Origin of the sequence: Chryseobacterium pennipullorum, from assembly GCF_003384725.1 — a bacterium.
Lineage (GTDB): Bacteria > Bacteroidota > Bacteroidia > Flavobacteriales > Weeksellaceae > Chryseobacterium > Chryseobacterium pennipullorum.
The window spans coordinates 1-115,343 of record NZ_QNVV01000011.1; the positions used below are offsets into that span (position 1 = coordinate 1).

114 protein-coding genes, 1 tRNA gene and 1 riboswitch (1 of these 116 running past the window's edge) are annotated in these 115,343 nt (G+C 38.7%); of the genes, 38 read left to right on the plus strand and 77 right to left on the minus strand.

Going from position 1 to position 115,343, the window contains the following annotated elements:
• On the plus strand, positions 1 to 469 hold a 469-nt coding region (locus DRF67_RS12900; RefSeq protein WP_133297681.1), incomplete at its 5' end, for an IS256 family transposase.
• Between the two features lie 633 nt (positions 470 to 1,102).
• On the opposite strand, the gene DRF67_RS12910 is transcribed toward DRF67_RS12900, so the two are convergent.
• Together DRF67_RS12910 and DRF67_RS12915 are read right to left on the minus strand one after the other, a co-directional pair.
• On the minus strand, positions 1,103 to 1,735 hold the full coding sequence (locus tag DRF67_RS12910; protein WP_115928707.1) for a hydrolase: 633 nt from the start codon (positions 1,733 to 1,735) through the stop codon (positions 1,103 to 1,105).
• Positions 1,736 to 1,942: 207 nt separating this feature from the next.
• Positions 1,943 to 2,521: a Crp/Fnr family transcriptional regulator gene (locus DRF67_RS12915; RefSeq protein WP_115928708.1), complete on the minus strand. Its 579-nt coding sequence runs from the start codon at positions 2,519 to 2,521 to the stop codon at positions 1,943 to 1,945.
• A gap of 657 nt (positions 2,522 to 3,178) precedes the next feature.
• Here DRF67_RS12915 and map point away from each other — a divergent pair.
• The 4 genes from map to DRF67_RS12940 all read left to right on the plus strand — a co-directional run bounded on the left by map (position 3,179) and on the right by DRF67_RS12940 (position 7,852).
• On the plus strand, positions 3,179 to 3,943 hold the full coding sequence (gene map, locus DRF67_RS12925; protein WP_115928710.1) for a type I methionyl aminopeptidase: 765 nt from the start codon (positions 3,179 to 3,181) through the stop codon (positions 3,941 to 3,943).
• 159 nt (positions 3,944 to 4,102) lie between these two features.
• Complete coding sequence (locus DRF67_RS12930; protein WP_115928711.1) at positions 4,103 to 5,635, plus strand: M20/M25/M40 family metallo-hydrolase; 1,533 nt, start codon at positions 4,103 to 4,105, stop codon at positions 5,633 to 5,635.
• Positions 5,636 to 5,760: 125 nt separating this feature from the next.
• Entirely contained in the window at positions 5,761 to 6,987 is a 1,227-nt protein-coding gene (locus tag DRF67_RS12935; protein WP_115928712.1) for a right-handed parallel beta-helix repeat-containing protein, read from the plus strand.
• A 169-nt stretch (positions 6,988 to 7,156) separates the two neighbouring features.
• A complete protein-coding gene (locus DRF67_RS12940; RefSeq protein ID WP_115928829.1) occupies positions 7,157 to 7,852 on the plus strand; it encodes a hypothetical protein in 696 nt (231 codons plus the stop codon).
• Between the two features lie 85 nt (positions 7,853 to 7,937).
• Here the strand turns inward: DRF67_RS12940 and DRF67_RS12945 are convergent, their stop codons facing one another.
• From DRF67_RS12945 to DRF67_RS12965, 5 genes are all read right to left on the minus strand, one after another.
• Positions 7,938 to 8,753, minus strand: coding sequence for a porin family protein (locus DRF67_RS12945; protein ID WP_123912743.1), 816 nt, complete (start codon positions 8,751 to 8,753; stop codon positions 7,938 to 7,940).
• 157 nt (positions 8,754 to 8,910) lie between these two features.
• Complete coding sequence (locus DRF67_RS12950) at positions 8,911 to 9,825, minus strand: hypothetical protein (protein WP_115928714.1); 915 nt, start codon at positions 9,823 to 9,825, stop codon at positions 8,911 to 8,913.
• Between the two features lie 86 nt (positions 9,826 to 9,911).
• Positions 9,912 to 10,454, minus strand: coding sequence for a helix-turn-helix domain-containing protein (locus tag DRF67_RS12955; protein ID WP_115928715.1), 543 nt, complete (start codon positions 10,452 to 10,454; stop codon positions 9,912 to 9,914).
• 488 nt (positions 10,455 to 10,942) lie between these two features.
• Positions 10,943 to 11,029 (minus strand) — tRNA-Ser (locus tag DRF67_RS12960).
• A 57-nt stretch (positions 11,030 to 11,086) separates the two neighbouring features.
• Complete coding sequence (locus DRF67_RS12965; RefSeq protein WP_115928716.1) at positions 11,087 to 12,103, minus strand: asparaginase; 1,017 nt, start codon at positions 12,101 to 12,103, stop codon at positions 11,087 to 11,089.
• A 166-nt stretch (positions 12,104 to 12,269) separates the two neighbouring features.
• Between DRF67_RS12965 and DRF67_RS12970 the strand changes: the two genes are divergently transcribed.
• Genes DRF67_RS12970 through DRF67_RS12980 form a run of 3 tightly spaced genes read left to right on the plus strand, consistent with a single transcriptional unit; the run spans position 12,270 to position 14,209 of the window.
• Positions 12,270 to 12,938 carry a TrmH family RNA methyltransferase gene (locus tag DRF67_RS12970; protein WP_115928717.1) on the plus strand — a complete coding sequence of 223 codons (669 nt, stop codon included), beginning with the start codon at positions 12,270 to 12,272 and terminating at the stop codon, positions 12,936 to 12,938.
• Between the two features lie 3 nt (positions 12,939 to 12,941).
• Positions 12,942 to 13,373 carry a hypothetical protein gene (locus DRF67_RS12975; RefSeq protein WP_123912744.1) on the plus strand — a complete coding sequence of 144 codons (432 nt, stop codon included), beginning with the start codon at positions 12,942 to 12,944 and terminating at the stop codon, positions 13,371 to 13,373.
• Positions 13,373 to 14,209: a hypothetical protein gene (locus DRF67_RS12980; protein WP_115928719.1), complete on the plus strand. Its 837-nt coding sequence runs from the start codon at positions 13,373 to 13,375 to the stop codon at positions 14,207 to 14,209. The genes DRF67_RS12975 and DRF67_RS12980 overlap by 1 nt, the downstream gene beginning before the upstream one ends.
• A gap of 46 nt (positions 14,210 to 14,255) precedes the next feature.
• Here DRF67_RS12980 and DRF67_RS12985 read toward each other — a convergent pair whose 3' ends face one another.
• Both DRF67_RS12985 and tsaD read right to left on the minus strand, forming a co-directional pair.
• Positions 14,256 to 14,954 (minus strand): RsmE family RNA methyltransferase, encoded by a 699-nt coding sequence (locus DRF67_RS12985; protein WP_115928720.1) that lies wholly within the window; start codon positions 14,952 to 14,954, stop codon positions 14,256 to 14,258.
• A 111-nt stretch (positions 14,955 to 15,065) separates the two neighbouring features.
• Positions 15,066 to 16,082: a tRNA (adenosine(37)-N6)-threonylcarbamoyltransferase complex transferase subunit TsaD gene (gene tsaD / locus DRF67_RS12990; RefSeq protein ID WP_115928721.1), complete on the minus strand. Its 1,017-nt coding sequence runs from the start codon at positions 16,080 to 16,082 to the stop codon at positions 15,066 to 15,068.
• A 4-nt stretch (positions 16,083 to 16,086) separates the two neighbouring features.
• On the opposite strand from tsaD, the gene DRF67_RS12995 reads away from it, so the two are divergent.
• The 3 genes from DRF67_RS12995 to DRF67_RS13005 all read left to right on the plus strand — a co-directional run bounded on the left by DRF67_RS12995 (position 16,087) and on the right by DRF67_RS13005 (position 21,935).
• Positions 16,087 to 20,883, plus strand: a complete 4,797-nt coding sequence (locus DRF67_RS12995; RefSeq protein ID WP_115928722.1) for a translocation/assembly module TamB domain-containing protein — start codon at positions 16,087 to 16,089, stop codon at positions 20,881 to 20,883.
• A 134-nt stretch (positions 20,884 to 21,017) separates the two neighbouring features.
• Positions 21,018 to 21,488, plus strand: a complete 471-nt coding sequence (locus tag DRF67_RS13000) for an Lrp/AsnC family transcriptional regulator (protein WP_029298841.1) — start codon at positions 21,018 to 21,020, stop codon at positions 21,486 to 21,488.
• Positions 21,489 to 21,557: 69 nt separating this feature from the next.
• Positions 21,558 to 21,935 (plus strand): hypothetical protein, encoded by a 378-nt coding sequence (locus tag DRF67_RS13005; RefSeq protein ID WP_115928723.1) that lies wholly within the window; start codon positions 21,558 to 21,560, stop codon positions 21,933 to 21,935.
• Between the two features lie 75 nt (positions 21,936 to 22,010).
• Here DRF67_RS13005 and gwsS read toward each other — a convergent pair whose 3' ends face one another.
• The 4 genes from gwsS to DRF67_RS13030 form a co-directional block, all read right to left on the minus strand.
• Positions 22,011 to 23,096, minus strand: coding sequence for a grasp-with-spasm system SPASM domain peptide maturase (gene gwsS, locus DRF67_RS13010; protein WP_115928724.1), 1,086 nt, complete (start codon positions 23,094 to 23,096; stop codon positions 22,011 to 22,013).
• 175 nt (positions 23,097 to 23,271) lie between these two features.
• Positions 23,272 to 24,174, minus strand: coding sequence for a grasp-with-spasm system ATP-grasp peptide maturase (gene gwsG, locus DRF67_RS13020; protein ID WP_115928726.1), 903 nt, complete (start codon positions 24,172 to 24,174; stop codon positions 23,272 to 23,274).
• A gap of 9 nt (positions 24,175 to 24,183) precedes the next feature.
• On the minus strand, positions 24,184 to 25,053 hold the full coding sequence (locus tag DRF67_RS13025; RefSeq protein WP_115928727.1) for a hypothetical protein: 870 nt from the start codon (positions 25,051 to 25,053) through the stop codon (positions 24,184 to 24,186).
• A 99-nt stretch (positions 25,054 to 25,152) separates the two neighbouring features.
• Positions 25,153 to 25,344: a TIGR04139 family peptide modification target gene (locus tag DRF67_RS13030; RefSeq protein ID WP_165851796.1), complete on the minus strand. Its 192-nt coding sequence runs from the start codon at positions 25,342 to 25,344 to the stop codon at positions 25,153 to 25,155.
• Between the two features lie 614 nt (positions 25,345 to 25,958).
• Here DRF67_RS13030 and DRF67_RS13035 point away from each other — a divergent pair.
• From DRF67_RS13035 to DRF67_RS21815, 3 genes are all read left to right on the plus strand, one after another.
• The gene (locus DRF67_RS13035; protein WP_115928729.1) at positions 25,959 to 26,492 is read left to right on the plus strand and encodes a DUF4303 domain-containing protein; all 534 of its coding nucleotides are present in this window, start codon (positions 25,959 to 25,961) and stop codon (positions 26,490 to 26,492) included.
• Positions 26,493 to 26,643: 151 nt separating this feature from the next.
• Complete coding sequence (locus DRF67_RS13040) at positions 26,644 to 27,123, plus strand: hypothetical protein (protein ID WP_115928730.1); 480 nt, start codon at positions 26,644 to 26,646, stop codon at positions 27,121 to 27,123.
• Positions 27,101 to 27,619 (plus strand): hypothetical protein, encoded by a 519-nt coding sequence (locus tag DRF67_RS21815; protein WP_228435807.1) that lies wholly within the window; start codon positions 27,101 to 27,103, stop codon positions 27,617 to 27,619. The genes DRF67_RS13040 and DRF67_RS21815 overlap by 23 nt, the downstream gene beginning before the upstream one ends.
• 119 nt (positions 27,620 to 27,738) lie before the next feature.
• On the opposite strand, the gene DRF67_RS13050 is transcribed toward DRF67_RS21815, so the two are convergent.
• The 3 genes from DRF67_RS13050 to DRF67_RS13060 form a co-directional block, all read right to left on the minus strand.
• Entirely contained in the window at positions 27,739 to 28,686 is a 948-nt protein-coding gene (locus DRF67_RS13050) for a transketolase family protein (RefSeq protein ID WP_115928831.1), read from the minus strand.
• Between the two features lie 105 nt (positions 28,687 to 28,791).
• Entirely contained in the window at positions 28,792 to 29,646 is an 855-nt protein-coding gene (locus DRF67_RS13055; protein ID WP_262511406.1) for a transketolase, read from the minus strand.
• Positions 29,647 to 29,751: 105 nt separating this feature from the next.
• The gene (locus DRF67_RS13060) at positions 29,752 to 30,270 is read right to left on the minus strand and encodes a hypothetical protein (RefSeq protein WP_115928832.1); all 519 of its coding nucleotides are present in this window, start codon (positions 30,268 to 30,270) and stop codon (positions 29,752 to 29,754) included.
• Between the two features lie 400 nt (positions 30,271 to 30,670).
• Here DRF67_RS13060 and DRF67_RS13065 point away from each other — a divergent pair, with 400 nt between their 5' ends.
• Positions 30,671 to 32,908: a reprolysin-like metallopeptidase gene (locus tag DRF67_RS13065; protein WP_115928732.1), complete on the plus strand. Its 2,238-nt coding sequence runs from the start codon at positions 30,671 to 30,673 to the stop codon at positions 32,906 to 32,908.
• A gap of 218 nt (positions 32,909 to 33,126) precedes the next feature.
• Here the strand turns inward: DRF67_RS13065 and DRF67_RS13070 are convergent, their stop codons facing one another.
• From DRF67_RS13070 to DRF67_RS13135, 13 genes are all read right to left on the minus strand, one after another.
• Entirely contained in the window at positions 33,127 to 34,686 is a 1,560-nt protein-coding gene (locus DRF67_RS13070) for a sodium:solute symporter (RefSeq protein ID WP_115928733.1), read from the minus strand.
• 113 nt (positions 34,687 to 34,799) lie between these two features.
• A complete protein-coding gene (locus DRF67_RS13075) occupies positions 34,800 to 35,087 on the minus strand; it encodes a GNAT family N-acetyltransferase (RefSeq protein WP_002984420.1) in 288 nt (95 codons plus the stop codon).
• Position 35,088: 1 nt separating this feature from the next.
• Positions 35,089 to 35,484 carry an OsmC family protein gene (locus tag DRF67_RS13080; RefSeq protein ID WP_115928734.1) on the minus strand — a complete coding sequence of 132 codons (396 nt, stop codon included), beginning with the start codon at positions 35,482 to 35,484 and terminating at the stop codon, positions 35,089 to 35,091.
• Positions 35,484 to 35,702 (minus strand): (4Fe-4S)-binding protein, encoded by a 219-nt coding sequence (locus DRF67_RS13085; RefSeq protein ID WP_115928735.1) that lies wholly within the window; start codon positions 35,700 to 35,702, stop codon positions 35,484 to 35,486. Before DRF67_RS13085 ends, DRF67_RS13080 begins: the two co-directional genes overlap by 1 nt.
• 190 nt (positions 35,703 to 35,892) lie before the next feature.
• Positions 35,893 to 36,432, minus strand: coding sequence for an NADPH-dependent FMN reductase (locus DRF67_RS13090; protein ID WP_115928736.1), 540 nt, complete (start codon positions 36,430 to 36,432; stop codon positions 35,893 to 35,895).
• 24 nt (positions 36,433 to 36,456) lie between these two features.
• Complete coding sequence (locus tag DRF67_RS13095; protein ID WP_115928737.1) at positions 36,457 to 37,356, minus strand: pirin family protein; 900 nt, start codon at positions 37,354 to 37,356, stop codon at positions 36,457 to 36,459.
• A gap of 47 nt (positions 37,357 to 37,403) precedes the next feature.
• Positions 37,404 to 37,715, minus strand: coding sequence for a GNAT family N-acetyltransferase (locus DRF67_RS13100; protein ID WP_115928738.1), 312 nt, complete (start codon positions 37,713 to 37,715; stop codon positions 37,404 to 37,406).
• Between the two features lie 214 nt (positions 37,716 to 37,929).
• A complete protein-coding gene (locus tag DRF67_RS13105) occupies positions 37,930 to 38,805 on the minus strand; it encodes a pirin family protein (RefSeq protein WP_115928739.1) in 876 nt (291 codons plus the stop codon).
• 167 nt (positions 38,806 to 38,972) lie between these two features.
• Positions 38,973 to 40,376, minus strand: coding sequence for an MFS transporter (locus DRF67_RS13110; protein WP_115928740.1), 1,404 nt, complete (start codon positions 40,374 to 40,376; stop codon positions 38,973 to 38,975).
• Positions 40,377 to 40,515: 139 nt separating this feature from the next.
• On the minus strand, positions 40,516 to 41,358 hold the full coding sequence (locus tag DRF67_RS13115; protein ID WP_228435808.1) for a hypothetical protein: 843 nt from the start codon (positions 41,356 to 41,358) through the stop codon (positions 40,516 to 40,518).
• A gap of 215 nt (positions 41,359 to 41,573) precedes the next feature.
• Positions 41,574 to 43,244, minus strand: a complete 1,671-nt coding sequence (asnB, locus tag DRF67_RS13120; protein WP_115928742.1) for an asparagine synthase B — start codon at positions 43,242 to 43,244, stop codon at positions 41,574 to 41,576.
• A 319-nt stretch (positions 43,245 to 43,563) separates the two neighbouring features.
• Positions 43,564 to 45,231 (minus strand): GLPGLI family protein, encoded by a 1,668-nt coding sequence (locus tag DRF67_RS13130; protein ID WP_115928744.1) that lies wholly within the window; start codon positions 45,229 to 45,231, stop codon positions 43,564 to 43,566.
• 157 nt (positions 45,232 to 45,388) lie between these two features.
• A complete protein-coding gene (locus DRF67_RS13135; protein ID WP_115928745.1) occupies positions 45,389 to 46,594 on the minus strand; it encodes an RsmB/NOP family class I SAM-dependent RNA methyltransferase in 1,206 nt (401 codons plus the stop codon).
• Between the two features lie 166 nt (positions 46,595 to 46,760).
• On the opposite strand from DRF67_RS13135, the gene DRF67_RS13140 reads away from it, so the two are divergent.
• Positions 46,761 to 47,105, plus strand: coding sequence for a zinc ribbon domain-containing protein YjdM (locus DRF67_RS13140; protein ID WP_115928746.1), 345 nt, complete (start codon positions 46,761 to 46,763; stop codon positions 47,103 to 47,105).
• 367 nt (positions 47,106 to 47,472) lie between these two features.
• Here DRF67_RS13140 and DRF67_RS13145 read toward each other — a convergent pair whose 3' ends face one another.
• Positions 47,473 to 48,408, minus strand: coding sequence for a sulfate/molybdate ABC transporter ATP-binding protein (locus DRF67_RS13145; RefSeq protein ID WP_115928747.1), 936 nt, complete (start codon positions 48,406 to 48,408; stop codon positions 47,473 to 47,475).
• Between the two features lie 75 nt (positions 48,409 to 48,483).
• On the opposite strand from DRF67_RS13145, the gene DRF67_RS13150 reads away from it, so the two are divergent.
• Positions 48,484 to 49,143, plus strand: a complete 660-nt coding sequence (locus DRF67_RS13150; RefSeq protein ID WP_115928748.1) for a YceI family protein — start codon at positions 48,484 to 48,486, stop codon at positions 49,141 to 49,143.
• 127 nt (positions 49,144 to 49,270) lie between these two features.
• Positions 49,271 to 50,281 (plus strand): phenylalanine--tRNA ligase subunit alpha, encoded by a 1,011-nt coding sequence (pheS, locus tag DRF67_RS13155; RefSeq protein WP_115928749.1) that lies wholly within the window; start codon positions 49,271 to 49,273, stop codon positions 50,279 to 50,281.
• A 272-nt stretch (positions 50,282 to 50,553) separates the two neighbouring features.
• Here pheS and DRF67_RS13160 read toward each other — a convergent pair whose 3' ends face one another.
• The gene (locus DRF67_RS13160; RefSeq protein ID WP_115928750.1) at positions 50,554 to 51,324 is read right to left on the minus strand and encodes a DUF3108 domain-containing protein; all 771 of its coding nucleotides are present in this window, start codon (positions 51,322 to 51,324) and stop codon (positions 50,554 to 50,556) included.
• Between the two features lie 150 nt (positions 51,325 to 51,474).
• Here DRF67_RS13160 and DRF67_RS13165 point away from each other — a divergent pair, with 150 nt between their 5' ends.
• Both DRF67_RS13165 and DRF67_RS13170 read left to right on the plus strand, forming a co-directional pair.
• Positions 51,475 to 52,530, plus strand: a complete 1,056-nt coding sequence (locus tag DRF67_RS13165; protein WP_115928751.1) for an NAD(P)/FAD-dependent oxidoreductase — start codon at positions 51,475 to 51,477, stop codon at positions 52,528 to 52,530.
• A 12-nt stretch (positions 52,531 to 52,542) separates the two neighbouring features.
• A complete protein-coding gene (locus tag DRF67_RS13170) occupies positions 52,543 to 52,872 on the plus strand; it encodes a 2Fe-2S iron-sulfur cluster-binding family protein (protein ID WP_115928752.1) in 330 nt (109 codons plus the stop codon).
• A gap of 69 nt (positions 52,873 to 52,941) precedes the next feature.
• Here DRF67_RS13170 and DRF67_RS13175 read toward each other — a convergent pair whose 3' ends face one another.
• The 6 genes from DRF67_RS13175 to DRF67_RS13200 all read right to left on the minus strand — a co-directional run bounded on the left by DRF67_RS13175 (position 52,942) and on the right by DRF67_RS13200 (position 57,564).
• The gene (locus DRF67_RS13175; protein WP_115928753.1) at positions 52,942 to 53,133 is read right to left on the minus strand and encodes a hypothetical protein; all 192 of its coding nucleotides are present in this window, start codon (positions 53,131 to 53,133) and stop codon (positions 52,942 to 52,944) included.
• Positions 53,134 to 53,232: 99 nt separating this feature from the next.
• Positions 53,233 to 53,814, minus strand: coding sequence for an LOG family protein (locus DRF67_RS13180; protein ID WP_115928833.1), 582 nt, complete (start codon positions 53,812 to 53,814; stop codon positions 53,233 to 53,235).
• Position 53,815: 1 nt separating this feature from the next.
• Positions 53,816 to 54,781 (minus strand): hypothetical protein, encoded by a 966-nt coding sequence (locus DRF67_RS13185; protein ID WP_115928754.1) that lies wholly within the window; start codon positions 54,779 to 54,781, stop codon positions 53,816 to 53,818.
• Between the two features lie 66 nt (positions 54,782 to 54,847).
• A complete protein-coding gene (locus DRF67_RS13190; RefSeq protein ID WP_115928755.1) occupies positions 54,848 to 56,290 on the minus strand; it encodes an aminoacyl-histidine dipeptidase in 1,443 nt (480 codons plus the stop codon).
• A 153-nt stretch (positions 56,291 to 56,443) separates the two neighbouring features.
• Positions 56,444 to 56,935 carry a hypothetical protein gene (locus tag DRF67_RS13195; RefSeq protein WP_115928756.1) on the minus strand — a complete coding sequence of 164 codons (492 nt, stop codon included), beginning with the start codon at positions 56,933 to 56,935 and terminating at the stop codon, positions 56,444 to 56,446.
• 23 nt (positions 56,936 to 56,958) lie between these two features.
• The gene (locus DRF67_RS13200) at positions 56,959 to 57,564 is read right to left on the minus strand and encodes an LURP-one-related/scramblase family protein (RefSeq protein WP_115928757.1); all 606 of its coding nucleotides are present in this window, start codon (positions 57,562 to 57,564) and stop codon (positions 56,959 to 56,961) included.
• 308 nt (positions 57,565 to 57,872) lie between these two features.
• On the opposite strand from DRF67_RS13200, the gene recR reads away from it, so the two are divergent.
• The gene (gene recR / locus DRF67_RS13205) at positions 57,873 to 58,484 is read left to right on the plus strand and encodes a recombination mediator RecR (protein WP_115928834.1); all 612 of its coding nucleotides are present in this window, start codon (positions 57,873 to 57,875) and stop codon (positions 58,482 to 58,484) included.
• Positions 58,480 to 59,319, plus strand: a complete 840-nt coding sequence (locus DRF67_RS13210; RefSeq protein WP_115928835.1) for a glycosyltransferase family 2 protein — start codon at positions 58,480 to 58,482, stop codon at positions 59,317 to 59,319. The genes recR and DRF67_RS13210 overlap by 5 nt, the downstream gene beginning before the upstream one ends.
• Before the next feature lie 125 nt (positions 59,320 to 59,444).
• Here the strand turns inward: DRF67_RS13210 and secG are convergent, their stop codons facing one another.
• From secG to DRF67_RS13225, 3 genes are all read right to left on the minus strand, one after another.
• Positions 59,445 to 59,798, minus strand: coding sequence for a preprotein translocase subunit SecG (gene secG / locus DRF67_RS13215; RefSeq protein ID WP_115928758.1), 354 nt, complete (start codon positions 59,796 to 59,798; stop codon positions 59,445 to 59,447).
• Between the two features lie 233 nt (positions 59,799 to 60,031).
• Complete coding sequence (locus DRF67_RS13220; protein WP_115928759.1) at positions 60,032 to 62,062, minus strand: M16 family metallopeptidase; 2,031 nt, start codon at positions 62,060 to 62,062, stop codon at positions 60,032 to 60,034.
• A 9-nt stretch (positions 62,063 to 62,071) separates the two neighbouring features.
• A complete protein-coding gene (locus DRF67_RS13225; RefSeq protein WP_115928760.1) occupies positions 62,072 to 63,385 on the minus strand; it encodes a M16 family metallopeptidase in 1,314 nt (437 codons plus the stop codon).
• A gap of 283 nt (positions 63,386 to 63,668) precedes the next feature.
• On the opposite strand from DRF67_RS13225, the gene DRF67_RS13230 reads away from it, so the two are divergent.
• Both DRF67_RS13230 and DRF67_RS13235 read left to right on the plus strand, forming a co-directional pair.
• On the plus strand, positions 63,669 to 65,999 hold the full coding sequence (locus DRF67_RS13230; RefSeq protein WP_115928761.1) for an ATP-dependent helicase: 2,331 nt from the start codon (positions 63,669 to 63,671) through the stop codon (positions 65,997 to 65,999).
• A gap of 225 nt (positions 66,000 to 66,224) precedes the next feature.
• A complete protein-coding gene (locus DRF67_RS13235) occupies positions 66,225 to 69,002 on the plus strand; it encodes a TonB-dependent receptor plug domain-containing protein (RefSeq protein WP_115928762.1) in 2,778 nt (925 codons plus the stop codon).
• Between the two features lie 56 nt (positions 69,003 to 69,058).
• Here the strand turns inward: DRF67_RS13235 and tenA are convergent, their stop codons facing one another.
• The 8 genes from tenA to DRF67_RS13275 all read right to left on the minus strand — a co-directional run bounded on the left by tenA (position 69,059) and on the right by DRF67_RS13275 (position 76,433).
• The gene (gene tenA, locus DRF67_RS13240) at positions 69,059 to 69,739 is read right to left on the minus strand and encodes a thiaminase II (protein ID WP_115928763.1); all 681 of its coding nucleotides are present in this window, start codon (positions 69,737 to 69,739) and stop codon (positions 69,059 to 69,061) included.
• Positions 69,726 to 70,559, minus strand: coding sequence for a bifunctional hydroxymethylpyrimidine kinase/phosphomethylpyrimidine kinase (gene thiD / locus DRF67_RS13245; RefSeq protein ID WP_115928764.1), 834 nt, complete (start codon positions 70,557 to 70,559; stop codon positions 69,726 to 69,728). Before thiD ends, tenA begins: the two co-directional genes overlap by 14 nt.
• Entirely contained in the window at positions 70,556 to 71,191 is a 636-nt protein-coding gene (gene thiE, locus DRF67_RS13250; protein WP_115928765.1) for a thiamine phosphate synthase, read from the minus strand. The genes thiD and thiE overlap by 4 nt, the downstream gene beginning before the upstream one ends.
• Complete coding sequence (gene thiM / locus DRF67_RS13255; RefSeq protein ID WP_185142112.1) at positions 71,188 to 71,985, minus strand: hydroxyethylthiazole kinase; 798 nt, start codon at positions 71,983 to 71,985, stop codon at positions 71,188 to 71,190. Before thiM ends, thiE begins: the two co-directional genes overlap by 4 nt.
• A 60-nt stretch (positions 71,986 to 72,045) precedes the next feature.
• Positions 72,046 to 72,138: riboswitch (TPP riboswitch) on the minus strand.
• Between the two features lie 58 nt (positions 72,139 to 72,196).
• Positions 72,197 to 74,038: a carbon starvation CstA family protein gene (locus tag DRF67_RS13260; protein WP_185142114.1), complete on the minus strand. Its 1,842-nt coding sequence runs from the start codon at positions 74,036 to 74,038 to the stop codon at positions 72,197 to 72,199.
• A 192-nt stretch (positions 74,039 to 74,230) separates the two neighbouring features.
• Positions 74,231 to 75,265, minus strand: a complete 1,035-nt coding sequence (locus DRF67_RS13265; RefSeq protein ID WP_115928766.1) for an alpha/beta hydrolase — start codon at positions 75,263 to 75,265, stop codon at positions 74,231 to 74,233.
• A gap of 24 nt (positions 75,266 to 75,289) precedes the next feature.
• Entirely contained in the window at positions 75,290 to 75,673 is a 384-nt protein-coding gene (locus DRF67_RS13270) for a DUF3037 domain-containing protein (protein WP_115928767.1), read from the minus strand.
• On the minus strand, positions 75,660 to 76,433 hold the full coding sequence (locus DRF67_RS13275) for a HipA family kinase (RefSeq protein ID WP_115928768.1): 774 nt from the start codon (positions 76,431 to 76,433) through the stop codon (positions 75,660 to 75,662). The genes DRF67_RS13270 and DRF67_RS13275 overlap by 14 nt, the downstream gene beginning before the upstream one ends.
• Before the next feature lie 182 nt (positions 76,434 to 76,615).
• Here DRF67_RS13275 and DRF67_RS13280 point away from each other — a divergent pair, with 182 nt between their 5' ends.
• Positions 76,616 to 77,458, plus strand: coding sequence for an alpha/beta hydrolase family protein (locus tag DRF67_RS13280; RefSeq protein ID WP_115928769.1), 843 nt, complete (start codon positions 76,616 to 76,618; stop codon positions 77,456 to 77,458).
• Positions 77,459 to 77,502: 44 nt separating this feature from the next.
• A complete protein-coding gene (locus tag DRF67_RS13285; RefSeq protein ID WP_115928770.1) occupies positions 77,503 to 78,030 on the plus strand; it encodes a hypothetical protein in 528 nt (175 codons plus the stop codon).
• Between the two features lie 107 nt (positions 78,031 to 78,137).
• Here DRF67_RS13285 and DRF67_RS13290 read toward each other — a convergent pair whose 3' ends face one another.
• The 9 genes from DRF67_RS13290 to DRF67_RS13330 form a co-directional block, all read right to left on the minus strand.
• Positions 78,138 to 78,962, minus strand: coding sequence for a flavin reductase family protein (locus DRF67_RS13290; protein ID WP_115928771.1), 825 nt, complete (start codon positions 78,960 to 78,962; stop codon positions 78,138 to 78,140).
• Between the two features lie 83 nt (positions 78,963 to 79,045).
• Positions 79,046 to 79,459: a GxxExxY protein gene (locus DRF67_RS13295; RefSeq protein WP_115928772.1), complete on the minus strand. Its 414-nt coding sequence runs from the start codon at positions 79,457 to 79,459 to the stop codon at positions 79,046 to 79,048.
• Between the two features lie 98 nt (positions 79,460 to 79,557).
• Complete coding sequence (gene fahA, locus DRF67_RS13300; RefSeq protein ID WP_115928773.1) at positions 79,558 to 80,805, minus strand: fumarylacetoacetase; 1,248 nt, start codon at positions 80,803 to 80,805, stop codon at positions 79,558 to 79,560.
• A gap of 55 nt (positions 80,806 to 80,860) precedes the next feature.
• Positions 80,861 to 81,322: a hypothetical protein gene (locus tag DRF67_RS13305; protein ID WP_115928774.1), complete on the minus strand. Its 462-nt coding sequence runs from the start codon at positions 81,320 to 81,322 to the stop codon at positions 80,861 to 80,863.
• Positions 81,323 to 81,393: 71 nt separating this feature from the next.
• The gene (gene hppD, locus DRF67_RS13310) at positions 81,394 to 82,524 is read right to left on the minus strand and encodes a 4-hydroxyphenylpyruvate dioxygenase (protein ID WP_115928775.1); all 1,131 of its coding nucleotides are present in this window, start codon (positions 82,522 to 82,524) and stop codon (positions 81,394 to 81,396) included.
• A 237-nt stretch (positions 82,525 to 82,761) separates the two neighbouring features.
• Positions 82,762 to 83,544 carry a hypothetical protein gene (locus tag DRF67_RS13315; protein WP_115928776.1) on the minus strand — a complete coding sequence of 261 codons (783 nt, stop codon included), beginning with the start codon at positions 83,542 to 83,544 and terminating at the stop codon, positions 82,762 to 82,764.
• Between the two features lie 134 nt (positions 83,545 to 83,678).
• Positions 83,679 to 84,953, minus strand: coding sequence for an acetyl-CoA hydrolase/transferase family protein (locus DRF67_RS13320; protein ID WP_115928777.1), 1,275 nt, complete (start codon positions 84,951 to 84,953; stop codon positions 83,679 to 83,681).
• Between the two features lie 222 nt (positions 84,954 to 85,175).
• Positions 85,176 to 86,687 carry a succinate CoA transferase gene (locus DRF67_RS13325; protein WP_115928778.1) on the minus strand — a complete coding sequence of 504 codons (1,512 nt, stop codon included), beginning with the start codon at positions 86,685 to 86,687 and terminating at the stop codon, positions 85,176 to 85,178.
• A gap of 217 nt (positions 86,688 to 86,904) precedes the next feature.
• Positions 86,905 to 88,056 carry a homogentisate 1,2-dioxygenase gene (locus DRF67_RS13330; RefSeq protein ID WP_115928779.1) on the minus strand — a complete coding sequence of 384 codons (1,152 nt, stop codon included), beginning with the start codon at positions 88,054 to 88,056 and terminating at the stop codon, positions 86,905 to 86,907.
• Between the two features lie 121 nt (positions 88,057 to 88,177).
• Between DRF67_RS13330 and DRF67_RS13335 the strand changes: the two genes are divergently transcribed.
• Positions 88,178 to 90,247, plus strand: a complete 2,070-nt coding sequence (locus tag DRF67_RS13335) for a TonB-dependent receptor plug domain-containing protein (RefSeq protein WP_115928780.1) — start codon at positions 88,178 to 88,180, stop codon at positions 90,245 to 90,247.
• Positions 90,248 to 90,297: 50 nt separating this feature from the next.
• Positions 90,298 to 90,705 carry a thiol:disulfide interchange protein gene (locus tag DRF67_RS13340; RefSeq protein WP_228435809.1) on the plus strand — a complete coding sequence of 136 codons (408 nt, stop codon included), beginning with the start codon at positions 90,298 to 90,300 and terminating at the stop codon, positions 90,703 to 90,705.
• Positions 90,706 to 91,660: 955 nt separating this feature from the next.
• Here DRF67_RS13340 and DRF67_RS13350 read toward each other — a convergent pair.
• Positions 91,661 to 92,137, minus strand: coding sequence for a cupin domain-containing protein (locus DRF67_RS13350; protein ID WP_115928783.1), 477 nt, complete (start codon positions 92,135 to 92,137; stop codon positions 91,661 to 91,663).
• Between the two features lie 3 nt (positions 92,138 to 92,140).
• A complete protein-coding gene (locus tag DRF67_RS13355; protein ID WP_115928784.1) occupies positions 92,141 to 93,130 on the minus strand; it encodes an NADP-dependent oxidoreductase in 990 nt (329 codons plus the stop codon).
• Between the two features lie 92 nt (positions 93,131 to 93,222).
• On the opposite strand from DRF67_RS13355, the gene DRF67_RS13360 reads away from it, so the two are divergent.
• Positions 93,223 to 93,612, plus strand: coding sequence for a winged helix-turn-helix transcriptional regulator (locus DRF67_RS13360; protein WP_115928838.1), 390 nt, complete (start codon positions 93,223 to 93,225; stop codon positions 93,610 to 93,612).
• A 61-nt stretch (positions 93,613 to 93,673) separates the two neighbouring features.
• Here the strand turns inward: DRF67_RS13360 and DRF67_RS13365 are convergent, their stop codons facing one another.
• The 4 genes from DRF67_RS13365 to DRF67_RS13380 form a co-directional block, all read right to left on the minus strand.
• Positions 93,674 to 94,528 (minus strand): glycine betaine ABC transporter substrate-binding protein, encoded by an 855-nt coding sequence (locus DRF67_RS13365; RefSeq protein WP_115928785.1) that lies wholly within the window; start codon positions 94,526 to 94,528, stop codon positions 93,674 to 93,676.
• Between the two features lies 1 nt (position 94,529).
• The gene (locus tag DRF67_RS13370; protein ID WP_115928786.1) at positions 94,530 to 95,357 is read right to left on the minus strand and encodes an ABC transporter permease; all 828 of its coding nucleotides are present in this window, start codon (positions 95,355 to 95,357) and stop codon (positions 94,530 to 94,532) included.
• 1 nt (position 95,358) lies between these two features.
• The gene (locus tag DRF67_RS13375; RefSeq protein ID WP_115928787.1) at positions 95,359 to 96,609 is read right to left on the minus strand and encodes a quaternary amine ABC transporter ATP-binding protein; all 1,251 of its coding nucleotides are present in this window, start codon (positions 96,607 to 96,609) and stop codon (positions 95,359 to 95,361) included.
• Between the two features lie 522 nt (positions 96,610 to 97,131).
• Positions 97,132 to 97,497, minus strand: a complete 366-nt coding sequence (locus tag DRF67_RS13380; protein ID WP_115928788.1) for a DUF1304 domain-containing protein — start codon at positions 97,495 to 97,497, stop codon at positions 97,132 to 97,134.
• Between the two features lie 154 nt (positions 97,498 to 97,651).
• Here DRF67_RS13380 and DRF67_RS13385 point away from each other — a divergent pair, with 154 nt between their 5' ends.
• The 3 genes from DRF67_RS13385 (at position 97,652) to DRF67_RS13395 (ending at position 99,080) form a co-directional block, all read left to right on the plus strand.
• A complete protein-coding gene (locus tag DRF67_RS13385) occupies positions 97,652 to 98,134 on the plus strand; it encodes a Crp/Fnr family transcriptional regulator (protein WP_317048010.1) in 483 nt (160 codons plus the stop codon).
• Between the two features lie 63 nt (positions 98,135 to 98,197).
• Positions 98,198 to 98,629: a DoxX family protein gene (locus DRF67_RS13390; protein ID WP_165851797.1), complete on the plus strand. Its 432-nt coding sequence runs from the start codon at positions 98,198 to 98,200 to the stop codon at positions 98,627 to 98,629.
• Between the two features lie 7 nt (positions 98,630 to 98,636).
• Entirely contained in the window at positions 98,637 to 99,080 is a 444-nt protein-coding gene (locus DRF67_RS13395; RefSeq protein ID WP_115928790.1) for a carboxymuconolactone decarboxylase family protein, read from the plus strand.
• A 254-nt stretch (positions 99,081 to 99,334) separates the two neighbouring features.
• On the opposite strand, the gene DRF67_RS13400 is transcribed toward DRF67_RS13395, so the two are convergent.
• The 6 genes from DRF67_RS13400 to DRF67_RS13425 all read right to left on the minus strand — a co-directional run bounded on the left by DRF67_RS13400 (position 99,335) and on the right by DRF67_RS13425 (position 104,004).
• Positions 99,335 to 100,303 carry a cyclase family protein gene (locus DRF67_RS13400; protein ID WP_115928791.1) on the minus strand — a complete coding sequence of 323 codons (969 nt, stop codon included), beginning with the start codon at positions 100,301 to 100,303 and terminating at the stop codon, positions 99,335 to 99,337.
• Positions 100,304 to 100,399: 96 nt separating this feature from the next.
• A complete protein-coding gene (locus tag DRF67_RS13405) occupies positions 100,400 to 101,383 on the minus strand; it encodes an aldo/keto reductase (RefSeq protein WP_115928792.1) in 984 nt (327 codons plus the stop codon).
• A 75-nt stretch (positions 101,384 to 101,458) separates the two neighbouring features.
• The gene (locus DRF67_RS13410) at positions 101,459 to 102,214 is read right to left on the minus strand and encodes a type 1 glutamine amidotransferase domain-containing protein (protein WP_228435810.1); all 756 of its coding nucleotides are present in this window, start codon (positions 102,212 to 102,214) and stop codon (positions 101,459 to 101,461) included.
• Between the two features lie 2 nt (positions 102,215 to 102,216).
• Positions 102,217 to 102,504, minus strand: a complete 288-nt coding sequence (locus DRF67_RS13415; RefSeq protein WP_115928793.1) for a putative quinol monooxygenase — start codon at positions 102,502 to 102,504, stop codon at positions 102,217 to 102,219.
• Between the two features lies 1 nt (position 102,505).
• Positions 102,506 to 103,390 (minus strand): NAD-dependent epimerase/dehydratase family protein, encoded by an 885-nt coding sequence (locus tag DRF67_RS13420; protein WP_115928794.1) that lies wholly within the window; start codon positions 103,388 to 103,390, stop codon positions 102,506 to 102,508.
• A complete protein-coding gene (locus DRF67_RS13425; protein WP_115928795.1) occupies positions 103,387 to 104,004 on the minus strand; it encodes an NAD(P)H-dependent oxidoreductase in 618 nt (205 codons plus the stop codon). The genes DRF67_RS13420 and DRF67_RS13425 overlap by 4 nt, the downstream gene beginning before the upstream one ends.
• 289 nt (positions 104,005 to 104,293) lie before the next feature.
• Between DRF67_RS13425 and DRF67_RS13435 the strand changes: the two genes are divergently transcribed.
• Together DRF67_RS13435 and DRF67_RS13440 are read left to right on the plus strand one after the other, a co-directional pair.
• On the plus strand, positions 104,294 to 105,037 hold the full coding sequence (locus DRF67_RS13435; RefSeq protein ID WP_115928797.1) for a metallophosphoesterase family protein: 744 nt from the start codon (positions 104,294 to 104,296) through the stop codon (positions 105,035 to 105,037).
• Positions 105,038 to 105,077: 40 nt separating this feature from the next.
• Positions 105,078 to 105,977, plus strand: a complete 900-nt coding sequence (locus DRF67_RS13440; RefSeq protein ID WP_115928798.1) for a LysR family transcriptional regulator — start codon at positions 105,078 to 105,080, stop codon at positions 105,975 to 105,977.
• Here the strand turns inward: DRF67_RS13440 and DRF67_RS13445 are convergent.
• A complete protein-coding gene (locus DRF67_RS13445) occupies positions 105,951 to 106,418 on the minus strand; it encodes a GNAT family N-acetyltransferase (protein ID WP_115928799.1) in 468 nt (155 codons plus the stop codon). The genes DRF67_RS13440 and DRF67_RS13445 overlap by 27 nt on opposite strands.
• Entirely contained in the window at positions 106,418 to 106,852 is a 435-nt protein-coding gene (locus DRF67_RS13450) for a GNAT family N-acetyltransferase (protein ID WP_115928800.1), read from the minus strand. The genes DRF67_RS13445 and DRF67_RS13450 overlap by 1 nt, the downstream gene beginning before the upstream one ends.
• A 188-nt stretch (positions 106,853 to 107,040) precedes the next feature.
• Here DRF67_RS13450 and DRF67_RS13455 point away from each other — a divergent pair, with 188 nt between their 5' ends.
• The 4 genes from DRF67_RS13455 to DRF67_RS13470 all read left to right on the plus strand — a co-directional run bounded on the left by DRF67_RS13455 (position 107,041) and on the right by DRF67_RS13470 (position 110,212).
• A complete protein-coding gene (locus DRF67_RS13455; protein ID WP_115928801.1) occupies positions 107,041 to 107,916 on the plus strand; it encodes an aldo/keto reductase in 876 nt (291 codons plus the stop codon).
• Positions 107,917 to 108,108: 192 nt separating this feature from the next.
• Complete coding sequence (locus DRF67_RS13460; protein ID WP_115928802.1) at positions 108,109 to 109,170, plus strand: NAD(P)H-dependent flavin oxidoreductase; 1,062 nt, start codon at positions 108,109 to 108,111, stop codon at positions 109,168 to 109,170.
• A 49-nt stretch (positions 109,171 to 109,219) separates the two neighbouring features.
• A complete protein-coding gene (locus DRF67_RS13465) occupies positions 109,220 to 109,669 on the plus strand; it encodes a hypothetical protein (RefSeq protein ID WP_115928803.1) in 450 nt (149 codons plus the stop codon).
• 93 nt (positions 109,670 to 109,762) lie between these two features.
• Positions 109,763 to 110,212 carry a lipocalin family protein gene (locus DRF67_RS13470; protein ID WP_115928804.1) on the plus strand — a complete coding sequence of 150 codons (450 nt, stop codon included), beginning with the start codon at positions 109,763 to 109,765 and terminating at the stop codon, positions 110,210 to 110,212.
• A gap of 105 nt (positions 110,213 to 110,317) precedes the next feature.
• Here the strand turns inward: DRF67_RS13470 and DRF67_RS13475 are convergent, their stop codons facing one another.
• The 6 genes from DRF67_RS13475 to DRF67_RS13500 form a co-directional block, all read right to left on the minus strand.
• Positions 110,318 to 111,655, minus strand: coding sequence for a UDP-N-acetylmuramate--L-alanine ligase (locus DRF67_RS13475; RefSeq protein WP_115928805.1), 1,338 nt, complete (start codon positions 111,653 to 111,655; stop codon positions 110,318 to 110,320).
• A 6-nt stretch (positions 111,656 to 111,661) separates the two neighbouring features.
• Complete coding sequence (locus DRF67_RS13480; RefSeq protein WP_115928806.1) at positions 111,662 to 112,099, minus strand: hypothetical protein; 438 nt, start codon at positions 112,097 to 112,099, stop codon at positions 111,662 to 111,664.
• Between the two features lie 15 nt (positions 112,100 to 112,114).
• Entirely contained in the window at positions 112,115 to 112,921 is an 807-nt protein-coding gene (locus tag DRF67_RS13485; protein ID WP_115928807.1) for a lysophospholipid acyltransferase family protein, read from the minus strand.
• Between the two features lie 27 nt (positions 112,922 to 112,948).
• Positions 112,949 to 113,578: an NUDIX hydrolase gene (locus DRF67_RS13490; protein WP_115928808.1), complete on the minus strand. Its 630-nt coding sequence runs from the start codon at positions 113,576 to 113,578 to the stop codon at positions 112,949 to 112,951.
• Positions 113,579 to 113,783: 205 nt separating this feature from the next.
• On the minus strand, positions 113,784 to 114,251 hold the full coding sequence (locus DRF67_RS13495) for an OsmC family protein (RefSeq protein ID WP_115928809.1): 468 nt from the start codon (positions 114,249 to 114,251) through the stop codon (positions 113,784 to 113,786).
• A gap of 250 nt (positions 114,252 to 114,501) precedes the next feature.
• On the minus strand, positions 114,502 to 115,343 hold the 3' portion of the coding sequence (locus DRF67_RS13500) for an Rne/Rng family ribonuclease (protein ID WP_115928810.1). The gene runs 718 nt beyond the window's last position; 842 of the gene's 1,560 nt are visible here — the last part of the coding sequence; its start codon lies off the right edge, out of view; it ends in the stop codon at positions 114,502 to 114,504.

The following is a 115,343-nucleotide window of genomic DNA, read 5'->3' on the forward strand; positions in this document are numbered from 1 at the left end:
TCCTGAATCTCAAACCCAAATTTGTGTGGTCCATCAAATAAGAAATGCATGCAAATATGTGGTTTGGAAGGACAGAAAAGAATTCTCTGCCGATATGAAACATATTTACACCGCGCCAACAAAACAGGCGGCTGAAGCTGCTCTGGGTGATTTTGCAGGGAAATGGGAAAGCAAATATTCTTACGCAATTGGGTCCTGGCGAAACAATTGGGATGAACTCACTGTATTTTTTGAATTTCCTCTTGAGATCCGAAAAATCATTTATACCACAAATTTAATTGAAAATCTCAATGGGAAAATTAGAAAATACACCAAAAACAAGATGTCGTTTCCTACGGATGATGCCGTAATGAAATCAATGTATCTTGCACTAAAAGAAGCTACTAAAAAATGGACGATGCCTATCCATAATTGGGGTATTGTACTCAACCAATTTATGCTTATTTTTGAAAAAAGGCTCAGATTATAAAATCCAAGCCTAGCTTTTTAACTTACACACTTTACGGGATAGTGTCGGATCTTTTTATTTTTGCAAGCATTAATAATGATTCAAAACATACAATTTGTTATATTTTATTATATCGGTTATAATGTTTTGTATAGTTTAGGAGGTGTCTTCAGTGCTTATTTTTTCTTCTTCAATTATTTTTCCGGTGTTCTATTAATTTTCTGGTCAGTTTTTTACCTTAAAAGATTCAGATTTCTTACGATATTGTTTATATTAAATATAGTATTAGAGTATTTTCTTGTATTGTATCTTGTTGGCGACTCAATTTGATTTTAAAAATTTATGAATAAAAAACAGGGAACTTTACCCAATGACAAGATAATGAAATTTGATGTCACTATTGTTTATCATATCAAGTACGGATTATTGGGATCCAAGCTAGAATGAGTAGAGCTGAAGCCACCGGCTTTCACTGAAGGAATTATTTTCAATGAAATCATTTCCTGTGGATTGCGACCTATCGAATAGCTGAAAAAATATAAGAAAGATAATAAACTTCCCTGAAATGTATATAGGATTCAAAACAGGGAAATGTATCAAATGATAAATCGTCATCATCAAACCATTTATTTAGGATGATAACACCAGGGTGGATTACCAGCGTAGAGTTTCCACAAAAAATGATCCGTTCTCCATTAACGATTCAAAAAATACAGGTTTAGTATGCAGCCTGTTCCAGTCTCTTTGTAATTCACAGGCAAACTGAGTAACAGAAGATAGTTGCACTCCGGCCTGTTCCATTCTTCTCAATGCCGTTTCGTGCGCAATGGTAGAGGTACCTCCAACTGCATCTACAATCGTGTACACTTCATACCCTTCTTTAATAAGATCCAATGCGGGAAAACACAGGCATACTTCAGTCCATAACGCACAAATAATAAGTTTCTTTTTACCAAGTTCTTTTACAGCATCTTGAAACGCCTGGTCTTCCCATGAGTTGACGCTAGTTCTGTCGATTTCAGTAACCTCTGGTAAAACATCCTTCAGGTGCTTAATAGTTGGTTTATTGATGCCACTTTCTACATTAACTGTAGTGAGGATGACTGGCACATCAAACCCTTTTGCTAGCTTAGATACGATGACAATATTTTTAACAAGCTCTTCATGATCCATAGATCTCACAGAATTTACCTGTAATGGCTGATAATCAATTAGTATAAGAGCTGAGTTTTCCGGAGTAATCAAATGATCTGTCTTTGGGTCTCTGATAGGGGTAATGCTACTCATTTTTTATAATTTTGTTTATAGATTACAAATGTTTTGCTATTGATTGTTCTTGTATTCATTTCAAAAGAGAATACGATTTTAGGATATCATAAACAGGAATGTGTTTTTGCTGTTTGATAACCATTTTATTGGCTGTAAAACTAAACTATTAAGGCTTTAAATGCATTTAACTAGTTTAATAAATGGTTTTGTACATCCATATCTCTACTATTTATTGGAGAGTCTCTTTCTAATGGTGCTTACAAATTCCTTTGAAACGCCCAGATAAGAAGCAATATAATATTGAGGAACCCTTAACGGAACAGATGGATAAGCTTTTATAAAATCCAGATAACGCTCTGTAGCGGGTTTTGAGATAGTGTTCACCAAACGGTCCTGAAGTGTTATGAGATTTCTTTGTACCAGAATTCTGAGAACTTTTTCAAATTTAGGAATCGTCTTCAGGAGGATCTCTTTTGTTTGAGGGGTCAATAGGTATATTTCAGAGTCTTCTAATGCTTCTATATAAAGACGGGATGGTTTTTGATCGTGGAAAGAAGCGATATCACTTACCCACCAATCTTCGATTGCAAAATACAGAGTCACTTCAAAGCCTTTTTCATCTATATAATACGTTCTTATACAACCTTTTTGAACATAACCTTCAAACTGACATACCTCTCCCTTTTGGAGTAATATTGTTTTTGCTTTTATAAACCTATGTTCCAAAAGATTTGTAAACTCTTCTTTCTCATCTTTGGTAAGGACTACAAATCTTGTTACATTGTTAATAATATCTTTAAACATCTTGCATCTTATATAATTACATAAAAACCATTCTCAACCCAGGACCTCATGTGTTCCGAATAGATAATACTTCAGCGGAAAAAATCTTAAGGTTGTTGATGGAAATATCCAATCTGTCCGGCCAATGATCCAATCTCTCTGTTGTTGCTAAAAATAGGGTTGCATCTAGCATTCTTTTTTTCTCTGCCTTTCTTAAAATAAAGCAGTCATCAGTGTGCCAGAAGATCAAATCTTTAAGCATGTGAAATTACAAGATGTAAAACATTATTACATTTAACTAGTTTAATTAATATATTTTATGTGAAATTTTAACAAAAATGAGTAAATACTTCACAAAAGATTTTGTTTGTATTTTTCTTTTGTTTTAAGTTTTAATAGGATTTAATTCTTGTTTTGTGCTAAATATTAGTTAAAAATAATGAATAGTGCGTCGTAATGGAAAGTATTCATGATCTCGCTAAATTTAAAAAAAGAATAGCTATCGATTAATGACAGAGAGCCTCTGAATTTTGATTTTTATAAAGTAGAAGTATAAGCCTTTGTAGAATATAAAGAGACTGGTAGGCCCGCCGACCTAAAAATCAGTTCTGTAGAACTTTGATTTCGTTCCAGCCATTAATTTTATAACTTTGTCTATCAACAATCAAAAATAAAACAATGTCCATAACAAACGAATCAGAGTTGGCAGGAATGCAGAGAATCAGTGAAGCGGTTGCTTACACCTTGCGCGAGATGACGCAGTACGCCCAACCTGGCATGACGACCAAGGAACTTGATGAATTTGGAGCCCGAATACTGGCCGGTTACGGAGCAAAATCTGCTCCCTTTCTTACCTATGGATTTCCGGGATGGACATGCATAAGCGTTGATAACGAGTTTTGCCATGGTATTCCGACAGAACATCGCATTCTAAAAGAAGGTGATCTGATCAATATTGATGTATCTGCAGAACTTGACGGGTATTGGGCGGACAACGGTGGCTCTTTTGTGATCGGAAAAGATATTCACGGGCACAAGAAGCTGGTGGATGCTTCCAAAGATATTTTGGATAAAGCCATTAATTCCATACGGGGAGGTGTTAAAATTGCTGACATCGGATATTTAATGGAGACAGAAGCTAAGAAAAAAGGGCTTAAAGTTATTAAGAATCTGGGTGGACACGGAGTTGGCAGAAGCTTACATGAGGAACCGGATGAATTGCTCAATTACAGAAACCGCTTTGATACCAGAAGATTCAAAAAAAATTCCGTGGTGGCGATTGAAACGTTTATCTCCACAACCTCCAACCTTGCGGTAGAGCTTAACGACGGATGGACGATGGTCGGAAATAAAGGAGGGTATATGGCACAGCATGAGCATACCATTATCATAACTGATGGGAAACCCGTTATTTTAACCCAGATGAATGAAATACTGAACTAATTTCTATAATAGATAAAAACTCGACCTTTCTTAACCAAGAAAGGTTTCCTCATTTTTATAGAAGGAATCTCTTATAACAAAGCCATGTTTTACCATTGTTAGAGAAGAAATACTTTAGTATATTTATGGGACCAAACCATCTCGCAAAAAACTTATCTCATGAAAAGAGTTCTTCTGGCCATTCTGGCCCTACTTGTTGTTCTAGTTGCTGTACTGCTGATTAAAACCTACACCTATCCCTTCAAAAAAAATAAACACACTGCAGGGGAGGGATGGAAACCGGTAAAAAATGACTCTGCAGTTATGCGGCTTTCAGGGGGAATAAAAATTCCAACCGTATCCACAGGCAGTTTGGGAGAATTCAATTATGAACCTTTTGACCGTTTCAAGGAATATCTGAAAGCCTCATATCCGCTGGTGTATCAACATACAGAAAACGTAGAAGTGAACCAGTATGGGTTAGTATTCAGACTAAAGGGAAATGACCTTGCTCTTGAACCTATATTGTTTCTTTCCCATATGGATGTGGTTCCACCGGGAGACGCCGACGTTAAAAACAGCCAGGAAAATATATTCAGGCCGGATGATAAGCCTCTTGATCCCATTTCAAAAGTGGCGGAAGACTGGGAATATGCCCCGTTTTCAGGAGCTGTTGCCAATGGAAGAATCTATGGAAGGGGAGCAATTGATATGAAAGGGATGCTTTTCTCTTTAATGGAATCTCTGAACAATATGATTAAAAATAAAGAGACTCCGAAGCGTGATATTTATTTGGCTTTTGGTTTTGATGAGGAAGTCGGCGGACAAAAAGGAGCTATTCAAATTGCGGATTACTTTAAGAAAAAAGGTCTCAGATTCGACGCTGTTTATGATGAAGGGGGGCTGATTATGCGAAAAGGAAATGTTGCAGGCATAGACTCCGATGTCGCAGTGATAGGCTGTGCGGAAAAAGGGTTTCTCTCTGCGAAAATTAAAGTTAAAGGTTTGGGTGGGCATTCTTCTATGCCACCTATGGAAAGTGCTATCGGAAAAGCGGCAGTCATCATGCAACGCCTGGAAGATGATCAGATGAAGCCTGTTATTACCCCTTTGATCAAAGAATTCTTTACCAATATAGGTGGTGAAATGCCTTTCACAACACGACTGGCGCTTGCTAATCAATGGCTGTTAAAACCTGTTCTTACTTCCCAGCTTACCAAAAATAATATAACTAATGCTTTGGTGCGGACTACCACAGCCTTAACCATGATGAAGGGCAGCGACGGGACCAACGTCCTTTCTCCTGAAGTCGAATTTGTTGTCAATTTCAGGCTTCTTCCGGGCAATACGATAAAAGATGTCCGGGAACATATTGCAAAAGCGACTGAAGGATTCGAAGTGGAAGTGGAAGAAATTGATAATACCCGGGAGGCTTCAGCACTCTCCCCAACCAATACCAAAGCATTCAGATTAATAGAGGCTGGAGTAAAAGAAATTCATCCGGGAGCAATTGTTACCCCGTATCTTACCATGGCAGGAACCGATGCTGGCAAATATGAAATTGTTAGCAAAAATGTCTATCGCTTCATGCCGATCAAAATCAACAGTTCGGAGCAGCAGAGTATTCACAGTACCAATGAGTATCTCAGCATCGAGAACTACCTGAAAATGATCCATTATTTCGAATATCTGATGAAGAATTACGATAAGTAATGATCTTACTTCAAATGGCTCGTACGTAAGATATAAATGCATAATTATGTATTGTTAATATAAATAAAAATACGTCAAGTTCTGTCGCATTCAGAGGATACATTTGTAAGACAAATTACAATATTATGATTTATACAGAAGATTTTTTTGCGCAAAACAGTCCTTATCCAAATGATGATTTGGTACAGTTAGTTGATAATCAAACAAAGGAGAATGTCAATTATAAAAAAGTAACTGTTTGGATGAATGGTACATCCATTAATACTTCTAACGAAGCGACTTTAATTGACGGGATCGTTTATAGAAAGAAGGGAACTGATTATTATGTTAATACTCTGATCTTATCAGGTTCTGAATTGAATGCAGGCACTTTTGGGGTTAGGGCTGACGGGATTACAGATGATTCTGATGCATTACAGAAGGCTTTTGACTTTTGTGGCAAGAATGGATGGAAACTGAAGTTACCTATTGGGGAAATTGTTATAACAAAAAATATAGTATGTACTATAACCACCAACACTGTTACAAATGTTAATCGATTTCAATTGATAGGTTCAGGGGTTAATTTAACATTTCTGCGTTCAGTCGGAGTCGAAGGAGGGTTGCATTTTATTTCAAATAGTAATAAAGGTTCCGTTTATTTAACTATTTCTGGATTTACAATTACAAGACCCGACACAAAAAATGCTTCCGGTGGTGTTGGTGTATATGTAAAGAATATTATGGAGGTTACAATAAAAGATGTTGAGGCATTTAAATTCAATATCGGAATGCAAGTAATGGACACCTGTTCTTCTCTTTTTGAAAATATAAAGATGCACTGGGGTGATAAAGGTTTCTATAGCGAGAAAGTAAATATTACTCCTCCAAATTTGTTAACATTTAATAATTGCCATTTTAACTCAAATGCTGTTAAAGGAGTAGAATTATATAACGTACATAACGTTAAGTTTGATGGATGCGGGTTTGAAGGGAATTACGGGAATGCTATCGAGGCTTCATTTGTAGGAGATAATGGAAAGGTAGGCTTAAACTTAATCAATAGCTATTTTGAAGGAACTTCTAATGGTGTAGATGTTTACTACACATTAAATAACGGTGGAACAGCAAACTTCATTGGAAATACATTTAATAGATTGAGCAACAATATTTATACGTCAATTTTTGTTCTTTCAAATACTGCTGGAAAAAGTTACCTGAACTTTGTAGGAAACGGTTTTTTGAACGGGGAAGATTTTATTCCGAACGGGGATAAGCCTGCTATTTTAATCACTGGAAATACGGCTAATATTCATTATACGGATACTAATTATTATGAAACACCTTCAGATGTGCTAATCTGCCTTCCATAATGTAATATATAGTATATAAAAATATTTTTTCACGTATAAACCAGATCACTGATCTGGTTTTTTATTTTGACTGCTTTTGGCAAAATGGATTTTTATTCAGAATAAAATATATTGCGTCAAGTTTTGTCGCATTATGGTAATAGCTTTGTTTCATCAAAATTACAGAGCTATGGAATTGCCATTTTACTTAAACTTTACCGACTTTGAAAATCATTATTATGATAATCTGGAGAAATGGTTCGAAGAATATCATAATACCAGTGAAACAGACTATCTGAAGGCTCTTGCAGAATTGTACAGTCCTTATCTTTACTATAATTTCACAGAGGATAGGGTACAGGCAGATGCTTCCATTGAAATTAAAGACTGCTTTTTTCCCTATCATGAAAAAATCGGAATTTCTTTTTGTTCTCAATGTGAAAGCGGATCTCTACTTCATAAGAATATGAATCCTGTATTTGAATGGAAAACCGTTTCCATGATGGAATATGCACAGTATATTCTGGATAAGGTCAACAAGCATTGTTCAAAACATAAAAATGCCCTGGATGGTAACCGAAATATCCAGGATTATATCAACGATCGTGAAATCATCACGACAAGAGAAGGGGCAGGGTACTGCGTCAATTATAACCAGCATCAGATGACCGTTCCATTTTTAAAGGCTTATCTTCCATACTATGGACAAACCGTTAATATGGCTGTTTACCGAGATTTTATTTTTTCGATCGTGGAAATAGCTGAATATATAGATCAGAGATTAAAAACTGTGCAGGCTTTCGAACACACTATATATGCGCAATCACGGGCCGAAGCCAAATTTAAGGTACAGATGAGCCGTCAGTTTCTGACATTATGTAACTAAACAATACACCAAACATTCATACTTAATTATATTTTAGAGAAACTTATGTTTTTCAGCAATCCCGGTTAGTAATGACCGGGATTTTTTATCTTGAAAAAGGTATATTCCAGATCAGATCAACAGCCACGTAATGAACACCCCCACGGTGAATACTTCTGCTGTCTTTGATGAGGTTATTCATATAGCCTATATCTACCGTAAACGGAGAATGAGGAATATCGAACATATAGTAAGCTGTGATACGCATTTCACGGTAACCGAACGATTCCCATTGTGTATCCGGTCCATTGAGATGACTTAACGAAAATAATGCTTCAGCACTTACCGCCAGCTTCTGGTTGTTTTTTGGAGATACAGTATAAGTCAGCTGGCTTTTAATGCGGGTTCTCAACTGGAAATCTTCTTCCACTTTACTAAAATCTGCAGCAAAGAACTTTCTGAACTCCTGCCGGACTGTATTTTTCAATTTCCATTTCTTTCCTAAATCAAAAGTATAGGCGTACCTTCCATAAATTCTGAATTCCTGTTCTGTGTTCTCTTTCTCATAAGGTGTTGAGCCTTCGTATTGAGGCTGGCGGCGGTAGCTGACCGCATAGCTGTACTGCTGATGAGGTGCAAAAGAATGATAAACCTCGTGGTTTAACACAAAAATGGCCTGTTTTGAAAGAGCATTATAATCATCTGGATTGCTTTTTCGCCCGATTGCTATATAGCTGAGTGCTTGCTTTTTTCCTAAAGAATCCAGTTGTCGCTTGATCCCAAATGCAGTCCATAACGCAGTTTTGGTGTCGCCCAATCCCGGTGGACTGATCTGTGCACGTAGAATATTTCCTGTAAAACCGATTAAAAATAAGGTTGCTAAAACTTTCTTTATACAAAACATCATGGATAACTTCTTCACTGTTAATTTTTAACTTCAGAGAGCATAGAATTAATGACCTAAGAAAAACATTCTTACTATAAAATAGAATAGGCTGCTCTCTTACTGGTTCATTGCCCTTTAATACTGTGACAAAACTAGAAGATGATTTAGGAAGAATTTAGGAATCGGAGGAACTTTATTCAATAGAAATCTTTTCTCTGGAACAATCAATATACAAGCAGTTTTTCAGAAAGATTTTATTTCCCAGCATTCCCGTCATTCCGGAAAACTTCATCAGCAAATATTGGGTCTTCGAAAACCCTTCTACGTACGTTACTTCATTTAAAGGAATGCTTTTGTTTTTAAAATGGATATTGTTGCGGCTTGCTGCGGTATAAGTAGTTAATATAGTGGGCCTTGATTGGGCTTTCTCTATAATGACTTTTGAATGAGGTGATTTTAGATCCTGCCAGTTTTCTTTATGGGTCAACAACTCGTAGGCGCTGGTTCCCGAGTCAAATAAGAATTTTTCCTCTTTATCTTTTAAAATTCCCCTGATAACAATCTTTCTCTTTGTGAACTGAAAATCAATGAGGTTATTTTTAAATTCAACAGGCTCCTGGTCTATGTTGAAAGCAATATAATTTTTTTTAAAATTAATTAGTGTTTTCCTGTCTTCAAGAATATCTGCACCCAGTGTCCCTATGATTTTAAGAGAACCATTAGGCTCCGTTTTTTTTCCAGTGTCTGAAATCTTAATCTGATCAGAAGTGATTTTTGATTGTCCTAAATAGAATATACAGGCCCCTAAATTATTGCGAATTCTAATTCCCTTTACATTCTGTATTGCCTGGCTGTAGAACTCTGTATAGGCTGCCCCGGTATCAAATTGCATATAATAAGTGGTAGAATCTTTAGGAAAATGGATAGGCAAAAGTAAGCCCGACTTATTATTCCCTGTCCATGTTATCGGGATATTTCCACTCTCATTTTCTATTTTCAGATAGTTTTTTTCCGGGGTGAATTTTTGATCAAAATAGAAATACGCACTCATTAATGATAAGGCGATGATCATTAAAATAGACACAACGATTTTTTTGAATGTTTTCATATTGCTTTTTGTACAAGATTCGGAAATCCAAATGTGTTTTTGCACAAAAACAGGACGACAATTTTATGACAGTTCTATGACTTGTGTTATAAAAAATTGGTTTTCAGTTTAATATGTATATCGTGTTTTTTGTTTAAACTCATCCCATTGCTGATGATCACCAATATTTTTAATGAAAGAAACATGATGATAGCAACAATGAAAAGTGGAAAATTTAACGAGAAATACTTCTGTACAAACGGACTGATGATCAACGAGGCTGAAAAAATTGCGGCCAGTATAATCTGAATACCTACTATACTTTTCCCTAATTCTTTATTTTTAGGATCCTGTGTCTGATAAGTTAGAATAAGAGGGATGATAACACCACCAAAAGGAATGATGATACCGGATAAAGCGGAAAGGTTGATTATTTTAGCCCTTTGAATGTTTTCCTGCTCTATAGTGTGGCTAATAAGATGTTCAGGATTTACAGCCAATGCCTGAGCAAGAGCTTTCAGTGAGAATCCTTTGAGTATACCTCCGGCTTCCACCCTCTGAACCGTTCGAAGGGAAAGACCCGATTGTTTAGCAAGTTCACTCTGGGTCATATTTTTTGCTTCCCGTAAAGCCTTAACCTGATTTTTCATCGTCGATATAATGGTTGATTGTAACCATGTTTTCAGATGCTAATGTACCTAAAAAAGGAGATAGAGAAGAAGTAAATCGGGTAAAATAGTTTTTTTTGTGGAAAACTTGTGGAAAACTTATTGATAAGTTGTGGAAAAGTAGAATAGCATGCAAACAAATCCATGAACGTTTAAAACTTTTGTGAACTAATATCAGTTTTTAGCGAATGACTCCTAGCTTTAAACTAATTTTTGACTAAAAGCTAATGGAACATTTATACAATGCTTGAACGGGCAGAATCTTGAAAATGACTTTGAAACTGTTTAAAAATTACCAGTGTCTTGGCATAATCAGACCACTGAATTAAAGAACAGATGAAAAAATTGTAAGTATATAAAAATATAAATAGAAAAATTAACTTCTCCACAGATTTTACACCTGAATGAAAATAGAACTCATTTGAGTTGATAAAAAAAATAAAGCGTTGATATTCAACGCTTTATTTTTGCAGAAAGGAAGGGATTCGAACCCTCGATACAGTTACCCGTATACTACCTTTCCAGGGTAGCTCCTTCAACCACTCGGACACCTTTCTTTTTGAGATTGCAAAAATAGAATATTTTCTTGAATATACAAACTATTATTGCGAAATTTAATCTGTTATTTCTCCACAAAGGCTCTTTGTGAAGTTATCGGCAAAACTACCGGAGTAGCTTGGATTATCTATCAGGTGCATAGCTTTGGTAATCGCAGTTTCAGCAGTCATATCCCTTCCGCTGATTGCCCCTATCCTTGAGAAGATATTACTGTTTTCATATTTCCCAAAGGATATACCTCCTGAAATACACTGACTTACCACTACAATTTCCGTCCCGTTATTTCGGATACCCTGCAGTGTTTCCTGGGTTTTTTCACTGCTGAAAATGGTTCCTGAACCAAAAACCTGTAGAATGAGGACCTTCATTTTAGGTATTTCCCTGAAATGGCTCAGATGCATCCCCGGAAATATTCTCCAGAATAAAACATCTTCAGAAATGTGTTCATCAACATGAAATTCAACTTCCTCATTACTACGGAACAAATTATCTTTAAGAATATTGAGGTGGACTCCGGATTGCCCTAATATGGGATAATTCGGACTGGCGTAGGCATCAAAATACTCTGCAGAATATTTTAGAGTTCTGTTCCCCCGCAGCAGCTTGTATTCAAAATATATGGCTACTTCCTGAATGACTGCCTCGTCATTTTCATACAGGCTTGCGTAGTAAAGGCTGGTGAGCAGGTTTTCCTTCGCATCGGTTCTCAGATCTCCTATCGGGAGCTGCGAGCCCGTCATAATCACGGGTTTCTTTAAACCTTTCAACATAAAGCTTAGGGCTGAAGCGGTATAAGACATTGTATCAGTTCCGTGAAGGATCAGAAAACCGTCATAGTCATTATAGTTTTTGTGAATATAGTTGGCGATCACTCTCCATTCTTCCGGCCCCATATCAGAAGAGTCCAGCGGCTTTGCGAAAGGATGTACGAAAACTTCGCATTCCATCAGTTTCATTTCTGGCATCTTCTCAAATATATTACCGAAATCAAACGCGCGGAGACTTCCGGTTTCATAATCTTTCTCCATTCCGATGGTTCCACCGGTGTAGATGAGCAGGACTTTTCGCTTCATGTATTATTTTTATTAAGAATTTAAAACCTGCTAAGGTTCATAGCTCAAAATTACGTTAATTTGCAAAGATTTGAAAATGAATGGAGCGCTTATGATGAAATTTTATATGAATAAGACAATCATGGCAGCTGCTCCATATGGTTATTGAAAAAACAACTAAATGAAGATGAAAGATTTAGCCCAGACTTTTGAGTATTTAAAAAAGTTTTTAACCGAGGAACGGCTGGCAAAGATTGAACATTTTTCTCAGGAGAGCTCTGATTTTGTTCTTCCGGTGATGGATGATGTCTATCAGTTCAGAAATGCCGCTGCTATCATAAGATCAGTGGAAGCCTGCGCTTTCCACAAAGTAATAGCGATGGAGGAAGAGAATGTTTTTAATCCTAATCTTACCGTTACCAAAGGTGCAGAAACCTGGGTAGATGTTGAAAAAATGCCTAAGAATATAGCTTCCCTGCAGAATATCAAAGACAGAGGCTATAAGATTCTTGCCGTATCCCTGGAAAAAAATGCAGTAATGCTGCCTGACTACCAGATTACAGAGCCTATTGCTCTTGTTTTCGGGACGGAGTTGGCAGGAGTCTCTGAAGAAGTTATCGACTTTGCAGATGAGACACTCGCTATCCCAATGTATGGATTTACCAAAAGTTATAATGTTTCCGTGGCAGCGGGAATCTGTATGTATGAGCTGAAGCAGAAACTTTTAAAATCCGGTATTGACTATAAGCTGGATGAACAAAAGCTCATCGAAATGAAGATCCGCTGGGCAGTAAATTCTATCAGAAGCGGAAAGGAAATCCTGGCACAGTATCAAAAGGAGCACAATACACTGTAACGAATGAAAAAATACACTAAACACTTATTCTTTTTTTCTTTTTGTATGTCTCTGATAAGTCTTGTTATTCAGGAAAAGGGGTATAAAGAGATGTATCCGTTTGCCAGTTGGAAGCTGTTCACAGTACCCAGTGGAGGAGAAGCCTATTGGGAGAGATACAGATTATATGGCATCAAAAACGGAGATACCGTAAGGATTATCAATACGACGGTTCAGAACTATGATTCCAATGAAAAAGAAGGAATTATCAATGGATACGGTGGAAAAATTGATAACAATGACGAGCGGGAAAGAAATATGAAAAAGCTGTTGATTTTTGCTAAAGATACAAGTCCACAGTTTGACGGATACCTTCTGTATAAAGAGAAGTATAAGCCTGCGGAAATCGGTGAAAAGAAGATGAATATCCATAAAAAATTGATTACGAAACTGTAATGAAATATCCTCAGCTTACTGTTTACAATTATAAAATTGCCTATTACGCAATAAGAATTTTCGGATTGTATTGGCTTATTGCTCAATATTATAGATTTCTGCAATTGAAGAGCAGGCCGAAGGAACTTTTTGAGCCGGTTTTCTGGCTGGAGAAAATAATATTTCCGGAGCTTCCTGATACCGGAGTGTTTGTCGGGATGCTGGTGGCCTGTGGAATCGCTTTAATGGCTTCCCTGCTGAAGCCGTCTTATGTGCTTAATATTCTGATTTTTCTACTCATCACATTGATTAATCTTCCCATATCTGCCAATTTTGGAGTGCGGCATACCCACCATCTTATTATATTGGGATTTTTCCTGAGCATCTTTTTGCTTCCTAAAGATCTGGAAGAAAAAGACTACAAGCTGGTACAGTATTTTTATCTGGGTCTTTTGGTGACCTATAGCATGGCGGGAATGAGTAAATTCCTGGGAACGGCCAAAAACCTGATAAAAAATACCGATAAATTATTATGGATCAATAAAGGTGCTGCCAAAATGAATACCTATGACAACTATTATATGGCTGACATGGAAGTGCCAGGATGGATAAAAGATTTGTATGCCTATGATAACCTTTGGGTGGTGCTTACGGTGGTAGGGATTTCTCTACAGCTGCTATGCTTCCTGGGAGCTTTCAACCGGAAGTTGCTGACTTTTTTTATGCTGTTCATCGTCATATTCCATCTTTATACTTACGAATTTGTGGTGGCAGATGCTCTGGATCTGATTCCATTTGTCATTGCGGCTCTTTTTCCTTACCATATCTTTAAAAGAGACCGGAGATCAGCATATTGACGGCAGGCCTGAAACCTCCTTAATCGTATTAAAAAATATTTCGGAATTATTTCATCATCCTGAAATAATTCCATGCAGCGACAAATAAACCTGCAGTTTCCGTTCTCAGCCTTTGATGCCCCAGAGAAACGGCTTTTACCTTATGGTCTGAAAGGTATCCGATCTCCTTATCCGAAAAATCACCTTCAGGCCCGATCAGAAATGTAAGTTTTTCCATCGGCGGAAGATTTTTAAGCTCTGTCCTTTCAAGACTTTCATTACAATGTGCCACAAAAGTAGATTCAGTATCAAGACCTTTCAAAAAATCAGATAGTTTTACAGCATCATGGATCTCCGGAAAATGAAATCTGAGACTTTGCTTAGAGGCAGCAATAGCTTGTTTTCTGATTTTATCAATGTTAATATTTTTACGCTCCGTTTTCTCGGTGATAATAATACTGATTTCCGAAATGCCCATTTCTACAGCCTTTTCCACAAAAAACTCTATGCGGTCAATATTTTTTGTAGGAGCAATTGCAATATGAAGTCTGGGACTGAAATCTGGCAGGCTTTCCTTGATTTCAGAAACATCGATTGCAGCTTTCTTGCCCTCTAGAATAAGTGTACCCGAAGCCAGCTTTCCCTTTCCATCTGTTACATGAATATTTTCTCCTGCTCTCATCCTCAGCACTTTTACAATATGTTGCTGCTCTTCATCATTGATGGTCACCTGATTGTCCTGGATATGTCCGTAGAATAGTTTCATAGAGATTAATTAGTGGCAAAGAAATACAGAAACCTGAAAAAACTGAATGGTATTCTTGTTTATCGGTTTTTGTTTTCTGATATTGAGGTCTTTCTTCTTTAGTCTTTTAGTTTATAAATCATACTTTGCAGTTGCTGAAGTTCTCATATCGGTAAATTCCCCTCTGTCAAACTTTAGTTTTGCTACCATAGCAATCATTGCTGCATTGTCTGTAGTATATTCAAACTTGGGAATAAAAATATTCCAGCCCAGTTTTTCCTTATTATCTTCCATCGCTTTTCTTAAAGCAGAATTGGCAGATACACCGCCGGCGATAGCTACGTCCTTTACATGAAGTTCCCTGGCGGCTTTTTCAAGCTTGTTCATCAGAATCTCAATGATAGACTTTTGTACGGAAGCGCAAAGGTCATTCAGGTTTTCTTTAATGAAATCCGGATTTTTTCTGACTTCTTTCTGGATGAAATAAAGAACTGAAGTTTTAATACCGCTGAAAGAATAATCGTATTGCTCTAATCTGGGTTTATTAAATGAAAAAGCATCAGGGTTTCCTTCTTTTGCCAGTCTGTCTATGATAGGGCCGGCCGGATAATCAAGGTCAAAGATTTTTCCAATCTTATCAAAAGCTTCGCCTGCAGCATCGTCAATAGTTTTTCCAATAATTTCCATATCAAAATAATCTTTGACAAGAACAATCATCGTGTGTCCGCCGCTTACCGTAAGGCATAAAAAAGGAAATGTAGGCGGCACAGGATTTGCATCTTCGATGAAATGGGCCAGAATGTGTGCCTGAAGGTGATTTACCTCAATCAGTGGTACATTGAGGCTCATAGCCAGAGACTTAGCAAATGATGTTCCTACAAGGAGTGATCCCAGAAGTCCGGGGCCACGTGTAAATCCTATAGCTGCAATGGCATTTTGTTGTATATTTGCTTTGGTAAAAGATTTTTCAACAACGGGGATGATATTTTGCTGATGGGCCCGTGAAGCCAATTCAGGGACAACACCTCCATATTCTTTATGGATGGCCTGGTTCGCGGCAATGTTTGAAAGAATAGAATTTCCCTTGATGATAGCTGCTGAGGTGTCGTCGCAGGACGATTCAATACCTAAAATTATAGAGTCGCTCATAATAATGGCAAAGTTAGAGAATAATAACGAGAATGAGAATAAAAAATCAGTAGCTGAAAACCTAGGGGATCAGGTACAGAAAACTGTAGAAAATGTTGAAGAAAAAGTACGGGAGACCGTAAAAGAAGCTTCTGAGCTTGCTTCAGATGCAATCAATCATCCGGTAGAAACTGCTGAGGAGTTTGGAAAACAGGCCATAAAAGATGTTACCAGCTATACCTGGTGGGGGAAACTTCTTCTGATTCTTTTCTGGCTCGGTATTGTACTGGTAGGTGGGGTACTTATTGCCGTCAATCTTCCGGTGACAAAGCAATGGGCGGCAGACCAGGCTTTAAAACTTGTTAATAATGATTTTAAGTCCGACTTTTCTACAGAAAGTGTCGATGTTAATTATTTTGGCGATGTCACCATAAAAGGTTTGAAAGTCAAAGATTATAAAGGCCTTGAATTTATTAAAGCCCGCGAGTTCCGTGCAGATTCAGACTGGATATCACTGGCTGTGAATGCGATTTCCGGAAACAGCAACTCTTTAAGCTTTAATTCACTTACCCTCGTTAATGCAGATATAAAAGTCATTACTTACAAAGGAGATAGTATTTCCAACTTTATCAGGTTTACAGAACTGTTTGACAGCGGAAAAAAAAGAGACCCGAATAAACCTCCTTTTCAACTGAACTCCAGAGTGCAGATCATCGATTCCAAGGTGTCGATCGTTAACAATAATTCTCCCGGAGAACCCGGAAAATGGCTTACAGCCACAAACTTCAATTTAAAAGCACCCAATGTAAAGGTAAATGGCGCCAATATTTCGGCCCTCATCAATAATATGTCCTTTGTGACGTCAAGATGGGGAAAACCTCATATTGTGGATACTTTTTCAACGGAGCTGTCCTTAACGCATCAGTTTTTATCTTTAAAGGATCTTACCCTCAATACCGACCATACTTTACTCCAGGGAGATGTTAAGTTCAATCTCAATAATGGTTCCTGGGCGGATTTTGCCGATAAAGTTCGCTGGGATATGAATATCAAACAGGGGAGCCAGGTGAGTGGATACGATATCAGCTATTTTGTGACCAACTGGGATAATATAAAGCCTTTCAATCTTTCAGGAAAAATGACGGGTCCGTTAAATAAATTTCATCTTGAAAATTTTCTTATCCGGAATCCTGACGTCAATATTGCAACAAAGACCATGAAAGTAGATAATCTGCTGAAAGGGAACTTCTCCATAGAAACAAAAGATCTGTCTACAGATTTTACCTATAAAGATTTGAAGGCTATGATGCCTTCCTTCATTTCCACAAAAATGAAGAATTTTGCGGACGATTTTGGAAAATTAAAATATAGCGGAGCCGCTAAAGTAAACCCCGACCAGATCTATGTGGATCACGGAAATCTGCTGACAGGAATAGGGCAGGCCACGATCTCGAAGCTTACTCTTACCGGATATAGTACAGCGATGCCTAAATATTCAGGTTTTCTTGAGGTAAAAGACCTTAATACTTCTGTCATTACCAAAAATAAAACGGTAGGGTTAATTTCCGGTAAATTTGATCTGAACGGGCAAAGTTTCGATGTCAATACGATGCGACTTACCACCAAATCCCAGATCGCCAGTATTGAGATTATGGATAAGGTGATCAATAACCTTTACCTCGACGGGTTGCTGGATCATAAAAAGTATAACGGACTGATCACCGTCAATGATGAGCAGGCAAAAGCAACCATCAAAGGGCTGATTGACTTCAGTACCTCAAAAACCGCCATGGATGTGAATGCTGATGTCACTTATCTGAACATGAATTATTTTACCAATAAGCCTGGAAACCAGATTGTAAGTGGACAGGTAAACGGGAAAATGGCAATGTCCTCCATCAATGATCTTACTCTGGATGTGGATGCCAATAATCTTCACTTTGCTACAGCCACACAGAAATACGTTATTCCCAATGCTAAACTCAAAACTTTTGTTGATGCGGGTGGCCGTGTGATTGATGTGGATGCTCCGGGTGCTGCAACAGGAAAAATATCAGGAAGATACAGTCTTGCCGATCTTGCCGGAATGGTAGAAAACGGGGTTGGGAGGATTCTCGTTGGTCCACCACCCAGAAAGCTGTACCGTGGACAGAATTTCACGATGAATTTCAATGTACAGCAAGGATTGGTCAATTACTTTTTACCGGATCTGAGATTACCCCAGGGCGCTATTGTAGAAGGTGAATATGACGGGAACTCTAATAATCTGATCCTGAATCTTGATGCTGCTGCACTGAAGTATATCATGAGCAGGGAAGAGGAAATTACCGATGCTGATAAAGCATTGGCAGCTTCCAATCCCGATTACAAAGTAAACGACCGGAAGAATATCAGCCGCGACAGTGCCATGATAGACAGTGTTAAGGTGAGAATTAATACAGCCAACCTTGATCAGCAGCTTTACGCAAAGATCAACAAATTGGAGTATAACAAAAATATTATAAAGGATTTCGAGCTTAAAGGTAATAACGAAAACGGAAATACCCTGCATCTGGCCACTGTATTCAAACATGGAAGTCCCGAGGACGAGATCAATGAACAGCTTAAAGAATATGCCATCAATGTAGATCAGTCTACAGATGCTGTAGGGGATTATGTATTCAGATTTGAACCTACAGAGGTTAATTTCAATGAAGTTACATGGGCAATTGATACCAGTCCGGAACTGAACCATTCCATTACTTACAGACGGAAAACCGGAGATTTTGATATCAGGAATCTTAGGATTTATTCCGATAAAAGCGCACTGCATATCAAAGAAGCGCAATTTAAGTCGTCCAAAGATTTTTATGTGGATGCTGATATTAGTGACTTTGCGATAGAAAAACTGCTCGAAATGCAATCCGGTGGAAACAATATGGATATTAAGGGGCTAGCCAACGGTAGTGTAAAGATCAAAATGGACAAAAGTACGCTGCAGCCACTGGTAGACCTTAATATCGATGATATTAAAATGAATGGCAATGATATGGGAGATATTTCCATTTCTGCCACCAATGGGTTTTCACTGAATCTATATGATATTGATGTAAAAGTGCATTCCGCAGGAGCTTTGGGTAACAACAGCCTGAACCTTACGGGAACGGTAAATAACAATACCTCATCGCCGGTTATTGATCTGACTGCAGAAATGCGTGAATTTGACCTGGCATTTACCCAGCAGTTTGTTCAAACCATCTTCGGAAACCTTCGCGGAAAAGCAACCGGTGATCTCAAAATCAGCGGTACCCTTCGTGATCTCGATTACAACGGGGATATTGCCTTAAAAGATTTCGGGCTCAAATTGATGTTTACCGGGGTGGATTATGCGTTTGATGATACCGTTATCCAGCTTACCAAAGGACTAGCCATTCTCAACAATATTGAAGTCCACGACGGTAGATCCAACTCAAAAGGAAATATTTCAGGGGCGATCCAGTTTGAAACCCTTTCTTCAATGGGGGTGTCTCTCGTAATGAGAGCAGACAATCTGTTGATGCTCAATACCACTCAGAAAGATTTTGATCTGTTCTGGGGAAGAGTATATGGACAGGGGGATCTCTACGTGGACGGACCTGTGTCCGGATTGAGCATAACGACTCCCAATATGAAAGCGCTGAACGGAAGTACCTTTACTTTCAACTCAAGCTCTACTTCCAACGTGGAAGAATTTAAGATGCTGAGGTTCCTGAAAGAAGGAAAAGACGGATTGGTGACATTGGAAGAAAAGAAAAAAACAGGAGCCAACATGAATATTGATTTCAATCTGGCTGTAGATAAGGGAACTACCGTAAATGTATTGGTAGGAGATGATGTGGGAAATATTACCGTGAAAGGAACTGCTGATCCTCTGAAATTCCACATGAACAGACAGGGGAATATCGCGATGAGTGGAACTTACAAGGTGGATAACGGAACTTTTGTTTCTAAAGCGATCCTTAACAAGACCTTTCAGATTGAAAAGAACAGCAGTATCAGATGGGACGGTGATGCTATGAAGCCCGCTCTGGATATAAATGCCAACTATGTCAGGATGGTTTCCAATGTTGGGGAATATCTGAGCTTAAGCAAACTTCAGCCGATCAGTATCTTACTGCAGGCTCATATTACGCAGTCTTTAGTGGATCCACAGATTGATCTTAATGTAACAGCTTTGGATGTTTCCAGCCAGGTAAAAGAGACATTGGCTGCCAAAATGAGCCAGGAAGGGGAGAAGGTGCTCCAGTTCGGTTCCGTTCTTTTGTTGAGCACATTCAATGTGTCCAACAGTGGTGGAGTGGATGTGAATGTGGGAAATGTAGCCGAATCATCAGGATATAATATGCTTCTGAAGCAGCTGGGATCGGTCCTTAATACCATGAGTAATGAATTCCAGATCGACTTGAACTATGTAAAGGGAGATCAGAACTCAAACACTGCAGACAGAGCTAATGCCGGACTAAGTGTTGCACTTTCGCCAAGGGTCAATATCAAAACAGGTCTTGGGATTCCATTGTCCAAAACTGAAAGTGCGCAGAATAATTATCTGTCTGGGGAAGGTTCTATTGAGTATGATCTTTCCAAAAAGAATGACGGTACTTTGGTAATTCGGGGGTATTCTAAACCTACCAATATCGGTATGGGCTTGGCCAGTACAAACGGATCTGCTAATCAAGCTTATGGAGGAGGTGTTGTGTGGAGTAAAAGCTTTAATTCTTTGTTTAAAAAGAAGAAAAAAGATAAAAAAGTTCCTGAACAGAAAGCTGAAATAAAAACAGATTCTACAAAATCAAATGGAAAATAATCGGAATATTTTAATGATTTTTATCATCCGTGTTAATTATTGTTAATATTTAATATATTTTTTTTAGTTAAATTATTTTTTGTAAATTTGCAAAAAATACATAGATTTTTTAAAGAAATTGTAATTTAACTAATATGAACTATCAACTGGACGAAATAGACAAGAAGATTCTTGATTTCTTAGTAGAAAACACAAGAATGCCTTTTACAGAAATTGCAAAGCAGATGGATGTTTCTGCTGGAACAATTCACGTAAGAGTGAAAAAGATGGAAGATGCAGGTATTATTTTGGGATCATCTCTTAATATCGATTATGGTAAGCTGGATTATCACTTTACAGCTTTCATAGGGATCCTTCTGACAAAATCAAACCGTACTCAGGAAGTACTGAAAGAATTGTCAACAATCCCTAACGTGATTGAAGCTAGCGTTATTTCCGGGAAGTATAACATTTTCTGTAAAGTAAGAGCGAAGAATACAGATGATGCCAAAAGAATTATTTATCAGATAGATGATATTCAGGATGTAATGAGAACTGAAAGTATGATTTCTATGGAAGAGTACTTAAGCGACAAAAACAGACTGATTAACGCTATTTCTGTGTAAATCAAATTTTAAACGAATAATTATATAAGAACTTATGAAATCTCTCATAAGTTCTTTATTTTTGTACCTATGGAAGAATACAGCTATTTTGATGAAGATCCTAAGAAAGGATGGGGATTTGTACTGGCATTTGCAGCCCTGATGTTGTTTACCGTAATGGGATTGGGAATAGATGTGGATGAATATCTGCAGCATGAATACCTGGAAATCCCAAGATGGTACTTTTACGTTATTTTTTCTATTGATCTGCTGATGATGGTGGGGCTGGTACTCATGTTCTTTTATAAAAAAGTAGGGATCTTTATGTTCCCGGCGCTTCTGGTGCTGCATTTCTTTATGCATAACTACTACCTGTCTACATTTCTGTATACAGATGTTACCAATCTTTTCCTTTTTACCGGATTCGGGATGCTGGCCATTATTCCGAAGTGGAAATTTTTTAAGTAATAAAAATCAAAAATTTCTTTTTATAAATCCTCCCACTCATGTATTTTAGGTTTTGAGAGGATTGAAATACAGATATTATCTATGCTTAGATTTCGACAAATCATAGTATTGAATAGCTTGTTGTTTTAAAGGGTTTGTGCTCCATTCTTCCCACTTTCCTGAGTAGGGGTTGTAGCCGCATTTCAAAGGTTTTGATACATCAAGACTGTTTCTGTTTTCAGCAGACCGTTCGGTGTAAGCCCTGCAGTCTGTACAGAGGTACCGGAACTCACAGTCTTTACATTCTTCAATATGGTCTTTTGTAAGATTCCAGTATTGGGTGAATGCAGGATTGTTCAATGCATCCTCAAGACTGTTGATATGAATATTCCCGAAGCTTTCCGCCATGAGAGGGCAGTTTTTAATGTTCCCTTTTTTATCAATACCTATTTTTTTATACAGGCAGGAATTATAGTTGACTGCTTCCAATACTTTGGAGAGGTTGGTATTGAAATATTTCAGTTCTACTTTTCCACAGGCAGATATTTTAAGATCTTCTTCTACAAAATGCAGGGTAAACCGGTATTCATTTTTAGCTTTGAAAGGAGGCTGAGAGCAGTTGTAAAAGATCAGATTATAAATTCTTTCTGTCTTCTTGTGAAGTGCCTGTATAAAAGGTAGGTCTACCTTCTGATGGAAGGGAGAGTAAATCTCAATGTTTTCTAAAGAAGTATTGTCAAAAAGATGGTCTATGGTGAGAAAATCATCAGAAGAAAGTTCCTTTTCTGAGAAGATGACGAGATGTTGCACTCCCAGGCTGTCTATGGATGTCCTTATTTTTTGCAGAATAGTTAAATCATTGAGTTCTATGAAAACATTGGAAATTGTGCAGGGATCATTGTAAGCATACGACATGACCGGGAAGTTGTGATCCCAGTCATTGTCAGTAATGAAGCCGTATTCTTTTTCCAGAAACATTTCCAGATATTCTTTGACGATTTCTCTGGATTCTTCATCATAATTTCTCAGCAGTTCTTCGATCGGATGAATCTTCAGCTCTACAATAAGCTCATAGACTTCCAAAGGATACAGTTCTGAGGTATTTCTCTGCAGATCTGATATCAATATTCTTCCGGCACCTTTGGTGACCATAACGGTGCTGAATAGATTGAAGTATTTCATATTATCCTGGTCAAAAATTTATGAGGTTTTAATTTTACATGGAAGTCGGTCTGGTATTTTTCACAACCTATGGTCATGCTGAATTGCTTATGATCACGGGTTTTATCTTTTACTACTTCCATATATTTATAAACAAGCGGAAGTTTGTTCTTTTCTAGGGTGTAATAATTTTGTTTCATAAATAATCAGCAATTTCTTTTTCCAATGAGTAATTACAGATCGACGACATGCCCAGAAACTGTCCTGTGGGATTGATTTCTAAGAAATAATAGTGGCTTCCACTTTTAATGAAGTCCAGTGAACCACAGTTAAGATCCAGCGTCTCCATCAGCATTCTTATCTTTTGTTCGATCGTATCAGGAAGTTGATAAAGTGCATTTCTGTTCGGTCTCTTAAGATTATACTTTCTGAAATCAATTTGAGTTTGTTCATCATTCTGGGAGAAAATAGCCATCGACCATATGTTGCCGTTCAGATAAAAGCTTCTGATTTCAAAATCTTTTTCAATTTTTTCCTGAAAGAAGGTGGGGAAAAAGAGTTCGTTTTCAGGTTGATCCACCACCTTGGTATACATCGTTGCCGTTGAATCTGCGGTGATGTGATCTACCCGCGGATTTCCACAGATGGTTTTAATAATTGTTCTTCCCAATACAACTTCTTTTGTAGTGTCTGCGAGGAAATAAGAAGGGACCTCCAGACCTGCCTTCTGGGCCTGTTCAAGAACCAGCAGCTTATTGATATCATTCTTACTTTCTTTGTTGATATGCTTTTTGGATTCAAGGGTTTTTCTTACATAATCTTCGAGCCAGTGCTGGTACTCATTCATGGTGAGGTTGATCTGCTTATTTTCATATTGGAGCTGCCTGAACTGCAGCCCGCCCCGTCTGTACCAGACGCTGGTAATATCATCCAGGAAGAAAAGGTTCCTGTAGCTTTCCAGAAAAATCCGTTTTTCTTTGACTTTAATATCAAAAACCTCATCTTCATGAATCCTGATGAAGCTTTTGCCCATTTTCAAAAGCCATTTTATAACTTCAGTCGTGGTAATTTCTTTATTTTTAGAAATAATCAGGATCATTTTTCTTTTTTATTTTTCCTTGATAATAGCTTGAGAATGTTTCATGCGGGGTAAACCTATACTTTTTCGGTTGCGATCAATAATTGTCGAGTCCTTTATGGTGCTGCTTCCAGTATATATTGCGTATGGTGGTTCTGTTTTAAGAACTTGGAGATTATATCGGTCCATCATGGCCGCATAATCTCTCGGAGGAAGCTCGCCGGATTTTACATATTCCAGAAGCTTGGTCTTAAAATAGTCGTGATATTCAGGGTAATTAGCCAGATGAAGAAGCAAAGGGCCGGATGGCATGAAAAAATCGCCATTATACAATCCTATTTTTTGCAAACCGGGAAATCCCTCATTTTCAAACATCCTTTTCAGCATTTCAGCATTTTTTTTGTCATTTACAATCATATTGTCATGATTTGAATCTTTACGGCTGTCCTGGTCGCGCTTAAAGGCAACAGTGAAAGAATCTACCATTTTCTTATTAAGACTTTTTTTCCACTTTGCTACTTCCCGCTCCATTTCCTGCTCATCAATACCGTATTTTTTATACAATGCTATAAGCTTCACATTTTTCTTTTCAAACTGCCAATAGGGGGCTACTAAAGGAATCAGCTTATAAAGGCTTTTTTTTCCGCCAAAGTTTTTATCGTGCTGGTCTGCCATACTGATATAGGTATAATACTCCGCAATACGGTCCTGATTTTTGGGTGGGTATTTTTTAAACAATGTCCTGTACTGGCTGATAACTTTTAAGGTGTCTTTTTTGAAACGGTAGATGCTGTCGATCTCATTCACTTTATTGTAATAGGTGATGTAGTTTAAATTACTGCTCTTACAGGAAGAAAGAATGTAAAAACTAATGATTAATGTATATGAAAAATTACGCATAGGGGTATCATTAAAAAGTTTGAAAAAATTGTCAAAAGAGTGACGATCTAAAACAGGAACAGAGGGCCTAGACCCTCCGTTTTTTGTGAGTAACAAGAATTAGCAACCTACAAACAGGGTATTTTGACGTACTCCGTCTTTCCAGGTTTCTTTATCATAACAGCCATTACCACCGTCTGTTGATACATATTGATAATCACCACCACCGACAATAGATTTAAGATCTTTTCTCTGTAATTTTTTGTTTTCTGCAGAAGAGAAATTTCCCTTCATTCCTTTTAGATTTTTCATTTTAATTGTTTTTTGAATTGAACAAATTTTGTTTGCCATTTGATTATGGCTTGATTTAAATAATTCTTTTATCTACTTATACTGTACACTTATAAGGCTGATTTCAGAACATTTATCAACGTTGATGTTTTCAAAACTAGAAATTATTATATCCCTAAAATGTGAATCGTATTGCTTTTTTTTTGACAATCGTTTGTACATTTTTCTTTCAGACATTATTTTTAACACATTTATGTAAAGCATTAAAATGCTTTACAGTCCGGAATAAAATTATAGGGGGAAGTAGTAAAATTTTAAGGTGTAACAGAGCAGATCTTACAAAATATTTCTATTGTACATATCTGTAAGGCTAGTTTTTTTGAAACATATTAGGGTAAGCGTATGGAGGTAACTGTCTTGATATCAATTCTTTAATTAAATGATGTTGATATGCAAAAAACTGAAGACTTAAGATAGGTAGAAATTTTTACAGAGCCTTATTGTGTTTCGCTAAGCAGTATTCGCGCTCCAATTGTATATCTATAATCATGAAACTGGCTGGAATTTTAAAGATTGTAATCCGATAATGTAAAGGAATAACGGTAATTTTACCGGCCCATTTTAAAAAATAGAGTATGGATTTTGAGAATTTGAAAAACCAGATAGAAGAGGCTGCAAAAAAAGCTTTTATAGAAATGTTTGAGAAACATGGCGATGAAAACATTTATAGTTTTGCATTGTACAGTGATGAGGGGGCAATGACAGTGTGTCCGGCTTCCAATACGCTTACCGTATTAGAAGATCCGGATGAAGATGATGCTTTATATTACAAATACGAACCTGCAGAATGGACCTATGAAATGGAAGGGGCTGATGATGAATTTAATGGGATATGCACGCAGCTTAGAGCAGAGCTGGAAAGTAATGAAAATTCTGGTGAATGGTTTGAGAGCTTCAGATCCCAGCTGTATGCTTCATGTGTCGAAGTACTGGAAAAACTCAAAAATGAAAATTTTTTCAGGAACATAACCGGAAGAGATATTTTCCTTTTGTTTACTGTTTCAGATTATGAATTTGAAACAGAGGATCTGAGAGAGATCATTATCCGGCTCAACGATAATGAATATAGAACTGAATACCTGGAGTGGATGGACACGTGGGGCAGCTAAAAGAGTCTTAAAGATATTTCCAAACTGATCGGTTTATCCTTTAAGAAAATATGAGCAGAATTGAAAAAGCTCGGATGATTAACGGGGAGAGGAAATTAAAATTATTATTATAAGTATTACTTAATTATACCAACATTAGAAATTACCAATCATGAATACACAACGATTTTATAAAAAAGAAGGAAGCCAATACGTTTTTAAAAACCAGCCGGTATTTATATCAGTGCTTGTGCTTATTTTTCTCGCTATTGGCGTGCTGACATTTAACAATGTAAGAATTCTCAGCCTAATTATTTTTGCCCTGGTGGTTATTATGGTCCTTAATTTTTTTGCTAAAAAATTTGTTATTGATACTGAGCGGCAGACCATTACAGGGAAAGCCAGTATTTTTGTTCCTGCCAAAACCTATTCTTTCCAGGATTTTACCAATTTTGAAGTACTGGCCATGAAATATATGGGGTTTATTACCACCAATGTAATGCTGTCTATACACTTTGAAGTCAACGGCAAACACGAAAAACTGTCAATTGGACAGGCACTTACACGTAGAGAAATACAGAAAATGGTAAACGAGACGGAGGATATTATGAATATTAATACACCAGGCGATGAACGTAACCGACCGCTATAGGTTTCAGGATAACGGAAGTGAAATCAGCTTTATGCCTAATTACAGTTTTCTCCGGGCTTTGGTATGGTGGCTTCTATTGGGTGTTCTTGCCTTTGCGGGAATAACATATTATTATGCCGGAGAATGGTCAGGAGCATATTATAAATTTGCACTGATCGTCTGGGGAGCTTATATGGCTTATTTTTTATCTGATCTTATTTTCCGCGTTCCTGTGAAGTATATTTTTGACAAATCAGAAAAGTGTATTTACAGAAAACTCTTTTTCTCAAAGAAGATCATGAATTTTGATGAAATGGTTTACTTCATCAATGATGAAATGGGAGGATATTATTATGCTATCGGGCAAAAGAAAAACCAGTTTGTGAAAAATTATAAGATCAGCAATTACTTCTCAGGTTCCAAAGCTTCCGGAAGGAGAGAGGCTGAGTATATTGAGAAAATACTATGTCCGGTACTTGAAGCGGTGGGAATTCCTGTTAACAGTGAGCAGCCATAAGGGGCAAAAAATGCCGTAACCATCTTCATTGTCAGATACTGACTGTTATTAACAAATCTCCAACAAAAACCCGGGCTGTTTCTAAGAAACAGCCCGGGTTATATAGTGGCAGCTGATGATTAATCAGCTAATATTCGCTTTACAGCTTCTTTCACTGCTGCTGCATCAATCTTGTACTTCTTCATCAGTTCTGCAGGGGTTGCAGACTCTCCGAAAGTATCATTTACAGCTACGAACTCCTGTCTTGTAGGTCTTCTTCTTGCAAGCATCCCTGCAACAGACTCTCCTAGACCACCCAGGTAGTTGTGTTCCTCAGCGGTTACTATTTTACCTGTTTTTTCAACAGACTTTATAATAATCTCTTCATCAAGCGGCTTGATCGTGTGGATGTTGATTACCTCACATGAAATACCTTCTTTCTCAAGCTCTTCGGCAGCAACAAGAGATTCCCATACAAGGTGTCCTGTGGCAACGATTGTCACATCAGTTCCTTCCTGAAGCATAATTCCTTTTCCGATTTCGAAAGGCATATCTTCGGGAATAAATACAGGAACAGTAGGTCTTCCGAATCTTAAATATACAGGACCTTCATAATCAGCAATAGCAATAGTGGCCGCTTTGGTCTGGTTGTAATCACAAGGATTGATAACCGTCATCCCAGGAAGCATTTTCATCATCCCAATATCTTCAAGCACCTGGTGTGTAGCACCATCCTCACCTAAAGTAAGACCGGCGTGAGATGCACAGATTTTTACATTCTTCCCGGAGTATGCAATAGACTGACGGATCTGGTCATATACTCTCGAAGTAGAGAAATTGGCAAAAGTCCCTGTGAACGGAATCTTCCCCGTAATGCTAAGTCCTGCAGCCAGTCCCATCATATTCGCTTCTGCGATACCTACCTGAAAGAATCTTTCTGGCGCCTTTTCAATGAATTTCTCCATTTTCAAAGAACCGATAAGGTCCGCACAAAGTGCTACTACATTAGGATTTTTGTCAGCAAGTTCAGCTAATCCGGCTCCGAATCCTGAACGAGTGTCTTTTTTTTCTGTATATGTATATTTCATTTTTACTAAAGTTTTTGATAAGTGATTCATGATGGTCTACAATAGTTTATATTCTGAAAAACCATCCAAATTCATCATGTATCGTTGATAGTGTATCTTTTATGATTAATAGTCAGCAGGAGCTTCTAAATACAATTGCTTGAATGCCGTATCCAGCTGCTCATCATTAGGAGCCTTACCATGCCATGAATGAGTTCCCATCATATAGTCTACACCGTACCCCATTTCTGTATGAAGAATAATAGCTACCGGTTTTCCTTTTCCGGTTTCTGTTTTGGCTCTCTCAAGAATACCAATGACCGCTTCAAGATCGTTACCGTTTTTCTCTTCCAAAACGATCCATCCAAAAGCTTCAAGCTTTGCATGAAGATTTCCAAGGCTTAATACATCATCAGTATCTCCGTCAATCTGGCGCCCGTTGTAATCAATCGTAGAAATAATGTTGTCTACTTTTTTAGCTGCTGCATACATCAGTGCTTCCCAGATCTGACCTTCCTGAAGTTCACCATCTCCGTGAAGTGAGTAAACAAGAGATTGATCTCCATCCAGCTTTTTACCTTGTGCAACACCAAGAGCAACTGACAGACCCTGTCCAAGAGATCCTGAAGCGATTCTTATTCCCGGAAGACCTTCATGGGTAGTAGGGTGACCCTGCAATCTTGAATCCAGCTTTCTGAACGTTCTCAGCTCGTCTACCGGAAAGAAGCCGAATCTCGCCAGTGTGGAGTAGAATACCGGAGAAATGTGCCCATTGGATAGATAAAAATGATCTTCATTTTTGCCCTCCATCGTGAAAGGAAGATGATAGTTCATTACCTTTCCGTAAAGCGCTGTGAAGTATTCTGTACAACCTAAACTACCGCCCGGGTGTCCTGAATTGACAGCATGAACCATTCTTAAAATGTCTCTTCTGATCTGCGTAGCAAGAGATTTTAACTCTTCAATACTTTTACTCATTATATCTGATTTATTTGCACGCAAATTTACAATTTTTTAGCGGCTTATGGAAATGCAAAAATCCGGATTCACAATCCGGATTTCAGGTAGAATGATATTTCCCTGCTTTTAACAGCCTTCATTAAGGTAAACTGAAATTTCAGTAACAATATTATTAATGAATTTAAAAGATAAGTGTGTTCCCGCCTGGCTGTCTTCCAGAGTAAAATAGCCGGAGTCTTTTACCGGCTTATTATTTTTGTCCCAATCCGGACGAACCGCGAAGCTGGGATAATTTCTGTACGCGTTGATAAGGTCTTCTTTTGTGCTTCCTACTCCGATTCCACTTTTGGTTTTGAACTTTTTACTGGTCGTAGTCATATAAGTAATGGAAGGAACACTTGGGTTAGCCTCATTGATATAATTGTCAAAAAGATCGATTTGGATGCTTTCACCATTATATTTTACAATATTTCTTTTCTCTCCGTCTGATTTCTTCAGAGTGATGCCGGCAATTTTTTCGACTTCTGCTTTTGGCATAAATACTTTATAAGGCCCAATCCTCAAGGTAGATACTTCAAAGCTTTCCTGGGCATTGACCAGACCGAACGCCATGGTTATTGTGAAAAATAAAATAATTTTTTTCATAGTTTTTAATGCTGTTATTTTGTTTTTAAGATGAATGAGAAAGAGTATATAATCACCTTCAAAGATAACAAAATAGGGCAATCAGAAGAATGGATATTGGTCTCTATATAATATTATGATATGATACCTCATATAAATATCAGTATGCAGACGATTTTTACTATTTCCTAAACAAGGACAGGTTGAAATTTAAAACTTACATTAAATTATTAATAACTGTTAATTTTTTACAGTTATATCAATAACTTTGTTGTTTTCGTGAATAATGTGTATTTTTTTATCGTAATATTGTTTAGATTTCATTACTTTTATAACTCATTTAAATTAAATCACTGTTTTTTGAATTTGTGATTTTTTTAAATATACTCCGACTTTTAAAAAAAATCTAAACATCATAAATATGAAAACGAAACAACTCGTTTATCTGGGGATTTTCTTTTTATCCGTATCCTTTGTAAAGGCTCAGGACTTTTTTACGGCAACCAGTGAAAGGTCCATAAAAGTAAATCCTAAGAACAGGACCGTCCAACCTGAAAAGTTTCTCACGTATACTTTGGATGTTGCGGGAATGAAAAACTATTTTCATTCAGTTCCACAACTGAATGACAGTGATCGTAAAAACAATGCTCCCATTATTGTACTGCCAATGCCTGACGGTACAAAAGCCAAATTCCGGATCTGGAAATCTTCAGTAATGGCTCCGAAATTAGCCAGCCAGTTTCCTCAATTAATAACTTTGACAGGACAAGGGGTTGATGATCCATATGCTACGATAAAACTCGACCTTACAGAGCTGGGATTCCATGCGCAGATAAAATCTGTGGTAACCGGAGATATTTATATTGATCCGTACGCAAAACTGGATCTTAACAATTATATCATTTACAAAAAAAGTGACTTAATTGATAAAAAACAGAGATCTTGTGAAGTAAAAGATGAAGACGATTCTCCGTTAGGAAAAAAAAACGCTCAAAAAACCATAACACCAAGCGTAGGAAATCAAATTAGAGTGTTCAGGTTTGCAGTGGCTTGTACCAACCAATACGCAAAAGCCGCTACAGGATCTCCTACTCCTACAGTAGCACAGACTTTATCAGCTATTGTGACGACGGTAAACAGGGTGAATGGAGTGTATGAGCAGGAAGTGGCTTCAAGATTGATATTGGTGGATAATGAAACCAATATTATTTTTACAAATGCTGCTACCGATCCTTTTACAGGAAATAATAATGCAGATATCTTAATTGATGAAAGCCAGATACAGATCGATACAAAAATCGGAAATGCCAATTACGATATAGGTCATACTTTCAGCACAGGTGGAGGTGGATTGGCCGGGTTGGGAGTGATATGCAACAATGCGTACAAGGCAAGTGGAATTACCGGTTCATACAACCCTGTCGGAGATCCTTATGATATTGATTATGTAGCCCATGAAGTAGGGCATCAGTTTGGAGGTCCACACACTTTTAATGCAACCACGTCAGGCTGTGGTGGAGGCAATCGCAATGCAGCCACTGCAGTAGAACCGGGAAGTGGTATTACCATTATGGCTTATGCCGGTCTCTGTGGATCAACAAACAACTTAGCAGCCAACAGTATCCCTATTTTCCATACCAGATCATTCCAGTCTATCACAACGAAAGTTCAGTCAACAACATGCCAGGTGACAACTCCTTCTAACAATTTTGCACCTACCGTCAATGCGGGTGATAACTATACAATACCCAAAAGTACACCCTTCAGATTAGAAGGATATGCTACAGATATAGACAATAATTCACTTACTTATTGTTGGGAGCAGAATGATGTGGGTCCTGCAGGTGACTGGAATGCACCGACATTAAATGCACCGATATTCAGATCATATGCTCCTGTCACAGAGCCTTACAGATATTTTCCAAAACTCACAGATGTGATCAATGGTACTGTATCCAAAGGAGAATTTAAACCTTCTTATGCCAGAACCATGGAGTTCAGACTGACTGTAAGAGATAATAATGCAGGATGTGCCGGGGTAGCCAATGATGATGTTACGATTACGGTAAATGGGAATTCGGGACCTTTCAATGTAACCGCTCCTGCTACAGCGGTAAACTGGGAGGGTAATTCTACTCAGACGATAACGTGGGATGTAGCGAATACAAATGCTTTTCCTGTGAATTGTGCTACTGTAAATATTTACCTGTCAACAGATGGAGGTCTTACATATCCTACGATCATCTTAAGTTCCACTGCGAATGATGGCTCCGAAACCATTACAATTCCTAATGTGGCTACCACAAAAGCAAGAATTATGGTAGCTGCCGAGACGAATGTCTTCTATAACATTAACCCTGTTAACTTTACAATTACCCAGACTTTAGGAGTAGATGAAGTTGCTGCCAATAACGATGCATTTGCTGTATACCCAAATCCAAGCAACGGACTTCTGAATATCAAATTTAACAATCAGAATGAAGTTTATGATGTTATAGTATATGATGTAAGTGGAAAGCTTGTTTTCAGCAAAATGAATAATAATGTAAATGGAGACCGCACAGGAACATTTAATTTAACCCACCTTGTAAAAGGGAATTACCTGGTTAAGATCAAAAGCAAGAATATGGATAAAACCGTTAAATGGATTAAAGAATAATAAACCATAATATATCAACCATTCATTAAGGCTGTTTCATTACTGAAGCAGCCTTTTGTTTTGGTGAAAGTTGTTGGTATTATTATGCTGGCCGATACTCTCCAGCATAAAAACCGGCCGGAGAGTGCAAAAAAGAGGAACAATTTCTTATTCCTCTTTATTAATATTGTTATGAGATCCTTGCTACTGGCAATTAATCAGCCAGGATGGGCATCTATTTATACAACCCTTAGATATTGTTTGTCTTTCACCAGCCAGAGACCGATAAAGGTCAGCAGTCCGTTAAGAACAATCAATTCTACCCCGATGCGGTAGTCTGTGTAAGTGGTCACCGCTAGATTGATAATATAGGTAAGAGCCGGAGCTAAAATAGTCACCGCAAGAATTGAATATTTTCTGGAGATTTTAAACTTCGTGAAAATTCCAAAGGCAAACAGTCCCAGAAGTGGTCCGTACGTATAGCCAGCAATTTCCATAATAAGATATACGATGGATTTATCATTCAAGGCCTTGAAAACCATGATCAGAATAAAAAAGACTACCGTGAAGGTCAAATGAACTTTCATGCGGAGACGCTTTTTTTCCTTTTCCGTTTTGGTGGTATCCTCATTAAGGTTGAGGAGATCCACACAATACGAACTGGTGACCGCCGTTAAAGCACCATCTGCTGAAGGAAAAAGTGCCGAAATCAACCCAATGATAAAGATAATGGAAATAGCCATTGGAAAATATCCCTGAAGTGATAAAGCTGGGAACAGGTCGTCGCCCATAATATTTTTGATATTACCAGCTGCATCTTTAAACCCAAAAATGTTGGTAACGGTGTCAGATTGTAAAGTTCCATATTCAGCACCGTTTTGCAAGGCAAAAAGATATAATAAACCACCTAAAAACAGAAAGGCCAGATTCACCAGAAGCAGCGTTCCGGCAAAGGTCAGCATGTTTTTCTTGGAGTTCTTAAGATTATCAACAGAAATGTTTTTCTGCATCATTTCCTGATCCAGTCCGGTCATTGCGATGGTTATAAAAATTCCTCCCAGAATGGTTTTAAGGAAGAACGTTTTCGAATTGGGGTCAAAATTGATGAAATGAGTATAATTTTTCTGTTCCAGAATGGTGTAGGCTTCTCCAAAAGACAGGTTCAGATTGGATAAGATATAGACAATACAGGCTATCAGGCTGATAATCATAAAAGAAGTCTGCAGGGTATCGGTAATGACGATCGTCTTTACTCCCCCTTCAAAGGTATACAAAAGTACCATCAGCAAAAGCACCATTGAGGTCAGCCAGAACGGTGCCCCCAAGCCTTCCAGTAAAAATATCTGCAAAACATTGACTACCAGGTATAATCTTGCCGTAGCTCCGATAGCCCTTGAAATAATGAAAAATATAGAACCTATCTTATGGGCTTCCACGTTGAATCTTCTTCCTAAATAGGTATAGATGGACGTAAGGTTCATTTTATAATACAGAGGCAGTAAGATAGCTGCAACAATAAAATAACCAATGAAAAAGCCGATCACCATCATATAATATTCGAAACCTCCGAAGATATATTCCGAGCCCGTCATTTTTCCTACCGTTCCCGGGACAGATATAAAGGTAACACCACTTAGGCTGGTTCCGATCATTCCGAATGCAACGAGCCACCATTTGCTTTTTTTGTTACCGATAAAAAATGACTGGTTATCAGAATTCCGGCTTGTGAAATAAGAGATCACCAATAGACCTACGAAATAGATAAAAACAAATAGCAAAAGGACAGTTCCTGGATTCATGCTTATATTTTAAATTTTAGCAAATATAGTTTTTTTCTGTTCTGCTGAAAAAGAAAAAACCTTTCAGATGTTTAGGCTGAAAGGTTTTGTATTGTAAGAGTGGAGAACAGTGACTAATTCACAAGAACATCCTGCAGTTCCTCACTTTTCTGAAAGCTTGCCTTAGCGAAAGGACAAAGGGGAATGATTTTTTTACCGTTTTTCCTGGCAAAATCTACTGCTGCCAGCAGCATTTCCTTACCGACACCTTTGCCGTTGTAAGCTTCTTCCACCTCCGTGTGGTCGATTATAAATCTTTCTTCTCCGGCCCAGGTGTAAGTCATCATTCCTGCACGCCTTCCATCTATGAAAGCTTCAAAACTTCCGTGTTTCTCGTCGTTGTTTTGTTTTACTTCGATCATGTTATGAGAATTTAGTTAGTATTTCTATGTCGTTGGTTAATATTTTATGTACTGGGCAGGCGTCTGCGATGGCATGTAATCTCTTCATCTGGTCCTCGTCCAGAATGCCATCGAAGCTGATCCCTCTCGTGAACACAGCTCTTTTGGTCAAAGGGAAGTTTTCAAGCTCTACTTCCACATTGATGTTTTCCACATCCCATTCCTTTCTTTCGATATACATCCTTAAAGTGGCTGCCGTACAGCTTGCCAGCGAAGTTGCCATGATTTCAAAAGGATTGAAGCCTTTATTTTGTCCGCCTTTATCAATAGGTTCATCGGTGATGATTGTGTTTTCACCCGCTGTTACCTCCGTGTAATATTTTGTTTTTCCTAAACTTGCTTTTACCGTTACCGCCATTATTTTACTGTATTGAATTTATAACTTAATGCGCCGGAAGGGCATTGGTCTATTTGTTTTCTAAGTTCTTCCGGACTTGCATTGGCTGCTTTGATCCAAGGTCTGTCTTTAGGATTATAAACGTTAGGAAGCAGTTTTACACATATGGCAGAGTGAATACATTTCTGAGGCTGCCATATGACTGTAATGTCGCCATTGGGATATTCGTGTGTTTCCATATCAATTTTGTTTTAATAATTTTAAACTTTCCTATCCGGAACCAGCCATATGAGAGCCACGATATTATAAAAACGTATGGCAATATAAGGATAAAAAAATGAACTTGTGATGCACAAAATGTAAAATATATGCTGGTTCACTTCCGAAAGCATTAATTCTTTCAGCTTGGGTTTTCACTCCTATATCGCATTAGCCATCCGTATACAGCTGATTTTTAAAGTTTTCAATTTTAGTTTTCAATTCATGAAGCATATCAGGATTGATTACTCCGCTTTCAAGATCAAAATTTTCGTAAAACTTAGGGAGCGAAAAAGTATCCTTGATGTCTGCTGCAAATTGAGGGAAAAATGTTTTTGCTGTATTCATTACATTGCCACCTCCATACCCTCCGGGAGATGTGCTCATCAGGAGCATCGGTTTATTTTGAAATACCTTTACATTAATTCTGGATGCCCAGTCGAAAATATTTTTAAAGGCTGCGCTGTAAGAACGGTTGTGCTCAGCAAGAGAACAGATGATTATATCACAGTCTTCAATCGCCTTTAAAAAACGATATGCTTCGTCCGGAAATCCTTTCTTTTCAAGATCTACAGAGAAAACAGGCATGGTAAAGTCATTAAGATCAATAAGATTAATGTTTTCATTCTGAAAATCTTTCAGAACAAACTTCACCAATTCCCGGTTAATAGAAGTGGAAGAGGAACTTCCTGCAAATGCTAATATTTTCATGTCTTATAGGGTTCCTGAGCAAAATTATTTTCTGTTTAAAACGGCTTTGGGAAGAGGAACATATTCTTTATCATCTCCCGGAACCAAAGGAAAGGCATCATGGTTCTGGTCATTCCAGTTTACTTTTGCCTGGTCAATTATTTCCTTATCAGAGTTGACGAAGTTCCAGAAAATAAAACGCTCTTCGTCAAAAGGTTCTCCACCAAAAAGATATACAGTTCCGTTTTCACTCATGTCAAACTCACATAGTTTGGTATCTTTGGCGATCATCAGTTGTTTTGAGCCATAAGAATTCCCTTCAGTGGTTACTGTTCCGTCAAGAACGTACATGGCTGCTTCTCCATAAAGATCTTTTCCAATGCTTATTTTTCGGGCCTCTTTCGTTTTGATTTCTATGAAAAATAGCTTGCTGTGAACGGGAACGGGAGAGGTTCTTCCAAATGCCTCACCTGCAATTAATTTATACTGAATGCCATCCTCTTCCCATACTGGAATTGTGTCTTCTTCAATATGGTGGAAGGTAGGTTCTGCTTGTTCCAGGTGTTTGGGAAGTCCTACCCAGATCTGAAATCCGTGAAGCCTCTTATCGGTGTGTCGTAGATACTCAGGAGTTCTTTCCGAATGAACAACCCCTTTTCCGGCAGTCATCCAGTTGACGGCACCGGGCTTAATCTCAACGGCATTTCCAATGCTGTCTCTGTGAAAAATAGAGCCTTCCAGTAGGTAAGTTAAAGTGGATAGCCCGATATGGGGATGTGGCGGAACATCAAGGTTTTGGTAATCCTTTAGTTCAGAAGGCCCCATATGATCAATAAAGACGAATGGTCCCACGGCTCTTTTTTCCCGGAAAGGGAGAAGCCTTCCTACCAGAAAATTTCCTATATCTGCTGCTTTTTCTTCGATGATAAGTCCAATATTTGACATAATTGTTATGAATTGTTGATTAAAAATTAAAATATTTTCCCGGAGACTTAAAGTTGATTATAACCTTCAAATCTTTCATCCACGATGCGTTTCCACTCAGGATGTTTTTTAATAAAAGCAAAAACATATGGACAGAACGGGAGTAGTTTTTTACCGCTTTCTTCAATATAATTCAAAGTTTTTTCTACCACCGCAGCGGCAGCACCGCTCCCGGCAAGCTCCGGTTCTGCTTCCGTATGTATCAGGGAAATCTGCTGCATGGTTTCACGGTAATCTATGAATGCATAATGGCCGTTGATGGCTATTTCAAATCTTTTATCTGTTTTTGAGAGTGGGATATTTTCAAATTCTGGTTTCATATTTTTTAAAATTAAAGAGTACCTGTTTTAGTGTGATATGACACTGTTCTTTCCTTCAAGACAGCCGGTCCTTACAGGTTTCTCGGCCTGTAAGGCGGGCAGTCATTAGCTAACTTATGATCTTCAGTCAATAAAATAGATAGACTGATTTCACATTATTATATAAAGTTAATAAAAAAGGATTTATTCGGAATTAAGATAAATTTAATTCTTCTTAATCTTCAAGGTATCCGAATTTTCCGGTGTTGAAGTCTTCAAAAGCCTGCATAATCTCTTCTCTTGAGTTCATGACAAATGGGCCATGAGGAAAGATAGGCTCGTTGATTGGTTCGCCACTGATGATAAGAACAATAGAATCTTCTTTAGCCTCAATGGTGAATGTTTCTCCTTCATTTTTAAATAAAGCAAAGTGGTCACTCTTTACCTGTTCTTCTCCATTGATGATGATGCTTCCTTCAATCACTAAAGCAGCGGTATTGAAGGTTGCCGGGAAATCAAAATCTGCCTTTCCGCCTGCCTTAAGCTTGGCGTTCATCATATGAACCGGAGTGAAAGTCGTGGCAGGTCCTTTATGACCTTTATATTCTCCGGCAATGACTTCGATAAGACCGTTTTCTCCTATATCCACTCTTTCCATTTTCGTATTTTCAATGGCCTGGTATTTGGGATGACTCATCTTATCTTTCGCCGGGAGATTGACCCAAAGCTGTACCATCTGGAAAATTCCGCCGGTTTTTGCCCATTCAGTTTCGTGGTATTCTTTATGAAGAACTCCTTTAGCAGCGGTCATCCACTGTACATCTCCTTCCCCAATGACGCCACCCCCGCCAGCACTGTCGTGATGTTCTACTTTGCCGCTGTAAGCGATGGTTACCGTTTCAAAACCCCGGTGTGGATGTACGCCCACGCCTCTCGGTCTGTCGGAACCATTGAAATGGAATTTTGAATTGTAATCAAGCATAATGAACGGATCCATTCTTTTCATGTCTAATCCATGTACACCTGGAATAAAATTATGAACCCTAAACCCATCGCCTACAAAATGTGCAGGACGTGGAGATACTACTATTTCTACTTTTTTAGTTGCCATAATATTGTTGATTTTATATACACAAAAGTACCATACTAATACCTCAAACGCATTGATCTGTGATAAGTTCGGACGACAACAGGGAAGGGCTAACAGGTCGTATGGAACAGGCTTTAAATTCTGTTGACACTTTCAGCCTTTGTTCTTTTATCTTTTTCCCCGAAAAATTAATCTTCTTTTGATTTCATATTCTTACCATCTGAAATATGAAGCCTTCTGAACACGAATCCTGATACAATCGTCAGGATACCTACCGTAAGAAATGTGTATCGGAAGGCATTGTGGATTTCCCCATCAATAAGATCTGAATTTTCAAATACTTTTAAAACGATCAGTCCGAAAGCGATTCCAAAACCTATAGCGAGCTGCTGGTTGACAGATATTAAAGAGTTTCCGCTGCTGGTCTGGAAATTTCGAAGATCCGCTATCGAAATGGTGTTCATTGAAGTAAACTGAATAGAGTTAAAAAAACCCAGGACAGCAATAATAGGAACAAACCAGTATAGGGAAGTATGGATATCGGGAATCGCAAGCAGGCAGATCAGTGTTCCGATAATAAAAGTGTTGATCATCAGAGTCTGCCGGTATCCGTATTTATCTAAAATTTTTATCACAGATGACTTACCGAAGATCGCCGTTAATGCCATAGGGGCAATGATCCATCCTGATGTAACCGCGGACTGCTTATACGCAATCTGAATCATCAGCGGGAGTAATAAAGGAACGGAACTGATCCCTAATCTTGTGGCCAGATTGCCAACAATTCCCACACGGAAAGTTCTTACCTGGAAAAGGTTTAATGGGAAAATCGGATTTCCATCCCTTTTTGCATGTCTGTAGTAATAGTACAGGAACAGGAATCCTAAGATGAAAACAAGAAGTACCGGTGTGATATTCTGTATATCGCCAAATAGTTCCAGTGAAACTGAAAGCAGGAGCGACGCTGCAGCGAAAATTAAAAATCCTTTCAGGTCAAAATCTACATCTGCGGATTTATAGTTAGGCATAAACTTCAATCCTAAAAGAATCCCCAATACTCCAATTGGAATATTGATCAGGAATATCCAGTGCCAGGAAAGATAATCTACCATATATCCTCCCACCAATGGTCCCAGTACAGGACCGATAAGAGCAGGAATAATGGCAAAATTCATCGCTTTAAGAAGCTCGCTTTTATCAAATGTTTTAATCAGGGCCAGTTTTCCTACCGGCGTCATCAGGCTTCCGCCGACTCCCTGAATCACCCTTGAAATTACAAGATGGGTGAGGTTTTGAGACATTGAACAGAACAGCGAACCCAGGCTGAACAGAATAAGAGAGAAAATAAATATCTTTTTGGTCCCGAAACGGTCTGCCAGAAATCCGCTCGCAGGCATAAAGACGGCCAGGGTCAGAACATAGCTGATGATCGCATTCTGCATATTCAGAGGAGACTCCTGCAGATCCTTTGCGATAGAAGGAAGAGATGTATTCAGGATGGTAGAATCCAGCATTTGCATAAAAATAGCAGTAGCCAGAATAAGGGGAAGTATTTTCTTTATGGAAGGTTCTTGTGGGTGTGTTTCTGTCATTTTCTACAGGCTGAGCTTTTATAAAAGTTCAGGCTTATTTTTATTTGAAAAAAATGCTTACTCTAAGCAGTTGGTCTTTAGATAAAGATTTCCATATAAAATTAAAAAAGTCCTGTGAGATTTCACAGGACTTTTTGATTTATTTTCGAGGTTTTTCTACTCCTTTCCATTCGTTACCAGCTTTTCTGTACTGGCTCAGGGTAAAGTTCTTGAAATCTTTCGTTTTATATTCAATATTATCAGTATTTTGTTCAAAAGGCATGATGTAATAAAAATCAACATCCGTTTTGTCTGATTTATTTCCTTTTTTTACTGAAGGCACATACTTGGAAAATTTATAATTCGGAAGATATTGTCTTAGTCTTGTGTAGAAAGCTTTGTCTTCTTTTTCATTTGGAATAATGTCCACGATATTTAAATTATCCTTTTTCTTATCAATCCAAAGGTAGTAGGTTTTCTCTTCACCAATATTTCTGTTGAAAGAGTTGAAAGCAAACAATTCTTTAGGTACCAGTTCTTTGATTCTCTCTGGATCTACTTTGGTATAATACTGACCTTTGGAAGGATCTACGTACGTTTCAAGGTTGTACATCAGGACAGAATTGTTTTCAAATTTTTTATTTTTAAAATACTGATTCAAAGATAATTCAGCAGTTGCTCTGAGCTCTTTACCTCTGTCATCCAGTTTTTTGGAAGGGTTTTGCGGGTTCACCTCTTTTACAAACTGATATAATACAATAGGCTTTATATCTTTCAGGTGTGGATATGTTTTCAGCTGTTCAGCTTTTACCAGCCAATAAAACTGTTGATAATAATCGTCCTTATCAGCGTCTTTTACACTTTTATAAGCCAATGCGAGCTTTTTTGAGTTCAGGTATTTGCCAAATTTACCCTGCCCGAAAGCAAAACTGATGGATAATAAGGCAAATAAAACAGTAAGGTTTCTTCTCATTTTTTTATAATTGATATTTTCGTTTTCCAAATATAATTATTTATTAGATAATATTTTTGATTGTCAGTTAAATTATGTCGATATTATTGCTGTTAATTCAAAAGAAAATCCTGTATTGCTACAGGATTGATAAATTATAAAAGAGGTAAAGAAAGGTGGAAATAAAACTGCTGAATTTTATCAGGCAGTTAAACACATTATTTCACTTCAATCCCTTCATAGTAAGCTCTCTGGCCTTGGAGCGTTTATGAATACGATGTTTCGTGTACCTTCACTGCTCTTCCGCTTGGATCATTCATTCTTTTGAAAGCTTCATCCCATTCCAGTGCGATAGGGGTGGAACAGGCTACAGAAGGCACGGAAGGAACTGTGGCGGCAGCTGTTTCGCTAGGGAAGTGTTCCTCAAAAATAGTTCTGTACCGATATTCTTCTTTGTTTTGAGGCGTGTTCAGCGGAAATCTGAATCTGGCATTAGCCATCATTTCATCCGTTACTTCTTTCTCGGCAACTTCCTTTAAAGTGTCGATCCAGGAATAACCTACTCCGTCTGAAAACTGTTCTTTCTGCCTCCAGGCAATAGATGATGGAAGAAGATCTTCAAAAGCTTTTCTCAACACCCATTTTTCAATCTTACCTTCAGATACATTGATCATCTTGTCTTTAGGGTTAAGGGTCATCGCAATATCCATAAATTCTTTGTCAAGGAAAGGAACTCTTCCTTCAATTCCCCAGCTCATGAGTGCTTTATTAGCCCTCAGGCAGTCATAAAGGTGAAGTTTGCCCAGTTTTCTTACCGTTTCATCATGGAACTCTTTCGCGTCAGGTGCTTTATGGAAATATAAATATCCACCGAAAAGTTCGTCAGAACCTTCCCCCGAAAGGACCATCTTGATCCCCATCGATTTGATGACCCTTGCCAAAAGATACATTGGAGTGGAAGCTCTTATCGTCGTTACATCATATGTTTCCAAGTGGTAAATCACATCACGAACAGCATCCAGACCTTCCTGAACGGTAAAATTAACCTCATGATGCACAGAACCGATGTGCTCTGCTGCTTTTTGTGCTGCCGCAAGGTCAGGGGATCCTACCAGCCCTACTGCAAAACTGTGAAGTCTCGGATACCATGCTTCCTGGGTGTCTCCACTTTCAATTCTCTGTCTGGCAAACTTTGCGGTGATTGCCGAAATAACAGACGAATCCAGACCTCCGGAAAGAAGTACACCATAAGGTACATCACTCATCAGCTGTCTGTGAACCGCATCTTCCAGCCCTTTTCTCAGCTTCGCAATATCGGTTTCGTTCTCTTTTACGTGATCGAAGCTGTCCCATTCTCTGGTGTACCACTGCTGGAGATCAGCTCCGTCTTTACTGTAAACAAAATGTCCGGGTAAAAATGTTTCAATGGTTTTACAGACGCCTTCCAATGCTTTCAGCTCAGAGGCTACATAGTAGTTTCCGTTTTTATCCCATCCCTGGTAGAGTGGGCAGATACCCATATGGTCACGGGCGATCAGATAAACGTCATTTTCTGTATCGTATAGGGCAAAGGCAAAGATGCCATTCAGCTTTTCAATGAAATTTTTTCCATATTTCCTGTATAGAGCGAGGATAACCTCACAGTCAGACTGAGTCTGAAATTCGTACCCGGGAAATTCTGCTTTTAATTCTCTATGGTTGTAGATTTCGCCATTAACAGCTAATACTACTTTTCCGTCTTTTGTAAACAAAGGCTGCTTTCCGGAAGTCGGATCTACAATAGCAAGTCTCTCGTGAGAGAACACTACTTTTTCATCCTGAAATACTCCGCTCCAGTCCGGTCCTCTATGACGGATCTTTTTTGACATTTCCAATACCTGAGGTCTCAGGGTTTCTGTTTTTTGCTTGGCGTCAAATAGACATACAATTCCACACATGTTTTTATTATTTATGAAACAAAAGTAAAGTTGATGTTTAAAAATAACAATGAAAAATGTTTAAAAGTTAAAATTTTTAATCAATTAATTATTTTAAGTTTAAAAATTAAAGTATTTGGAGATATTTATATGTTTTTAATTGATTTTTTTCACTACAGCGAAATTTGCGTAATCTCTATACGAAATAAAAATGACATATTTATTAATATATGGTAATTTATTTGATGAATTTTAGCCCTTACTTTGTGGCTCGAAATAATTTTTTTTCATCATTTGTGTTTTTACCTTCTTGCAATTCTCATGCAAGAAGGTTTTCTTTTTATTGTACACCCAGTAAAACCCCTGATACATTCCATGCACTGAAGCTTGTTCCTTCTGTCGGGCCCTGTGGGATTTTGATCTGTACAGTGTGTTTCCCTGCCTTCAGATCGCCCAGCGAAATGAAGTTGGGATTGGTGACAGTTCCTGGACACCAGTTTGATCGGCTGAGGTCAGAAGATGAAAGTCCGTCCTGGAAATTTCCGGATGCAGGATTATACAGCCGGTAAGACCCACAGTCGGTTCTCCAGGGGATAAAAGAAAATACCATGTTACCGTCTATAAAAACAGAATTGGTCTTAGGGACAAATTCGTCCCCGTTTTCCCAGCCTCCATGCCCGGTGGTTGTATATCTTAATTGGGCATTCTTCAGATCTTTCTTTAATGTAAATTCTACCCAAAGACCTTTATCCTTGTTAAACATTGTAGAATAATCCTGTCCGGCCATTTCCATAATGTTTAAGGTGTTGAACAACGGAATGGCAACATTATTCTTATAAACGTTCTGATCGCTTTTATGAATGGTAATGTCAAGGCTTACCGTATGACCACCTTTATCATAATTGCCAATAAAAACACCTACCCACAGTTCTTTTCCTGATAAAGAAGGCTTCAATTCCGTAATATCCTGGCGGTAAGGGCTGATGGTCTGCCAGTTTTTTCCTTTTAGCTGAATGTGGTTAAAGTTTCCGATTCCAAATGCGGTAAAGAACCTCATCATCTCCATCGCTGGGCTATAATTCTCTGTTGAGACTACACCATAATAGTGCTTTCCATTCCCGTTATCATAAGCAGGCAGTGTTTTGGCTCCTTTTTCTAAACCGTCAAAAAATGACTTCTCTTTATCCTGAGGAATGACAAATACAGTTCCCGTTCTGTCATAGGCATCCCCATTGGACTGCTGTCTGAGTTCTGTGAAGATATTTTCACCTTCAGCCAGCGTAGGGAATTTAACTTTTTTAAGGATAATAGTTCCGTTGGCGTACCGTTTTATACTATCATTCGATTGTGATGCATCCGAAAAATTGATGGTCTCACGATCGAAAATACTAAGGGTGGTAAATCTGCTTTTCCAAAGCAGGTCTTTGTACCCCAATGGATCGGTAGTCTGTATATCTCCCTTAAGTATGCTCTCAATGCCGGCATCCCTGACTTTTTGAACTGATTGAGCCGTTATTAACGAGTTCTTGTTTCTTTCAACCTCTAAAACCAATCCGAGGTTTTGCCCCAGCACAGAAGGACCGCCCTGGAGTTTAAGATCCTGAGTATACCAGATTTCAATCGTATTGGAATTGACTTTGGTCACCGCCTTTTTGCAGGTGTACCCCAAAATTTTTTTGGTTTCAGGGGTAAGCTCAAAGGTTTGTTTTCCTACAGATTCCCGATCGGAGGTTGAAATAATCTTTCCCGGTTTCAAAAAAGCATATGAAACAACGGTATTGGAGGGCTTTTCCACCTTTGTGATCTCGAAAGGGTAGGTGCTTTTATGTTCTTTGATGGCGGTATTTACAATGACATTTTCATTTTTATTGACCAGAACTATGGTAGAAGGCTGGTCAGTCTGTACTTTACCATTATAAGAGTTGGTGTATCTGATTTCATAGGTCTGGGCGGAAGCCAGACAGAACAGAAAGAAGGTCAGAAAGGAAAATACAGTTCTTGTATGCATAGTAAATAAGTTTACAGCAAATGTACTCATTAAGCAGGATGCAGCATTAAGTAGGTGCTTATATAGTAAGTAGATGATAAATATGAAATGTTACAGGCCGCTCTAAAATAAAAAAACTACTCCTGGGAGTAGTTTATTAGTCTGTATGTCAATCCGGTTAGGAAATTCTTTCAATTAAAGCCATATAGAATCCGTCGTATCCTTCACTTGGCATTACTTTTTCATCCTTAAGCATTTTGTACCCCGGGTTGTTCTTTAAAAATTCTTCAACCTGCTTATTGTTTTCGGAAGGAAGTATCGAACATGTCGCATATACCATTTTTCCTCCTTTTTTAAGCATTTTGGAATAATCCTGAAGGATCTGCTGCTGTTCTTTTTTAATTCTGTCGATAAAGTCCTGATCAATCTTCCATTTACTGTCCGGATTTCTTTTTAAAACACCGAGTCCTGAACATGGCGCATCAATCAAAAGTCTGTCTGCTTTTTCATGAAGACGCTTAATGACTTTATTATCAGCAATCATACGGGTTTCAATATTATGGGCACCGGCTCTTTTAGCACGACGCTTCAGCTCGGCAAGCTTCCACTCAAAAATATCTAAAGCGACAATCTGGCCCTTATTTCCCATCAATGCAGCCAGGTGAAGGGTCTTTCCTCCGGCGCCGGCACATGCATCTACGACTCTCTGTCCTTCTTTTACATCCAGGAAATATCCGATTTTCTGGGATGAGGCATCCTGAACTTCAAATAAACCTTCTTTGAAAGCAGTGGTAAGAAAAACATTCTTTTTCTCTTCAAGCTGAACCGCGTCAGGATAGTTTTTTATGGCAAATGAAACCACTCCTTCATCTGAAAGATCAGAAATAAGTTCTTTGGTGGTTGTCTTTAAAGAATTTGTTCTTAAAACGGTAGGGGCCTGCTCATTCAAAGCAATCATTTCTCTTTCCCAGTTGGCTCCCAGTTCTTTTTCAAGTGTTTCAGCCAACCAGTCGGGGATAGAATGTTCGATAGCTTTTGTAGGGACTGTATTTTTTTTAAGCTTGGTGAGGATATCAGCAATTTTGATTCCGTCAAACTCTTCAAACTTCTTATAATTGGTTTTACTCCAAAGTAAGTAAGCAATAATCAGTTTATAAATATTATTCGGTTTAACCCCTTCACCCATATAATATTCAAGGCGTTTTTTCCAGCGGATAATATTATAGAAAATTTCAGAAACAACCGCTCTGTCCTGGCTTCCCCATTTTCTGTTAGCCTTTAAAAGTCGTTCGATTACTTTATCTGCGTATTTATTTTTCTCAAAAAATGTTTCTTGTAAAGCATCGTGAATTCCGATCGCTAAGTTTCTGTGAATAAGTTCCATAAATTTGCTTCGCTGTTTTGAATCTGCAAAAGTACGAATTATAGTTGAGAGTTAAGAATTTGGGCCGAGAGAGTTTATAAGAGGGGTAGTATCCATCCTCCATTGTCTTTGTTTCATCTCTTGACTTCTACCTCCAAAAAGCTCTACCTTTGCAAAAAATAAAAATATGAGTGATACAGTACTTTGTCCAAAATGCAGCTCCGAGTTTACGTACCCGAGTGATAATATGATGGTATGTTCTCAATGCTTCTATGAGTGGAATCCTGAAGAGGCTGCTTCTGAAGCTGCAAACGAAGGGAAAATATTGGATGCGAATGGAAATGAGCTTCAGGATGGAGATTCTGTGGTGGTAGTCAAAGACCTTCCTGTAAAAGGAGCTCCAAAACCTGTAAAGGCAGGGACTAAAGTAAAAAACATCCGTTTAAGACCCGGTAGTGATCATAATATTGACTGTAAAATAGATGGCTTCGGAGCAATGGCTTTAAAATCGGAATTTGTAAAGAAAGCGTAAAAACAAAAGGCTTGATGTTTCTGTGAACGGCTTGGTTTGCACCAGTGATTTCGCAGAAAGTCATAAAAAAAGGAAAAAATTGGACAGTGTAATCTTTCAAAAGACTTAATTGCAAGATTGCTAATGTCCGTCTGGAAGGCAGAAAGAGAATTAACCAAAAATTTCCTTATACTGTGGAAATACAAATGTAAGAAAAAGTTTCATAACGGGTTCTTATGTTTGTATTTTTTTTATCCACATATTGTGGATAAGTATAAGTGAATCTATGAGTTATATTGTCGTAATGTTACGTGAATTGAAACGTGGGAATGCTATAGAGTCGTAAGCTTTTTAGCAATTTACGATCGATCTTTACCGCCTTCTTCCTCTAAATAAACGAAACAGCAACGGTTCCCATCAGTTTTTCATCAGTGTACACCACCAATTCTTTTTCTTTAACGATAATCTTGTTCCAGTAATAATTTCCTGCAAATCTGCTTTCAAGGATTTCCGCTTTAAGGCCTGTTTCTGTCACCTTTATTTCTTTAGGATAATAGATCTGTTTTGGCAGCTGGAAATCTGCAGCTTCTGTTTCAGTAAAAAGATTAACTTCTCCGAATAATTTTGCAACGTATGAATTATAAGGATGACGGTAAGTTTCCTCCGGACTGTCATTTTGAATCAGCCTTCCATCCTGAAGAATCACAATCTGATCCAGCCATGGCATAATGTCCTGCAGTTCATGGGTTGAAATAATTAAAGAAACGCCATGCTGTTTGACATACCGGAAAAGTCTTTCCCTGAGCTCGATTTTTCTTGGGAAATCCAGATTGGTGAAGGGTTCGTCTAAAATAAGAAGCTTGGGAAGTACAGACAATGCTCTGGCAATTGCGACCCTCTGCTGCTGACCTCCACTGAGGTATTTGGGAAGTACATGGGCAAATTCCTGAAGCCCCACCACTTCAAGAAGCTCCATAACGGTTTCTTTTTTTTGCTTTAGATTGATATTGGAAATGAATTTTCCAACATTCTCTGCTACGGTAGCATACGGCATAAGATCAAAATTCTGGGCAACAAATTTCATCTCCGATTCCCCGGGAACCAGGTTTCCTTTAGGGCCAAGGAGACGGGTTCCGTTAAAAATAATCTCACCACTTTGCCAATCCAGAAGACCGTAGATAAGGCTGAGAAGGGTAGATTTTCCACATCCGCTTTCTCCGGCCAAAGCAATGATCCTGTTCTCCTCAAACCGTAGGTTAAGGTTCTGAAACAGGGGTTTATCTTTGGTATGGGAGAAAAATAAATTGTTTATTTCTAATAGCATAATACAAATGTAAGGTTTTTAGGAAAACATGATTTTTTTTTTTATATTAGCGGGAGTAATAAAAATAAATCAAAAATGAGAAAAAAACTGTTTTCGTTAGCTATCCCTGCTTTATTCGTTGCCGCTGTGGTGGTTTCTTGTAAAAAAGATAAACCGCTTACGAGTGAAAGTAACGAGGTAACCACCACCAAAGATGGAAGCCAATATAGTTTGGATACGCTAAACAGTAAAGTTGAATGGAAAGGATATAAAGTATTTAAATCTGAAAATACAAGCCATTTCGGAACCATCAGGTTTGAAAGCGGAGATGTGACAGTGAAAGACGGAAAACTGGAAAGCGGAAAATTTGTTGCTGATATGAACTCATTAACTTCTGTTGACTTAAAAGACAGTCCTGAAGATATGGGAAAATTAAACGGACACCTTAAAAGTGGTGATTTCTTTGAAGTGGAAAAATTCCCTACTGCTTCTTTTGAAATTACAAAAGTAACTCCGGCTACGGAAGGAGATTACAATACACTTTTGGATGGTAACCTGACGATTAAAGGAATTACAAAACCGGTTCAGTTTAAAGCTAATGTTTCGGTAAATGAAGGAGAGGTAAGTGTAGCTACTGAACCCAAAGATATCAAAAGGGAAGAGTTTGGAGTGAAGTTCCAGGCTCCTGCTGAAAACGGAGTGATTAAGGATGAGGTAACTCTTCAGATCAACGTTAAAGCTTTGGAAAAGAAATAATTTTTTTATTTAAGTGAAATAAGTGATTGAAGTCTGCCTCCCGAAAAAGAGGCAGATTTTTTTTTGACGGACCTATTATTCAACTTAAAAGTCGTATTTTTGCAAAACATTTTGAAAGGGTAAAATAATGATAGAAAAGATAGAAGAACTACTGATCGAAGTAAACGGCTTCAATGCTACCTCTAAGGAAGATATCGAAAACTTCCGAATAAAGTACAACGGTAAAAAGGGAGTTCTGAATGATTTTTTTGAAAAATTTAAAGAAGTTCCTAACGAGCAGAAGAAAGAATTCGGACAAAAGATCAATACTTTGAAGCAGGCGGTTGCCGTAAAGCTGGAAGATTTGAAAAATACTTCCGCATCCTCTGTGGTCCTGGAGAAAGAAGATCTTACAAGACCTGCTTTTCCTTTGGATCTGGGCTCAAGACATCCGATCAATCTGGTGAAAAACAGAATCATTGAAATTTTCAAATCTATCGGCTTTGCTGTAGCAGACGGACCGGAAATTGAAGATGACTGGCATAACTTTACCGCACTGAATCTTCCGGAATACCACCCGGCAAGGGATATGCAGGATACCTTCTTTATTGAGCAGAATCCGGATATCCTGTTAAGAACGCATACTTCATCTGTACAAACCCGTTATATGGAGGAAAACCAGCCACCGATCAGGATTCTATCTCCGGGGAGGGTTTTCAGAAACGAGGCCATTTCTTCACGTTCTCACTGTATCTTCCATCAGATTGAAGGATTATATATTGACGAAAATGTGAGCTTTGCAGATTTGAAGCAAACGATTCAGTTCTTTACCACAGAACTTTTCGGAAAATCCAAAATCAGAATGAGACCTTCATTTTTCCCATTCACAGAACCTAGTGCTGAGATTGATGTATATTGGGGACTGAACTCTGAAACAGATTACAGAATCACAAAAGGAACAGGATGGCTGGAAATCATGGGTTGTGGAATGGTAGATCCTGCTGTACTGAAAAATGTAAATATTGATGCTGAGAAATATTCGGGGTATGCATTCGGAATGGGAATTGAAAGAATTACCATGCTGCTTTACCAGATGAGTGACATCAGAATGTTTTTTGAAAATGACATCAGAACACTCGAACAATTCAAAACACTATAAAAAATCAAACCTCCGGAGCTCCGGAGGTTTTTGTTTTTAATTACTGACCTAAGAAACAAAACGGTAACTAAAAACTGATTATATTGAAAATTTACACGTGTCTGTTTCTTATGCCTATACTTCGGATACCCCTGTATCATAAGGAAGTATTGCATGCTGCAGCCTGTTATCTGCTTCTATAATAAAGACAACTGCTGTTTAGCATATATTACATCAGAAATAAAAAATACCTGTAAAAATTACAGGTATACTTTATAAAAACAAATTATCGTTTATTTTACAAATTTTAAGGGGTATTTGACGTTTTTATAATCATCAATACTTGCTTTCAATGATCCTACTGCAAGCTCAGCTTTTAGCAGCATAGGCACATGGTTGGCATCATTTGATACCCACATGGTAACACCTTCTTTTTCTTTAAATACCCTTCCGCTTTTTACGGAAGGAATAATCTTTAAACAGTTGATTGTACCGAATTTGGTTTTTAAATTTTCTGTTCCCACCACTTTTAGCTGAAAAGGAAACATTTCATCATCAATCCATACATTCATATTGATGATCGTTCCGGTTTTCAACTCATCCGCACTTTTGCTTCGCAAATAATAGAAGCAGGAAAGCATATCCTGGACACCTTTTACAGACTTCAAAACTTTAGAACCATTGGCAGGTGTTTTTTTATCTGTTAAAATCAAGGTGTTGTTATCGTGATTAAAAACCGTTTCGAGATGCTGACGGTAACTTCCTTCGCGAACATTTCTCACGTAGAAACTTGGCAGCCCTGTATCCGTATTGATAAAACTTTCATACAGATCTTCCACTTTGAAGAATGCTTTTACCGCACCGGTAGTCTGGCCCGTACCTTTTACATACAGATGGGGAGCACCCATATAGTTGGTCTTTTTTGTAGTAAGATTAGCCGTTCCTGCATTCAGGATACCATAGTGAATCCTTAGTGTGATCGATTCACCGTCTGCGATGTTATCAATCTGGGCGGACCCTACAAAGAAGATCAATACTGCAAAAAGGTTTAAAATTTTCTTCATAACAAGACATTTACAAAAACATTGCCAAATTTAAATTCTTAATTGATAGATATTTGACAAATCTCAGGTTTTTATTTAGAATCAATTAAATATGCTTCGCATTAAAATTAGTAAATTTGCACTTACATGTATAATTAAATTATCTAAATTATGATAACCACTGATATATTGATCATAGGTGCGGGACCTACAGGACTTTTTGCAGTTTTTGAAGCTGGTTTATTAAAAATGAAGTGTCACATTATTGACGCACTTCCACAGCCGGGAGGGCAATTGGCAGAACTTTATCCTAAAAAACCTATATTCGATATCCCAGGTTATCCTTCAGTGAATGCTGGAGAATTGGTAGATAATTTGATGGAGCAGATCAAGCAGTTTCAACCTGGATTTACGTTGGGAGAAACAGCCATCTCTTATACCAAGGTAGATGATGAGTGGTTTGAAGTGATCACCAACAAAGGGACCGTTCACAGATGTAAAGCTATTGCCATTGCAGGTGGATTGGGAACATTTGAACCAAGAAAACCTACTTTCGATAATCTGGCTGACTACGAAGAAAAGGGGCTTGAATATTTCGTGAAAGAGCCTGAACATTTCAGAAACAAAAAAGTAGTGATTGCCGGAGGAGGGGATTCTGCACTGGACTGGAGTGTTTTCCTTTCCAATGTGGCCAGTGAAGTTACTTTGATCCACAGAAGAAATGAGTTCAGAGGAGCTTTGGATTCTGTAGAGAAAGTTCAGGACCTGAAAAACCAGGGGAAAATCAAATTAATAACGCCTGCTGAAGTTACCGGTATTAAAGGGGACGGAAAAGTAGAAGCCATTACAGTAGAGGTAGAGGGGCAGGACGCTTATGATATTGAGACCGATTATTTCATTCCATTATTCGGATTGACTCCAAAATTGGGTGAGATCGGTAACTGGGGATTGAATATTGAGAAAAATGCAATTGTGGTAAACAATGCTTTGGATTATCAAACGAACATCGATGGTATTTATGCAATCGGAGATATCAATACGTATCCAGGAAAGCTTAAGCTGATTCTTTGTGGTTTCCACGAGGCTACTTTGATGTGTCAGAGTGTATACAACAGACTTAATCCTGGTAAAAAATTCGTACTAAAATATACAACGGTAAGTGGAGTAGACGGATTCGATGGAAGCCGTAAAGAAGCCGAGAAGGCAGTTGTGAAAAAAATTGACTAATTTTGCAGAATTATGTCAGACGTTAATATTAAAATCACCGACCGAGAAGGGGTAACCCATGATGTTGTAGCGCCTACGGATATGTCCATGAATCTTATGGAAATCATCCGTTCTTATGAATTGGCAGAAGAGGGCACCATTGGGGTATGCGGAGGAATGGCAATGTGCGCTTCATGCCAGGTTTATGTGATCCATGATCCCGGTTTGGAACCTATGGGCGATGAAGAAGACGCTATGCTAGCGGAGGCCTTCCATGTAAAGGATAACAGCAGACTGGGATGCCAGCTGCACATGGCAGATGATATGGAGGGACTTGAAGTGGAAATTGCTCCTTATCCTTAGAAAATATTTTTTAATCTTAATAAATAAAACCCGGTCGAGTAACTCGAACGGGTTTTGTTTTATAGGCATTTATCTTTGTGCCGGTTGAAAGGCAGGATGTCCCACCTGCCACAAGGCAAAAGAAAAAATATCTGCATACTCTTTGAAGACGACATCCAGATCGCTGGTAAAATGACCGTTTTCATAGTTTACATAAAATAATGCCGGTTTTCCTGAAGCAGTGCTGTTTTGTAGACCGCCCACCAACAATAGATGTTTCATGGTATTATTTCTTTTATTAATGATAAATAATTGCGTATAAATGTACTAAACTTTTATATCAGAATGATAAAGAGTAGAAATACATCCACTTCTTATGGGTTAAATTTCATCTTTGGAAATCCATTTTCCAACAGTAGGGGCCTGATAATTTCTCATTTTTCCCAGCAACTCATTGATATTGCTGCTGACCAGGAGCATATCACTGTTTACCTGCTTTAAGAATCCTTTATCCACCATATTCTGAACCAGCTTAATCAGGTCATTATAAAAGCCGTCAATATTTAAGATACCAATGGGTTTTTTGTGAAGGCCAAGCTGTGCCCAGGTAATCATTTCGAAGAACTCTTCTAAGGTTCCGTAACCTCCGGGAAGAACGATCACTCCATCACAAAGATCGCTCATTTTGGTTTTTCTTTCGTGCATGGTCTCTACCAGTATAAGTTCAGTAAGGTGTTTGTGCGCAATTTCTTTGGATAGTAAAAAATGCGGAAGCACTCCGGTTACTTTTCCGTTTTCACTCAACGCGCCGTTGGCTATGGTTCCCATCAATCCAGTTTGAGAACCGCCATAAATCAATTGTATGTTTTGTTTGGCTAAAGTCTGACCAAGCAGATAGGCCTGATCTTCATAAATCTTGTCTGTGCCGAAACTTGAGCCACAGAATACGGTTATGCTTTTCATATTATTTGCAAAAATCAATTAAAAAATTTCTAACCTGAAAATCCATTATATTTCCTACTTTTTTGAAATTAATACAAGCCTTATCTTTTTCCCCAACAGCAAGATATGATATTCCTAATTTAGTATATCCTTCATGGAATCTCATTATAAAGCGATTATCCTTGATTTGTAACTCGTCAAGTTTACTAAACTTTTCGATTGCTTTTTCAAATTTATTTTCGTTAAAATATTTTGAGCCTTCACTAATGATATCAAATAACTTTTTATCTGATTTGTACGACAAATTATTATAAAGTTTTGATAAATGTGTTTCGTGCGTGACAAGCATATCAATACCATAAGGATTTTTAAAATATTTTTCTGCTTGTTTTAAAGCTTGTATAAATTGTGTTTCATAGTTGGGAGTGAGTTTGTCAAGTATTTTAACATTTTTAATTTTATTATCTTTGGTTAAAATATATTCGCCCTTAAAATATAAATCATTGATATCCATTAAATTTTCTTTTTCCATAAATTGACTAAGAAAAGAGGCGAAAGTTTTTTCATTGTTAAAAATAGGATGAATGATTTTATTGGCAATTAGTAGACTGTCATTATTTCTAATCTCAATTTTAGGTTTAAATTCTGGATGCTTTTTTATAAAATCTTCGGGTTTTAGCAATAAAGATATATCGTCTCCTTCTTGTAATAGTAGGTAATCTTCTTCAAACCAATATTTAAATGTTCTATCTTCGAGATTAATAAGATCTTTATTAAATTTAGCTTTGAATTTGGTATTATGGATTGATACTTCGTTGGCGTTTATTTTGTAAAAAAGAAACATTGAATACCTCGGATCATTTATTTCTAAATTTTTTCCATCCGATTTCACTATACGATCCAAAATCCATTCTCCTTTTAATTTTTGCTGTGAATAGTTTTTAATAAAACCTATTAAGCAAAATATGAAAAATATTTTTTTTGTCATATTTTAAAAAATTAAAAAAATATCCAAAATCGTAAGACTTTGGATATGATATAGTTATTTAATATTTTATTTTTGAGGGATATTGGCTAAAATATCTTTCAGGAAGCTCCAGAACTTCTGAGCCGAAGGAATATTGGCTCTTTCGTCAGGAGAGTGTGCTCCTCTGATCGTCGGTCCAAAACTTACCATTTCCATTTCCGGATAGTTGGCTCCGATAATTCCACATTCAAGACCTGCGTGGCAAGCTACCACATGAGGCTTCTCACCGAACTTTTCCGTGTAGATCTTTTCCATAATCTGGACGATCTCTGAACCTGGCTTTGGTTTCCATCCCGGATAAGAACCGCTGAATTCAACGTTCATTCCTGCGAGCTCAGCTACAGATTTTAATTGTTCTGCTGTAGAATATTTTGAAGAATCTACAGAGGATCTCGTAAGGTTGAGGATTTTAAGCTCACCCTCTTTCAATTCAACTCTTGCTACATTGTTGGAAGCTTCTACAAGATCAGCAACATCCGGACTCATTCTGTATACGCCGTTATGAAGAGACTTCAAGGTAAGGATCACCTTTCGGGAGTCTGCCTCGGAAAGCGCTTTTTCTGCGGAAGTGGAATTTTCAATATTAATATGGATTCCCGGTTCTACAGAAGCAAATTCTTCCAGAATTTCTTTTTTAAGTCCAGTAGCCACCTCTATAAAATCCTGGGCATTTCTTACGGAAACGATAGCAACTCCTTCTCTCGGAATAGCATTTCTTAGACCACCTCCATCAATAGAAAGCAGTTGAATATTTTGATTTTCTAATCCTTTGTAAAGAAGTCTTCCCAGAATCATATTGGCATTTCCGAAACCTTTATGAATATCCATTCCGGAATGGCCTCCCTGCAAACCTTTTACCTCGATTCTTACCACCTGTCCTTTGGAAGCTTCTGTAGGATAGCTTTGAGTGATGGTAACATCAACACCACCGGCACAGCCGATATCGATCTCATCGTCTTCTTCCGTATCAAGATTTAACAAGATTTGTCCGGTCAATTGTCCCGGCTTCAACCCTAAAGCACCTGTCATTCCGGTCTCTTCATCAATTGTGAAAAGAGCTTCCAGTGCCGGGTGTGGGATATCTGAACTTTCAAGAATAGACATAATAGTTGCTACCCCCAAGCCGTTGTCAGCTCCTAAAGTAGTCCCTTTAGCCCTTACCCAGTCGCCATCAATTTCCATTTTGATTCCCTCCGTCTCAAAGTCAAAGTGGACATCGTTATTTTTCTGGCAAACCATATCCAGGTGCGACTGAAGGACGATCGATTTACGATTTTCCATTCCTGCGCTGGCTGGTTTTTTAATAATGACGTTTCCTACTTCATCCACTTTGGTCTCCAACCCCAGGTCTTCGCCAAATCCTTTGATAAAAGCAATTACTTTTTCTTCTTTTTTTGATGGTCTTGGAACTGCATTTAATTTGGAAAAGTTTTTCCAGATAATCTGCGGTTCTATATTAGATAATTCCATTGAAATTTATTTTTCTCAAATTTACGAAATTAAAAATGCTTCTGTGAAATACAGAAGCATTTTTTATAAGCAGTCTTAAGGCCGGAAAGCCAGTCATAAAATGATATTTATTTTCGGCTGGTCCCGTTTCTTGACTTTTTTAAAGTTTAAATGTTAACATCCACATTCTCCATAGATGGGAGTAGTAAAAACACTGCCATCAGGTTTCTCAATGGTGAGTGTACCTGAAAACAGTAAAGCTTCTTCAGATTTTATTTTTTTACCTTTTACAGAGATTTTGTAATCATCATTTTCAATTTCTTTGGTCAGCTCCTCATCCACCTCCATATCACTTGAAGAGATCAGATTCATAGCCAGTCTTTTTCCATCAAGCATCATATATGCCGTTTTTCCGGCGTCATCAGCATAGATGTATTTTTCCGCTTCGAAATCTTTTTTGTTTTTGGCAAAATAGCATGAACATTCTTTAATTTCTTTTGGAAACGGAATGGTTTCCACCAGGATTTTTCCTGAAGAAATGTTGGTGGCTGCAGAATCTTTAACTGCTTGGGAAGAATCGGCGGCGGCAGAGCCGGGAACTGTTTCTTTGTCCTTTTTACAGGCTGTCAGCAGAAACGCAGAAAATAAAATGATTAGGTATTTCATTAATATGTGGTTTTATTTTTTTGTTAACCTCTTGCTCTTTCCAGAAGGGTCATCATTAATAAGGAAAGAACAACTAAGCTTTCTTCTTCATCATCAATGTCAATCAGTCGGTCCACCTGGAATCTTCTTCCAAAGAATGAAGGCATCTTTTTCATTTTAAAATAAGCCTTTCCATCAATACCGCTTACCGTATAAGAAGGATTAAGGAAATATCCTGTAAACATTCCGATAATAGGAAGCTCACCTACAAAACTATCCCAGAATCTTACCCAGGCACTGTCTTCCTGAATTTTAAACTTTGGCTGATCGTTGGCATCCAGAATATCATAGCTTGCTTTCCAGATCGATCGCATTCCTTTTCTTGCCAGTCTTCCGAAGTTTTTGTTATCAACAAGATCATTCAGAGAATAAGAAGCGTTGAAATCAATCCATTTGTTGGCTCTTATTCTGAACAGCTCTTTGGTTTTGCTCTCATCATTGAAAACGATTACATCCTCTTTCAGCTTAAACATTTTCTGACGGACATATGCTACATAATTTCCGTTTTTGTCTGTGATGTTGAAGTCACTTGCTAATGTAGTGATTTTGAATTTGAAATCCAGTGGATAATTAAGATTGTTAAGTACCATGTTAGTTTATTTTTTTCATATTTAATTTAAGCCGCAAATATAAAGGTTTTTTTAAAGTTATAATGAATATTTTACATCACCTGAAGTTTAAAATATCATTAGGGGACATTAGTGAAAAAGCCGATTTCGAAAGTAAAGATCTGTTTAGGAGACCGGATTTGTGACTTCAAAAGTGATGAGGCTGAAAGAAGCCTTTGGATCAGATGAAAACAGGAAGTAAAATTGATCATTTGAAAAGATTTGGTCAACCTTCAAACTCTCCGTTAGCCACGCTCAAACTCTCAACTTTAATCCTTATTTTTGTACTTATGGATTACCCTAGCAAAGTATTGGCCAAGGCAGTAGATGAGATTTCAGGATTACCGGGGATCGGCCGGAAGACAGCCCTGAGATTAGCATTACATTTATTGAAACAACCCAATTCAAGAGCAGTGAGTCTTGGAAACTCCCTGATCAATCTCGTTAATGAAATAAAATACTGTAAAGAATGCCATAATTTCTCAGATTTTGATATCTGTGAGATCTGCAGCAATGAAAAAAGAAATGGCGACCTGATCTGCATCGTTGAAGATGTGAGGGATGTGATTGCTATTGAAAATACCGGAAAATATACTGGGAAATACCTTATTCTAGGCGGAAAAATATCTCCGATGGAAGGAGTGGGACCAGGCCAGCTGAATATACCAAGTATCGAAAGAAAGCTGAACGAAGGCAAAGTGAAAGAATTTATTTTTGCCTTGAGTGCAACGATGGAAGGAGACACCACCGCTTACTATATATACAAAAAATTTAAAAAATTCGATATCAGTTTTTCAAGTATAGCAAGAGGAATTTCAGTAGGGGACGAATTGGAGTATGCAGATGAAATTTCTTTGGGGAGATCCATCATCAACAGATTACCATATAACGAAAAGGATTGATATGAGGCTGTCCATTATTATTGTTAACTATAATGTTACCCAGCTGCTCCGAAACTGTCTCTTATCCGTTCAGAGATATATCAAGAACATTGAGTATGAGGTGATCGTTATAGATAATGCTTCTACAGACAGCTCGTGGGGAGATCTTATCCCTGAATTTCCTCATGTACATTTTATTGCCTCTGAGACCAATGGTGGCTTCTCAAAGGCAAATAACCAGGCTATAGAAACAGCAGCAGGGGAATATGTACTTCTTTTAAATCCTGATACTGAACTGGAGGGCTTCTATATGGACGACCTTCTTAATTTTGCGGACTCACAGCCTGATTTCGGATGTATGGGAGTAAGGATGCATGATGCACAGGGAAATTTTCTCCCTGAGAGCAAACGTTCCGTTCCCGATATGTTCAATTCTTTTGAAAAGCTGTTTACCAGTTTTAAAAAGAACAATTCAAAATCCTATTACAGGAGTGATATCGAAGAAAACGCCATCGCTGAGGTAGATGTGGTGACGGGTGCTTTTTTATTGGTGAAAAAAGAAGTGTACACAGAAGCAGGTGGACTTGATGATGCTTATTTTATGTACGGCGAAGATATTGATCTGTGCTTTACATTGTTGAGAAACGGATATAGGAATTATTATTATGGTAAAGCTTCCATTCTTCATCACAAAGGAGAAAGTACTGTAAAAGACGAAGTATATCTGCAAAGATTCTACGGGGCCATGCAGATCTTTATTGATAAATATTACAAGGAAGATAAGCCGGTTCAGTATTCATTTTTGAAAGCCGGGTTAAAACTTCGCTATCATATTGAAAAGATCAAACTGAAATAATTAAAAGGGATCAGGTACAAAAGTTGTGGGGTCCAGGCAAAAGCTTGAGTTAATGCTATGAAGAATGACAAATAAAAAAGCAACCCGATTGGGTTGCTTTTGTTGTATATACAAGAATACTCTTCTTATTTAGTAGGAGCCGGTGTCTGTACCGGTGCTGTTGTTTTAGAAGCAGGAGCTGTCTGCTGTTTTGCAGGGGCTTCTTTCTTCGCTGGTTGTTGTTGCGTAGGAGCAGCCTGTGAAGGTTTACCTGTGATCACAACGCTTAAAAGGATAAGAACGATGATAGTTCCGCCTAGAGTCCATGTTGCTTTTTCCATGAAATCATTGGTTCTTTGTACTCCAAACTGTGCAGAAGATGCACCGCCGAAAGTACTGGAAAGGCCTCCTCCCTTAGGGTTTTGAGCCATAACGATAATCACCAATAAAACACTGGCAATCATAACAAGAACCATCAATAGTGTAAATATAGTATCCATTAATTCTGATATCTTTTTGAATGGGCAAATTTAATCTTTTTTTACTGAACGACAAAAAAAGATGTTGGGAAATATGAATCAACTGCAAAAAATTGGAAATCAAACAATGATTTTACCTTTAAAACCGGATTTAAGAGCAAACCATCTTGTTTTGGTTGGTTAATACAGCTTTCTTCAAGGCAAAATAAAAAAGCTACCCCGAAATGAGATAGCTTTTACAAAATTAGTTGTTTCTATTTAAAGTCAGAATCCTTAGCCTGGTTAAGCTGATAAGACTGTACTGCGAGGCTGATGTCCATTCCGCCCATATTTTGGATGATGGTGAACGGAAGCTTTACTCCCGATACCTCTTTGTAATCTGCATAACTTGTTGGGATGGAACCTCCTTCACCAGCTTTTATTTCACCCGTTTTCAGGCCTGTTTTTACACTGTAATAGTAGGTTTGTTTTGGTCCCTTCACGACATAAGAATCTTCATTATTGTATTTTTCGATTCCTGCCAGCTTTAATTCTGTAGATTTAGCGAACGCGAGTTCCGGGAAAAGTTCCGGCTCAGTCATGGACGTTTTTTGTTTATCGTTCAATGGCATCTTTTTTCCCTGAGCTTCCATGTAGCCGTCTTTACCATCGAAAACGATCTTTTGAACGGTGTTGCCCATCATTTTCATATCCAGTGACATTTTTCCGCCTTTGGCCATAATCATCTTCATGCTCATGTCCATTCCCTGCACCTTTGTTGTGGCATCAGTTGTAATAGAAGTCACTTTTTGAACGGCTGCCAGACCTCCGATAGCACTAATGTATTTATCTGCGATAGAACCAATGCTTACGCTGGCATCCATTTTTTGTACTGTAGGCTTTGCCACAGGGTTTGCTTCCCTATCAAAGTATTTTACCGGATATCCTGATTTTTCTAACCCTTCAGAAATATCAGATGCTTTACCGGCAATAAAAATTCTGGTTTGGTTAGGTAAAATAGTTGTCTTTACGGCATTGGAAACATCTGTTGCATTAACTTTATCAATCGATTTCAGATAATTGGTGTAGAAGTCAGCAGGAAGATCCTGTATTTTCTGATTCAAAGCAAATCTTGCTATCGTTTCAGGCTTTTCTAAAGACATAATGAAACTTCCCTTCAGTTTGGCTTTTGCATTTTCCAGCTCTTCTGGCTTTACCGTAGAAATGGCATTCAGCTCATTCATGAGCTCTTTCACCGCTTTATCAGTTACTTCATTTCTGACACTTGTCTCCGCAGAAAATTGAGGAGTGTATTTATTGGTACTGATTCCTGAATACGCACCATACGTGAATCCGTTTTTCTCTCTAAGGTTCATGAAAAGTCTTGCCTCTCCGCCACCGCCTAAAATGTAGTTGGCAATCGTTGCTGCGAAGTAATTCGGATCTTTCATTCTGAGATTGTTCAGATTGCCGGCAGTTAATACAGATTGTACCGCAGAAGGTACATCTACCACATTGATCTCTGTTTTCGCAACATTGGATGCCGGTTCTAAGGCTGCAAATTTGGTATTTGATTTTTTCCAGCTTCCGAAAGCTTTCTCAATCAAAGGTTTTACCTGCTCATATTGTACATCTCCGACAATCACCAGATACGCATTATCCGGAGCGTAATATTTGTTGTATACATTCTGGACATCTGCGAGCTGGATTTTGCTGATCGATTCAACCGTTTCAAATTCCCCTCTTGAAGTGTTTTTTCCATACATCAATGCGTTGGAAACTCTTCTGGCAATGGAAGCTGCATTTTTCTCGTCCGCCTTCAGGCCCTCAATGATTCTTTCCTTAGCATTCTGGATTTCTGACGCTGAAAATTTAGGGTTCACGATCGCGTCAGCCATTAATCCCAATACTTCCGGAAAGTACTTTGAAAGTGAATTGGAAGTAGCTCCGCTGGACGAAAAATTGATATTAGCTCCTAAGAAGTCTACTTTTTTATTGAACTCATCTTTGCTCATCTTTGTAGTTCCATTATCAAGCTGACCTGCCATAAGGCTGCTTACTCCTGAGATACTGCCTTCATTATAGGGAGGCCTGTCCATGGTAAGTGTGGTGTTGACCCTTGGAAGCTTGTTGTTTTCCACTACCATTACGGTAAGCCCATTGCTCAGCTGGAAAGTTTTTGGTTGTGCAATATTGATGGCGGGAGTAGGTCCCGGTTTTGGCATTGCATTAAGGTCTAGTTTTTGGGCAGAGAGCATTCCTGCAAATAAAAATGCTGCTGCTATATAGGTGAATTGCTTTTTCATGGGATCTACTTATTTTTTCTCAGGAACGTAATTGATGATGATTCTCTGGTTGGAATTCAGATATTTTTTAGCTGCATTCTGCAGGTCTTGTTTTGTAATCGATCGGTAAATATCGATTTCCTTATTGATAAGATTGGTATTTCCCATCAGTACATGGTTGGTAGCCAGGGAAGCCGCAATCCCCTGAATGCTTGAATTCTGATTGACAAACTGATTTTCAAACTGGTTCTGAAGCTTTTGGTAATCTTCATCTGAAATTAAAGTGGTCTGAAGCTTCCTGATTTCCGCATCAATATCAGTCTGAAGGGTCTGCTTGCTGGTCTGTCCCATAGGAATTGCAAAAAAAGCAAAAATACTATAGTCTTCAAGCCCCTGATTGAAGGCCGCAACCTGAAGTGCCTTTTTCTCCTGGTCAACCAGTTTTTTATATAAAACAGAAGACTTACCATTACTTAGATAAGAAGAAAGCATATCCAGAACATACGCATCCTTTTCTTTGTTGGCAGGAGTTCTGTATGCAAAAACATAGGCAGGAAGCTGAATGTTTGGGTCTGTTGCCGTTACTTCTTTTTCCTGGGTAATCGGGGTGTCTTTTGGAAAGTCTTTTGGATAGGTAGTTCCTTTTGGAATCCCGCCATAATACTCCTGAATCCATTTTTTTGTCTGTTCAGGTTTGATATCTCCCGCTACCACAAGGGTGGCATTATTGGGAACATAGTATTTCTTGTAAAATGCCTGGAATTCTTCAAGCTTTGCAGCATTAAGATCTTCCATAGAGCCGATCGTCGGCCAGTTGTACGGGTGGTTGGTAAAAAGATTTTTCTGAATGGTTGGGAAAAGATTTCCATAAGGCTGGTTATCCATTCTCAGTCTTTTTTCTTCTTTTACAACCTCTCTCTGTGTATCTACCCCAACCTGATTGATCTCGGCATGGCGCATCCTTTCAGCTTCCATCCAAAGCCCGAGCTGTTCGTTGTTAGAAGGGAATGTTTCATAATAATATGTTCTGTCGTTGGTGGTATTGGCATTGTTCTGCCCTCCGTTGGAAGAAACAATTTTCATCCATTCCCCTCTTTTTATATTGGGAGTTCCTTCAAATAGCAGGTGCTCAAAGAAATGAGCAAAGCCTGTTCTGCCTTTTACCTCATCCTTGGCTCCAACGTGATACATGACTCCTGTAGTAACTACCGGAGCCGAGTTGTCCTGATGGAGGATGATATGAAGACCGTTCGGAAGGTCATATTCTTCATATTTGATTTGCTGTGCATTCAGCATAAGCCCAAAAAAAGCTACGGCAGCAGCAGAAAGAAATCGTTTTTTCATAAACTTGGAAATTGTTAATCAATAAGTACAAAAAGTGAATTAAATGTTACACAAAAGTGATTAAAGTTAAGTCTTTAGCCTTCAATATCAAATGTTTTTAATAGATTCTGGTATTTGAGCAGCGACATTCACTAGCATATACAAATGATTTAGTATAAAAATCTGGCTGTCTCAAACCATTCTCCATCATCCTAAAACTGCTGTAATGTCTAACTTCTGCCACGAAAGTTTGAATTCTCCTCTGAATACATTAATTTTGTGTTCCCAAAAATTTTTTTGCTGTATGGACTATTTGAAAGGACTCAACGAATCACAATATGAAGCCGTTACCTCATTACAAGGACCTTTGATGGTGCTTGCAGGAGCAGGTTCCGGAAAAACGCGGGTGCTTACCATGCGGATTGCCCATTTGATCAACAATGGAGTAGACCCTTTCAATATCCTGGCGCTTACCTTTACCAATAAAGCGGCGCGGGAAATGAAAGACCGTATCGCAAAAGTGGTGGGAGACAGCAATGCAAGAAGCCTCTGGATGGGAACCTTCCACTCTGTTTTTGCAAGAATTTTAAGAATTGAAGCTCATTACCTGGGCTACCCTTCAAATTTTACGATTTACGATCAGCAGGATGCATTGAATGTGATCAAAAAAGTATTGAAGGATATGAATATTGATGCCGATCTTTACAAGCCAAAAAAAGTTCAGGCAAGGATATCGACTTACAAAAATAACCTGATTACGGTAAAAGCCTATTTCAACAACCCGGAACTGATGGAAGCTGATGAAAAAGCCAATATGAAGTTTATCGGTCAGATTTACCAGAGATACGTAGATGCCTGTTTCAGAAACGGTTCTATGGATTTTGATGACCTGTTGTTGAAAACCAACGAGCTGTTGACCCGTTTTCCGGAAGTATTGGCAAAATATCAGGATAGATTCAGATATATTATGGTGGATGAGTACCAGGATACCAACCACTCTCAGTATCTTATCGTAAAAGCACTGGCTTCAAAATTTGAAAATATATGTGTGGTGGGAGATGATGCACAGTCAATTTATTCTTTCCGTGGGGCCAATATTTATAATATCTTAAACTTTAAAAAAGATTATCCGGATGCCCAGACGGTATCCCTGGAACAGAATTACCGTTCTACACAGAATATCGTAAATGCAGCCAACGTTGTTATTGCTAAAAACCTTCAGCAGTTTAAGAAAAATGTCTTCAGTGATAATGAAGAAGGCGATAAGATCAAAATCTACCGTTCACTTTCAGATGCCGATGAGGCCAACTTTGTTGCCGGAAATATCTGGGAACTTCGTAACCGTGATCAGAGAAAGTACAGTGATTTTGCTATTTTATACAGAACCAACTCGCAGACCAGAGCATTTGAAGATGCTTTAAGGCGTAAAAATATTCCGTACAAGGTCTATGGTGGTCTTTCCTTTTATCAGAGAAAAGAGGTGAAGGATCTTATCGGTTACCTGCGTCTTCTGATCAACGAAAATGATTCTGAAGCATTGATGAGAATTATCAATTATCCGGCAAGAGGAATTGGAGATACTACCCAGAACAAACTGATCGTTTTTGCTGATGCGCAAAATATTGCAGTGTCTAAAGTTCTGGATAATCTTCCGATGTACGCCCCCCAGCTGGGATTGAATAATGGGGTTTTGAATAAGCTGAACGACTTCTGGTCGATGATCAAAGCCTTCAAGGTATTGCTGAAAACAGAAACAGCCTATAGCGTAGCCATGGAAGTGGCAAAAAGAAGCGGCCTGATCAAGTTTTTAAAAGATGACCAGACTCCGGAAGGAATTTCCAGGGTAGAAAACGTTCAGGAGCTGATGAACTCCATGCAGGGATTCATTGAAGAACAGATGCAGCTGGAGGATGGGGATCCGAGCCTGTCCAATTTCCTCGAAAATATTGCCCTTTCCGCTGATACCCAGGATAAAAACCTTGAAGAGGATATGGTTTCTCTGATGACGATTCACCTGTCAAAAGGATTGGAATTCCCTGTAGTCCATCTGGTGGGGCTTGAAGAAAATCTTTTTCCAAGCTTTATGAGTTCAGCAACAAGGGAAGACCTGGAAGAAGAAAGAAGACTGTTTTATGTAGCCCTTACAAGAGCAGAAAAACAAGCATTTTTCTCCTATGCTGTTTCCCGTTTTCAGTGGGGAAAAATTACAGATGCAGAACCGTCCAGATTCCTAAGCGAGATTGATGACGAGTATATTGAATTCCTTAACCCTGCTCTGGAAAAGAGGTTTATCAATAACTCAGGAGTAAGATCCAATATTTTTGATGAACATCCATCTGAGATGAAGTCCTTCAAGAAAGTGGAAAAGAAATCCATTGACAGAGGGGATAATGCCAAGCCGGCCCAGGAAGTGAGAAAGCTAAAACCAGTGAGTACAGCCAAAATTATCAATCCGAGCGGCGCATCTTCTCAGGATATCGAAGTAGGAGATAAAGTAAGGCATGACCGTTTTGGAATCGGAGAGGTAACATTCCTGGATGGGACAGATCCGCAGAATATCAAGGCAAAAGTTGTTTTCATCCATGAAGGCGAGAAAAACCTGATCTTAAAATACGCAAAGCTTACCAAGATCTAATACTGAATAATAAAATAAAACAGAGCGGATTCAATTTTTTTGAATCCGCTTTTTTGTTAAAATTTCACAGGATTCTTTTAAAATGCGTATTTTTAGTAAGGGATAGAAACAAACTATAGATATTTTTCAGAAAAACAAAGTCTATCTATTTTGTAGACTAATAAATATATTTTACCTTTGCTGCTGCAAAAAACATAAATGTTCAATCCATTTTAAGTAAACTATATGAGAAATAAAAAAACTATTGTTTCAGCCGCTGCTTTATTTTTCCTGGGCGTGTACACGTACGGTCAGGAAAAAGACAGTATCAGAACTAATAAAGACAGTATAAAGACAAACAGTGTAGAAGAAGTGGTCATATTGGGCTCCCGTGCAGGAGCGAGATCCAAGATAGACAGCCCCGTACCTGTAGATGTCTTCAATGTAAAAGAATCTTCTGTCATTCTTCCACAAACCAATATCGGACAAATCCTGAATGCCGTTGCTCCGTCTTTTACCTCCACCATTCAGACCAATTCAGATGGAACCGACCATCTGGATCCTGCGCAGCTTAGAGGGTTGGGGCCTGATCAGGTATTGGTTCTGGTGAATGGCAAAAGAAGACATACATCAGCTCTTGTGAATGTTAATGGAACACCGGGAAGGGGTACTGTAGGAACGGACCTGAACGCTATTCCTTCTTTTGCCCTCAACAGGATCGAAGTGCTAAGGGATGGTGCAGCAGCGCAATATGGATCAGATGCCATTGCCGGAGTTATCAATCTTGAGCTTAAAAAGGATACCGGAAAACTGGCTGGCCAGATCAGCTACGGCGGAAATCTGACGCCGACCGCAAATGACCATACCGGAAATTTTGACGGCCAGAACATCCAGCTGGATCTGAATTACGGTAATAAGATCGGAACGAAAGGAGGTTTTTTTAATATCACCTGGTCTTCACAGTTCAGAAATCCTACGTATAGGGCAGGAACAGAAAAAGGAGCCATTTACAATGCGTATAATGCAATTGAGCAGCGTGCTTTAAATGATGGGGTAAATCTTTCCTCTTTGTTTACCAATATCAACACTACTCCCAATTCTCAGCAGATTGTCAATTACATCCATCAGTATGCCCAGGGTGTCAATTATTTTAGCGGCGCCCAGCTTGCAGACATTCAGGGAGCTTCTACGATACAGGATATCAAAGACGGGGCGGGAAATGTTATTCAGAAAGGGCTTCAATCTTTGCTGAATTTCGATGTTACGGATCAGGAGCTGGCATACAGAGGACTTAGCAGAAAGGACTTCAACATGCAGGTAGGGCAATCCAAACTGAATAACCACCAGCTTTTCGTGAATGCTGAGGTACCGATCAGTGACGACTGGAAAGTATATACTTTTGGGGGATACAGCCTGAGACATGGTGTTTCCGGAGGATTTTACAGAAGGCCCCGGGAAAGCCGCACCTTTACAGGATCTTATCCTAACGGCTACCTACCTCAGATTGGAACGGATATTCAGGATCTATCATTGGCTGCCGGAATCAAAGGAAAATGGGATGGCTGGCATATAGATTTTAGCAATACCTTTGGACAAAACTCTTTTACCTATAATATAAGAAATACGGGGAATACTTCCCTTCGCTTTGCGTCACCGAACGAATTTGAAGCCGGTGGCCTGAGGTTCTCTCAGAATACAATCAATCTTGATTTTTCTAAAAAATATGATGTCTGGGAAGGAATTAACGTAGCCTTTGGTGCTGAACACCGGTATGAAAATTTTAAAATCACCGCCGGGGAAGAAGCTTCCTATTCTACGTATGATGCTTCCGGAAATATCTGGAACGGGAGCTCTTTAAGACCTACGGATTTCTTCGGTGCCTCTCTTCCAGGAGGGTCACAGGTGTTCAACGGTTTTAAACCCGATAATGCTGTGGACAAAAACAGACAGTCGGTAGCGGCTTATGCAGATATTGAATTCAATTTTACCAACTGGCTATTGGTAGATGCTGCGGCCAGATATGAAAATTATTCGGATTTCGGATCTACATTCAATTATAAGCTGGCTTCGAGGATCAAGGTAGCTCCGGATTTTAATGTAAGATTTGCCGGATCTACAGGATTCAGGGCTCCGTCTATCCACCAGATTTATTATAATGTAACCTCTACGTTATTTACCAATAATCAACTTCTTGAAGTGGGAACTTTCAGTAATGATTCTCAACTGGCGGGGCTGCTGGATATGCCAAAACTAAAGCAGGAAACATCAAAATCGGCCAGTGTAGGATTTACTTATAGAATACCATCTGTGAATCTGACCTTTACAGCAGACGGATATTTCACAAGAATCGACAACAGGATTATCCTTACGGACCAGTTTCTGAGAGCCAGTGTACCTCAAAAAGCACAGGAAGCTTATGATGCCCTGGGAATTAATGGGGCACAGTTTTTTACCAATGCCATTGATACGGAAACCAAAGGGCTGGACGTTGTAATTTCCCATCAGGCAAGATTTTCAGATCTAAAACTGGATAACAATTTTGCAATCAACCTCAACCAGACCAAACAGGTGGGGGATGTTCATTCCTCAGGGCTTTTACAGTCTCCGGAGCTGGAAAAGGTTTATTTTTCTGAGAAATCCAGAGTTTATATGGAAGAAGCAGTACCCCGGGTAAAAGCCAGCCTTTCGCACACGCTGACATGGAAGAACGCCAGCTTTTATCTGCGAAATACCTACTTTGGAAAGGTAACGGGAGCTGACATTATTGATGTAAACGGTGATGGGGTTATTGATTTCAATGAGCACCAGCAGATTACTGACAAGATCATTACCGATCTTTCCCTGGCTTATCAGTTTACCAAAAATGTAGGACTGACTTTAGGGGTAAATAATTTATTCGATATTTATCCAACAAGGAACCTTCCTGCATCTACCAATAATGATCAGTTTATCTATTCACGGTCAACGTCACAATTCGGGCAGAATGGCAGATATGTTTTTACCAGGCTGAATTTTAATTTTTAATCCATATAATCACCAATAAAAAACGGATCCCATTGGGTTCCGTTTTTTTATAAAGTTTATTGGTGGTTAGAGAAAAGTATTGAAGATGAGTTCCACATCTTCAGTTCATAGGCTGCTTCCCAGAAATGATATTCCATTCTGGAGGCGGTGATAAAAGCTTCCGACATTTTTTTCCGGGTTTCTTCAGTGCTGTTCTCAGCTATTCTGTCACAAATGGCAATCGCCTGGTCTACAGCAGCGGAAAATTCCTCTCCGGCATAGGTAGCAATCCATTTTTCGTAAGGATTATTGACGGTGTTTTGTATACGGTAAATGTGATTGCCGACTTCTCTGTAAATCCAGAAACAAGGCAGTACAGCAGCTACCGCTATTTCCACAGCTTCAAGAGCCGCCGTACTTCTCAGAAAGTGAATGTAATGATGGCAGGCAGGCTGTAAAATACCTTTGTTACCTACGCCAAAATCCTTGAAATAAGATTCGTGCAATGCATTTTCTACAACAATTGCATTTTCTGCAAAACGCATAAAAGCAAGGACATCCTGAAGATCAGGAATCTTTGCAGCGATGAGGGATAATGTTCTTCCGAAATGTTCCAGATATAAAGAATCCTGGGCCATGTAAAACCGGAACTTCTCCTGGGGTAAGCTGCCGTCAGATAATTCTTGTATAAAGGGCATGTCCAGGATAGACTCGTAGCATCCTCCTATCGATTGCCAGATGTGTTCAGACCATTTCATTTTTGATCAGTTTTTGAGGGTTAAAAAAGTGGTTTAGCGGACCGTTTCCAAGTCCTGTTTGGACGTCTGTTCCGTTTTCTATAGCCTGAAAGACATACTGCTGGCCCATCGAAACAGCGTCATACAAAGATTTTCCCTGTGCAATATAGGCTGCGATGGCAGAAGATAGCGTGCAGCCGGAGCCATGGGTATTATCCGTATCGAATTTTAAAGTTTCAAAAGAATGGAAACTGTTATCTACATCATAGAATAAAGATGTAATCGTTGAGGTTGTCTGATGGCCTCCTTTCAGAAGAATCGTTTTGCAGCCGAGTTCTTTTATTTTTTTCCCGGCAGCATACAGATCATCCAGGGTTTCTACTTTTATATTTGCTAAAATTGCCGCCTCATCCATATTAGGGGTAATGACATCAGCAATAGGAAAGAGCTTTTCAGTAATAGCCGTGATCGTCTCCTCTTCAATCAATCTATGTCCACTGGTAGCCACCATCACAGGGTCAAATACGATCGGTATTTTTTTATATTCTGCCAGGGTAGAAACAATGGTTTCAACCAGCTGAGGGGTATGCACCATTCCAATCTTGATGGCATCCGGAATAATATCATCCAGAATTGCTCTGATTTGGTCTGCTACCGCCTCAACAGGAATCGGATATATTTTTCTTACTCCCTGTGTATTCTGTACTGGCAAAGCCGTTAGCACCGAAGTGGAAAAGCAGCCTAAAGCAGAAGCCGTTTTGATGTCGGCCTGAATACCTGCACCTCCGCTTCCATCAAAACCGGCAATCGTTAATACCGACGGATATTTGTACTTTTTCATTTTAAAATTTCGTTTTTTAATTCATAAGCCGCCCGCTGGGGATCATCTGCGCTGCATATCGCGGACACGACGGCAAGACAGTCGGCTCCGGCATTGAGTACTGCTCTTGCATTTTCCAGATGAATACTGCCTATCGCGACCAATGGCTTATCTGTCAGCTGCCTGATTTTTGTGATCCCTTCAAACCCCCATTCTGTAACGGTGTCGGTTTTGGTTTGAGTTCTAAAGACCGGGCTTATTCCCAGATAATCGGATACGGCAGTTTGTTCATTTTCAAGCTGCATCAGGTGCTCCACAGAATAGCCAATGATTTTATCCCTGATCGCGGGCTGCTTTCTAAGATCAGTAGGAGCAGTATCACTGTTCCCCACATGAATGCCTGCTGAATTTACCTTTTCAGCCACTTTCATATTGTCGTTTATGATAAGTGGGATACCGTATTTAGCAGTAATTTCTGTAAGCTTTAGTGCCTTTTGCAGAAACTTTTCTGTGGAGTCACTTTTTTCCCGAAGCTGAATAATATCCACACCACCGAGAATGGCCTGTTCAGCAACTTTGAGAAAGTTTTTCCCCATACAGTCGGCTTCTGAAATCACCAGATACAACTGGTAGGGAAAAGAATGTAAACTCATTTTTGTTCAATCTTCAGATGTTGCGTAAATTCTTCTTCGGTAATGTTGTACAGCTTATCAATCAGGCTGACCTGGAGGCTGCCGGGGCCTTTACTTTCCAGGAACGCCAGCTCTCCCGCTATTCCCAGCAGTGCCATTGCTGCCGCAACACCCTGTACTTTATCTTCCGAGCATCCTATGAATGCTCCGGTAAGAGCTGAAGCCGAGCATCCGAGTCCTGTAACTTTAGTCATGAGAGGATGACCGTTTTTTAAATGGAAACACTTCCCGGGGCTCAGAATAATGTCTGTTTCCCCTGAAATGCACACGATGGTGTTGTATTGTTGAACCAAAATCTGAGCAGCATCCATCGCATCACTGCTTCCGGCCGTGCTGTCTACACCTTTGGTGACGGTGTCGTTTGCTTTTGCCAGGGCAATAATCTCAGAAGCATTGCCCCTGATCACCGTAGGGCGGTATTGTAAAAGCTGATGTAAAACCTGATCCCGGAAAGTGGTAGCACCTGCACCTACAGGATCCAGAACCCAGGGTTTGTTGACGGAATCTGCTATTTCAGCAGCCATGATCATCGATTCGGACCAATACTCGTCAAGGGTGCCTATATTAATAACCACGGAATGAGCAATATTGACCATTTCCTTGATTTCTGATTTTGCGTGGGCCATAATGGGGGAGGCTCCTGCAGCCAAAAGCGCATTGGCTGTATTGTTCATCACGACATAATTTGTCACATTATGAACCAGGGGAGACTGCTGTCGTACAAGCTGAATGTGTTGCCAGAGAATTTTTTCCATTGTTATCATTACATAAAAATAGCTTTAGGAAAAAATCCGAAACAAAAGTACATCAGAGGTTAATGTAGCTTTGCTTTTCCCTACGCTGGTGTAAGCCATATCAGGTTCAAAGGGACTCTCTCAATTCTTCTCAGAATACCCCTAAAGCAAAACAAATGTATAAAAATTATCACAGCAGGCCAAGAACCGCAATGGAATTTGAAAACAAATACTATCTTTCCACAAGTTCTTTTACCTGTTCTCCATAAAAGTCCGTTTCTGTAGTATTGATTTTTAAAAGTTCATACCATTTTCTGAACGCTCCGATAAATACGATAAGCATCAGAAGCATTGCGGTTGCCGCTAAGGCTGCCAGCAAATACTGTTCTTTCGGAATATAGATAGCCGTGACCTGGATATAACCCGCCCAGAAAGTAATACCTGCCATAAAAACCCCTGGAATGGCTGAGCACAGGGCATATTTCCCTCTGTTCATCCTGATAAGCATCGTGGTACAGACAATAAGACCACAAGCGGCGAGTAACTGGTTGCTGATCCCAAATAACGGCCAAATGCTGCTTACATTTCCGGTATACACCAGATACCCCCAGGCAAAAGTAAAAAGCAGACTGCTGATAATAATCCCCGGAACCCAGTTTTTATCATTGAATTTCGGAACAACAGATCCCAGCATTTCCTGAAGAAAGAAGCGCCCGACTCTGGTTCCTGCATCAATTGCTGTAAGAATGAATACAGCTTCAAACATAATGGCAAAGTTATACCAGTAAGCGGTCAGCTGATCCATATAAGGAATCTTATTAAAAATGTGAGCCATTCCTACTGCTAAGGAAACAGCACCACCAGTCCTTCCATAAAGATCAATCCCTATCTTTTGTGAGTAATAGTCAATATCTACGCCGTGCAGAGAAGGGTGGGCCGCCAGAAAACCGTCATAGGCTTCCTTAGGGGTATTGATGGCGAAGTAATCACCCGGCATCAATGTACATGCAGCGATAAGGGCCATTAGTGCGACGAAACCTTCCACCAGCATTGCACCATAACCTACGAAAAGGATTTCTCTTTCTTTAGTCAGCATTTTAGGAGTCGTGCCCGTTGCAATTACCGCATGAAACCCGGAAATGGCTCCGCAGGCAATCACAATAAAAATAAAAGGAAGTACAGGACCACCTATTACCGGACCGCCACCGTTCACAAATGCAGTGATCGCCGGCATCTGTACTGTGGGATGAATTACAATAACGCCGATGGCCAGCATGATGATTGTTCCTATTTTCAAATAAGTAGAAAGATAATCTCTCGGAACTAAAAGCAGCCATACCGGAAGTACGGATGCCAGAAAGCCATACAGAGGAATTGCAATGGAAATCGTTGTGATGTCCCATGAAAATAAGTTATTCATGGTAGGATTTTGCATCAGGCCATGTCCTCCGATGATTCCTGCTATCAACAGAATGCCTCCCAGAATACTGGCAAAAAGAACACTGTTCTTTTTATACCGCATAATAAGCCCCATGATAATGGCAATGGGCATGGTGATGATTACTGTAAACAGTGACCATGAAGCTTCATGCATCGCATTGATACAGGCAAGGGATAAACCGGCTAATGTAAGGATGAGTATGAACAGAATGGCAAAACCTGCAACAGTTCCTGTGGTTTTACCGATTTCTTTGGAAGCAATCGTGGCAAGACTTTGCCCCTTATGCCTTACCGATGCAAACAGAACTACCATATCGTGCACCCCACCTCCCAGAACACAGCCTATCAGAATCCATAATGCTCCCGGAAGATATCCGAACTGAGCAGCCAGGACAGGTCCTACCAAAGGACCAGCAGCTGCAATGGCAGCAAAATGGTGTCCGAAAAGTACATTTTTATTGGTGGCTACATAATCTTTACCATCTGCGAATTCTACCGCAGGAGTGGTATGCCGGTCATTAAGCCGCAGCACTTTATTCGCAATAAAAATACCGTAAAAACGATAGGCTATTGCAAAAATCAGAACAGATACAAATATAAGGGTAAGCGCATTGATATTATTAAGATAGTCCATATTGCTTGCTTTTATTAATGAATAATTAAATTGTAAGGCTAATTGTTGTGAATAATTTAAGCAATAGCCAAGGTAGATAATTTTCAATTAATAAATATCGATATGTATATCAATATAGCAAATTTAAAAATGTTTGTTATTTAAGATATTGATTTTATGTTTGTTAATGAATGTGTTTCTTGTAAATGTATATTATTTTTTTTGTGAGACGATAAAATCTACCATCTGATCGGTAACCTTATCCAGATCGGTCTTATCAGTAGTTCTGAAGCCGTGCACCCCGTTATCAATAATGATTAAGGAGGTATGAACTTCAGCTCTTTTTAATTTGTGGTACAATTTTTTAGACTGACTGAGAGGAACTATTTTATCTTTAGTACCCTGAACAATTAAGGTAGGAACACCTCCGGAGACAAAATTAACAGGGGAAATGGTTTTCAGGTATTGTATGGCGCTGTCCTGGTCTTTCTGAATATCATAGCCTGAAATGCCTTTTACCAGATTCTGTTGTAAGCTGACAATCTTTTTAGACATCAGCCCAATCATCGCTACCGGGATTGTTCCCAGGCGGGTATGAAAGAGCTTATTGAGGTCAGTGGGGCCATAATGGTCAATAACATAATTTACTTTTGCAGAATATGAGGAAAGCTCCGGGCTTCCCATGAATGTATCATCCGGAGTATAAGCGGCGAGCAACGCGAGATGAGCTCCCGCCGAAGCCCCGAAAAGCCCGATATTACTGGTGTCAAAATGATATTTTTCTGCATTTTTCCTTACCCACTTTACGGCATCTTTAGTGTCTTCCAGTGGGAGCGGGAAATGGATGCTGCTATTGAGGAGCGTATAGTTTATACTGATCACAGCGTATTGTTTGGCCAGCAGCTTTGCTATCGTAGTTTCAACATAGTTGTCAGCATGGATGATTTTGTCACCCTCTACCCAGCCTCCACCATGGATATAGATCATCACCGGGAGCTTGTCTTCTGATTTGCTCTTAGGAATAAAAAGGTCCAGCGCTACCGGAGCTCCGTTTCTGTTGGTTTTGTATACAATATCTTCAGAAACATGGGCAATATCCGGTAGAAGTGTACTCTTAACAGGTAGAGCTTTTACAGGTGTCTGTGGAAAATTTTGCGAAAAGGATAAGTGAGAAAAGTTTAAAAATAAAATAAAAAACAGGTTTGTAAAAAACCTGTAATGTGATATGTTGTAGGAGGATACTCTCATAATATAATTTTTTTGAAGAATCTGCTATTGTACTAATTCCTCAAAAAGCTTACCAAAAGTAGTATTCAGATCTCTTGATTTTCCCGGATGAGGTCTTGAAGTCTGAACGACAGCACTTCTTACAGCAGTCAGCCAGCGGAAACGTTCCGGAATGTCGAGTTGTGCAATAGGTCCGCCGTCTTTCTCGCCGTTGGCAATTTTCTGAAAGCTTTCCAGATTGTGGATGACATCTTCATAATCCAGCTTGCTGTGCATCAGCCTGAATTTATCCGGACATAAATAAAATTCCACCCGGATGAATTTTTCTTTTTTGGAAAACATCACCAGTCCGATATTGAAAAATTCTTCTCTTTCAACTTTGGGTACCAGGCGTATTACCGCATATTCATATATTTTATCCTCTTGCATTTTTAGCTTCATTTACAAAGATTTGTGAGTTTTCCAGTCTGGTTTTCATAAACTGAAAATAAATTTCACGAATTTCATCGGGAGTTTCATCTGCATCATTCCATTGAAGCCAGTCTTCAGGAATAGAATTCACGATGTCTCTGAACAGATCGTCGTTCAGTATTTCGTGCGCAAATTGCTCAGCTTCGTCCAGCATCGTTGCTTTAGGCAGAAGTACATGGTCTTTCACATACTTGAACGGTGTTTTTGCCGCCGTATCAAAATTCTGCCATGAATGATGGAAATAGAACGAAGCCCCGTTATCAATAATCCACAGTTCTTTATGCCACATCAGCATATTTGTATTCTTAAAAGTACGGTCTATATTGGTAATAAAGGCATCCAGCCACACTATTTTTGAAGCCAGAAGAGCATCTATAGGGACGCCAGGATCATAAGTGATCGACCCGGAAAGATAGTGCAGTCCAAGGTTCAGTCCTTCAGAAGATTTCAGCAGATCCTGTATTTCCTCATCAGCTTCGGTTCTTCCAAAATCAGCATCGAGATTGACAAAAACCAGCTCGGGAATTTTGAGTCCCAAAGCTTCTGTAATCTTTCCTCCTAAAAGTTCAGAGATCAGCATTTTCACTCCATGGCCGGCACCACGGAATTTTAAAACATATTTAAAGTCATCATCAGCCTCTGCCAACGCGGGAAGAGAACCTCCCTCTCTCAGTGGCAGAATGTAACGCATTACGGTTACAGTTCTTAAATTCTGCATGAAGCAAAAATAAGGTTTTACTTTGTGTTTAATTCTATTTTTAATATTTTTAAGTGAAAAATGAATTTTGACCCATTGTTATAACAGAAATTCCCAAAGCCGGGTAAATTTCAAGCATGGATAAGATGAATATAAACCTCATTGTGAAATGCTAAGCAGATCACGCGTATAAAGTATCGAATATGAATATCATTAAAAAACAAAATATCCTCATTTCCAATCCTGAAACAAAAGATTTCCTTGCAGATGCCTGTTACCCTGAGACAGAGCGACAGCTTCCTTTGGTTATTTTTGTTCATGGTTATAAAGGCTATAAAGACTGGGGCGCCTGGGAATTGATGGCAGAAAAATTTGCAGCTGCCGGCTTTTTCTTCGTTAAGTTTAACTTTTCACATAACGGAACAACAATACATGATCCGCTTAACTTCGGAGATCTTGAGGCTTTTGGAAATAATAATTATTCGAAGGAGCTTTCCGACTTAGGGGTGGTCATAGACTATTTCAGTAAAAATCCACATGTCGATGATGAGAAAATTGTTTTGATTGGTCACAGCAGGGGAGGAGGAATTTCTATTATCAAGACATTTGAAGATGAACGAATCAATGGGCTTATTACGCTGGCCAGCGTAGATAGTCTGGATCGTTTTCCAAGAGAAGAAGCTTTTGACCACTGGAAAGAAAAAGGGGTCTATTATGCCCTGAATGGGCGTACCCAACAGGAAATGCCGCATTATTACCAGTTTTACGAAGATTATGAGCAAAACGTGCATCGCTTTGATGTGGAGCGGGCTACGGAAATGGCCAAAGCCTATTTGCTGATTATTCATGGAACGGAAGATGAAGCAGTAGAAGTAAAGCAGGCGGAACACCTCCATATTCTTAATCCGAACTCTGAGCTGTTCCTGATAGAAAATGGAAATCATACGTTTGGTGCCAAAGAGCCCTGGACAGATCTTACGATGCCTCAGGATCTGAACAAAGCAACCGAAAAATGTATTGATTTTATTAATAAAAACTTGAAATAAAACGGCTTAAATGACGTTATCATACCATCACTATAAAAAAAATTATGAAGAACATTCTTACTGGCGCTATGGCGCTATCATTATTAGTAACTGCTGTTTCATGTAAAAAAGAAGTAAAAACAGAATCTTCTGTAAGTACAGATACTCTGGCTACCGTATTGCCAAAAGACTCTGTAGTTGTTGCACAGACCGATTCTGCAACAGTCACGACACCGACTCCTTCGTCCACCCCGGTTCTGGCAGAAAATATCATTACCAAAAGCGTTGGAAAGTATCCCCATGACATTAAGTTGTTTGAAGATAAAAATATTACAGCCAGACTTAAAAAACTTGTAGGAAATCAGTACGATGAAATGGTAAAAAATTTCAATGTGGAAAGTCCGGTCTCCTCTGAGAATGGTATCTACAAACTTTCCGGATGCAAACAGCACGACTGTCCGGGATATTCTACGTCCATTTATTTTGATGCTCATAATGACAATTTGAATGTTTCCATTGATAAAAATGAGCAAGTGACCCACTTTGCTGAAAAAGGAAAGATTAAGGTTTCAGATGCGTTAAAGGTAAAATAAAGAGGAAGTAATAAAAGTAAATAGGGAAGTGAAACATAAAAAAATCATTCCCATTACTGATGGTGATTTCCTTAGTACAAAAAAGCCTGAAATTTCAGGCTTTTACTTTATTTCATGATCAAAAGCGTCCAGGCTTCTTCAACTTTGCTTTCCAAAAGGAGTTTTTGGGCATTTAGATGAATGTCTTCCTCGGCATGGAAATTTCCGGCAGGCAGAACTTCTGTATTGGCAAGCATCCCCAGGTCGTTTCCTGAAAATACTTTACTGTATTTGATGGCATCCGGCAGCAGATCAAAACCAATTCCTTTTGTGACTAACGGTTTTGGTACTTCAAATAAACTGTTTTCATTGCTTCTGGAATACCAGTTGCTCCCCAAACGGGCTACCATATCCAGTTTTTGCTGATCCAGATTTCCTGCTTCGTTCAGATATTCTTCGCGGATATGAATTTTCTGCACTTCACAGATAACCAGATTTCCGGCGCCACCCTGATCTCCAAGGGACTTTACCTCTACAACTTTGCATTCAAAGTTTACAGGACACTCTTCAATCAGTTTCGGTTGTACGAGATCAGCATCTTTCATGGTAAGGCCGGCTTTGATGAACTCATTCACCCCTGTTTCATACTCGGTAGAGGCTAGAGAAATCTGCTGTACAATAGGAAAATTTACGGTTCCGATAACGACTTCGGGAACCTCAATCACATTCTCCAGGGTATGTTTTGTCGTATTGTCACGGACTCTCCTCGATGGTGAAAAGATCAGAATCGGAGGAACCGTACTGAACATGTTAAAAAAACTGAATGGTGATAAATTGATCGTACCGTCTTTATCCACTGTAGAAGCTAAAGCAATCGGGCGGGGTGAGACAGCCGTCTGCATAATGGTTTGAAGCTGTACGGACGTGAGTTCGGAGGGGATTACTGTTTTCATATTTTTCTATTAACACTTAAGTTATTTTAGTTATTTCTGTTGCTGCATATAAAAGAACACTTAAGGTTGAAAATCTTCGATTTTCATTCTTTTGGAAGTTCTTTAAATATTTTAGAGGCAAAAGATTCACAACCTTCGTGATAAAGGTTTGTAACATTAAAATTAACTAGGATTGAACGAGGAACTTGTAAAAGATTCATATAGTTTATGGTTTGAGCTTTATGAATTTGATGAATTTCAGTTACAGATTTTAATTCTAAAACAATTAATTCTTCAATCAAAAAGTCACATTTTACCTTGCAATTTATATGCTTGCCTTTATACAAGAATGGTATTTCAAGTTCACTTTGGTATTTTAAACCTATCAGATTAAATTCTTTTTCTAAACATTGATGATACACCTCTTCGTACAAACCGGGGCCTGCTAGTTTATGTACTTCTATACAAGCTCCAATGATTTTGTAAGATAGATCATTAATCAATTTTTGAGTAATCATAATATTTGAAAATGAAAATCATAGATTTTCAAAAACCTAAAGTGAACTTAATTTTACCATTATCATGTAACTTAAAAAACTTAAGTGTTTAAAAATTATTAAAGTGTTGGAATAATTTTACCTGAAACTTCACCAAAACCTACTCGCACACCGTCTTTTACAGCCCATGCCTTCATGGTAACGGTATCGTTATCTTCAATGAATTTTCTTTCTTCACCGTTATTTAGTGATAAAGGGTTTTGACCTCTCCAGGTTAATTCAAGCATAGAACCGAAAGATTTAGGATCATTTCCGGAAATAGTGCCACTCGCATACATATCACCGACCTCCACGTTACATCCGTTCACTGTATGGTGCGCCAGCTGCTGGGTCATATTCCAGTACATATGCTTGTAGTTACTTTCACAGATGAGATTCTGCTCTCCGTTTTCTGGCTGGATATACACTTCAAGGTTGATGTCATAGTTTTTTTCGCCATCAAACTTCAGGTAGTCCAATACCTCAGGATCCTGTACAGGAGAAGCGGTTCTGAATGGCTCCAAAGCTTCAAGAGTAACTACCCATGGAGAGATGGATGAACCGAAATTCTTCGCAAGGAACGGACCCAGCGGAACGTATTCCCAAGACTGAATATCTCTTGCTGACCAGTCGTTGAAAACCACCATTCCAAAGATGGCATCTTCAGCTTCTTTTGTGGAAATACTTTCGCCCATTTCCGTGTTTTTATTAATGATGAAAGCCATTTCCAGCTCAAAATCCAACTGCTTGCAAGGTCCAAAAACCGGTTTATCTGCATCAGCAGGCTTCATCTGACCTTTAGGGCGGTTGATATCTGTACCTGAAACGACAATAGAGGAGGCTCTTCCGTGGTAGCCTACCGGTAAGTGTTTCCAGTTGGGCAATAAAGCGTTTGCCGGATCACGGAACATTTTTCCCACATTTGTAGCATGTTCGATGCTGCTGTAAAAATCCGTATAATTCGGGATGTGTACAGGCATCATCATTTTTACCTTATCCAGATCATAGAAAGCTTCTTCGATGGTTTTCTGATCTTTTGATAAGGTGGATCCTTCCTGTAGCAAGGTTTGAATTCTGGTCCGTACGACATTGGTCACGTTTTTACCCAGCTCGATAAATTCATTGAGGGTATAGGCTTCAAAAACATTGTCATCAAGTCCTTCAATATCATCAAAATAGCTCAGATCATACAAGGTAGCAAGATCAATAACCTGATCTCCGATTCTTGTGCAGCATCCGATGTATTCTTTATTAAAAACTGCAACTCCAAAAGGAATATTATGTATAGAAAAATCCGAATTTGAGGAATAGTCTACAAATGATTTCATAAGTTTAGATTTTAGTTAGATTTAAATATCATCCTGAGAAATTTCCCCGGAAAATTTATTTTGCCTTTTTTGAATAAGATGCTTCATCAATCCATCTGTCGCGCGTATTGACATCAATGAGATAGAGGATATCATCCTGTCTGGTCAGCAATAAAGTTTTGGTGACTGGCATGGGAATCTTTTTATTTTCAAGCTTGTCTGCCCGTAAAGAAATAATATTGTTTTTTCTAATGATATCGCCGGTGAAAACATTAGAACTGCTTTCCCCTGTTGCTTTATCATCGAAAACCTCTACGTAGGTAGCATCATTTCCTTTGAAAATAATAAAATCTCTTTCTGTGTGGTCGGCCTCATCTTTAATGAAAACAAATTTCTTGTTATCAATATTCACTTTTTCAAGATGCTGATTGATGCCTTTTCTTTGTTCAAGTCGGTTAAGAATTTCATTCAGTGTTCCATATTGGGCCTTTAGGCCTAATGTTCCAAAAAATAAAACTCCAAGTAACAATTTTCTCATATATTGTGTTTTATAAAAAAGTTTTGTCAGAATAGGGTATCCTGACAAAACTAAATATTTTTAATGTAAAATTAAAGATTACCTCTTCTTTCCTGCTCTCTTTCCAATGCTTCAAATAATGCTTTGAAATTTCCGGCACCGAAACTCTGTGCGCCGTGTCTTTCAATGATTTCGAAGAATAGAGTAGGGCGGTCTTCTACAGGTTTTGTAAAGATCTGAAGTAAGTACCCTTCTTCATCATGATCAATAAGTATACCTAAATCCTGAAGTTTCTTAAGATCTTCATCAATATGGCCTACTCTTTCTGGAACCATATCATAATAAGCTTCCGGTGGAGCAGAAAGGAATTCTACACCACGTTTTTTTAGCTCGGTTACCGTGTGGATGATATCTTTGGTGGCAACGGCAATGTGCTGTACCCCTTCTCCTTCATAGAAATCAAGGTATTCTTCCACCTGGGATTTCTTTTTACCTTCAGCAGGTTCATTGATAGGGAATTTGGCATATCCGTTTCCGTTTGACATCACTTTGGACATCAATGCGGAGTATTCTGTATTGATCTGTTTGTCATCAAAGGAAAGAATATTGACAAACCCCATTACTTTTTCATACCATTCTACTGTTGGGATCATTCTGTTCCAGTCAACATTTCCTACACAGTGGTCCACGTATAACAATCCTGCTTCTTCAGGCTTATAGTCGCTTTCCCACTTTTCATATCCGGGCATGAAAGCACCATCATAATTTGTTCTTTCTACAAACATGTGAACAGTTTCTCCATAGGTGTAGATTCCGGACATTTTTACCTCGCCATGCTCATCAGTTAAAGTTACAGGCTCCAGATAAGGTTTTCCACCTCTTTTAGTTGTTTCTTCAAAAGCTGCATACGCGTCATCTACCCAAAGTGCCAAAATTTTTACTCCGTCACCATGTTTTTTTACGTGTTCGTTGATAGGAGAATCTGAAGTAAGCCCTGTTGTAAGAACCAATCTGATCTTTCCCTGTTGAAGCACATAAGATGCACGGTCTCTTACTCCTGTTTCAGGACCCGCATAGGCTACAGACTGAAAACCGAAAGCGGTTTTGTAATAATGGGCAGCCTGTTTTGCATTTCCTACGTAAAACTCAATATAATCTGTACCGTTGATCGGTAAGAAATTTTCTGCTTGAGCAATTTTCTCGGCAAATGTAAGTGTTGACATATTTTCTCTTTTACTTTTATTTTATTGGTATGCAAATTACAAAAAACTTGGATATGGCGAAAATAATAAGCAGGAATCGTTGAATATATTTAACATAAAGTTAAAGAAATGTTTACTTAAGTATATTTAAGTTTCTTACGTTTGAAAAAGGCTTATTACATTTGTAATACAAAAGACAAGTGAAAAAAATGTTTCGAACATGAAAGCCGCAGATATTCTCTACGGCTTTCTTATTATTTATATTTGTCGGTTTAATCTTCCGGCGTCCGGATTATAGTTATCCCAAATCTTCCAGGAGTCACCTATTTTCCGGATAAAATAAATCTGGGTACTCAACTGATTGACAAAATGTTCTTCCCCAGTTTCGCCTACTTTGAACAGCAGATTCCAGAATTCCTGGGATTCCAGGATTTTCTTGTCCGGTTCGTCGGTAACGATATGAATGTCAAAAACTTCATAATTGGAACGGTTGTTTTTTGTCACCAGCTGAAAATCCTTATCGCAAAGCTCTTTACTGAACTGTGAAACCCGTTCCAGAAAAGGAGAATCATCAAATACAAGATCTTTGAACAGCTTGGTATTGTGGTCCGGAAACTGTTTGCAGAACTCAAAGGCAGTTGCACAATAATTATAGACCATCTGCGTGGTAAACGATTGGTCATCTGCATCCTTATTCTCCTGTTGCTTTTGCCTTACAAAAAGAATGTAGTCGTTGAGATCTTTATATCCCAAAAAAATACAGATCTTATCCAAGGTCTTTAAGAACCTGAGATCGTTGTGTGTCTTGTCCTGGTAATCATTTTCAAAAAATCTTTGTAAGGTAACATGCGAAATGGTATTTCCGATTTCAAATTTTTTTCCTCCTTTCAGTTCTTCCGCTTCAGATAGTTCATCTTTAATGATCTCGGAGAGAATAATATAGTGGCTTCTTTTCCATTCATTCACATTCCCCAAAACCGAATTCCTTATTTTTGAATGCCTTACTACTTCTTCCCGTATCGAATTATATATAGTCTTCAACTTTCTTGTTTTAGAAAGAGTTTTATCAAAAATACTGCCAAAATGTTAAATTTTTTTTATGTTTACATTTGCCTGGGTTCAAAATCTGTTTTTGGATTTCAGCAGAAAAGACGTGGAAATCCTGCTCTTAATTATCAGTGTTTAAATCTTTCAAAAGCTGCCCTCTCCAGCATCTCCCGGTCATCCGGGTGAGCAATGCTGATAAGCTCCTGTGCCCTTTGGCGAAGGTTTTTCCCATACAGATAAGCTGTTCCATATTCTGTGACTACATAGTGAATGTGGCCTCTTGTTGTAACGACACCGGCACCCTGTTTAAGAAAAGGGACAATTCTTGAAACTCCTTTTTTAGTTCTGGCAGTAATGGCAATGATTGGTTTTCCATCCTCACTCAGTGCGGCACCACGCATGAAATCCATCTGTCCCCCGATACCACTGTACTGCATTGTTCCGATAGAGTCGGCGCATACCTGTCCTGTGAGATCAATTTCAATAGCGGAATTGATGGCCACCAGTTTTTTATTTCTCATAATATTGATCGGAAAATTCACCTCGCTTACATCTCTGAAAGCAAATACGGTGTTATCATCAACATAATCATAGAGTTTTCGGGTCCCGAAACAAAAGCTTGTGATGGTTTTATTATCATTATAACCTTTGTATTTATTGTTGATAACATCATCCTGAATAAGGTCGATAACCCCGTCACTCAGCATTTCGGTATGAATTCCCAGGTCTTTGTGGTTGGTAAGGCATTTTAAAACTGCATCAGGAATGGTTCCGATGCCCATCTGAAGCGTAGAACGGTCTTCAATAAGCTCTGCGACATGTTTTCCTACAAGCATTTCTTCCGGACCTACTTTTGAACCGTAATCTACAGTGGGAAGTTCCTCCTCATGCCATACCAGTTTATGAATCCTGCTGATGTGGATCATTCCATCACCATGGGTTCTTGGCATTCTGGGATTGACAATGGCTACAATGATCTTTGCCGTGTCGACAGCAGATCTCGCGATGTCTACTGAAGTTCCCAGTGTACAGAAACCATGGATATCCGGTGGTGAGACCGTAATCAGAGCGACATCGAGAGGAAGAATGTTTTTTCTGAACAAGATGGGTATTTCACTTAGAAATACAGGAACAAAATCACCCCGGTCTGAATTGACAGCATCACGCACAGGAGTGGATACGAATAATGAGTTGATGAAAAAACTTTTTTTATACTCCGGCTTGGCAATTTCCACATTGCCCTGTTGGGTAATAGAGACCATTTCCACGTTTTCCAGCCGGTGCGACTGTCGGGCAAGTTCATCGATGAGGTAATTGGGAGTACATGCACTGCCGTGAAAAAATACACGGTTGCCACTTTTGATCGTATATATCGCTTCTTCTGCGCTTATGTAATTATGCATACTTTATTTTTTAAAATATTCATGAATGGTTTTTCCTATCATTTTCTACCTACAAAAACACCTATCTTCTTTCAAAGATAATATTTATAATGTTAGTTTTCTAAATATTCTCTGGATATTATAAAGACTTTTATCATGTGGAATGAACGGGTTAAAACATGTTAAAAAAAACAGGACCCAATACTCTGTATCGGGTCCTGATAATAATTAAAAATGAAATTCCTAACTGGAAATTTCTACTTCTGTAAGCTGTTTCATACTTCCTGTTTCTGAGAATCGTAGATGCCAGCTGAAGGCTTCTTCCAATAAATGTGGGGTATGCCCTCCTCTTTCGCAAGCTCTGTCAAAATAAGACTGGAGTTCTTCTCTGTAATCAGGATGAACACAGTTGTCGATAATGGTCTGTGCCCGCTCTCGTGGTGCCAACCCTCTTAAATCTGCCAATCCGATATCGGTCACCAGAATATCAACATCATGTTCGGTATGATCGGTATGGGAAACCATCGGTAGAACGTGGGAAATATGATTCCCTTTTGAGGCGGCCTGAGTGACAAAAATACTTAGATATGCATTTCTGGCAAAATCTCCGGAACCTCCGATTCCGTTCATGATCTTTGTTCCTCCGATATGGGTGGAGTTGACGTTTCCGTAGATATCGAACTCAATAGCGGTATTAATGGCAATTACTCCCAGTCTTCGGATCAGTCCTGGCGTATTGGAAATATTCTGAGGTCTTAAAACAAATTTTTCTTTATACCTGGACAGGTTTCCTAATACGCGCTCATAGCATTCCTGAGAAACGGTAATGGATGATGCTGACGCAAAGCTTAGCTTGCCCGAGTCTATCAGATCGAATGTACTGTCCTGAAGTACTTCAGAAAACATAGTCAGATCGTAAAAATTGCTGTCTTTAAATCCTGTAAGCACTGCATTGGCTACTTTACCAATACCTGCCTGAAGGGGAAGCAGCCTGTCGGTAAGACGTCCCAGACGAACTTCATTTTCAAAAAAGCCCAGAAGATGTCCGGCAATGGCTGTTGTTTTTTCATCAGGCTCGGCAATATCTGCGGGGCTGTCTTTAAGGCTTGTAAAAACAATGGCTTCAATTTTATCCGGATCAACCGGAATACTCTTTCTGCCAATCTTGTTCCAGGGAGCAACAATAGGAATGACGTTTCGGTATGGATAATCGTCTGCCTGATAAATATCGTGGATCCCGTAGACTTCTTCCGGAACTTCCGTGTTGATTTCGATGATAATTTTTTTAGCTAAAGCAGCAAAGGTTACCGAATTTCCCACTGAAGTAGTCGGAACAATGCTTCCGTCTCTTTCAATATAGGCGGCTTCAATGACAGCAACGTCAATACTCTGAAGGTTTTTGGTGTGAAGAAGTTCGGCACTTTCACTTAAATGCTGATCGATGAATAGAATTTCACCTGCGTTGATCTTTTTCCTTAAAACAGGGTCTACCTGAAACGGCATTCTTTTTTTTAAAACATCGGCTTCTGCTAATTTTCCATCAGTCCCATGTCCCAGTGAAGCACCGGTCATTAAGGTGACCTTAAGATTTTCTGTTTTTCCTCTTTCTGCCAGGGCAGGTAAAATGGCTTTGCTATCTCCTGCTTTTGTAAAGCCGCTGGACCCGATGGTCATGCCGTCTTTAATGATTTTAACAGCATGTTCAGCTGTTGTTACTTTTTGGTGTAGACTTTCTAATCTGATTCTTTCTAACATGTAATATTGATTTTGTTTTAAACCACCATTACTCAGGATGCGATATGAAAAATAATGATGGTTATCATGTTAACCATGCCTTACAAATTTACGAAAAAAGACGCTTTAAATAAAGGATTTAAAGCGTCTTTTGTATGTATTCAGCAATACTTTTTAACGAAAATATTGAATTGTTTTTGGCTTTCTCGTGATGGGATGAATTATGATTGTTGTCATCTTACTCCAGCCATGAAGTTTTATACGAAGGATCTTCCACTTTTAAAGCTTCTTCGGTAATCTTTAAAGGACGGAATGGGTCTACCATTACAGCGTATTCTTCCGTGAACTTTTTACCAATACTTCTTTCCATAGCACCGGGGTGAGGTCCGTGTACAATTCCTCCCGGGTGAAGGGTGAAATCCATCAGGTCTATATGATTACGACTCATAAAGTCTCCTTCCGTGTAGAATAAAACCTCATCAGAATCGATGTTGGAGTGATTGTAAGGAGCCGGAATAGCCTGTGGATGGTAGTCATACATTCTAGCGCAGAATGAGCACACGACAAAATTGTGTCCTTCGAAATTCTGGTGAACCGGTGGCGGTTGGTGAATTCTTCCGGTAATGGGCTCAAAGTTTTTGATATTGAATTTGTAAGGATAGAAATATCCGTCCCAGCCTACCACATCAAACGGATGTGTCGCATAGATGAAGTCCGTGATCTGGTTTTCTTTTTTTACTTTGATTAAAAATTCTCCTTTTTCGTCAATCGGTTCTCTGAAAGCTGGTGCAATCATGTCTCTTTCGCAGAACGGAGAATGTTCTAAAAGCTGTCCGAATTCGTTTCTATACCTTTTCGGTGTATAAATAGGAGAGTGGCTTTCCAATACAAAAAATACAGTATCATCAGACTTAAGCTCTACCTGATAGATGGTTCCTCTTGGGATGATCAGATAATCTCCAGTAACAAATTCAAGGTCTCCTACAAATGTTTTTAAAACTCCGGTTCCCTGATGAACATATAGAAGCTCATCACATTCTGCATTTTTGTAGAAATAATCCATTGATTTTCTCGGCTTCGCCAATCCCATTTTCAGATCATTGTTCATCAGAAGGATCTTTCGGCTGTCCATAAAGTCATCTTCAGGGGTGACGTTCATTCCTTTAAACATTCTGGGAGCAATGTTTTTCTCAACAGCAATTTTGGGAGTCACATCCTTAGGTTCGCCGATTGATTTGATCTGTGTAGGGCGGTGGATATGGTACAACAGAGAAGAGATACCATGAAAACCTTCGGTACCGAAAAGCTGTTCATAGTAAAACTTATCTTCAGGAGACTTAAAAATCGTATGTCTTTTTGGTGGGATATTTCCCGATAGATGATATCTCATTTTACTTTGATATGTAGTTTCTCAAATTTAATCATTTTTCATGAATTCGCTGTATCAATATTTTGGGGTGTGTTTGGTAATTGAAAAATAATTGTTAGATTTGTCTAACAATTTTAATTTCATGAAGCGAATATTATTTTCTATTACTTTTTTATCAACCTACTGTTTTGCTCAGGAGACAGACAGCCTTAGTCTGCCACAGGCCAAAATCAGGGATTCTGCAAAAGTTACCAAACGGGAAATCAAAACTAGTAACATAGAGGATGTAGTGGTTACGGGAACGATAAAACCGATGAGCAGATCCAAAAGCCCAGTAGCTGTCGAGATCTACAGTCAGAAATTTTTCCAGAAAAATCCTACCCCAAGTATTTTTGAAGCGATTGCTATGGTCAATGGAATAAAGCCGCAGCTGAACTGTTCGGTCTGCAATACAGGTGATATTCATATTAACGGACTTGAGGGACCTTATACCATGATCCTTATTGATGGAATGCCTATCGTAAGCTCCCTTTCTACGGTATACGGATTAAGCGGAATCCCTAACAGTCTTGTGGACAGAATTGAAGTGGTAAAAGGACCCGCCTCTTCAATATACGGTTCTGAAGCAATGGGCGGCGTGATCAATATTATTACAAAAAATGCATTGACAGCTCCAAAGCTGAGTGTTGATCTGATGACGACCAGCTGGTTTGAAAATAATCTCGACCTTTCTACGAAGTTCAATGCAGGAAAAAATGTGGCATCATTGCTAAGTTTAAATTACTTCAGCTTTAAAGAAAGAATAGATCAGAATAAAGATAATTTCACAGATACTACATTGCAAAGCAGGATTTCAGTTTTCAATAAATGGAACTTTCAGAGAAAAGAAAACCGCCAGGCCAGTTTTGCGATGAGATACCTATATGAAGACCGCTTCGGGGGAGAAATGCAGTGGAATAAATCTTTCCGGGGAAGTGATGAAGTGTACGGCGAGAGTATTTATACGAATAGGGCAGAGGTTTTTGGTTTGTACGAATGGCCAATGAAGGAACATATCGTTACTCAGTTTTCTTACAATTATCATGATCAGAATTCTTTCTATGGAGCCAATCCTTTCAATGCGACGCAAAAGGTCGCTTTTGTACAGACGTATTGGGACAGAAGTTTCGGAAAGCATGATATTACAGCAGGGCTTACCTTCAAGAGAACATTCTACGATGATAATACCCCGGGAACGCTGTCTTCGGACGGCATAACCAATGCCCCGATGAAGTCTCCGATCTGGGGAGCATTTATTCAGGATCAGTGGGAAATCAATGATAAGAATACCCTCTTGCTCGGTTATCGGTATGACTATGATAAAGTGCATCATTCTGTCCATTCGCCGAGATTAGCCTGGAAGTTTTCACCGAATCCTTATCATACTTTAAGGTTCAATTTCGGGACAGGATTCCGGGTAGTCAATCTGTTTACTGAAGATCATGCAGCCCTGACAGGTTCCCGCGAAGTAGTGGTGAAGTCTGATCTGCTGCCTGAAAGGTCGGTGAACGGGAACTTAAACTATATCTGGAAAATTCCCGTGGGAACCCGTATGCTGAACCTTGATGCCTCCGCATTCTACACCTATTTCAGTAATAAAATTGTGGGTGACTTTGATTCGGATCCTGATAAAATTATCTATGATAACCTTCATGGTTACGGAATTTCAAGAGGAGCATCACTGAATGTGGATTTTACATTCCAGTTTCCTCTCAGCGTTAATCTGGGGGTTACCTACCTCGATGTGTATCAAAAATTTGATAATGAGAATCAAAAAACACAGCAGCTGCATGCTCCAAAGTGGAGCGGAACTTATAATCTGACGTATAAATTTCCCCATAACCTGACGGTCGATTTTACCGGACAGTTTTATGGACCGATGAGGCTTCCAGTTCTGCCGAACGACTACCGCCCGGAATACTCCCCGCTGTATTCCCTCGCGAATATCCAGGTTTCCAAAAGTTTCAAGTCAGGATTTGAAGTCTATGGCGGAGTGAAGAATTTATTCAATTTTACTCCCAAGGATCCTCTGATGAGACCTTTTGACCCGTTTGATAAAAACGTTGATGACCCGATCAGCAATCCCAATCACTATACTTTCGATACTGCTTATGGCTATGCACCTATGCAGGGGATCAGAGGATTTCTGGGGATTAAATATACTTTGAAATGAGACCTTTTATTTTATTTTTAATGTTTGTGCCCTGTTTTTATCTGTCTCAGATGAAGACAGGCACTTTTTCTGATCTTGAACATTTCCAGAAAGAGGTTTCCAGTCCTGTTGTTATCCATCTGTATACGGACTGGTGTGCCATCTGTAAGATCGAATCTTTCCGCATGAATAAAGATGATGCTTTGGTGAAAATGATGAATGAACATTTCTACCTGATCAATTTTGAAGCGGAAAAAACAAAGGATAAAATCCGTTTCCAGAATCGTGAATTTGAATACCTCCCCAATGGGAATTCAGGGATTCATGAGCTGGCACTTGCGCTATCAAAAAATAAAAACCAACCGGTCTATCCATTATGGGTATTCCTGGATAAGCATCAGAATTTAATATATTATCAGGAAGGACAGATGACGCCGGAAAAAATGAAGCAAAAACTGTTGGAGATTTCTGCTTTGTAACTGAATGTTATATTTATTTATTTCCCGCAGATTACGCAGATGTTTGTGTAAAATCTGTAGAATCCGCTAGATCTGCATGGGTTTTTATCTGTGTTATTGGTGTGATCTGTGTGAACTTCTTTGTATCCATGTTTCGGAGTTTGTTTGAAACGGCTAAAGTTCAAAGCTGTTTTAAGTTGCAAGGATTTTATCGTCGATACAATTGAATGCTGTTTATATTTGTTTCCCACAGATTCCACAGATTGCGCAGATGTTTGTGTAAAAACTTGTATAACACGTTAGATCTGCATGGGGTTTTATCTGTGTTATTTGTATGATCTATGGGACTTCTTTGTATCCATGTTTCGGAGTTTGTTGGAAACGGCTAAAGTTCAAAGCTGTTTTAAGTTGCAAGGATTTTATCGTCGATACAATTGAATGCTGTTTATATTTGTTTCCCACAGATCCCACAGATTGCGCAGATGTTTGATTAAAACTTGTGTAATCCGCTAGATCTTTATGGGTTTTTATCTGTGTTATTTGTATGATCTGTGGGACTTCTTTGTATCCATATTTCAGATTTTGTTGGAAATGGCTAAAGTTCAAAGCTGTTTTAATTCGCAAGGATTTTATCGTCGATACAATTGAATGCTGTTTATATTTGTTTCCCGCAGATCACACAGATTACGCAGATGTTTGTGTAAAAACTTGTATAACACGTTAGATCTGCATGGGTTTTTATCTGTGTTATTGGTGTGATCTGTGTGAACTTCTTTGTATCCATGTTTCGGAGTTTGTTGGAAACGGCTAAAGTTCAAAGCTGTTTTAAGTCGCAAGGATTTTATCTTCGATCGAATTGAATGCTGTTTATATTTATTTCCCGCAGATTACACGGATTACGCAGATGTTTGTGTAAAATCTGCTACATCTGCATGGGTTTTTATCTGTGTTATTTGTGTGATCTGTGGGAACTTCTTTACTCTTTAATTTCTGCATCAATTAAAACTGCAAGCTGAATACAAGGTTCATCAGAACGGTTACTCCATGCATGATTAGTACCTCTCTGGATGACAATGTCCCCAGGTTTTAGCAGTGTTTCGCCTTCTTCCATAATAAGGTAGAGTTCACCGGAAAGGATAATAATATAATCCAGTGTTGGCGTTTTGTGCATCATTGGATGAGGTTCATTTTTTTTCCATTCCAGACCTAAATCTTTATCTGGGGGAACCACTACATATCGGAAATATGTGCCATTTTTAGGAGTTTGTGGAAATCCGGTATTGGGAATTCTCGTTTCAAAGTTCAGGCTCGCTGGCATTGTCTGGGTATTCCATACATCTGAAATGATCAATCCGGGAAAGTGTTCCACTACGTTGTCTACCTGCCGGTCTTCTGTGATGACGGATTTTCCGTTTTTAGTTCCTGTGATGATGCGTCTGGGTATTGTATTCATAGTTTAATGTTTCATAACAAGTTTATGACCCTGGGTCTGATTACTTTTTAAAATAGCATGGGCCTTCAGAACAGTATCTAGAGAAAGGTCTCCTATTATTTTATGTTGAGGAGGAAGAATGGTTTCGTTTTCAATAAGCTGTTTTATTTTAAGCAGGCTGTTTTTGTAATACCCGTATTTTTTAATCATCCCGTAAGTGTAATTGGAGATATTCATGATCAGGCTTCCTTTATTGAAAAGGATTTCATGAGCATTTTTTGTGACTAAAGCCGTTACATCCACATAAGTACCATTGATCTTTAAAACTTCTGCTGTCACTTCAGACATATAATTCCCTACAAGATCAACCCCTATATCAAATGGTTGGTGATTATTGGCTTTTAAAAGAAATTCGATGAGTTTTTCCTGCCGGTAATTGACGATTTGCTGATCCTTCACGCCTAAGTTGAGGAGCATTTGCCTGTTTTCTTCACTTCCTACGGTCACTGTAAAGTTCTGGATATGATGAGCTAATAAGAGTTTGATGAAAAAAGATCCTACTCCTCCGGCTGCTCCGGTGACCAGAATGGTTTGCTCCGGCTGTAAAGCCAGCCTGGTGAAGATCTGAAGGGAGGTAAGCCCTGCAGACGGAATGGCCGCTGCCTGTTCAAAGGAAAGATTCTTAGGCTTCAGAGAGACAATGACTGCAGGAACAGCAATGTATTCTGCATAGGTACCATTACTGCCCATGGAACCGCTTCCGCAGTACACCTCATCACCCATATTAAATTCTGTGACCTCTGTACCTTTGTCAACGATAATTCCCGACAATTCGCGTCCTAATATAGGAGAACTGATCAATCTTTTTTCCAATTCGTTTTCCAGCATCTGGTAATCGATGGGATTGAAACCGCTGGCTTTAATCTGGATTAAAACTTCATGACTTTTGGGCTGTGGTTTCTCAGCGATGCCGTTTTCCAACTGGAAATTCTTATTTAAAATAACTGCTTTCATATGGTTGATTTTGATACACAAATGTAAAACAGGAATAGTTTATATTTGCTACTAGTTAACCAATGGTAACTAGTTACCTTAATGAAACTATTATGGCGAAAATCATTGAAAACGGAGTGGAAAGGGAAGCAAGCTGTACTGAGGAATTGTTTGCTATGCGTGACAGTCTGGATGTTTTGGGCGGAAAGTGGAAGCTCATGATCCTGAGATATCTGACCAACAGACCGGATCAGAAAATTCATTTTAAAAGGTTGGAACGCAGTATTGAGGGTATTTCTGCTAAGATGCTGAGCAAAGAATTAAAAGAGCTGGAAATGAACCTTCTGATTACGAGGACCATTCAGGATACCAAGCCTATTACAGTAACCTATGCTGTGACAGACTATGGAAAATCGGTGTTTCCGGTGACGGAAACGCTGGTGAAGTGGGGCATACTTCATCGGGAGAAGATCAAGGAATCCATGAATTCTTCTGATCTATAAATAAAAATCCCCAGACCCATATAGAGCTGAGGATTTTGGTAATACTCAATTGTATTGTTTATTAATTTTTATCTAACCATACCTTTACAACATCGGAGTGCTCATCCACCCACTTTTTAGCGGTAGCTTCTTTATTTTTGCTGTGCTCCATCTTCATTAAAAGATCAGACATATGTTCATCATCAAAATGCATTTTGGAAAAGAACTTTGCCAGATCCGGATGATCTTTGCCAAAGCTTTTCCGGGCATAGGTTTTAATCTGTTCTGCCTGACCAAATGTATTTTTGGGATCCTTAAGAAACTTAAGTTTCATTTTACCAAACATCCAGTGAGGCTGCCATCCGGCTACAACGATCCACTGTTGATGTTGAATAGCATTCTGCAGCTCGGTGATCATGGCAATGGTAGAGGAATTGATTTGTTTGTAATCAAGCTGGTAATTGATAATTGCCTTATCAGTTCCGGTGGTTAATCCGGCTCCTTTTTCAATTCCAATGATTCTGTGACTGAACTGATCTTTGTGCTGATTGAGCTCTTCAATAGATTCAATAGGAACATATTCAGGAACTACCAGTCCTATACGGCCATTGTCATAATTGGTTCCAAGATATATTAATCCCGGAAATTTAGCGACTTTTTTAGCATGCGTATAAGGAAGCCAGACTCCCAGGAAAAGGTCTGTATCTTCATTATTCATCGAAGCCAGAATCATATCTGTAGATGCTTTTTGAATAATGACATGATATCCCTGATGGTCTAAAATTGCTTTGGCAACATGAGTCATGGCCACATCTTCTGCCCATCCATCTACCATTCCTATGGTGATGTATTTAGAGTTTTTTATATTTCCACATGAATTTAAGACCGAGAATACGGTCATCAAAACAGGGAAAAAAAGATATTTTAATTGTTTCATCTTATTGCTTTTTCTTTACAAATCCCTGGGTAATCCTGTCGAGGATGATGGCTAAAATCACAACGGACAGTCCACTTTCAAATCCTAAACCGATATCAAGGTTATTAATTCCTTCCAGTACTTTTTCACCTAAACCACCTGCGGCAATCATTCCGGCAATAACAACCATGGATAGGGATAGAAGTATGGTTTGATTGATCCCCGTTAAAATCGTCTTCATGGCTAGAGGTAGCTCCACTTTAAACAAAATCTGACGATTGGTTGCTCCAAAGGCCCTTGCGGCTTCTACAATATCTTTCGGAACTGCTTCTATTCCTAATGTCGTCAACCGTACAGCAGGAGGCATGGCAAAAATAATCGTGGCAAAGGCTCCCGGTACCTTACCGATACTGAAGAACAGAACCGCAGGAATCAGGTAGACGAATGCCGGCATTGTCTGCATTAAATCCAGTAATGGGCGTATGATTTTTGCTGCTATTGTACTTTTTGCTGCAAAAATTCCCAGTGGAATGGAAATAACCAGGGCGGTAATGGTGGCCACAAAAATAAGGGCCAGGGTCTCCATCGTTTCTTTCCAGAGCCCCATTAAAAATATTAAGCTTAATCCTGCTGCGGTAACCACAGCAATACCTTTTCCGGCTTTCCACAGGGCCAATAAAGTAAAAAAGAGAATGATTACATAAAAGGGAGTATTGAGTAAAATCCATTCAATGCCCATAATGGAGGAGTTTCCCACATGCTTTATGACATCAAATACAGGTTTTCCGTTTTGCGTGAGCCAATTGATCGCTGTTTCTACATATTGGCCTATATCTATAGTTTTATTCATCTTATTGATTGTTTGCGATTTCTTTTAATTCAATGATCTCTTCTTCGTTAAACTTGGTCGCTTCTATAATAAGAGACAACTGGGTCACTAGACCTAAAAATTTATTGTTTTCATCGATGACAGCGATGGCTGATTTGCTTCCGGAAATCAACGGCAGCATTTCTTCTACAGTAACTTCAGGATAGACTGAAGGGACGTTGCTATTGATCACTGATTCCACCGTAGGTTCTTTTTTCTTTGCAATCTGCACGATATCTTTCAGCGTCACAAACCCAAGAAATTTATTCTGAAAATCTACGACAGGCAGGTTTTCTAAGCCTGTAGTTCGCATTTTTCTTAATGCTCCTTCGGGACCGTCTTTTCTGAAACGTACTACTGTAGCTTTGTCAAACATTAATGATCTTGCCGTGATAATTGTTTTACGATCTACTTTCTCTACGAAAGCCTTTACATAGTCACTTGCAGGATTGGTCAGAATATCTTCTGCGGTTCCTATCTGCTCGATAACACCGTCCTTCATGATGACGATACGGTCACCGATTTTAATAGCCTCGTCCAGGTCATGGGTAATGAAGACGATGGTTTTTTGCAGGGTATTTTGCAGTTCAAGCATTTGATCCTGCATTTCAGATTTTATCAGGGGGTCCAGTGCGGAAAATGCCTCATCCATAAGCAGTACCTCCGGATCGTTGGCTAAAGCTCTTGCTAATCCAACCCGTTGCTGCATACCTCCTGAAAGCTGTGACGGATATTGATTTTCAAAACCATTTAGTCCTACAATATCCAGCGCTTTCTGTGCTTTTTCATCACGTGAAGCTTTGCTTTCGCCTCTTATTTCCAATCCGAATCCTGCATTATCCAGGATCGTATGATGGGGAAGTAATCCGAATTTTTGGAAAACCATGCTCATTTCGGTTCTTCTAACCTGCAAAAGTTCCTTATTATTTTTTCCGGTAATATCATCGTCATTGATGTATACTTTTCCTGAAGTAGGCTCATTCAGCCTGTTAAGACAACGCAGTAACGTAGATTTTCCGCTTCCTGACAATCCCATGATGACAAAGAATTCACCTTCATAAATTTCAAAACTTGCTTTGTTGATTCCGACGGTACAACCTGTCTTTTCGAGAATTTCCTTTTTGGAAAAACCCTGGTCTAAAAGTTCCTGTGCTTTCTCTTTGTTTTTACCAAAAATAATAGTCAGATCTTCAACTTTGAGTTTTACTTTTCTACTGTTTTCATTATTTTCCATATTCAGAATTTTTCAATTAATAAATACTATAAAAAAGTTGTACACCAATTCTTTATATAGGTTTAGCATTCGTTGTTCTGCTGATGACAAGAGTGTAAAAATAATCTGTGAAGCTTATCATGATAAAAGCTTTTGACAAAAAAAGTAAGAGCATAAAGACCCTAGGCTTTATGCTTATCTTAAATATTTCAATAGATTATACTCTGGAAAAAGAGTGTATTATGTAAAAAGAGGTAAGTCTTTTACATAGATTCTACAATTTAAATTACTGATGAAGCAATTAAAGTTATGTGTACTGAACAACTAGAATTCCTACATTGCATCAAAATGCAGGCCAGCATAAAAAAGCTGTGTATCAATTTTTTATGACGGTGCAAATTTACGAATTTTATATTAAATGGATTTTTTGAAGGGTAAAAAGCTGGTTTATAGTTCGATGCCGGACGGGATACTTATACGCGTTCCTGTCCCGTTGGTAAGGACAGGAGAGCATTCATCACCTTCAGAAGAGGGTTTGTGAAATTACTTTAATAATACTGTAATAATTGCCAATATAGCAGGGAGTGCCTGTACGAAGAATATTTTTTTAGTGGCTGAGATCGCTCCATAGATTCCGGCCACAGCAACACAGCTTAAAAAGAATAAAGCAATATTCGTCTGCCACTGCGGATCTTTAATAAAAAATGACCAGATCAGCCCGGCAGCCAAAAAACCATTGTATAATCCCTGATTGGCAGCCAATCCTTTGGTTGGTTTAAACAGTTCTTCAGGTAACGCGGCTTTGAAAACCTCTTTCCCCTTGGTTTCCCAGGCGAACATTTCCATCCAGAGAATATAAATATGTTCCAGTGCAACAACTGCGATCAGAATGTTAGAAACAAGTTCCATGATTTATTATTTTGTCATTGTAAAACTAAAAAAATAAAGTTAAGTTTGGTTACTAAATTTTACAATGGAAACTTTTAAAGCACATTTAAATAAATTCATTATAATTGATGATCAGGAATTTGCGTCCATCATTTCCTTTTTTCATGTTTTAAAAGTGAAAAAGAAAGAAAATCTAATGCTTGAAGGTGAGGTTTGCAGGTTTAAATATTTTGTTCTGGAAGGATGTCTGAGAAAGTTTTTTGTGAACGAAAAGGGAGTGGAGCAAACTACAGAATTTGCGATAGAAAACTGGTGGATGTCTGATACTTTTGCTTTTGAAAAACAGATGAAATCAAGCTTTAATATTCAGTCTGTAGAAAATTCCAGTATTTTAGCCATTGATTTTCAGTCTCAGGAACTTTTATTGGAAAAGCACCCCGTTATGGAACGGTATTTCAGAATGGTATACCAGACTGCGTATGCTGCTGCTGAAAAAAGAATCCGATATATTTATGAGATGACGAAAGAAGAATACTATGTGCACTTCAGTACGTTGTATCCCTGGTTTATTCAAAGAATTCCTCAATATTTAATTGCTTCTTTTTTAGGTTTTACTCCAGAATATCTGAGTGAAATAAGGGCAAAATTACGATCTTAAACCAGTTTAAGATTTTTACCGGTCAGAAGTCGGAAATTTGTCATGTAATTAAAAGCTAACACAATGACAGACACCAAAAATCAATTTCCGCAATTATTTTTAAGGCTGGCTTTAGCCGTGACGATGCTTTCTGCGGTGGCAGACCGGTTCGGGTTATGGAGCCAAGAAAATTCATCATGGGGAAATATGACCAGCTTTAAAGAGTACACAAGACAGCTGACTTTTTTTCTACCGGAAACCTTGAGTACAACTTCTGCATATGCCGCTACTTTTTTAGAAATACTGTTCCCGTTGATGCTCATCATAGGGTTTAAAACTAAAACAGCTGCCTATGGAACCGGTATTCTGATGTTGATTTTTGCCATATCCATGACACTTGCTTCAGGACCCAAAGCTCCCCTCAACTATTCCGTATGGGTAGGAAGTGCAGCCGCTTTTTTATTGGCTGTCCAGAAGCAATATTCTTTAAGTGTAGATCAATTAACCAAAAAATAATAATAGTATGAGTGCAAGATTAAATATTGCAACAGTAGATTCAGCAGCTTATAAAGCAATGATGGGATTGGAAGGATATTTACAGACAACTTCTCTGACCCATATTCAGAAGGAATTAATTAAAATCAGGGCTTCACAGATCAATAAATGTGCTTTTTGTCTCGACATGCACACCAAAGATGCCATCAAGTACGGGGAAACACCACAGAGAATATTTATCCTGAACGGATGGACGGAAGCAAAAGAATTTTTTACTGAAGAAGAGCAGGTACTTTTGGCAATGACTGAAGAAATTACCCTGATCAGCCAGAATGGATTGACAGAAGAAACTTTCCAAAAAGCAAAATCATTTTTTGATGACAATCAGATCGCCCAGATCATTATGGCTATTGTAACCATTAATGCATGGAACAGAATTGCTGTGAGTACGCATCTTCCGATTGCAAAATAGTGAAGTAATGAAGCAGGAAGATGAAGGATGGAAGTTAATGAAGCCTGTGTACTTAACAGATATTTACTTTTTACAAGACGGCCTTTCAATTTTGAAAGGCCGTTTTACTATAAGAGATCAAGTAACAGTGTAATACAGTTGGGGTATTAATTCTAAAAATAAATCCTAAAGCCAGTTTTTATTTTTTAGACCGGAATTACTTTGTCTCTTTATTTCTTTGAAAATATGATAAGCTTTAAACGAGCTATAAAAGTTTAATAAATAGCGACTGGATTCACATTCACCTGAGTAGAGCCCACATATAGTGGCTGACCCAGCACAAATAGAAATTCCCATATTTTTTGCTTTACCAAAGGACGGCTGTCAATAAGTTCCAGGTTGTAAATCCCTTTTTTAGCCAGCATAAACTGGTTGATGGGAAATTCTTCTTCACTTTTTGGATTAGGGTACACTTCAGAAGCCCAGGTATCTCCGCCAAAAGCTACGATTCCTTGATCAGCAAGCCATTTTGCCGCTTCCATTCCAATCCCCGGTTCTGTTTCCAGAAACTGTTTGTTGTCTTTACCTGCTAATTCAAGCCACCCGGTATTGAATAGAACGACGTCTCCCTTTCGTAGGGTAACTCCCTGTTTCTTTAAAACGGATCGGATATCTTCTACCGTAAATTCTGTTCCGCCGGGCACAATTGCTTTTTTATAATGAGCCGTCATATCCAGTACCACACCACGGGTTACAAAAGGAGGGACTTTTTCAATGCCCAGTTTCTTCACTCCTTCCACAGTGACAAAGTCTGTAGCCTTGTTTCCATTGTAATACCTGTTATCAATACCGATGTGTCCAATGCCGTTAAGCTGAGTTCCCACTCCGGTCCAACCGTTGACCAGTTCGTCATTGAAGGTGAATTTATTGGGACCTATACTTTTTCCTGCCTGTTCACCGGGTTGAATATTGTACAAATTAAAACTTCTATGCCTGAAAGCGGGCAGATTTTTATCAATAGGAACCGCAAGAGGGAGGGTCTTTCCTTGTTTTACCAGTCCTATGGCTTGTTTTACTACTTCAGGCGTTAACAGATTGGCGGCTCCAATTTCGTCCTGCGATCCGTAAGCGGAAGGATACCATGATTGATCTTCCGGATTAACAAGTGTCTGAGCATTTAAAGCAATGCTGTTGATAGTCAATAGGGTTGCTAACCCAAATATTTTGATCAGATTATTTTTCATTTTTTTGATGTTTGAGGCTTAGGGAATGGAAGAGGGAAGTTATTGAAGTCTATGAACAGCCAGATCATACTTCAATCCTCCAGCTTCCAACTTTTATTAAATCTCGCTTAAAGCACCATTGATGAAGGATAATTCTTCCTGAGAAAGATTGATATCCATTGCTTTGGCATTTTCAATAGCTTGCTGTGCATTTCTGGCGCCTGCCAATACTACCGTAATGCCCGGCTGTAAAGTAGTCCATCTTAATACCAGCTGAGAAATACTGGCTTCTTTTTCCTGTGCAATAGGTTCTATTTTTTCTAAGAAAGTTTTCACTTTATTCAAATCAAACTGTGAAAAATATCCGTTTCTATGGTCGTTATCTTTTAATTGAGTTTCTTTGAAATATTTACCGGTTAAGAGCCCTCTTTCCATTGGGCTGTATACGATAATTCCTGAATTGTTTTCCAAAGAATAAGGAACAAGATCGTTTTCAATAGCACGGTTCAGCATACTGTAAGAAACCTGATTGCTGGCAAGCTGTACCGTTCTGTTGGCTTCTTCCATTTGAGCTACGCTGTAGTTACTTACTCCTGCAGCACGGATTTTTCCCTGCTGAATCAGTAATTCCATGGCCTCCATGGTTTCACTGATCGCTGTTGTGCCGTCTGGCCAGTGAAGCTGTAGAAGGTCGATATAATCTGTTCCTAATCTCTGTAAGCTTTCTTCCACCTCTTTGATGATATTTTGCTTGGAAGCTAATTTATAAACTGGAATTGTTTTTCCTTCATCTTCAGCATCAAAGAAGAATTCTCCTTTTTCGTTATTGCTTCCGTCCCATACCAATCCGAATTTTGTGAGAAGCTGAATTTTTGAACGGTCCTTTCCTTTGATTGCTTCACCAATCATCTCTTCACTTAATCCAAAACCGTAGAAGGGAGCCGTGTCGATAGAAGTTACTCCGTGATCCAATGAGGCATGGATAGAATTGATAGAGTCCTGTTTCTCATTACCTCCCCACATGTTTCCTCCAATAGCAAAAGCGCCGTGTGTGATTGCTGATAGTTCTAAATCTGTATTTCCTAATTTTCTGTATTCCATTTTGTTGTTGCTGAAATTTGTTACTGTGTATTCAATGATAAAAGATGTAAAAGTCTTCTATCAACAGTTTATATTTTATTTATTAATTAATTCTTTTAAAATAGCTTCCCCGACACTCTTTGCAGATTGTGGATTCTGTCCTGTAATCACTCTCTGGTCTGTGACAACATGATTTTGCCAAAGCCCTGATTTTTCAAATATTGCCCCTCTTTCTTTTAATTTGTTTTCCAGTAAGAAAGGAACAATATGAGTTAGTTTCACTTCAGATTCCTCTTCATTGGTAAAAGCATTGATCTTTTTCCCATCCACAAGGTATTTTCCATTATTCAGTTTGATGTTGACCAATCCTGCCGGGCCATGACAAACTCCTGCTACAATGCCTCCGTTTTCATAAATTTCTGAAGCGATATCGGCCAGCTCATTATGATCTGCAAAATCCCACATGGCTCCGTGTCCTCCCGCGTAAAAGATTGTCGAATACTCTTTCGGGTTTACCTGTGATGGGGTCATAGAATGGTCAATCTTGTTTCTGTATTCTTTGTTTTCCCAAAATTCTTTGTTTACAGGATCTTTCAGATCAAATCCGTCTACCGGAGGAGTACCTCCTTTTGGACTTACAAAATCAATTTCATAGCCTGCTTTGTGGAGCACTTCCCATGGATGAGAAATCTCTCCCAGATAGTATCCGGTAGCTTCACCAGTGCTTCCTTTCTTATCGTGACTGGTTACTACAAATAAAATTTTCTTTTTCATATTTTTTGACTTTTGAGCCTGGGCCTGGGCATATCCAACGGTCAAGATGGCCAGTACTAAAAACATTAATTTTTTCATATTTAAATAATATGGGTAAGATAAATCTGAGGCTTTTCCTGAAGCTTCTCATCGGCAATTGCTCCGAAAGCCTGAATATAAGGTTGCTGATTATGCTGTGTCAATCCTTCTTCAGTTTTCCATATTTCATAGAAGACAAATTGGTTTTTATCTTCAGTTCCCTGATGAAGGGTGTAAAGTTCACATGCTGCTTCTTTTCTTGTTTCTATTACCATATTCTGAAGAATTTCCAGAACCTCTGCCCGGTATTCTTCTTTGGCTTTTATGATGGCTGTAAGATGAATTTTCATATTAAATAAAATTTTCAATTGAGTTATACATGGGTTTCCATTTCAGCTCTGTTCTGGCTTTGTCTGCATTACACCGGCTATTGGATGCAAAACCGAAATAGCCGCCTGCAGGCCCGAAATGGTCAACTGCATCCTGCACGCTTACCGATATGGCAGGTTCCAGGTTATATTTTTTACTGATGGTTTCAGCTATGTTTTTTAAGGAGGAAAAACCGTTCTCTGCGTAATACAGAGACCCCCCTTTTGCCTTTTCCAGAGCGAGGATATAAAGATCTGCCAAATCTTCAATATGGACATTGGACCAGATGTTTTCGCCTTCTCCAAAATAGATCCCGCTTCCTGTCTGCCTGGAATAATTGACCAATGCAGGTATCTGGATGCTCTCTTTTTTGATCCCCAAACCTTCTCCGTAAACCATTGTAGGAACTATTACGATACTTCTTATATCTTTTTGAGCTGACTGAAGAACATAATTATTAATAAGTACTCTGGATGCCATTTCAAGTCTTGGCATTACCGGGAAATCCTCGGTATAAACAAAATCACTCCTTTTACCATTTTCCTTACCTCCGAAAATAGCAGATCCTGAAGTAAATATGAATGTCTTACGGCTTCCTTCCAATGCTTTGATAAAATTGTCTACGGCATAGGCATCATCTGCAGAATCAGCATTATGGATCACTGCATCAACACCGGCAACGGCCGTTTTTATATGGTCTTCATTGTGGATATTCCCAACAATGGTTTTGATTCCCAGTGACTCGAGTTTCTGCAGATGGGAATCATTACGGACCCATCCAGTCACTTCATAACCCTTGTCGAGCAGTTTTTTAGCAATCGTCCCGCCAATATAGCCCGTGATCCCTGTGATAAGTACTTTTTTCATGATACCAATTCCGGTTTTAATTCTTTTTCAAAAACATTTCTCACATGCTCTCTGTAGAGTTTCATATCACGTTCTATATTGGCGTTTTTCTCCACATCATGAAAATGAAAGCTTTCCATTTTTTCTAATGAGACAAAAGCGTTCATTCTATGGAAACCAAATAATGGCCCGTCGTCTACACTTCTTTCACTGAAAAATTCTCCCGGAAGGGTAAAAGCGGTGGCGGGAGCATTCCAGCTGGTGGTCAGCATGTATTTTCTTCCGCCAAGCATTCCGCCAGTTCCATAGTTGATTTCGGGATTAGCAGCATTTCTCCCGTCGCTCATATAAATTCCTTTAGCATGACCAGCTGTAAAAACTTCGTCAATATATTTTTTTAATCCGTTGGGAAGCTGAAACCACCAGATTGGGGTATGATAAATGATGTAATCGGCCCATACGAATTTTGCAACCTCTTCATGTTTGTCATACTTGTCGCTTACATGGGTTATCTTTACTTCTACATTTTCGAATTCTTTCAGAACTTCCAATGTATTTTCTGCAATAGTCTGATTATATTTTCCTCCGGAATGCCCGAAGTTCTGTCCGCCGTTAATGATGAGTACTTTTTTCATTTTTTTATGATTGTTTAAATTTTACTCTGCAAAGTTATGAGTGTTTAATGTATTATGAAAATAATATAAATTATAGTAAAGTATTATAATATTTATACTTTGAGTTTTGAATGCAGAAGTTTTTGGTTGCTGATTGTAATACGGTCTGTTGTATATCCAGTATTCGTAAGCTGTTGAATAAAATTTTTTATTGTCTTTATTAATATCTTTTTCATGGTAAAATGTCATACAACCTCTGTATAAAAAATTCTTAATGGTCCCGTACATTTGATTAACAAATCGAAGAGTAATGATACAGATAGCTGTTTTTAGTGATGTGCATGGCAATCTTCCTGCTTTGGAAGCTGTGCTTGATGATATGGAAAAAAGAGGAATCCATCAGAAATTCTGTCTGGGAGACCTTGTGGATTTTGCGCCATGGGGAAATGAAGTCATAGAAAAAATAAGGGACTTAAACATTCCATGTCTGATGGGCAACCACGATGAAAGGATTGCTTTTGACATTCCCGTTGTTCCCCTGCCAAAACACTCAGAGGAAGAGACGATCGCAAGGTTCATCGCTATTGATCATTCTAAAAAGCAAATTACAGACGATCATAAAAGATTTCTGTCAGAACTCCCGTTTCACTTGCAGTTGAATTATAAAGTAGGTGCGAAGCACTGGAGTCTTCAGCTTGTGCATTCAAGCCTGTCGAGCAATGATACCTACCTGTATGAATCTGAGGATGATGAGGTTTTTGTTGACATGCTGGAAGAATCCCGGTCCGATATAATCGTTATGGGGCATACCCATTTATCCTTTAAAAAAAGGATCGGGAATCAATGGGCCATCAACTGCGGTTCTGTAGGGCGTTCCAAAGAAGAGAACCGACTGGCATCGTATCTTATTTTGACGCTGGATGAAGAAGCGATAAGTCCGGAAATTATACAGTTGCATTATCCGGTTGAAAAAACAGTCCGCCAGATCCGGGAAAGCGGAATCCCGGATTATTATGCAGGCTTCTTAAGAAATGAAAATGTATCAGTATTATAATTATTTTGTAAATTTGAATCATAATATTAATGATTAAGTTATGGTTAATTTAGAATGGTACCGTACTTTTAAAGCGATCTATAAAACCGGAACACTGACAGGAGCCGCGGATTCCCTGTTTATTTCGCAGCCCGGAGTAAGTCTTCATTTGAGTTCACTGGAAGCGTATGTAGGGTATAAGCTGTTTGACAGGACCGGCAGAAAAATGATTCCTACAGAAAGGGGGAAAGTCCTTTTTAATGCCGTGGCGGAGCCTATTACCAAACTGGAGGATGTAGAAAAGAATTTTCAGAAGTCTACAGAAAAGCATACGCCCACCATCAGCGTCGGAATGTGTTTTGAGACCTTTCAGACCACTCTGGAGCAGTATGTTTCCACCCTGCCTTTTAATCTGATCATCAGCTTTGGAGAATATCCTGAAATGCTGGACCAACTGGATAAAGGGATTCTTGATCTTATCATTACTCCAAGAAAAGGTTCATCACCGAATATACAACATGAAGCATTTTCCTCGGAACAGATTGTTCTCGTAGGAGGAAAGGATATTGATACTGCTGCTTTTAATAAAGCTTTAAAAACAAAAGATGCCGAACACATTGAAGAATGGCTGAAGCAGGAAAAATGGTACGGAACTACCGGCGATATGGAGCACCTTTTCCAGTTCTGGACGCTAAATTTTGGTCATAAACCTAATTTCCGCCCGAACTATATTGTTCCCAATCTGAATTCCATTATCCGGTGTCTGAAAGGAGGTACGGGACTGGCTGTGGTTCCAGATTTTCTTTGTAAAAATGAAATTGCTGACGGTGAAGTAAAGCTGATTTGGGAAGGAAAAAAGAAACTGGAAAATACCCTTTATTTCGGTTGCCGGAAAAAGACCAATTATCAGACAGAAATAGAACATATCAAAAGTCTATTCCGTAAGATGATGGGTAAGTAAAATCATATCCCGCATCTGAAATCCGTTTTCGAAAATAGGAGCGGGATAATTTTCTGTAAAAAAGTCTTTGCGTACTCCTGTTTTTACAAATCCGTTTTTCTCATAAAACCTGATCTGCTGAAATCCCGTATCTGAAGTTCCCACCGTCAGGATCTGGTACTGATTTTCCAAGGCAATTTCTTTTGCCTTACGGATCAGAATACTTCCGATACCCTGACCCTGACAGTGTTCTGAAACAGCGATGTTTTTAATCTCCAGATCTGTGTTGCTATTGGCGTAAAGTGCCATTACGGCAATATTTTCATGACCGTCATGCAGAAGATAGATGCTGGATTTGAAAATATACCGGTTGATGGCTTCAATGGTTTCATCCGCTAACAAGAGCAGTTCATAAGGAATTTCCGAATCTGAAGCAATCTTGCTAAAAATATAATTTTCCATTATAAGCTCATATGAATAAGCGGATAATCTTTCCCTGAACCATCTTTTTCTGACCTTCCTGTCTTTTTGAAGCCCATTTTCTCATAAAAACCAATAGCCTGAGGATTTTGTTCGTTGACATCTACTTTGGTAAATCCGGTCTTCTCTCTCATAAATTCATATAACTTTTTACCGTAGCCTTGTCCGCGGTTGTCATTGTGGATAAAGAGCATTTCCAGGTTACCTTCAGCTACGGAAGCAAAGCCTTTAGCCTCATCATTCTCTGTCATTACGTAAACCTCCAGATTGGGAAGATAATCTCTTGGAATCGCTTCTTTGAAATAATTAAAATCTTCTTCAGCAAGAAAATCATGAGTGGCTTTTACTGCAGATTCCCAGATTTCCATGATTTTTGGATAGTCCCCGGCATTGGCAAGCCTGATGTTTTGTGACATAATTTAAAATTTATACAAAAATAGAAATTTAATGGTTAGATCTTAATAAGCCTTCTGTTATGTAGCTCTTTCTACCTGCAGTTTATATCCGTTTGTGGTAAAAACAGTAAAATTGGTAAGCCGGAATCCCGAATTTTTATTGCAAATTTGTTTAATCACTTTAAATGACAATCAAAAAATAAGAACCTATGCAAAATAAAACCTATACAGGACAGCCTGTGGTGACTTTAAATAATGGAGTAGATATTCCGGCTTTAGGATTTGGAGTATGGCAGATGGAAGATCTTAAAGAATGCGAGAATGCTGTAATCAAAGCAATCGGGACCGGATACAGAATGATTGATACGGCGGCCATCTACCAGAATGAAACGGCCGTGGGTGCTGCGGTAAAGAACAGCGGTATCAACAGGGATGAGCTTTTTATCACTTCAAAAGTTTGGGTTCAGGATCATGGCTATGAAAAAGCCAAGAAGGCCTTTCAGAGAACCTTAGACAGGCTACAGATGGAGTATCTTGATATGTATCTGATCCATTGGCCTTACGGAGATTTTACCGGCACATGGAAAGCTTTGGAAGAGCTGTATCAGGAAGGAAAGATCAAGGCCATAGGGGTATGTAATTTTACCGTTGAAAAGCTTGAGGAATTAAAAGCAAATTCAACAGTGCTGCCGGTGATCAATCAGATCGAACTGCATCCGGTATTTCAGCAGAAAGAATTGCAGGAATACGACAGAAAAAATAATATCATCACTCAGCCGTGGAGCCCTCTTGGGAATGGCAATGCAAGCCTTCTGAGCAATACCGACCTGAAAGCTATTGCCGAGAAATATGGTAAAACAGTAGCACAGGTGATCTTAAGATGGCATCTGCAGGAAGGGTTTGTTGTGATTCCAAAATCGGTAACCCCGTCAAGAATTGAAGAAAACTTTAATGTTTTCGATTTTGAACTGACCGAAGAGGAAATGAATGTTGTTCGTTCCTTAGACACTGGAAAAAGGCTGTTCTTTGATCCGAAAGATCCGGAATGGGAACAGAAAATGTTAAAATCTGTAGCGGATATTTAAATTGTGCATCGTTACTTTGCATTGAACTAAAGATAGAACTCCCGCAGATTTCACGGATAACGCAGATTTTAAATTTGTGGAATTTGTGGAATCTGTGGGAATTTTATTTTCTGCTCAGATTGAGGAATATCATATCCCATTGAAATTGAGACATTCTTATTTTTTGTACCTTTTTAATTAAAATACGTTCTTATGTTTTCGTCAGATACAATCAGTAAAAGAGTAGGGGTGAAATATCCTATTATTCAGGCTCCGATGTATGGGGTGAGTACCGTACAGATGGTTGCAGCAGCAGCTCGTGCTGACTGTTTGGGATCTTTGGCATTAGCAGATCTTTCAACAGATGAATCTATTGAACTCATTCGGGAGACAAGAAAATTAACTGATAAACCTTTTGCTGTTAATATTTTTGTCCATCACATTCCAGAAATAACGGATGAATTGAAAGATAAATTTGGCAAAACTAAGCTGTTTTTAGAGCAGTTAGCAAAGGATAGCAATATTGAAGTTACGCTGCCTCACCTTGAAGATCTGAATATTAATTCTTATCATGACCTGGTAGATCTTGTTATTGAGGAAAACTGTAAAATTTTAAGCTTTACCTTCGGAAACCTTGATCCTCAAAGTATTCAGAAACTGAAAGAACATGGAGTAACATTAATTGGGACCTGCACTTCTGTAAGTGAGGCCCTGCTTTTGGAAAAATCAGGGATTGATATCATTTGTGTACAGGGAACGGAAGCAGGGGGGCATAGAGGAACTTTTGATCCGGACCATATTCTGCAGATCGGGGGATTGTCTTTGTTATCCCAGGTGTATGATCAGGTACAGGTTCCGCTGATTTATGCAGGTGGAATCTACAATGGAAAAACCTTACAGGCCGTAAAAGAATTGGGGGCTCAGGGATTTCAGGTAGGAAGTCTTCTATTAACATCCCAGGAAAGTGCTTTACAGCCTTTTGAAAAGGAAAGGCTCAAAAGAGTAAGAGAAGATGAAATTATTTTAACCAAAAGCTTTTCAGGCAGATATGCCAGAGGGGTTAAAAACAAATATATTGAGGCTGTTGAAGATTCTGAGCATATTTTACCTTACCCTTATCAGAATAAGCTGACTAATGCATTGCGTAAAGCTGCAAAATCTATACAGAATACAGATTTTGTGGGTATTTGGACAGGACAGTCTATCCATAATTACAGTGAGTTTTCTACTGAGGAAATCCTGAGAAATCTCATATTTCAAGTACAGGGGGACTAAAGACAATTATAGTATCTTCGGGGTTTAAATACAATTTTAAACTTTAATAATGAAAAAAATATTTCTGATGCTTGCAGCATTTTCGGCAATCTTATCATGCAGCAGCGATGATGATAGTCCAAAAAAAGAAGAGATGTCTGCAATTGTAGGAACATGGAATCAGTATAAAGGAGAGGTTTATACTACTTCTAATAATCAAACTGTGACTGTATATCCTAAAGGATGTGAATCGGAAAATATTTTTGAATATAACAAAACTGAAGTAAATACAGTGGGATATGAAGCGAATAAGGATGGTGTATGTGTTCCTGCTCAATATAAGAGTGCTAAGTATACCTATGATCAGGGGGCTCAAAAACTATGGTATAATAATCCTGACATCGCTTATAAGATCACTAAGTTGACTCTTACTGAACTGGTAACGGAAGATAGCAGTGAAGACAGAGATAATGACGGACTGAACGATGTGGTGATAAGATACTTTAGAAGAGTAAAATAAATTTTAATAAGGTTCTTTTTAGTTTAATCTAAGGAGAACTTTCCTTTTTACGAAATAAATACTGTATAAAAAGTACTATTAATACCCTTTATTATGATGAAAAAACTATTCTTACCATTAGCTGTGTTTTCAGTAATGGCATCGTGCAGCGGCAATGATGATGAAGTACAAACCAATAATGCTTCTATTATTGGAAAATGGTATATCGATAAAGCTGAAAAGTATACATCAGGAAATAAAAAGACGGAAATTAAAATTTTCAGTGAGTGTGAGAAAAAAGGCACTCATGAATTTAGAGAAAAAAATATGACTTCCACAACGTTTGCTCCTGAAAATAATAACTGCGTACAAACAGATGTTGTTACCAGAATCTATACCTTTGATCCGGTGTCTAAAAAGTTCTGGTATGAAGATGAGAAAGACTTCCCATATACCATTTCTCAATTAACTCAAACAAGTATGGTCTTGGAAGATCATCTTGAAGATATTGATGGCGACGGAATAAAAGATGTGGTCAAATTTTATTTTAAAAGAATCCAATAAAAACAGAAAAACTCCCTTCAACTGAAAGGAGTTTTTTGTTTTATACAGAAATTTGAGATATTCTTCATTTTCAAATTCTCAAATTAATATATTTTTAAATTGAATCTATTTAGTCAGATCCAGACCTCCGAAGTTTCCGGAACTCATCATCAGAAATACTCCATTTGTTTTATCCAGGGTATTCCAATACGCGTGAAGATCTTCAGCATTGGTGAATACCCTTAAGCTTTGATTTCTGAATTTTTCTTTGATAAATTCGGGAGAGATAGGCTCCATTCTTTTGATCTTTAAAGCGTCCTCAGAATAGAAAACGATGGCTTCTTCCAGACCATCCATGGCATGATCATACTGCTCTAAAAAAGCGGGATTCAAGCTGGAATAGGTATGCAGCTCCAGGAAACCATGTTTCTTATCACTTTTAAACTGCTCCCTGAAAGCTTTCACTGCTGCCTTTACTTTGCTGGGTGCATGAGCAAAATCTTTATAAAGAATTCCTTTATCTTCTCTTTCTACCTTTTCAAGACGTTTGGAAGCTCCTTTGAAGCTCATAATCGCTTCGTAGAAATCTTCATCCATAATCCCCAGCTGCTGGCAGATATGTCTTGCTCCTTCCATATTCAGGAGGTTATGTGCCCCGAAAACGGAAAGGGGAACATCACCCATTTCGGTTTTTAAATATACTTTACCGTTGTTGATTTCGTACTCAGGAGTTTTGTAAGGGATCTTCCTGAAATAATTTTCGGCACCTTCCACCACCTTTACCACTTCAGGATCTTCTTCATTGTACACCAATACGCCTCCTGGGGTAATGCTTGCCACAAACTTTCTGAACTGTTCAATATAATCGTCAAAAGTTTTAAAAACATTGATGTGATCCCACGCAATTCCACTCATCAGGGCAATATTCGGCTGATACAGTAAGAATTTGGAGCGCAGATCGATAGGAGAGGATAGGTATTCGTCACCTTCCAGAACCATAAAATCATTATCCTGGGTCAGTTTAACCATGCAGTCAAATCCTTCCAGCTGTGCTCCCACCATATAATCTACATCTTTCTGGTGAAAGTTCAGTACATGAAGGATCATTGAGGTGATGGTCGTTTTACCATGGGAACCTGCAATGACCACTCTGGTTTTGTTTTTAGCCTGCTCATATAAGAATTCAGGGTAAGAATAGATCTTCAGACCCAGCTCTTTTGCTCTTGCCAGCTCAGGATTGTCCTGATGGGCATGCATACCCAGAATAACAGCATCAATATCCGGAGTTATCTTTTCTGGAAACCAACCCATTTCCTGAGGGAGTATTCCCTTTCTCTCCAATCTTGATTTTGAAGGTTCAAAAATAGCGTCATCCGAACCTGTCACCTGATATCCTTTATCTTTTAATGCTATCGCAAGGTTATGCATGGCGCTGCCGCCAATGGCAATGAAGTGGGTTTTCAATTGTCTTTACTGTTTTTTAACATTAGTATTAATGATCTCCTGGAAAGCCTCAAGAATGTTGTTCCAGTTAGTCTGATAATTAGGGAAGATCATACTCGCATCGGTCTTGCTGCCTTCATTGGGACCTTTCTTTACGTTAATGGCCGTTGAAACATTATCGTATAACTTTTTATGGTCTTCCTGTATTCTTCTGAAATTATTCTGAGAAAGTACCTGATCCAGTTTTTTTAGATCTTCATTGGAAATTTTAAAATCCTTTTTGATCTTTTTGCCTTGTCCTTCAAAGGAATAATGTACATTGTTTCCTTTTATAAGCATGTTTTCATAAACAGGGGCATAGCCACCACTTTTCGAATAGCTGATATCAAAATCCGAATACACTTTTTGGCTGTTACACGAAACTAATACTATGATGGCGAATAAGATTCCTATTATTCTGTTCATAATTTAATATTTACTTTAATTATCTGAGTCCTTTTGTTCTAATTTTTTAGCTTTAAGTTCTTCATCATAATTGTGTAATAGATTAAAATCTTCAGTCTGCTCAATAGCAGTCATGATTTTCAATAGAATTTCCGGTGCTTTTTCATTATCATAATCGATATCAAGAGGAGCTTTGAATTCCATGGTAGGCTTTACACCGGTTACCTTTACACGAAGTCCTTTTTTATCAAATGCTCTTCTGAATCCATTGATTTTGATGGGAATCACAATAGGACGTTGATTTTTTACCAACTTGGCTGTTCCCCGTCGTCCCTGCGCGAAAGCAGAGGTGGTCCCTTGTGGGAATGTAGCTACCCATCCGTTATCCAGTGCTTTCATAATATTATCTACCTCGCTCATGTCTACCATTCTGTTGACATTTTTGCCTTCCGCTCTCCAGGTTCTTTTTACCGTCACAGCACCTGCAATTTTGAAAATTTTAGGAAGAATCCCTTTGTTCATGGTTTCCTCAGCTGCCACATAGTAAAAATCGATCTTCGGATTCAGCAGATAGATAGGATTTTTAATCGTATTCAGATATCCGTTGTTCACAGCACAGAATGCATGATACATAGCCGCTACATCTGCAAAATAAGTCTGATGGTTGGATACAAACAATACGTTGGAATCCGGAAGATCCACAAGGTGTTCTGTACCGGTTATTTTCAGTTTGTTGAAGCCATTGAATCTTCTGTAGGATACAATTCCTAAAATAAAAATAATAAACCTTTTTAAAAAATAAGGTGTTCCGAATGCATCGGTGAAAATATTTTTCTTCGCCATCTCTCAATTAAACACGGTAGTGCAAAGTTACATTTTTTTCAGCAACTGGCTGAATTCACTTAATATCATCGCTGTGGCACCCCAGATAATATATCCGTTGAAGTTGATGACTGGAACTTCCTGACCTCCTGCACTGGGCAGCGCCATGATCTCTGGAACATCCGACAGGTTTAAAAAAGAAGTAATAGGAAACTCAATCGTTTCCACAGCTTCGCTCTGCTGAAGGATAAAGGCAGGATTCTTTATAGTATATGAAATGTAGGGATATACATAAAAATTGCTTGGCGGAATATAAATAGGAGACATCTCCCGGATGATCCTTATATAATGTTTATCGATCCCGATCTCCTCAGAAGTTTCACGAATAGCTGTTTCTGCAAAATCTCTGTCCATTTCTTCACGTTTACCTCCCGGTAATGAGATCTGCCCGCTATGCCTGTCGTGCTCATTAATGGTTCTTTGGATCAGGGGAAAATACCATTCGTTGTCTTTCAGATAGAGTACAATGTTCACTGCAGCAAATTTGGGATTTTTTGCCAGTACTTCATCATAGGTAAATACAGGACGGTAAGGAGGAGAGAACAGTCCGTGGGCGTGTTCACCGGGAAGCTCTACACTTTTTATTTTTCTCAATAAATCTTTTCCAAAATTTTCCATAGTCCAAATTTAACAATATATCTCGAAGAAATTAGGGTCTTAACATTTATTAACCTATGCAATCAACGCAATTAACGTGCGAGTAAATTGAAAATCTTAAGGGGCAAAAATTTAAAGATAAGACAGTTTGTAATTCGGCAATAGATTTTGAATAAAATGCAGGACCTAGAGGCCTGTAAGATACTGAAATAGTCAAAATGGGATTTTATCCGACAGTTACCTCGGGTACATGATATACCGGGAAATTGACGGAATTAGCAATGAAGCAATATTCGTGAGCTCTGTGGTGAAGCTGCTTTGCTTTTTCAATCATCGATTCTTCTGTTACCGTGACTATCGGGTGCAGGATTACTTCAGTGAAGTGACCGCTTCCATTGGCTGTTTCGGTCATCGTTCCTGTTGCTTCATCAGTATAGTCAGTGACAATGATCCCCGCTTCAGAACAGAAATGAAGATACCAGAGCATATGACACGAAGAAAGCGAAGACAGAAACATTTCCTCAGGATTGTGTTTCGTTTTATCTCCACGGAAGAAAGGGTTAGATGAACCTTCGATCATTACCTTATTTTCTGCCTTAATGATATGGCTTCTCTCGTAGTCTTTATAGCCACTTGTTCCCGTTCCCTTATTTCCTGTCCACTGGACCGTGGTTTTGTAATGGTGATTTTTCATGTTTAATAGATTAAAAGATAAAAGATAAAAGATAAAAGATAAAAGATAAAAGATAAAAGATAAAAGATAAAAGATAAAAGATAAAAGATAAAAGATAAAAGATCTTATCGTTAAATCTCAATATTTGCTTGGCTATATCAATAGGGATGGGCTTTAGCCCATCCAGCTTGTCGTTAAAATTTCATTACGGGTGGGCTTTAGCCCATCCAACACAAAAAAACCTCCAGTACAACTGAAGGTCTTAAATTTTTTAATTGGAGAACTCTATCAGTTCTTCTTTTTGTGAATTGTAGATTTTATACTCTAGGTATTTAAAAGAATCCCTTGGGATGATGGTTACCCATTTTTTGTATTTGATAAACCATTTCATCTGAATGCTTTTGATCCCTTTGGTAAGATAGGCTTCTACAAAAGGATGCACGTGCAGGTAGAGTTTCCCTTTTTCTTTCTGCATCATGGTTCTTAGGGTTTCTTCCATTCTTTCCACAATAACGATCGGAGCTACAATTTCTCCGTCTTTATTTGGGTTTTCTTCTTTTGTTTCGATCTGTTTTTCCGGACGGTTTCTTTGTCTGGTGATCTGGATCAGTCCAAATTTACTTGGAGGCAGGATCTTGTGGCGTGCTTTGTCACGCTTCATTTCTTCTTTGAGATGTTCGTAAAGATCTCTTCTGTGGTCGGCGTTGGGCATATCGATGAAGTCGATCACGATAATACCTCCCATATCGCGGAGACGAAGCTGTCTTGCAATTTCTGTGGCAGCCATTTTGTTTACTCTCAGAGCATGCTCTTTATTTACGGCGGCCCCGGTAGTGATATTGTTTCCGGAGTTGACATCAACCACATGCAGTGCTTCTGTATGTTCGATGACAAGATAGGCGCCTTTTGAGCTTGGAATGTTGACATGTTTCCCGAAACTCTGTTTGAGTTGTTTTTCAACATTGTAATATTCCAGAAGAGGAATGTGGGAATCATAAAACTGGACAATATTTTTTCTTTCAGGAGCAATTACTTCTACATAATTTTTCATTTCATTCACCATTTGCTCATCATCACAAATGATATTCACGAAATCCTGATTAAAATTGTCCC

Bases quoted from the DNA above. Each gene is read 5' to 3' on its own strand.
- DRF67_RS12910 (WP_115928707.1), bottom strand. From the start codon at position 1,735: ATGAGTAGCATTACCCCTATCAGAGACCCAAAGACAGATCATTTGATT.
- DRF67_RS12915 (WP_115928708.1), bottom strand. From the start codon at position 2,521: ATGTTTAAAGATATTATTAACAATGTAACAAGATTTGTAGTCCTTACC.
- map (WP_115928710.1), top strand. From the start codon at position 3,179: ATGTCCATAACAAACGAATCAGAGTTGGCAGGAATGCAGAGAATCAGT.
- DRF67_RS12930 (WP_115928711.1), top strand. From the start codon at position 4,103: ATGAAAAGAGTTCTTCTGGCCATTCTGGCCCTACTTGTTGTTCTAGTT.
- DRF67_RS12935 (WP_115928712.1), top strand. From the start codon at position 5,761: ATGATTTATACAGAAGATTTTTTTGCGCAAAACAGTCCTTATCCAAAT.
- DRF67_RS12940 (WP_115928829.1), top strand. From the start codon at position 7,157: ATGGAATTGCCATTTTACTTAAACTTTACCGACTTTGAAAATCATTAT.
- DRF67_RS12950 (WP_115928714.1), bottom strand. From the start codon at position 9,825: ATGAAAACATTCAAAAAAATCGTTGTGTCTATTTTAATGATCATCGCC.
- DRF67_RS12955 (WP_115928715.1), bottom strand. From the start codon at position 10,454: ATGAAAAATCAGGTTAAGGCTTTACGGGAAGCAAAAAATATGACCCAG.
- DRF67_RS12965 (WP_115928716.1), bottom strand. From the start codon at position 12,103: ATGAAGCGAAAAGTCCTGCTCATCTACACCGGTGGAACCATCGGAATG.
- DRF67_RS12970 (WP_115928717.1), top strand. From the start codon at position 12,270: ATGAAAGATTTAGCCCAGACTTTTGAGTATTTAAAAAAGTTTTTAACC.
- DRF67_RS12975 (WP_123912744.1), top strand. From the start codon at position 12,942: ATGAAAAAATACACTAAACACTTATTCTTTTTTTCTTTTTGTATGTCT.
- DRF67_RS12980 (WP_115928719.1), top strand. From the start codon at position 13,373: ATGAAATATCCTCAGCTTACTGTTTACAATTATAAAATTGCCTATTAC.
- DRF67_RS12985 (WP_115928720.1), bottom strand. From the start codon at position 14,954: ATGAAACTATTCTACGGACATATCCAGGACAATCAGGTGACCATCAAT.
- tsaD (WP_115928721.1), bottom strand. From the start codon at position 16,082: ATGAGCGACTCTATAATTTTAGGTATTGAATCGTCCTGCGACGACACC.
- DRF67_RS12995 (WP_115928722.1), top strand. From the start codon at position 16,087: ATGGCAAAGTTAGAGAATAATAACGAGAATGAGAATAAAAAATCAGTA.
- DRF67_RS13000 (WP_029298841.1), top strand. From the start codon at position 21,018: ATGAACTATCAACTGGACGAAATAGACAAGAAGATTCTTGATTTCTTA.
- DRF67_RS13005 (WP_115928723.1), top strand. From the start codon at position 21,558: ATGGAAGAATACAGCTATTTTGATGAAGATCCTAAGAAAGGATGGGGA.
- gwsS (WP_115928724.1), bottom strand. From the start codon at position 23,096: ATGAAATACTTCAATCTATTCAGCACCGTTATGGTCACCAAAGGTGCC.
- gwsG (WP_115928726.1), bottom strand. From the start codon at position 24,174: ATGATCCTGATTATTTCTAAAAATAAAGAAATTACCACGACTGAAGTT.
- DRF67_RS13025 (WP_115928727.1), bottom strand. From the start codon at position 25,053: ATGCGTAATTTTTCATATACATTAATCATTAGTTTTTACATTCTTTCT.
- DRF67_RS13030 (WP_165851796.1), bottom strand. From the start codon at position 25,344: ATGAAAAATCTAAAAGGAATGAAGGGAAATTTCTCTTCTGCAGAAAAC.
- DRF67_RS13035 (WP_115928729.1), top strand. From the start codon at position 25,959: ATGGATTTTGAGAATTTGAAAAACCAGATAGAAGAGGCTGCAAAAAAA.
- DRF67_RS13040 (WP_115928730.1), top strand. From the start codon at position 26,644: ATGAATACACAACGATTTTATAAAAAAGAAGGAAGCCAATACGTTTTT.
- DRF67_RS21815 (WP_228435807.1), top strand. From the start codon at position 27,101: ATGAACGTAACCGACCGCTATAGGTTTCAGGATAACGGAAGTGAAATC.
- DRF67_RS13050 (WP_115928831.1), bottom strand. From the start codon at position 28,686: ATGAAATATACATATACAGAAAAAAAAGACACTCGTTCAGGATTCGGA.
- DRF67_RS13060 (WP_115928832.1), bottom strand. From the start codon at position 30,270: ATGAAAAAAATTATTTTATTTTTCACAATAACCATGGCGTTCGGTCTG.
- DRF67_RS13065 (WP_115928732.1), top strand. From the start codon at position 30,671: ATGAAAACGAAACAACTCGTTTATCTGGGGATTTTCTTTTTATCCGTA.
- DRF67_RS13070 (WP_115928733.1), bottom strand. From the start codon at position 34,686: ATGAATCCAGGAACTGTCCTTTTGCTATTTGTTTTTATCTATTTCGTA.
- DRF67_RS13075 (WP_002984420.1), bottom strand. From the start codon at position 35,087: ATGATCGAAGTAAAACAAAACAACGACGAGAAACACGGAAGTTTTGAA.
- DRF67_RS13080 (WP_115928734.1), bottom strand. From the start codon at position 35,484: ATGGCGGTAACGGTAAAAGCAAGTTTAGGAAAAACAAAATATTACACG.
- DRF67_RS13085 (WP_115928735.1), bottom strand. From the start codon at position 35,702: ATGGAAACACACGAATATCCCAATGGCGACATTACAGTCATATGGCAG.
- DRF67_RS13090 (WP_115928736.1), bottom strand. From the start codon at position 36,432: ATGAAAATATTAGCATTTGCAGGAAGTTCCTCTTCCACTTCTATTAAC.
- DRF67_RS13095 (WP_115928737.1), bottom strand. From the start codon at position 37,356: ATGTCAAATATTGGACTTATCATCGAAGAAAAAGCAGCAGATATAGGA.
- DRF67_RS13100 (WP_115928738.1), bottom strand. From the start codon at position 37,715: ATGAAACCAGAATTTGAAAATATCCCACTCTCAAAAACAGATAAAAGA.
- DRF67_RS13105 (WP_115928739.1), bottom strand. From the start codon at position 38,805: ATGGCAACTAAAAAAGTAGAAATAGTAGTATCTCCACGTCCTGCACAT.
- DRF67_RS13110 (WP_115928740.1), bottom strand. From the start codon at position 40,376: ATGACAGAAACACACCCACAAGAACCTTCCATAAAGAAAATACTTCCC.
- asnB (WP_115928742.1), bottom strand. From the start codon at position 43,244: ATGTGTGGAATTGTATGTCTATTTGACGCCAAGCAAAAAACAGAAACC.
- DRF67_RS13130 (WP_115928744.1), bottom strand. From the start codon at position 45,231: ATGCATACAAGAACTGTATTTTCCTTTCTGACCTTCTTTCTGTTCTGT.
- DRF67_RS13135 (WP_115928745.1), bottom strand. From the start codon at position 46,594: ATGGAACTTATTCACAGAAACTTAGCGATCGGAATTCACGATGCTTTA.
- DRF67_RS13140 (WP_115928746.1), top strand. From the start codon at position 46,761: ATGAGTGATACAGTACTTTGTCCAAAATGCAGCTCCGAGTTTACGTAC.
- DRF67_RS13145 (WP_115928747.1), bottom strand. From the start codon at position 48,408: ATGCTATTAGAAATAAACAATTTATTTTTCTCCCATACCAAAGATAAA.
- DRF67_RS13150 (WP_115928748.1), top strand. From the start codon at position 48,484: ATGAGAAAAAAACTGTTTTCGTTAGCTATCCCTGCTTTATTCGTTGCC.
- pheS (WP_115928749.1), top strand. From the start codon at position 49,271: ATGATAGAAAAGATAGAAGAACTACTGATCGAAGTAAACGGCTTCAAT.
- DRF67_RS13160 (WP_115928750.1), bottom strand. From the start codon at position 51,324: ATGAAGAAAATTTTAAACCTTTTTGCAGTATTGATCTTCTTTGTAGGG.
- DRF67_RS13165 (WP_115928751.1), top strand. From the start codon at position 51,475: ATGATAACCACTGATATATTGATCATAGGTGCGGGACCTACAGGACTT.
- DRF67_RS13170 (WP_115928752.1), top strand. From the start codon at position 52,543: ATGTCAGACGTTAATATTAAAATCACCGACCGAGAAGGGGTAACCCAT.
- DRF67_RS13175 (WP_115928753.1), bottom strand. From the start codon at position 53,133: ATGAAACATCTATTGTTGGTGGGCGGTCTACAAAACAGCACTGCTTCA.
- DRF67_RS13180 (WP_115928833.1), bottom strand. From the start codon at position 53,814: ATGAAAAGCATAACCGTATTCTGTGGCTCAAGTTTCGGCACAGACAAG.
- DRF67_RS13185 (WP_115928754.1), bottom strand. From the start codon at position 54,781: ATGACAAAAAAAATATTTTTCATATTTTGCTTAATAGGTTTTATTAAA.
- DRF67_RS13190 (WP_115928755.1), bottom strand. From the start codon at position 56,290: ATGGAATTATCTAATATAGAACCGCAGATTATCTGGAAAAACTTTTCC.
- DRF67_RS13195 (WP_115928756.1), bottom strand. From the start codon at position 56,935: ATGAAATACCTAATCATTTTATTTTCTGCGTTTCTGCTGACAGCCTGT.
- DRF67_RS13200 (WP_115928757.1), bottom strand. From the start codon at position 57,564: ATGGTACTTAACAATCTTAATTATCCACTGGATTTCAAATTCAAAATC.
- recR (WP_115928834.1), top strand. From the start codon at position 57,873: ATGGATTACCCTAGCAAAGTATTGGCCAAGGCAGTAGATGAGATTTCA.
- secG (WP_115928758.1), bottom strand. From the start codon at position 59,798: ATGGATACTATATTTACACTATTGATGGTTCTTGTTATGATTGCCAGT.
- DRF67_RS13220 (WP_115928759.1), bottom strand. From the start codon at position 62,062: ATGAAAAAGCAATTCACCTATATAGCAGCAGCATTTTTATTTGCAGGA.
- DRF67_RS13225 (WP_115928760.1), bottom strand. From the start codon at position 63,385: ATGAAAAAACGATTTCTTTCTGCTGCTGCCGTAGCTTTTTTTGGGCTT.
- DRF67_RS13230 (WP_115928761.1), top strand. From the start codon at position 63,669: ATGGACTATTTGAAAGGACTCAACGAATCACAATATGAAGCCGTTACC.
- DRF67_RS13235 (WP_115928762.1), top strand. From the start codon at position 66,225: ATGAGAAATAAAAAAACTATTGTTTCAGCCGCTGCTTTATTTTTCCTG.
- tenA (WP_115928763.1), bottom strand. From the start codon at position 69,739: ATGAAATGGTCTGAACACATCTGGCAATCGATAGGAGGATGCTACGAG.
- thiD (WP_115928764.1), bottom strand. From the start codon at position 70,559: ATGAAAAAGTACAAATATCCGTCGGTATTAACGATTGCCGGTTTTGAT.
- thiE (WP_115928765.1), bottom strand. From the start codon at position 71,191: ATGAGTTTACATTCTTTTCCCTACCAGTTGTATCTGGTGATTTCAGAA.
- thiM (WP_185142112.1), bottom strand. From the start codon at position 71,985: ATGGAAAAAATTCTCTGGCAACACATTCAGCTTGTACGACAGCAGTCT.
- DRF67_RS13260 (WP_185142114.1), bottom strand. From the start codon at position 74,038: ATGGACTATCTTAATAATATCAATGCGCTTACCCTTATATTTGTATCT.
- DRF67_RS13265 (WP_115928766.1), bottom strand. From the start codon at position 75,265: ATGAGAGTATCCTCCTACAACATATCACATTACAGGTTTTTTACAAAC.
- DRF67_RS13270 (WP_115928767.1), bottom strand. From the start codon at position 75,673: ATGCAAGAGGATAAAATATATGAATATGCGGTAATACGCCTGGTACCC.
- DRF67_RS13275 (WP_115928768.1), bottom strand. From the start codon at position 76,433: ATGCAGAATTTAAGAACTGTAACCGTAATGCGTTACATTCTGCCACTG.
- DRF67_RS13280 (WP_115928769.1), top strand. From the start codon at position 76,616: ATGAATATCATTAAAAAACAAAATATCCTCATTTCCAATCCTGAAACA.
- DRF67_RS13285 (WP_115928770.1), top strand. From the start codon at position 77,503: ATGAAGAACATTCTTACTGGCGCTATGGCGCTATCATTATTAGTAACT.
- DRF67_RS13290 (WP_115928771.1), bottom strand. From the start codon at position 78,962: ATGAAAACAGTAATCCCCTCCGAACTCACGTCCGTACAGCTTCAAACC.
- DRF67_RS13295 (WP_115928772.1), bottom strand. From the start codon at position 79,459: ATGATTACTCAAAAATTGATTAATGATCTATCTTACAAAATCATTGGA.
- fahA (WP_115928773.1), bottom strand. From the start codon at position 80,805: ATGAAATCATTTGTAGACTATTCCTCAAATTCGGATTTTTCTATACAT.
- DRF67_RS13305 (WP_115928774.1), bottom strand. From the start codon at position 81,322: ATGAGAAAATTGTTACTTGGAGTTTTATTTTTTGGAACATTAGGCCTA.
- hppD (WP_115928775.1), bottom strand. From the start codon at position 82,524: ATGTCAACACTTACATTTGCCGAGAAAATTGCTCAAGCAGAAAATTTC.
- DRF67_RS13320 (WP_115928777.1), bottom strand. From the start codon at position 84,953: ATGCATAATTACATAAGCGCAGAAGAAGCGATATATACGATCAAAAGT.
- DRF67_RS13325 (WP_115928778.1), bottom strand. From the start codon at position 86,687: ATGTTAGAAAGAATCAGATTAGAAAGTCTACACCAAAAAGTAACAACA.
- DRF67_RS13330 (WP_115928779.1), bottom strand. From the start codon at position 88,056: ATGAGATATCATCTATCGGGAAATATCCCACCAAAAAGACATACGATT.
- DRF67_RS13335 (WP_115928780.1), top strand. From the start codon at position 88,178: ATGAAGCGAATATTATTTTCTATTACTTTTTTATCAACCTACTGTTTT.
- DRF67_RS13340 (WP_228435809.1), top strand. From the start codon at position 90,298: ATGAAGACAGGCACTTTTTCTGATCTTGAACATTTCCAGAAAGAGGTT.
- DRF67_RS13350 (WP_115928783.1), bottom strand. From the start codon at position 92,137: ATGAATACAATACCCAGACGCATCATCACAGGAACTAAAAACGGAAAA.
- DRF67_RS13355 (WP_115928784.1), bottom strand. From the start codon at position 93,130: ATGAAAGCAGTTATTTTAAATAAGAATTTCCAGTTGGAAAACGGCATC.
- DRF67_RS13360 (WP_115928838.1), top strand. From the start codon at position 93,223: ATGGCGAAAATCATTGAAAACGGAGTGGAAAGGGAAGCAAGCTGTACT.
- DRF67_RS13365 (WP_115928785.1), bottom strand. From the start codon at position 94,528: ATGAAACAATTAAAATATCTTTTTTTCCCTGTTTTGATGACCGTATTC.
- DRF67_RS13370 (WP_115928786.1), bottom strand. From the start codon at position 95,357: ATGAATAAAACTATAGATATAGGCCAATATGTAGAAACAGCGATCAAT.
- DRF67_RS13375 (WP_115928787.1), bottom strand. From the start codon at position 96,609: ATGGAAAATAATGAAAACAGTAGAAAAGTAAAACTCAAAGTTGAAGAT.
- DRF67_RS13380 (WP_115928788.1), bottom strand. From the start codon at position 97,497: ATGGAACTTGTTTCTAACATTCTGATCGCAGTTGTTGCACTGGAACAT.
- DRF67_RS13390 (WP_165851797.1), top strand. From the start codon at position 98,198: ATGACAGACACCAAAAATCAATTTCCGCAATTATTTTTAAGGCTGGCT.
- DRF67_RS13395 (WP_115928790.1), top strand. From the start codon at position 98,637: ATGAGTGCAAGATTAAATATTGCAACAGTAGATTCAGCAGCTTATAAA.
- DRF67_RS13400 (WP_115928791.1), bottom strand. From the start codon at position 100,303: ATGAAAAATAATCTGATCAAAATATTTGGGTTAGCAACCCTATTGACT.
- DRF67_RS13405 (WP_115928792.1), bottom strand. From the start codon at position 101,383: ATGGAATACAGAAAATTAGGAAATACAGATTTAGAACTATCAGCAATC.
- DRF67_RS13410 (WP_228435810.1), bottom strand. From the start codon at position 102,214: ATGAAAAAATTAATGTTTTTAGTACTGGCCATCTTGACCGTTGGATAT.
- DRF67_RS13415 (WP_115928793.1), bottom strand. From the start codon at position 102,504: ATGAAAATTCATCTTACAGCCATCATAAAAGCCAAAGAAGAATACCGG.
- DRF67_RS13420 (WP_115928794.1), bottom strand. From the start codon at position 103,390: ATGAAAAAAGTACTTATCACAGGGATCACGGGCTATATTGGCGGGACG.
- DRF67_RS13425 (WP_115928795.1), bottom strand. From the start codon at position 104,004: ATGAAAAAAGTACTCATCATTAACGGCGGACAGAACTTCGGGCATTCC.
- DRF67_RS13435 (WP_115928797.1), top strand. From the start codon at position 104,294: ATGATACAGATAGCTGTTTTTAGTGATGTGCATGGCAATCTTCCTGCT.
- DRF67_RS13440 (WP_115928798.1), top strand. From the start codon at position 105,078: ATGGTTAATTTAGAATGGTACCGTACTTTTAAAGCGATCTATAAAACC.
- DRF67_RS13445 (WP_115928799.1), bottom strand. From the start codon at position 106,418: ATGGAAAATTATATTTTTAGCAAGATTGCTTCAGATTCGGAAATTCCT.
- DRF67_RS13450 (WP_115928800.1), bottom strand. From the start codon at position 106,852: ATGTCACAAAACATCAGGCTTGCCAATGCCGGGGACTATCCAAAAATC.
- DRF67_RS13455 (WP_115928801.1), top strand. From the start codon at position 107,041: ATGCAAAATAAAACCTATACAGGACAGCCTGTGGTGACTTTAAATAAT.
- DRF67_RS13460 (WP_115928802.1), top strand. From the start codon at position 108,109: ATGTTTTCGTCAGATACAATCAGTAAAAGAGTAGGGGTGAAATATCCT.
- DRF67_RS13465 (WP_115928803.1), top strand. From the start codon at position 109,220: ATGAAAAAAATATTTCTGATGCTTGCAGCATTTTCGGCAATCTTATCA.
- DRF67_RS13470 (WP_115928804.1), top strand. From the start codon at position 109,763: ATGATGAAAAAACTATTCTTACCATTAGCTGTGTTTTCAGTAATGGCA.
- DRF67_RS13480 (WP_115928806.1), bottom strand. From the start codon at position 112,099: ATGAACAGAATAATAGGAATCTTATTCGCCATCATAGTATTAGTTTCG.
- DRF67_RS13485 (WP_115928807.1), bottom strand. From the start codon at position 112,921: ATGGCGAAGAAAAATATTTTCACCGATGCATTCGGAACACCTTATTTT.
- DRF67_RS13490 (WP_115928808.1), bottom strand. From the start codon at position 113,578: ATGGAAAATTTTGGAAAAGATTTATTGAGAAAAATAAAAAGTGTAGAG.
- DRF67_RS13495 (WP_115928809.1), bottom strand. From the start codon at position 114,251: ATGAAAAATCACCATTACAAAACCACGGTCCAGTGGACAGGAAATAAG.